116 protein-coding genes, 2 tRNA genes and 1 riboswitch (2 of these 119 running past the window's edge) are annotated in these 112,211 nt (G+C 68.2%); of the genes, 37 read left to right on the top strand and 81 right to left on the bottom strand.

The features are described from left to right. Together C3B61_RS06615 and C3B61_RS06620 are read left to right on the top strand one after the other, a co-directional pair. Positions 1-366 carry the final stretch of an acyl-CoA thioesterase gene (locus C3B61_RS06615; protein ID WP_174776328.1) on the top strand. It extends 510 nt beyond the left edge of the window, so the window shows 366 of its 876 coding nt (coding positions 511-876); the start codon falls outside the window, past its left edge; its stop codon occupies positions 364-366. A 36-nt stretch (positions 367-402) separates the two neighbouring features. Then, the gene (locus C3B61_RS06620; protein ID WP_103459932.1) at positions 403-819 is read left to right on the top strand and encodes a QcrA and Rieske domain-containing protein; all 417 of its coding nucleotides are present in this window, start codon (positions 403-405) and stop codon (positions 817-819) included. Between the two features lie 23 nt (positions 820-842). Here C3B61_RS06620 and C3B61_RS06625 read toward each other — a convergent pair whose 3' ends face one another. From C3B61_RS06625 to C3B61_RS06640, 4 genes are read right to left on the bottom strand one after another with little or no spacing between them, the layout of a single operon-like run. Next, complete coding sequence (locus C3B61_RS06625) at positions 843-1,319, bottom strand: acyl-CoA thioesterase (protein ID WP_103432005.1); 477 nt, start codon at positions 1,317-1,319, stop codon at positions 843-845. A 7-nt stretch (positions 1,320-1,326) separates the two neighbouring features. After that, complete coding sequence (gene ettA / locus C3B61_RS06630; protein ID WP_088456413.1) at positions 1,327-3,009, bottom strand: energy-dependent translational throttle protein EttA; 1,683 nt, start codon at positions 3,007-3,009, stop codon at positions 1,327-1,329. A gap of 5 nt (positions 3,010-3,014) precedes the next feature. Then, positions 3,015-3,521, bottom strand: a complete 507-nt coding sequence (locus C3B61_RS06635; protein ID WP_244285853.1) for a DUF6993 domain-containing protein — start codon at positions 3,519-3,521, stop codon at positions 3,015-3,017. 46 nt (positions 3,522-3,567) lie between these two features. Then, positions 3,568-4,086, bottom strand: coding sequence for a single-stranded DNA-binding protein (locus tag C3B61_RS06640; protein ID WP_103459933.1), 519 nt, complete (start codon positions 4,084-4,086; stop codon positions 3,568-3,570). A gap of 198 nt (positions 4,087-4,284) precedes the next feature. On the opposite strand from C3B61_RS06640, the gene C3B61_RS06645 reads away from it, so the two are divergent. The 4 genes from C3B61_RS06645 to C3B61_RS06660 all read left to right on the top strand — a co-directional run bounded on the left by C3B61_RS06645 (position 4,285) and on the right by C3B61_RS06660 (position 7,438). Next, positions 4,285-5,292, top strand: coding sequence for an aldo/keto reductase (locus C3B61_RS06645; RefSeq protein ID WP_103459934.1), 1,008 nt, complete (start codon positions 4,285-4,287; stop codon positions 5,290-5,292). A 93-nt stretch (positions 5,293-5,385) separates the two neighbouring features. Beyond that, on the top strand, positions 5,386-5,757 hold the full coding sequence (locus C3B61_RS06650; protein ID WP_133160241.1) for a hypothetical protein: 372 nt from the start codon (positions 5,386-5,388) through the stop codon (positions 5,755-5,757). Between the two features lie 32 nt (positions 5,758-5,789). After that, positions 5,790-6,608, top strand: a complete 819-nt coding sequence (locus C3B61_RS06655) for an EI24 domain-containing protein (protein WP_103459936.1) — start codon at positions 5,790-5,792, stop codon at positions 6,606-6,608. Between the two features lie 143 nt (positions 6,609-6,751). Further along, positions 6,752-7,438, top strand: a complete 687-nt coding sequence (locus C3B61_RS06660; protein WP_241990363.1) for a hypothetical protein — start codon at positions 6,752-6,754, stop codon at positions 7,436-7,438. A gap of 100 nt (positions 7,439-7,538) precedes the next feature. On the opposite strand, the gene nadE is transcribed toward C3B61_RS06660, so the two are convergent. Continuing rightward, a complete protein-coding gene (nadE, locus tag C3B61_RS06665) occupies positions 7,539-8,360 on the bottom strand; it encodes an ammonia-dependent NAD(+) synthetase (protein WP_103459937.1) in 822 nt (273 codons plus the stop codon). Between the two features lie 159 nt (positions 8,361-8,519). Between nadE and C3B61_RS06670 the strand changes: the two genes are divergently transcribed. Together C3B61_RS06670 and C3B61_RS06675 are read left to right on the top strand one after the other, a co-directional pair. Continuing rightward, positions 8,520-9,608, top strand: coding sequence for a YeeE/YedE family protein (locus C3B61_RS06670; RefSeq protein ID WP_103459938.1), 1,089 nt, complete (start codon positions 8,520-8,522; stop codon positions 9,606-9,608). 63 nt (positions 9,609-9,671) lie between these two features. Beyond that, on the top strand, positions 9,672-9,899 hold the full coding sequence (locus C3B61_RS06675; RefSeq protein WP_103459939.1) for a sulfurtransferase TusA family protein: 228 nt from the start codon (positions 9,672-9,674) through the stop codon (positions 9,897-9,899). Positions 9,900-9,955: 56 nt separating this feature from the next. On the opposite strand, the gene C3B61_RS06680 is transcribed toward C3B61_RS06675, so the two are convergent. The 3 genes from C3B61_RS06680 to C3B61_RS06690 form a co-directional block, all read right to left on the bottom strand. Continuing rightward, positions 9,956-10,028, bottom strand: a tRNA-Arg gene (locus tag C3B61_RS06680). A gap of 54 nt (positions 10,029-10,082) precedes the next feature. Further along, on the bottom strand, positions 10,083-10,343 hold the full coding sequence (locus C3B61_RS06685) for a thioredoxin domain-containing protein (RefSeq protein WP_103459940.1): 261 nt from the start codon (positions 10,341-10,343) through the stop codon (positions 10,083-10,085). Positions 10,344-10,351: 8 nt separating this feature from the next. After that, a complete protein-coding gene (locus C3B61_RS06690; protein WP_088456423.1) occupies positions 10,352-10,570 on the bottom strand; it encodes an SCO4848 family membrane protein in 219 nt (72 codons plus the stop codon). Between the two features lie 74 nt (positions 10,571-10,644). Between C3B61_RS06690 and orn the strand changes: the two genes are divergently transcribed. The 4 genes from orn (at position 10,645) to C3B61_RS06710 (ending at position 13,162) form a co-directional block, all read left to right on the top strand. After that, a complete protein-coding gene (gene orn, locus C3B61_RS06695; RefSeq protein ID WP_103459941.1) occupies positions 10,645-11,265 on the top strand; it encodes an oligoribonuclease in 621 nt (206 codons plus the stop codon). 46 nt (positions 11,266-11,311) lie between these two features. Continuing rightward, positions 11,312-11,387, top strand: a tRNA-His gene (locus tag C3B61_RS06700). A 67-nt stretch (positions 11,388-11,454) separates the two neighbouring features. Then, positions 11,455-11,805, top strand: a complete 351-nt coding sequence (locus C3B61_RS06705; protein WP_103432014.1) for a metallopeptidase family protein — start codon at positions 11,455-11,457, stop codon at positions 11,803-11,805. Between the two features lie 34 nt (positions 11,806-11,839). Next, positions 11,840-13,162: a D-alanyl-D-alanine carboxypeptidase family protein gene (locus C3B61_RS06710; RefSeq protein WP_103459942.1), complete on the top strand. Its 1,323-nt coding sequence runs from the start codon at positions 11,840-11,842 to the stop codon at positions 13,160-13,162. Positions 13,163-13,198: 36 nt separating this feature from the next. On the opposite strand, the gene C3B61_RS06715 is transcribed toward C3B61_RS06710, so the two are convergent. The 9 genes from C3B61_RS06715 to C3B61_RS06755 all read right to left on the bottom strand — a co-directional run bounded on the left by C3B61_RS06715 (position 13,199) and on the right by C3B61_RS06755 (position 20,723). Further along, the gene (locus C3B61_RS06715; protein WP_088456427.1) at positions 13,199-13,459 is read right to left on the bottom strand and encodes a hypothetical protein; all 261 of its coding nucleotides are present in this window, start codon (positions 13,457-13,459) and stop codon (positions 13,199-13,201) included. A 34-nt stretch (positions 13,460-13,493) separates the two neighbouring features. Continuing rightward, complete coding sequence (locus tag C3B61_RS06720; RefSeq protein ID WP_244285854.1) at positions 13,494-14,060, bottom strand: nucleoside/nucleotide kinase family protein; 567 nt, start codon at positions 14,058-14,060, stop codon at positions 13,494-13,496. Positions 14,061-14,073: 13 nt separating this feature from the next. Next, on the bottom strand, positions 14,074-14,868 hold the full coding sequence (locus C3B61_RS06725) for an energy-coupling factor transporter transmembrane component T family protein (RefSeq protein WP_425266413.1): 795 nt from the start codon (positions 14,866-14,868) through the stop codon (positions 14,074-14,076). 37 nt (positions 14,869-14,905) lie between these two features. Further along, positions 14,906-16,426 (bottom strand): ABC transporter ATP-binding protein, encoded by a 1,521-nt coding sequence (locus tag C3B61_RS06730; RefSeq protein ID WP_103459943.1) that lies wholly within the window; start codon positions 16,424-16,426, stop codon positions 14,906-14,908. Positions 16,427-16,436: 10 nt separating this feature from the next. Beyond that, positions 16,437-17,102 carry an ECF transporter S component gene (locus C3B61_RS06735; protein ID WP_425266414.1) on the bottom strand — a complete coding sequence of 222 codons (666 nt, stop codon included), beginning with the start codon at positions 17,100-17,102 and terminating at the stop codon, positions 16,437-16,439. Positions 17,103-17,146: 44 nt separating this feature from the next. Next, positions 17,147-17,255, bottom strand: a riboswitch (TPP riboswitch). Positions 17,256-17,338: 83 nt separating this feature from the next. Beyond that, the gene (locus C3B61_RS06740; protein WP_088456430.1) at positions 17,339-17,665 is read right to left on the bottom strand and encodes a hypothetical protein; all 327 of its coding nucleotides are present in this window, start codon (positions 17,663-17,665) and stop codon (positions 17,339-17,341) included. A 9-nt stretch (positions 17,666-17,674) separates the two neighbouring features. After that, the gene (gene dinB, locus C3B61_RS06745; RefSeq protein ID WP_088456431.1) at positions 17,675-18,958 is read right to left on the bottom strand and encodes a DNA polymerase IV; all 1,284 of its coding nucleotides are present in this window, start codon (positions 18,956-18,958) and stop codon (positions 17,675-17,677) included. A gap of 84 nt (positions 18,959-19,042) precedes the next feature. After that, positions 19,043-19,660, bottom strand: coding sequence for a hypothetical protein (locus tag C3B61_RS06750; protein ID WP_103459945.1), 618 nt, complete (start codon positions 19,658-19,660; stop codon positions 19,043-19,045). Positions 19,661-19,688: 28 nt separating this feature from the next. Continuing rightward, positions 19,689-20,723, bottom strand: a complete 1,035-nt coding sequence (locus C3B61_RS06755; RefSeq protein ID WP_103459946.1) for an LLM class flavin-dependent oxidoreductase — start codon at positions 20,721-20,723, stop codon at positions 19,689-19,691. 199 nt (positions 20,724-20,922) lie between these two features. Here C3B61_RS06755 and C3B61_RS06760 point away from each other — a divergent pair, with 199 nt between their 5' ends. After that, entirely contained in the window at positions 20,923-21,543 is a 621-nt protein-coding gene (locus C3B61_RS06760; protein WP_244285855.1) for a TIGR03086 family metal-binding protein, read from the top strand. A 114-nt stretch (positions 21,544-21,657) separates the two neighbouring features. Here C3B61_RS06760 and C3B61_RS06765 read toward each other — a convergent pair whose 3' ends face one another. From C3B61_RS06765 to C3B61_RS06815, 11 genes are all read right to left on the bottom strand, one after another. Further along, positions 21,658-22,767 (bottom strand): VIT1/CCC1 transporter family protein, encoded by a 1,110-nt coding sequence (locus C3B61_RS06765; protein ID WP_244285856.1) that lies wholly within the window; start codon positions 22,765-22,767, stop codon positions 21,658-21,660. Next, a complete protein-coding gene (locus tag C3B61_RS06770) occupies positions 22,764-23,075 on the bottom strand; it encodes a hypothetical protein (protein ID WP_088456435.1) in 312 nt (103 codons plus the stop codon). The genes C3B61_RS06765 and C3B61_RS06770 overlap by 4 nt, the downstream gene beginning before the upstream one ends. Next, entirely contained in the window at positions 23,075-24,610 is a 1,536-nt protein-coding gene (gene gatB / locus C3B61_RS06775; RefSeq protein WP_103459948.1) for an Asp-tRNA(Asn)/Glu-tRNA(Gln) amidotransferase subunit GatB, read from the bottom strand. The genes C3B61_RS06770 and gatB overlap by 1 nt, the downstream gene beginning before the upstream one ends. Continuing rightward, positions 24,610-26,157: an Asp-tRNA(Asn)/Glu-tRNA(Gln) amidotransferase subunit GatA gene (gene gatA, locus C3B61_RS06780; RefSeq protein ID WP_088456437.1), complete on the bottom strand. Its 1,548-nt coding sequence runs from the start codon at positions 26,155-26,157 to the stop codon at positions 24,610-24,612. Before gatA ends, gatB begins: the two co-directional genes overlap by 1 nt. Positions 26,158-26,161: 4 nt before the next feature. After that, the gene (gene gatC / locus C3B61_RS06785; RefSeq protein ID WP_088456438.1) at positions 26,162-26,458 is read right to left on the bottom strand and encodes an Asp-tRNA(Asn)/Glu-tRNA(Gln) amidotransferase subunit GatC; all 297 of its coding nucleotides are present in this window, start codon (positions 26,456-26,458) and stop codon (positions 26,162-26,164) included. A gap of 36 nt (positions 26,459-26,494) precedes the next feature. Beyond that, on the bottom strand, positions 26,495-27,943 hold the full coding sequence (locus C3B61_RS06790; RefSeq protein WP_103459949.1) for an alpha/beta hydrolase: 1,449 nt from the start codon (positions 27,941-27,943) through the stop codon (positions 26,495-26,497). 245 nt (positions 27,944-28,188) lie between these two features. Continuing rightward, on the bottom strand, positions 28,189-28,419 hold the full coding sequence (locus tag C3B61_RS19410; RefSeq protein ID WP_133160242.1) for a hypothetical protein: 231 nt from the start codon (positions 28,417-28,419) through the stop codon (positions 28,189-28,191). A 67-nt stretch (positions 28,420-28,486) separates the two neighbouring features. Further along, the gene (locus tag C3B61_RS06800) at positions 28,487-29,491 is read right to left on the bottom strand and encodes an NAD-dependent epimerase/dehydratase family protein (protein ID WP_103459951.1); all 1,005 of its coding nucleotides are present in this window, start codon (positions 29,489-29,491) and stop codon (positions 28,487-28,489) included. Positions 29,492-29,578: 87 nt separating this feature from the next. Next, positions 29,579-31,900: an NAD-dependent DNA ligase LigA gene (ligA, locus tag C3B61_RS06805; RefSeq protein ID WP_103459952.1), complete on the bottom strand. Its 2,322-nt coding sequence runs from the start codon at positions 31,898-31,900 to the stop codon at positions 29,579-29,581. After that, positions 31,893-33,089: a tRNA 2-thiouridine(34) synthase MnmA gene (mnmA, locus tag C3B61_RS06810; RefSeq protein WP_198416822.1), complete on the bottom strand. Its 1,197-nt coding sequence runs from the start codon at positions 33,087-33,089 to the stop codon at positions 31,893-31,895. The genes ligA and mnmA overlap by 8 nt, the downstream gene beginning before the upstream one ends. A gap of 3 nt (positions 33,090-33,092) precedes the next feature. Continuing rightward, a complete protein-coding gene (locus C3B61_RS06815) occupies positions 33,093-34,316 on the bottom strand; it encodes a cysteine desulfurase family protein (protein ID WP_103459954.1) in 1,224 nt (407 codons plus the stop codon). Between the two features lie 89 nt (positions 34,317-34,405). Between C3B61_RS06815 and glgX the strand changes: the two genes are divergently transcribed. Together glgX and ybaK are read left to right on the top strand one after the other, a co-directional pair. Continuing rightward, positions 34,406-36,463 carry a glycogen debranching protein GlgX gene (gene glgX, locus C3B61_RS06820; RefSeq protein ID WP_103459955.1) on the top strand — a complete coding sequence of 686 codons (2,058 nt, stop codon included), beginning with the start codon at positions 34,406-34,408 and terminating at the stop codon, positions 36,461-36,463. Then, positions 36,460-36,951, top strand: coding sequence for a Cys-tRNA(Pro) deacylase (gene ybaK, locus C3B61_RS06825; RefSeq protein WP_103459956.1), 492 nt, complete (start codon positions 36,460-36,462; stop codon positions 36,949-36,951). The genes glgX and ybaK overlap by 4 nt, the downstream gene beginning before the upstream one ends. A gap of 22 nt (positions 36,952-36,973) precedes the next feature. On the opposite strand, the gene glgP is transcribed toward ybaK, so the two are convergent. After that, entirely contained in the window at positions 36,974-39,562 is a 2,589-nt protein-coding gene (glgP, locus tag C3B61_RS06830) for an alpha-glucan family phosphorylase (RefSeq protein WP_103459957.1), read from the bottom strand. A 142-nt stretch (positions 39,563-39,704) separates the two neighbouring features. Here glgP and C3B61_RS06835 point away from each other — a divergent pair, with 142 nt between their 5' ends. Beyond that, positions 39,705-41,735: a maltotransferase domain-containing protein gene (locus tag C3B61_RS06835; RefSeq protein WP_165791133.1), complete on the top strand. Its 2,031-nt coding sequence runs from the start codon at positions 39,705-39,707 to the stop codon at positions 41,733-41,735. Continuing rightward, positions 41,732-43,948, top strand: a complete 2,217-nt coding sequence (glgB, locus tag C3B61_RS06840) for a 1,4-alpha-glucan branching protein GlgB (protein WP_103459958.1) — start codon at positions 41,732-41,734, stop codon at positions 43,946-43,948. The genes C3B61_RS06835 and glgB overlap by 4 nt, the downstream gene beginning before the upstream one ends. Before the next feature lie 83 nt (positions 43,949-44,031). On the opposite strand, the gene C3B61_RS06845 is transcribed toward glgB, so the two are convergent. Beyond that, a complete protein-coding gene (locus C3B61_RS06845) occupies positions 44,032-44,997 on the bottom strand; it encodes a tetratricopeptide repeat protein (RefSeq protein ID WP_103459959.1) in 966 nt (321 codons plus the stop codon). Continuing rightward, positions 44,994-46,802, bottom strand: coding sequence for a DUF8094 domain-containing protein (locus C3B61_RS06850; protein ID WP_103459960.1), 1,809 nt, complete (start codon positions 46,800-46,802; stop codon positions 44,994-44,996). The genes C3B61_RS06845 and C3B61_RS06850 overlap by 4 nt, the downstream gene beginning before the upstream one ends. 269 nt (positions 46,803-47,071) lie before the next feature. On the opposite strand from C3B61_RS06850, the gene C3B61_RS06855 reads away from it, so the two are divergent. Next, positions 47,072-48,685, top strand: coding sequence for a coiled-coil domain-containing protein (locus C3B61_RS06855; RefSeq protein WP_103459961.1), 1,614 nt, complete (start codon positions 47,072-47,074; stop codon positions 48,683-48,685). Between the two features lie 28 nt (positions 48,686-48,713). Then, a complete protein-coding gene (locus C3B61_RS06860) occupies positions 48,714-49,763 on the top strand; it encodes an AI-2E family transporter (RefSeq protein ID WP_088456452.1) in 1,050 nt (349 codons plus the stop codon). An 89-nt stretch (positions 49,764-49,852) separates the two neighbouring features. Here C3B61_RS06860 and C3B61_RS06865 read toward each other — a convergent pair whose 3' ends face one another. The 9 genes from C3B61_RS06865 to rpsB form a co-directional block, all read right to left on the bottom strand. Next, positions 49,853-50,581, bottom strand: a complete 729-nt coding sequence (locus C3B61_RS06865) for an alpha/beta hydrolase (RefSeq protein WP_103459962.1) — start codon at positions 50,579-50,581, stop codon at positions 49,853-49,855. An 82-nt stretch (positions 50,582-50,663) separates the two neighbouring features. Then, positions 50,664-50,963: a hypothetical protein gene (locus tag C3B61_RS06870; RefSeq protein WP_088456454.1), complete on the bottom strand. Its 300-nt coding sequence runs from the start codon at positions 50,961-50,963 to the stop codon at positions 50,664-50,666. Between the two features lie 55 nt (positions 50,964-51,018). Continuing rightward, the gene (locus C3B61_RS06875) at positions 51,019-51,777 is read right to left on the bottom strand and encodes an aggregation-promoting factor C-terminal-like domain-containing protein (RefSeq protein WP_244285857.1); all 759 of its coding nucleotides are present in this window, start codon (positions 51,775-51,777) and stop codon (positions 51,019-51,021) included. A 57-nt stretch (positions 51,778-51,834) separates the two neighbouring features. Continuing rightward, on the bottom strand, positions 51,835-52,383 hold the full coding sequence (locus C3B61_RS06880; RefSeq protein ID WP_174776329.1) for a DivIVA domain-containing protein: 549 nt from the start codon (positions 52,381-52,383) through the stop codon (positions 51,835-51,837). A 46-nt stretch (positions 52,384-52,429) separates the two neighbouring features. Next, entirely contained in the window at positions 52,430-53,410 is a 981-nt protein-coding gene (locus tag C3B61_RS06885) for a phosphatidate cytidylyltransferase (RefSeq protein WP_103459964.1), read from the bottom strand. A gap of 14 nt (positions 53,411-53,424) precedes the next feature. After that, positions 53,425-53,979 carry a ribosome recycling factor gene (gene frr / locus C3B61_RS06890; protein ID WP_088456457.1) on the bottom strand — a complete coding sequence of 185 codons (555 nt, stop codon included), beginning with the start codon at positions 53,977-53,979 and terminating at the stop codon, positions 53,425-53,427. A 31-nt stretch (positions 53,980-54,010) separates the two neighbouring features. Further along, on the bottom strand, positions 54,011-54,727 hold the full coding sequence (gene pyrH / locus C3B61_RS06895; protein ID WP_088456458.1) for a UMP kinase: 717 nt from the start codon (positions 54,725-54,727) through the stop codon (positions 54,011-54,013). 191 nt (positions 54,728-54,918) lie between these two features. Next, positions 54,919-55,746 (bottom strand): translation elongation factor Ts, encoded by an 828-nt coding sequence (gene tsf / locus C3B61_RS06900; RefSeq protein ID WP_103432043.1) that lies wholly within the window; start codon positions 55,744-55,746, stop codon positions 54,919-54,921. An 11-nt stretch (positions 55,747-55,757) separates the two neighbouring features. Further along, a complete protein-coding gene (rpsB, locus tag C3B61_RS06905) occupies positions 55,758-56,684 on the bottom strand; it encodes a 30S ribosomal protein S2 (RefSeq protein ID WP_103459965.1) in 927 nt (308 codons plus the stop codon). Between the two features lie 324 nt (positions 56,685-57,008). Here rpsB and C3B61_RS06910 point away from each other — a divergent pair, with 324 nt between their 5' ends. Beyond that, the gene (locus C3B61_RS06910) at positions 57,009-57,734 is read left to right on the top strand and encodes a M23 family metallopeptidase (RefSeq protein WP_244285858.1); all 726 of its coding nucleotides are present in this window, start codon (positions 57,009-57,011) and stop codon (positions 57,732-57,734) included. A 23-nt stretch (positions 57,735-57,757) separates the two neighbouring features. Here the strand turns inward: C3B61_RS06910 and C3B61_RS06915 are convergent, their stop codons facing one another. After that, positions 57,758-58,729 carry a tyrosine recombinase XerC gene (locus C3B61_RS06915; protein WP_103460045.1) on the bottom strand — a complete coding sequence of 324 codons (972 nt, stop codon included), beginning with the start codon at positions 58,727-58,729 and terminating at the stop codon, positions 57,758-57,760. A 112-nt stretch (positions 58,730-58,841) separates the two neighbouring features. Further along, positions 58,842-59,780, bottom strand: coding sequence for a phosphodiesterase (locus tag C3B61_RS06920; RefSeq protein WP_103459967.1), 939 nt, complete (start codon positions 59,778-59,780; stop codon positions 58,842-58,844). A gap of 278 nt (positions 59,781-60,058) precedes the next feature. Between C3B61_RS06920 and C3B61_RS06925 the strand changes: the two genes are divergently transcribed. Continuing rightward, the gene (locus C3B61_RS06925) at positions 60,059-60,712 is read left to right on the top strand and encodes a hypothetical protein (protein WP_103459968.1); all 654 of its coding nucleotides are present in this window, start codon (positions 60,059-60,061) and stop codon (positions 60,710-60,712) included. 103 nt (positions 60,713-60,815) lie between these two features. Here the strand turns inward: C3B61_RS06925 and dprA are convergent, their stop codons facing one another. Together dprA and C3B61_RS19635 are read right to left on the bottom strand one after the other, a co-directional pair. Beyond that, on the bottom strand, positions 60,816-62,141 hold the full coding sequence (gene dprA, locus C3B61_RS06930) for a DNA-processing protein DprA (RefSeq protein WP_103459969.1): 1,326 nt from the start codon (positions 62,139-62,141) through the stop codon (positions 60,816-60,818). Then, positions 62,138-62,233: a hypothetical protein gene (locus C3B61_RS19635; RefSeq protein WP_244285859.1), complete on the bottom strand. Its 96-nt coding sequence runs from the start codon at positions 62,231-62,233 to the stop codon at positions 62,138-62,140. The genes dprA and C3B61_RS19635 overlap by 4 nt, the downstream gene beginning before the upstream one ends. 29 nt (positions 62,234-62,262) lie before the next feature. Between C3B61_RS19635 and C3B61_RS06935 the strand changes: the two genes are divergently transcribed. Next, complete coding sequence (locus C3B61_RS06935) at positions 62,263-63,642, top strand: recombinase family protein (protein WP_165791126.1); 1,380 nt, start codon at positions 62,263-62,265, stop codon at positions 63,640-63,642. Positions 63,643-63,816: 174 nt separating this feature from the next. Here the strand turns inward: C3B61_RS06935 and C3B61_RS06940 are convergent, their stop codons facing one another. The 13 genes from C3B61_RS06940 to C3B61_RS06995 all read right to left on the bottom strand — a co-directional run bounded on the left by C3B61_RS06940 (position 63,817) and on the right by C3B61_RS06995 (position 73,404). Continuing rightward, entirely contained in the window at positions 63,817-64,422 is a 606-nt protein-coding gene (locus C3B61_RS06940) for a hypothetical protein (protein ID WP_103459971.1), read from the bottom strand. A 30-nt stretch (positions 64,423-64,452) separates the two neighbouring features. Then, positions 64,453-65,547 carry a hypothetical protein gene (locus tag C3B61_RS06945; RefSeq protein WP_133160244.1) on the bottom strand — a complete coding sequence of 365 codons (1,095 nt, stop codon included), beginning with the start codon at positions 65,545-65,547 and terminating at the stop codon, positions 64,453-64,455. Positions 65,548-65,757: 210 nt separating this feature from the next. Further along, positions 65,758-66,225, bottom strand: coding sequence for a phage terminase small subunit (locus C3B61_RS06950; RefSeq protein WP_208858777.1), 468 nt, complete (start codon positions 66,223-66,225; stop codon positions 65,758-65,760). Positions 66,226-66,529: 304 nt separating this feature from the next. Then, complete coding sequence (locus tag C3B61_RS06955; RefSeq protein ID WP_103459974.1) at positions 66,530-67,372, bottom strand: phage major capsid protein; 843 nt, start codon at positions 67,370-67,372, stop codon at positions 66,530-66,532. A 163-nt stretch (positions 67,373-67,535) separates the two neighbouring features. After that, positions 67,536-68,123 carry a hypothetical protein gene (locus C3B61_RS06960; RefSeq protein ID WP_103459975.1) on the bottom strand — a complete coding sequence of 196 codons (588 nt, stop codon included), beginning with the start codon at positions 68,121-68,123 and terminating at the stop codon, positions 67,536-67,538. Then, complete coding sequence (locus C3B61_RS19640; protein ID WP_165791127.1) at positions 68,120-68,278, bottom strand: hypothetical protein; 159 nt, start codon at positions 68,276-68,278, stop codon at positions 68,120-68,122. The genes C3B61_RS06960 and C3B61_RS19640 overlap by 4 nt, the downstream gene beginning before the upstream one ends. 65 nt (positions 68,279-68,343) lie before the next feature. Further along, complete coding sequence (locus C3B61_RS06965) at positions 68,344-69,696, bottom strand: DUF3631 domain-containing protein (protein WP_244285860.1); 1,353 nt, start codon at positions 69,694-69,696, stop codon at positions 68,344-68,346. Further along, entirely contained in the window at positions 69,693-70,115 is a 423-nt protein-coding gene (locus C3B61_RS06970) for a hypothetical protein (RefSeq protein ID WP_103459976.1), read from the bottom strand. Before C3B61_RS06970 ends, C3B61_RS06965 begins: the two co-directional genes overlap by 4 nt. Then, positions 70,115-70,381: a hypothetical protein gene (locus tag C3B61_RS06975; RefSeq protein WP_103459977.1), complete on the bottom strand. Its 267-nt coding sequence runs from the start codon at positions 70,379-70,381 to the stop codon at positions 70,115-70,117. The genes C3B61_RS06970 and C3B61_RS06975 overlap by 1 nt, the downstream gene beginning before the upstream one ends. Continuing rightward, entirely contained in the window at positions 70,381-70,626 is a 246-nt protein-coding gene (locus C3B61_RS06980) for a helix-turn-helix domain-containing protein (protein ID WP_103459978.1), read from the bottom strand. The genes C3B61_RS06975 and C3B61_RS06980 overlap by 1 nt, the downstream gene beginning before the upstream one ends. Positions 70,627-70,922: 296 nt before the next feature. Continuing rightward, the gene (locus tag C3B61_RS06985) at positions 70,923-72,383 is read right to left on the bottom strand and encodes a YifB family Mg chelatase-like AAA ATPase (protein WP_103459979.1); all 1,461 of its coding nucleotides are present in this window, start codon (positions 72,381-72,383) and stop codon (positions 70,923-70,925) included. Beyond that, on the bottom strand, positions 72,383-72,739 hold the full coding sequence (locus C3B61_RS06990) for a YraN family protein (protein ID WP_103460047.1): 357 nt from the start codon (positions 72,737-72,739) through the stop codon (positions 72,383-72,385). The genes C3B61_RS06985 and C3B61_RS06990 overlap by 1 nt, the downstream gene beginning before the upstream one ends. A 140-nt stretch (positions 72,740-72,879) precedes the next feature. Beyond that, positions 72,880-73,404 carry a DUF1269 domain-containing protein gene (locus C3B61_RS06995; RefSeq protein WP_088456467.1) on the bottom strand — a complete coding sequence of 175 codons (525 nt, stop codon included), beginning with the start codon at positions 73,402-73,404 and terminating at the stop codon, positions 72,880-72,882. A 117-nt stretch (positions 73,405-73,521) separates the two neighbouring features. On the opposite strand from C3B61_RS06995, the gene C3B61_RS07000 reads away from it, so the two are divergent. Then, the gene (locus C3B61_RS07000; protein ID WP_103459980.1) at positions 73,522-73,965 is read left to right on the top strand and encodes a nitroreductase/quinone reductase family protein; all 444 of its coding nucleotides are present in this window, start codon (positions 73,522-73,524) and stop codon (positions 73,963-73,965) included. A gap of 20 nt (positions 73,966-73,985) precedes the next feature. Here the strand turns inward: C3B61_RS07000 and C3B61_RS07005 are convergent, their stop codons facing one another. The 11 genes from C3B61_RS07005 to rpsP all read right to left on the bottom strand — a co-directional run bounded on the left by C3B61_RS07005 (position 73,986) and on the right by rpsP (position 81,285). Next, complete coding sequence (locus C3B61_RS07005) at positions 73,986-75,146, bottom strand: dipeptidase (RefSeq protein ID WP_103459981.1); 1,161 nt, start codon at positions 75,144-75,146, stop codon at positions 73,986-73,988. A gap of 37 nt (positions 75,147-75,183) precedes the next feature. After that, a complete protein-coding gene (locus C3B61_RS07010; protein WP_066596196.1) occupies positions 75,184-75,507 on the bottom strand; it encodes a DUF2469 family protein in 324 nt (107 codons plus the stop codon). A gap of 25 nt (positions 75,508-75,532) precedes the next feature. Next, positions 75,533-76,177 (bottom strand): ribonuclease HII, encoded by a 645-nt coding sequence (locus C3B61_RS07015; protein WP_103460048.1) that lies wholly within the window; start codon positions 76,175-76,177, stop codon positions 75,533-75,535. Between the two features lie 34 nt (positions 76,178-76,211). Beyond that, complete coding sequence (lepB, locus tag C3B61_RS07020; protein WP_088456469.1) at positions 76,212-76,958, bottom strand: signal peptidase I; 747 nt, start codon at positions 76,956-76,958, stop codon at positions 76,212-76,214. Between the two features lie 111 nt (positions 76,959-77,069). After that, positions 77,070-77,414 carry a 50S ribosomal protein L19 gene (rplS, locus tag C3B61_RS07025; RefSeq protein ID WP_088456470.1) on the bottom strand — a complete coding sequence of 115 codons (345 nt, stop codon included), beginning with the start codon at positions 77,412-77,414 and terminating at the stop codon, positions 77,070-77,072. A 218-nt stretch (positions 77,415-77,632) separates the two neighbouring features. Beyond that, positions 77,633-78,190, bottom strand: a complete 558-nt coding sequence (locus tag C3B61_RS07030; protein ID WP_103459982.1) for an MFS transporter — start codon at positions 78,188-78,190, stop codon at positions 77,633-77,635. A gap of 10 nt (positions 78,191-78,200) precedes the next feature. Beyond that, positions 78,201-78,983 carry a tRNA (guanosine(37)-N1)-methyltransferase TrmD gene (gene trmD, locus C3B61_RS07035; protein ID WP_103459983.1) on the bottom strand — a complete coding sequence of 261 codons (783 nt, stop codon included), beginning with the start codon at positions 78,981-78,983 and terminating at the stop codon, positions 78,201-78,203. A gap of 10 nt (positions 78,984-78,993) precedes the next feature. Further along, entirely contained in the window at positions 78,994-79,851 is an 858-nt protein-coding gene (locus C3B61_RS07040) for a formate/nitrite transporter family protein (protein WP_103459984.1), read from the bottom strand. Positions 79,852-79,945: 94 nt separating this feature from the next. Next, positions 79,946-80,608 (bottom strand): ribosome maturation factor RimM, encoded by a 663-nt coding sequence (rimM, locus tag C3B61_RS07045; RefSeq protein WP_088456474.1) that lies wholly within the window; start codon positions 80,606-80,608, stop codon positions 79,946-79,948. A 21-nt stretch (positions 80,609-80,629) separates the two neighbouring features. Next, complete coding sequence (locus C3B61_RS07050) at positions 80,630-80,866, bottom strand: RNA-binding protein (protein WP_088456475.1); 237 nt, start codon at positions 80,864-80,866, stop codon at positions 80,630-80,632. A 2-nt stretch (positions 80,867-80,868) separates the two neighbouring features. Further along, on the bottom strand, positions 80,869-81,285 hold the full coding sequence (gene rpsP / locus C3B61_RS07055) for a 30S ribosomal protein S16 (protein ID WP_103432055.1): 417 nt from the start codon (positions 81,283-81,285) through the stop codon (positions 80,869-80,871). Positions 81,286-81,597: 312 nt separating this feature from the next. On the opposite strand from rpsP, the gene C3B61_RS07060 reads away from it, so the two are divergent. Further along, on the top strand, positions 81,598-82,761 hold the full coding sequence (locus C3B61_RS07060; protein WP_103459985.1) for a glutamate--cysteine ligase: 1,164 nt from the start codon (positions 81,598-81,600) through the stop codon (positions 82,759-82,761). A gap of 72 nt (positions 82,762-82,833) precedes the next feature. On the opposite strand, the gene C3B61_RS07065 is transcribed toward C3B61_RS07060, so the two are convergent. The 3 genes from C3B61_RS07065 to C3B61_RS07075 form a co-directional block, all read right to left on the bottom strand. Next, positions 82,834-83,622 (bottom strand): LLM class F420-dependent oxidoreductase, encoded by a 789-nt coding sequence (locus C3B61_RS07065; RefSeq protein WP_103459986.1) that lies wholly within the window; start codon positions 83,620-83,622, stop codon positions 82,834-82,836. Positions 83,623-83,685: 63 nt separating this feature from the next. Next, positions 83,686-85,251: a signal recognition particle protein gene (ffh, locus tag C3B61_RS07070; RefSeq protein ID WP_103459987.1), complete on the bottom strand. Its 1,566-nt coding sequence runs from the start codon at positions 85,249-85,251 to the stop codon at positions 83,686-83,688. A 12-nt stretch (positions 85,252-85,263) separates the two neighbouring features. Beyond that, on the bottom strand, positions 85,264-85,872 hold the full coding sequence (locus C3B61_RS07075) for a TetR family transcriptional regulator (RefSeq protein WP_103459988.1): 609 nt from the start codon (positions 85,870-85,872) through the stop codon (positions 85,264-85,266). 48 nt (positions 85,873-85,920) lie between these two features. Here C3B61_RS07075 and C3B61_RS07080 point away from each other — a divergent pair, with 48 nt between their 5' ends. Further along, positions 85,921-87,432 (top strand): MFS transporter, encoded by a 1,512-nt coding sequence (locus C3B61_RS07080; RefSeq protein ID WP_103459989.1) that lies wholly within the window; start codon positions 85,921-85,923, stop codon positions 87,430-87,432. A gap of 73 nt (positions 87,433-87,505) precedes the next feature. Here C3B61_RS07080 and C3B61_RS07085 read toward each other — a convergent pair whose 3' ends face one another. Together C3B61_RS07085 and ftsY are read right to left on the bottom strand one after the other, a co-directional pair. Then, positions 87,506-88,012, bottom strand: coding sequence for a DUF2004 domain-containing protein (locus C3B61_RS07085; RefSeq protein WP_088456482.1), 507 nt, complete (start codon positions 88,010-88,012; stop codon positions 87,506-87,508). Positions 88,013-88,022: 10 nt separating this feature from the next. Next, positions 88,023-88,898, bottom strand: coding sequence for a signal recognition particle-docking protein FtsY (gene ftsY, locus C3B61_RS07090; protein ID WP_103432061.1), 876 nt, complete (start codon positions 88,896-88,898; stop codon positions 88,023-88,025). A 141-nt stretch (positions 88,899-89,039) separates the two neighbouring features. On the opposite strand from ftsY, the gene C3B61_RS07095 reads away from it, so the two are divergent. From C3B61_RS07095 to C3B61_RS07145, 11 genes are all read left to right on the top strand, one after another. Further along, the gene (locus C3B61_RS07095) at positions 89,040-90,842 is read left to right on the top strand and encodes a nitrite/sulfite reductase (RefSeq protein WP_103459990.1); all 1,803 of its coding nucleotides are present in this window, start codon (positions 89,040-89,042) and stop codon (positions 90,840-90,842) included. Beyond that, positions 90,839-91,564, top strand: coding sequence for a phosphoadenylyl-sulfate reductase (locus tag C3B61_RS07100; protein WP_103459991.1), 726 nt, complete (start codon positions 90,839-90,841; stop codon positions 91,562-91,564). The genes C3B61_RS07095 and C3B61_RS07100 overlap by 4 nt, the downstream gene beginning before the upstream one ends. Further along, a complete protein-coding gene (cysD, locus tag C3B61_RS07105; protein WP_103459992.1) occupies positions 91,546-92,517 on the top strand; it encodes a sulfate adenylyltransferase subunit CysD in 972 nt (323 codons plus the stop codon). The genes C3B61_RS07100 and cysD overlap by 19 nt, the downstream gene beginning before the upstream one ends. Next, complete coding sequence (locus C3B61_RS07110; protein WP_103459993.1) at positions 92,517-93,878, top strand: sulfate adenylyltransferase subunit 1; 1,362 nt, start codon at positions 92,517-92,519, stop codon at positions 93,876-93,878. Before cysD ends, C3B61_RS07110 begins: the two co-directional genes overlap by 1 nt. Then, complete coding sequence (locus C3B61_RS07115; protein WP_103459994.1) at positions 93,875-94,948, top strand: ABC transporter substrate-binding protein; 1,074 nt, start codon at positions 93,875-93,877, stop codon at positions 94,946-94,948. Before C3B61_RS07110 ends, C3B61_RS07115 begins: the two co-directional genes overlap by 4 nt. Before the next feature lie 53 nt (positions 94,949-95,001). After that, complete coding sequence (locus C3B61_RS07120) at positions 95,002-95,742, top strand: ABC transporter ATP-binding protein (protein ID WP_208858778.1); 741 nt, start codon at positions 95,002-95,004, stop codon at positions 95,740-95,742. Then, the gene (locus C3B61_RS07125; RefSeq protein ID WP_103459996.1) at positions 95,732-96,652 is read left to right on the top strand and encodes an ABC transporter permease; all 921 of its coding nucleotides are present in this window, start codon (positions 95,732-95,734) and stop codon (positions 96,650-96,652) included. The genes C3B61_RS07120 and C3B61_RS07125 overlap by 11 nt, the downstream gene beginning before the upstream one ends. Before the next feature lie 71 nt (positions 96,653-96,723). After that, positions 96,724-98,130, top strand: coding sequence for an FAD-dependent oxidoreductase (locus C3B61_RS07130; protein ID WP_103459997.1), 1,407 nt, complete (start codon positions 96,724-96,726; stop codon positions 98,128-98,130). Next, positions 98,127-98,456, top strand: a complete 330-nt coding sequence (gene fdxA / locus C3B61_RS07135) for a ferredoxin (protein ID WP_088456492.1) — start codon at positions 98,127-98,129, stop codon at positions 98,454-98,456. The genes C3B61_RS07130 and fdxA overlap by 4 nt, the downstream gene beginning before the upstream one ends. Continuing rightward, complete coding sequence (locus C3B61_RS07140; protein ID WP_244285861.1) at positions 98,449-99,441, top strand: NAD(P)/FAD-dependent oxidoreductase; 993 nt, start codon at positions 98,449-98,451, stop codon at positions 99,439-99,441. Before fdxA ends, C3B61_RS07140 begins: the two co-directional genes overlap by 8 nt. A gap of 114 nt (positions 99,442-99,555) precedes the next feature. Continuing rightward, positions 99,556-100,968, top strand: a complete 1,413-nt coding sequence (locus C3B61_RS07145) for an FAD-binding oxidoreductase (protein ID WP_103459999.1) — start codon at positions 99,556-99,558, stop codon at positions 100,966-100,968. A gap of 27 nt (positions 100,969-100,995) precedes the next feature. Here the strand turns inward: C3B61_RS07145 and smc are convergent, their stop codons facing one another. Then, positions 100,996-104,535: a chromosome segregation protein SMC gene (gene smc, locus C3B61_RS07150; RefSeq protein WP_103460000.1), complete on the bottom strand. Its 3,540-nt coding sequence runs from the start codon at positions 104,533-104,535 to the stop codon at positions 100,996-100,998. 135 nt (positions 104,536-104,670) lie between these two features. Between smc and C3B61_RS07155 the strand changes: the two genes are divergently transcribed. Further along, entirely contained in the window at positions 104,671-105,792 is a 1,122-nt protein-coding gene (locus C3B61_RS07155; protein WP_103460001.1) for a GNAT family N-acetyltransferase, read from the top strand. Here the strand turns inward: C3B61_RS07155 and mutM are convergent. The 7 genes from mutM to C3B61_RS07190 all read right to left on the bottom strand — a co-directional run. After that, complete coding sequence (mutM, locus tag C3B61_RS07160) at positions 105,743-106,717, bottom strand: bifunctional DNA-formamidopyrimidine glycosylase/DNA-(apurinic or apyrimidinic site) lyase (protein ID WP_103460002.1); 975 nt, start codon at positions 106,715-106,717, stop codon at positions 105,743-105,745. The two genes, C3B61_RS07155 and mutM, sit on opposite strands and share 50 nt — an antisense overlap. A 3-nt stretch (positions 106,718-106,720) precedes the next feature. Then, positions 106,721-107,398, bottom strand: coding sequence for a ribonuclease III (gene rnc / locus C3B61_RS07165; RefSeq protein WP_088456498.1), 678 nt, complete (start codon positions 107,396-107,398; stop codon positions 106,721-106,723). 134 nt (positions 107,399-107,532) lie between these two features. Beyond that, positions 107,533-107,736 (bottom strand): 50S ribosomal protein L32, encoded by a 204-nt coding sequence (gene rpmF / locus C3B61_RS07170; protein WP_066596228.1) that lies wholly within the window; start codon positions 107,734-107,736, stop codon positions 107,533-107,535. A gap of 2 nt (positions 107,737-107,738) precedes the next feature. Continuing rightward, on the bottom strand, positions 107,739-108,311 hold the full coding sequence (locus C3B61_RS07175) for a YceD family protein (protein ID WP_327016791.1): 573 nt from the start codon (positions 108,309-108,311) through the stop codon (positions 107,739-107,741). Positions 108,312-108,322: 11 nt separating this feature from the next. Next, positions 108,323-110,623 (bottom strand): transglutaminase TgpA family protein, encoded by a 2,301-nt coding sequence (locus C3B61_RS07180; protein ID WP_133160245.1) that lies wholly within the window; start codon positions 110,621-110,623, stop codon positions 108,323-108,325. Then, positions 110,620-112,014 (bottom strand): DUF58 domain-containing protein, encoded by a 1,395-nt coding sequence (locus tag C3B61_RS07185; RefSeq protein ID WP_208858779.1) that lies wholly within the window; start codon positions 112,012-112,014, stop codon positions 110,620-110,622. The genes C3B61_RS07180 and C3B61_RS07185 overlap by 4 nt, the downstream gene beginning before the upstream one ends. Before the next feature lie 57 nt (positions 112,015-112,071). Then, positions 112,072-112,211, bottom strand: the final stretch of a protein-coding gene (locus C3B61_RS07190; protein WP_370289984.1) for an AAA family ATPase. Its footprint extends 796 nt past the window's final position; only the last 140 of its 936 coding nucleotides appear in the window; the start codon falls outside the window, past its right edge; the stop codon is at positions 112,072-112,074.

Consider the following 112,211-nt stretch of genomic DNA (forward strand, 5'->3'; position numbering starts at 1 on the left):
ACCGTGGACGGCGAGCACACCAGCAAGCAGATGATCTGGATGAAGACCTTCGAGCCCATCCCCGACGACCCCGACCTGCACCGCGCCGCACTCGCTTACGTCAGCGACTATTCGATCATGGAACCCGTTATGCGCCGGCACGGCCTGCCCTGGGCCACCCCGGGCCTCAAGGTCGCCAGCCTCGACCACGCCATGTGGTGGCACCGCTTCGGCCGGGTCGACGAGTGGATGCTGTACGTGCAGGACTCCCCCTCCGCCCAGGGCGGCCGGGGACTGTCCACCGGCAGCATCTACAGCCGCGAAGGCCTGCTGCTGGCCACGGTGGCCCAGGAGGGCATGGTGCGGGTTCCCAAGCCCCGTGACTAGGCTGCAGCCCAACCTGTCCGAGCCAGTAGGAGCATCATGACCCACGACGCTGACCTCACCCGCCGCACCCTGCTCGTCGCCGGAGGCGCCGGTACCGCCCTGGCCCTGGCGGCCTGCGCACCCGGCGACCCGAACACGGATACCGGCCCCGGCACGGCCTCACCCGCCGAGGTCGCGGTACTCTCCGACATCCCCGTGGGCGGCGCCATCGCTGTCATGTTCGACGGTGCGCAGATCATCGTGTCGCAGCCCACCGCCGGCGAGGTCGTGGCGTTCAGCGCCATCTGCACCCACCAGGGCTGCATCGTGGTTCCGGAGAAGAAGGGCCTGAACTGCCCCTGCCACAAGTCTCTCTTCGACACCGCCACCGGCGCGGTCCTCCAGGGACCAGCCACCGACCCCCTCCCGGCGGTCACGGTCACCCTCGACGGCGACAAGGTCCTCGCCGGCTGACCCGTTCACGCTCGTGAACGGGTCTACTTGCGGGTGAAGGGGACCGCGGGCTCCAGGTACGGGGTCCAGGCGGCTCGTTCGACGTCGTTGATCTTGCGGGGGCGCTCCGTCGCCGCATCCACCAGGACGATCGTTGTGGTCGCGCGGGCGTACAGCGGCGCGGACTCCTGCCCGGCCGGTCCGTATACCTCGTAACACACGTCGAGGCTTGCGCCGCCGAGCTTGCCGATCCACAGCTGCACGTCGATGGGCTCCCGCAGATACGGGATCGGCGCGAGGTACTCGATCTCCATCCGGGCGATCAGGGTCAGCGTCGCCGCCCCCGGCCGCCCGTCCAGCACCGCGGTTCCCCGCGCACCCGATGCACCGGCCGCCTCGTCGTTGACCCAGAACGCCTGGATGCGCGCCTCCTCGAGGAGGCGCAGCATCTCGGCGTTGTTCACGTGAGCGTAGGCGTCGAGGTCCGACCAGCGCAGCCGGATGGGAACGTGCAGCCGCATGGGGTTCCTAGTCGCGCGTCAGTTTGCGGTACGCGGACCGGTGCGGCTTGGCCGCGTCCGGGCCGAGTCGCTCGATCTTGTTCTGCTCGTAGGACTCGAAGTTGCCCTCGAACCAGTACCAGTTCCCCGGCGCCTCAGCGGTGCCCTCATACGAGAGGATGTGCGTGGCGATGCGGTCGAGGAACCACCGGTCGTGAGTGATGACCACGGCGCAGCCGGGGAACTCGAGCAGCGCGTTCTCGAGCGAACCGAGGGTTTCGACGTCGAGGTCGTTAGTCGGTTCGTCGAGCAGCAACAGGTTGCCGCCCTGCTTGAGCGTCAGCGCCAGGTTCAGGCGGTTGCGCTCACCACCGGAGAGCACACCGGCCTTCTTCTGCTGGTCGGGGCCCTTGAAGCCGAACGTGGACACGTAGGCGCGAGACGGCACCTCGGTCTTGCCGACCTGGATGTAGTCCTGGCCGTCGGAGACGACCTCCCACAGCGACTTGTTCGGGTCGATGCCGCCACGGCTCTGGTCGACGTAGGAGATGTCGACGGTCTCGCCGATCTTGAGGTCACCGGCATCCAGCGGCTCGAGGCCCACGATGGTCTTGAACAGGGTCGTCTTACCGACACCGTTCGGGCCGATCACGCCGACGATGCCGTTACGCGGCAGGGTGAAGGAGAGATCTTCGACCAGCACCCGGTCGCCGAAGCCCTTCTTGAGCTTCTTGGCGTCGATGACCTGGGCGCCCAGTCGGGGGCCGACGGGGATCTGGATGTCTTCGAAGTCGAGCTTGCGTCCGCGCTCGGCCTCGTTCACCATCTCCTCGTAGCGGGCCAGGCGGGCCTTCGACTTGGCCTGACGGCCCTTGGCGTTGGAGCGCACCCACTCGAGTTCCTCGGCGAGACGCTTGGAAAGCTTGGCGTCCTTCTTGCCCTGCACCTGCAGGCGCTCCTGCTTCTTCTCCAGGTAGGTGGAGTAGTTGCCCTCGTAGGGGTACAGGTGGCCGCGGTCGATCTCGGCGATCCACTCGGCCACGTGGTCGAGGAAGTACCGGTCGTGGGTGACGGCGAGCACGGCGCCGGGGTACTTGGCGAGGTGCTGCTCGAGCCACAGCACGCTTTCGGCGTCGAGGTGGTTAGTCGGTTCGTCCAGGAGCAGCAGGTCGGGCTTCTGCAGCAGGAGCTTGCAGAGCGCCACGCGGCGCTTCTCACCACCGGAGAGGTCGACGACGGGGTAGTCGCCCGGCGGGGTGCGCAGTGCATCCATGGCCTGCTCGAGCTGGGAATCGAGGTCCCAGGCGTCGGCGGCGTCGATCTCTTCCTGCAGGGTTCCCATTTCGGCGAGCAGGGTGTCGAAGTCGGCGTCGGGTTCGGCCAGCGCGGCGCTGATCTCGTTGAACCTGTCAACCTTGGCCTTGATCGGGCCAACGCCTTCCTGCACGTTCTCCAGCACGGTCTTGGTCTCGTCGAGCTCCGGCTCCTGCATGAGGATGCCGACGGAGTAGCCCGGCGAGAGCCTGGCCTCACCGTTGCTCGGGGTATCGAGCCCGGCCATGATCTTCAGGATCGTGGACTTACCGGCACCGTTGGGGCCCACCACACCGATCTTGGCTCCGGGGAAGAACGACATTGTGACGTCGTCGAGGATGAGCTTGTCGCCGATTGCCTTGCGCGCACGCACCATCGAGTAAATGAATTCAGCCATAGTGTTTACCAGTCTATTTGGCGCGTGGCTCCGACGAGACACGTTCCGGTTGCGAGCAGGGGGGCGACGACGCTGTGGTAGCCGCCGGTGGAGGGACCGTTCTGGCCGATCAGGCACTCTCCGGCGATGTTCACGGAGAACTGGATGGTGTCCGCCGGTTCACCCTTGGTGGTGGTGTCGGCGGTGACCTCCATCGTTGTCTTGTCGAAGCCGGCGGCGACCAGGGCGTCGATGTAGCTGCGGCCGGCGACGTTGGGGTCGGCGGCGAGCGCCGCGGTGATGACCGAGTCGAAGTAGGGCAGGTTCTCGGCGGCGGTGCCCTCCGGCATGAGCGCCGGCGGCGCAACCTCCGTCGGGGTGGGGCTTGCCGTCGCGGTCGCTGTCGCTGTCGGCGTCGGGCGGTCGACGGGGGCGGCGGAGCATCCGGCCAGGCCCAGGCCGAGGACAAGACATGCTGCCCAGGTCGTCGCTCTGCGGCTGTGCCGCACGGGTGCGTCCAAAATCCAGGCCACGCGTAGTCCTCCCCCACCGCCGCACGCTGCGACCGAGAAGTCGAGTCTAAGCGGACCGTGTTTCCGATTCCCCCTGCCCGGTGTCAGGTTCGGCCGGCGCGGCATCCGCTTCGGCCGGCGCGGCCGTGGCCTCGCCCGCGGTGCCGCCCGCTGTGCCGCCCGTTGCGCCGCCCGCCGGGTCGGCATCCCGCTGCTCGGCGGCGGACGGGGCGGTGCTTCGCATCAGCGCCGTCGTTCCCCAGGTCAGGTTGTGGCCTACGGCGTCGGCCTCCACCTCCACCGAGGTGCCCGTCCGGTCCTCGTTCTCCCAGTCCCGGATGCGCAGGCGCCCGGTCACGAGCACCGGCTCGCCCTTGTGCACCGACCGCTCCACGTTGTGGGCGAGCTGCCGGAAGCTGGAGACGGTGTACCAATTGGTGTCGGCGTCCACCCAGGCGTTCTTCACCCTGTCGTAACGGCGTTGCCGGCAGGCCAGCCGGAATGAGGTGATGGCCAGGCCGGAACTGGTGACGAGGTGCCGCGGGGTGGTGGCCACGATTCCGGTCAGGGCTATGGTGTCGGTCACGGGAGTCTCCTGGGCGGCACGAGGCTGATGGAGGTATCGAACGCGACCCGGGAGCAGTCCTCGTGCCGGGTTCGTGTTCCCGGGCCGCGCTGCATTCACCCTCCCCGTTCCGGCACCTCCTCTGGGGCCGGCCGTCCAGGGTGTGCAGAACCCGAGCCGCAGCCGCCTGGGGAGGAAGCGCGGATCTAGAGTGAGACCATGACCTTCGATGCTGCAGAGAACCGTTATTCCGAGATGCCCTACCGCCGAACCGGGCGCAGCGGCCTGAAGCTGCCCGCTCTGTCGCTGGGGTTGTGGCACAACTTCGGCCACGAACGCCCGATCGACACCCAGCGCGGCATCCTGCGCCGGGCATTCGACCTCGGCGTGACGCACTTCGACCTGGCCAACAACTACGGCCCGCCTCCCGGTTCCGCCGAAACCAACTTCGGGCGCATCTTCGCCGAGGACTTCCGTGGGTATCGCGACGAGATGATCATCTCCAGCAAGGCCGGCTACGACATGTGGGCAGGCCCCTACGGCGACTTCGGCTCGCGTAAATACCTGCTGTCGTCGCTGGATGCCAGCCTCGGCCGGCTGGGAATGGACTACGTCGACATCTTCTACTCCCACCGCCCCGATCCCGAGACCCCTATCGAGGAGACCATGGGCGCCCTGGCCACCGCGGTGCAGTCGGGCAAGGCCCTCTACGCGGGCATCTCGAACTACAGCCCGGAGCAGACCGTAGCGGCCTACGCCGCCCTGGCCGAGCACAAGATCCCGCTGCTGATCCACCAGCCGCGCTACTCGATGTTCGACCGGCACATCGAAGAGGGACTCTTCCCGGTGCTCGACGACCTCGGCATGGGCAGCATCGTGTTCTCCCCCCTCGCCCAGGGCCTGCTCACCGACCGCTACCTCGACGGTGCGGTGCCGTCGGACTCCCGGGTGGCCACGAGCCGGTTCCTGAACGAGAGCTCCCTCAGCGCGACCTACCTCGAGCGCGCCCGCGCCCTGAACACCATTGCGGCCGACCGCGGCCAGACCCTGGCCCAGCTCGCGGTCACCTGGATCCTGCGCCAACAGCAGGTCACCAGCGTGCTCGTGGGCGCCAGCAGCATCGGCCAGCTCGAGCAGACCGTGGCGGCGCTCGAGGCGCCGGCGCTGGACGCCGATGAGATCGCCGCCATCGAGCCGCACGCGGTACACGGCACCGGCATGAACTAACCCACGCCGGTCCCAGGCAGGGGCGAGGGGTGGATGTCGGTGGCCGGTTCTACGGTAAGGCCAACGGCATCCGCCCTCGCATTGGAGCACACCATGAGCACTGGGACCATGAGCACTGCCACCATGAGCACTGCCACCATGAGCACTGCCGCCATGAGCACTGCAGCCAGAGCTGTCCAACCCCGGACTTTCCTCCCCGCGACCGCACGACCCACGACCATCGCCCACGCCGCCGGCCCGGCCCGGCCGAGCAACTCCGCCCGGTCGAGCGGTCCCAGCCTGGTCGCAGTGCGCGATGGCCTGTGGCGGGTCGTCGACCGGTCCGGCGCGGTACTGGGGCACATCGAGCGCGAGACGCACGCCGACGGCGAGCGGTACCTCGCCCGGCGCCTGGTGATGCCCACCAGGCGCATCGAGCTCGGTGCCTTCTGGCGCATCGATGACGCGGCTGACTGCTTTCGCTGACTCCGCCGTACCCACCCCGGTACGCTGAAACGATGTTGCCCCAGCCCACTCCCGTCCCCCCAGTTCCGGCCCGGCAGGGGCTGGTTTCCGACCTCCTGGCGGGGGTGGGGTACCTGGGTCGTGGTTTCGGCATGTGGATCACCTCCCCGAAGCTGATGCTGCTCGGCGCGCTGCCGGCGGTGGCGGTCGGTGCCGTGTACCTCGTCGGCATAGTGCTTCTGCTCGTCAACCTCACCTCGATCGTCACGTGGGCGACCCCGTTCGCCGACGGCTGGGCCGAGCCCGTCATCCTCACGACGCGGGTGGCTGCGGCGCTGGTCTTTGTGCTCGTGGCCGCCCTCTTCGTGGTCTACACGTTCACGGCCGTGACCCTGATCGTCGGCGACCCGTTCTACGAACGCATCTGGCGCGCCGTCGAGACCAACCTCGGCAACGCGCCCACCGCACCGGAGCGCGGCTTCTGGGGATCCTTGGGCCGTGCCATCGGCGACGGCCTCCGGCTCCTGATCCCCGCCGTCGGTGTGGGCCTGCTCCTGCTGGCCTGCGGCTTCATTCCGTTGGTGGGGCCGATCATGGTGGCGGTGCTCGGCGCCCTGTTGGGCGGCTGGTTGCTGGCGGTCGAGCTCACCGGATTCGCCTTCGACGCTCGCGGGTTCACTGTGCGCGAACGTCGTCGCGCCCTGCGCACGCGACGCGGCATCGCGCTGGGCTTCGGAGCGGCGTCCTACCTGCTGTTCCTCGTGCCGTTCTTCGCAATCGTGGCCATGCCCTCCGCCGTGGCGGGTGCCGCAATGCTCAGTCGCGACGCCCTCGAGCGGTCGACCAGCGCGTCGGCCGGCCGGACGGCCTGACCGCGCCGGAGTCTCGGTTTGACACCGCGTATCGGCCACGCCGCCACGGTTCCCTTCGATGCGCCGGCCCACGAGGTAGCGTTCCGCACATGCAGTGGTGGAATGATTTCGTAACCTGGCTCACAGCGACCAGGAACCAGCCCATGATTTTCAGCGCAATCGTGCTGATCGTCGCAATTATCGTGGCCAGCCTTCTAGCGGCCTGGATCGCACGCGGGGCCATCAAGCGCCTGCTCGCCCAGCACGATCGCGAGCTGCGGGCCGCGGCCATCGGATCGATCGTGGATGCCGCGACCGAGGCATCCGTGTGGAACTCGCTCACCCCGCAGGAGCAGGTGATGAACGACCGTGCCGTGGGCATGGCCGACATCCAGATCCGGCTGCTGCCGATCAAGGGATCGAGCATCGCGGCGGACTGGGCAGCGCACCAGCTGGCCGAGCTCAAGCGCACCTCGGCCACGTTCGGCTATCAGCTCGAGCCGGCCCTCGTGGAGTTCCGCGACCGCCTCATCGACTGGCAGAACAAGCCGTCCCGGGCCCGCAAGATCTTCCAGGGCGACCTCGAGCGTTGGAAGTCGCAGAACACCTCCACCGAGAAGAGCCTCCTGGCCGAGCAGGATGCCTGGGTGGCCCAGCAGCACCACGACCAGTTCGCGACCCCCGCCGCACCGGCACAGGCTCCGACCGCGCAGCCGCTCGGCTATGTCCCCGCCGCGGCTCCTCCCGGGGCCGTGTCGTCGCCGGCCGCGTCTCCGTCTACGGAGACCCAGCGCCTCCTGGACGACGTTCAGGCCCTCGAAGTGCGTCCAGCGCCGCTGCCGCACCCCTAGCTCCCGCCATCCAGAAAAACGCCGGTCCGCTCACGCGGACCGGCGTTTTTCGCTGCCAGGCTGCGGCTCACAGAGCGGCAGACCGGTGGGCCGGATCGGACTACTTCCACCAGTCGTCGAACAGGGATGCCGGCACCTGGCGCTTGTGCTCGGTGCGCAGGTAGCGCCGCTCAATGGCCTCGGCGACGTGGTCCTCTACCGGCTTGCCCTCGAGGAAGTCGTCGATGTGCTCGTACTGCATTCCCAGGTTCGCCTCGTCGGTCTGTCCGGGGTTGTCGTCGAGCAGGTCAGCGGTCGGGGCCTTCAGGTAGAGCTGCTCCGGGGCGCCGAGCGCCATCAGCAACTGCCGGCCCTGGCGCTTGGTCAGACCGGTCAGCGGCAGCAGATCGGCGCCGCCGTCACCGAACTTGGTGAAGAACCCGGTGACCGCCTCCGCCGCATGGTCGGTGCCGACCACGAGCAGGCCCTGGGCGCCGGCGAGAGCGTACTGCGCGATCATCCGGGCGCGCGCCTTGACGTTGCCCTTGTCGAAGTCCGGCATCGGGGTACCGGTGCTGACGGCGAATTCGGCTTCGAAGCCGTCCACCGCACGCTGGATGTTGAACGTGAGGTTCGAGTCCGGATTAATGAACTCCAGGGCGAGTTGGGCGTCGTCCTCGTCGCGCTGCACCGCGTACGGCAGGCGCACCGGCACGAACCGGAGGGCATGTCCCTCGACGGTGAGTTCTTCGATCGCCAGCTGGCACAGGCGCCCGGCCAGGGACGAGTCCTGTCCCCCGCTGATCCCGAGGATCAGCCCCTTCGCCCCGCTGGCAAGCAGGTAGTCCTTGAGGAAGTCGATGCGCCGCCGAATCTCGGCGGCCGGGTCGATGACCGGGTTCACGTGCAGTTCCTTGATGATTCGCACCTGTTGTTCTCGCATCTGACGAATCTATCAAGTCGCGGCGGGCGGATGTCTGAAGGACGCCTGCACATCCGCCCGGTCACACGGCGACTCATTGGACCGAGCCGCTCGGCCGAACTCGTAGCGTCGTAGGTGCTTCCGACATCGCGTCGGAGGTGAAACGAATGGGGAAGCTGCATGCTGGTCACCGGATTGCTCGTGGGGATAGTCCTCGGATTTGTCATGCAGCGCGGGCGGTTCTGTGTCACGGGGGCGTTCCGGGACCTGTGGGTCACGGGCAACACGAGATGGCTCACCGCGTTCCTCATCGTCATCGCCGTGCAGAGCGTGGGGGTTTTCACCCTCGACGCCCTGGGCGTCATCTCGCTGTCTTCCAGCCCGTTCCCATGGCTCTCCACCATCGGCGGAGCCTTCATCTTCGGGTTTGCCATCGTTATGGCCGGCGGTTGCGCGACGGGAACGTACTACCGCGCCGGTGAGGGCCTGGTGGGCAGCTGGCTGGCACTGATCTTCTACGCTCTGTTCTCCGCCGTGTCCAAGACCGGTGCGCTCGCCCCCGCCGTTACGGCCGCCCGCGGCGTCACCGTCGAGGCGTCCACGGTGCACGGCCTCCTCGGCGTGTCACCATGGCTCCTCGTGGCGGTTCTCGCCGTGGCCGTGGCCGCACTGGCCCGCCACCACCTGCGTCGCCGTCCGGCAGCACCGATGGCCACCCTGCCCGCTCGCAGGACGGGCATCGCCCACCTACTCTTCGAGAAGCAGTGGGGCGCCTTCAGCACCGCCCTGGTCATCGGAGTCCTCGCCATTGTGGCGTGGCCGCTCAGCTGGGCAACCGGCCGCGAGGCGGGCCTGGGCATAACAGGCCCCTCGTCGAACATCGTCAACTACCTCGTCGCCGGCGACGCCGAAGTGATCGACTGGGGCGTCTACCTCGTCATCGGCATCCTGCTGGGCTCCTTCATCGCCGCGAAGGCCAGCGGCGAATTCCGGGTGCGGATTCCCGATGCGCTCACCACTGTGCGCAGCATCGGCGGCGGTGCGCTGATGGGCATCGGCGCCAGCCTGGCCGGCGGCTGCACCATCGGCAACGCGATGGTCAACACCGCCACCTTCCAGCTGCAGGGCTGGGTGGCGTTCGGGTTCATGATCGTGGGAGTGGGCGCTGCGACCCGGCTGTTCATCACGGGACCGTCCAAGGCCCGGCTGGCGGCCGCCGGCCAGGCATCCGCGCCCGCCGCGCCCGCACCTGCATCGGTGCGCTCGTGACGGTCCGGTGATCGCTCCACTTCCTAGCAGCACCCCGTTCCGATCAGCAAGGAGACAACCCTCATGGCTCAGCACGTTCTCGAAACCGACGGCCAGGTCTGCCCGTTCCCCCTCGTGGAGGCCAAGGAAGCCATCGCCCTGCTGGCGATCGGCGACGAGCTGGTGATCAACTTCGACTGCACCCAGGCGACGGATGCACTGCCGCGGTGGGCGGCGGAGGCCGGCTACCCCGTGACGAACTTCGACAGGGTCGGCAGCGCGGCTTGGACAATCACGGTGCAGAAGTCCTGAGTCCCGCCGCCCAGAAAAAAACCAACCCCGCCGGCAGGACCGGCGGGGTTGTGCTGTGCCCCCGGCAGGATTCGAACCTGCGACAAAGAGATTAGAAGGCTCCTGCTCTATCCCCTGAGCTACGGGGGCGCATAGCGCTTCAACGATACCGCAGTCCGGACCGCTGCCCCCGCGGCGGCGCGTTCAGAGTGCCTTGGCCGTTGCGACGAGCACCTGAGCGAGGGTCGGAACGCCCGTGGCGCGGAACACCTCGTCGCCGGCGGCGTTCTGCACGATGATCGTGGGGGTGTTGCGGATTCCGGCGGTTTCGGCCTCGGCATTGTCGTGCGCCACATCGAGCTCGCGCACCGTGGCGGCCGGCACCAGCCGTTCGACCTCGGCCAGAACGGCGCGGGTCTGCAGGCACGGCTCACAGAATGCCGAGGAGAAGAAAATGAGTTCCATGACGGCTCCTAACCGTTGACCAAGGCGAGAACGGCCACAACCGCGGAAACCGCGGCCAGCAGCAGCGACACCCCGACCAGCACCGCGTGCACGATCAGGAACGACGTCGGCTTGCCGGACTCATCCCGCGCCCTGCCGTCCTGACTGACCCTCTTGTAGAAGCGCGGCCAGACCACGACGTTCCAGACGGCGTTGAGCAGAAGCAGGATGGCGAGTGTTGTAAGCATCGTCATCAGTCTACGAGCGCCGGGCCGCGAGCCGATCAGGGAGCCGCGTCGGGGCCCACCGCTAGACTCGCCCCATGACAAACAGCAGTGACCGGTTGGTATGGATCGATTGTGAAATGACCGGGCTCGACATCAACAATGACGAATTGGTGGAGATTGCGGTGGTCGTCACCGACTTCGACCTCAACATTCTCGACCCCGGCCTCGACATCGTGATCAAGCCCGACGCCTCCGCCCTGGCGAACATGGGCGACTTCGTGCGCAACATGCACACCTCTTCCGGCCTGATCGAGGAGATCCCCAACGGCGTGAGTGTGGCCGAGGCCGAGTACCAGGTGCTCGAGTACGTCCTGCGTTTCGTCCCCGAAGACCAGCGCGCGCCCCTGGCCGGAAACTCGATCGGCACCGACCGGGCGTTCCTGGCCCGGTACATGCCGCGCCTGGACAAGCAGCTGCACTACCGCAACGTCGATGTGTCCTCGATCAAGGAACTCGCCCACCGCTGGTTCCCGCGGGCTTACTTCAACGCACCCGCCAAGGACGGCGGCCACCGAGCCCTCGCCGACATCCTCGAGTCCATCCGTGAGCTCGCCTACTACCGCAAGAGCGTGTTCGTGGCCGACCCCGGACCCACGAGTGCGGAAGCAAAATCGCACGCAACGGCCGTTGTGAACATCTTCACCCAAAACGTGTAATAGAATTCTTGAGTTGCCTTCGCTTGAGAAAGTGGAGCGGCACTTGGTGGGTATAGCTCAGCTGGTAGAGCGCCTGGTTGTGGTCCAGGAGGTCGCGGGTTCAAGCCCCGTTACTCACCCCAATGAAACAAGAAGTCCCGGCCCAACAGGCCGGGACTTTTTGCGTGCACCTCATGGCATGCTGAGTGGATGCTCACGCTCAGCCACGACGACTTCGAACGTCTCGTCATCGATCAGCTCGACCTGCTCCCCGACGACATGGTCGACGGCCTCGAGAACGTGATCTTCGTCGTCGAGGACCGTCCAGAGGATGGCACCCTGGACACCCTGGGCCTCTACGACGGCGTCGCCCTCACCGAACGCGGCCAGTACGGTTTCGGTGAGATGCCCGACCGCATCATTCTGTTCCGCGAACCGCTGCTGGCCATCGTCGAGGATCTGGACGAGCTGCGCGACGAGGTTCACGTGACCCTCGTTCACGAGATCGCGCACTTCTACGGCATCGACGACGACAGGCTGCACGAGCTGGGTTGGGCGTGAGCCGCAGCCTGAGCGCGGTCGGCTACCCTGAACCATGAGTAGATTTCGACCTGGCCGTGTCCTCGGTATCTCGGTGGGAACTCTCGTGATCTTGATGATCGGGGTGTATGGGCCGGCCACATTGCTCGGCCCGCTGCCCAGCGCCACGGTCACCGTCACCGCGCCGAACAGTGCCGTGCCGGCGTCCACCCCGGTGCTGCCCGCCGCCGGCTCCAGTGGGCTGCTCGCCGTCACCGCGGTGGACGACACCGCTACGGACGACACCGCAACGAACGACACCGCGACCGGCGGCGACCCCGTCGAGCCCGCACCCGCGACGCTCGGCGTGGACACCATTGCCATCGGCGGCGGCAGCGACCCGGTGCCGATGGCATCCGCCGCCAAGATCATCACGGCCCTCGTCGTGCTGGACGCCAAGCCCCTCGCGGCCGGCGAACCCGGACCGGCCTACTCCTTGGTCACCGCCGACTACCAGGATTACCTCGACTACACGGCCCAGGATGCCCGCACCGTCATCGTGTTTCCCGGCGAGAGCTGGACCGAGCGCGAGATGCTGCAGGCCATGATCCTCGGCTCCAGCAATAACCACGCCGACACCCTGGCCCGCTGGGCGTTCGGCTCCGTCGACGCCTACCTCATCGCCGCCAACGCCTGGCTGGCCGCCAACGGCATGCCGAACACCACGGTGGTCGACGCCAACGGCCTCCTCGACGGCAGCGCCGGGACCGGCACCGACTTGGCGCGCGTCGCGGGCCTGGCCGCGACGAACCCCGTGGTCGCGGACATCATCGCGCAGCCGGCATCCGCTCTGGTCGGCCAGCGCGGCGTCAGGAACACCACGGAGTATCTGCCCGAAGAGGGCATCACCGGTATCTCGCGCAGCTACACCGACTCCGGCGGGGTCTGCTTCCTGTTCACCGGCACCGTCGTCGCCGGTGAGAAGGCCTTCACCTTCGCGGGTGCCTTCCTGGGCGAACCGGACTACGACACCCTCACGGCCGACCTGACGGCCCTGATGGCCTCGGCGCGGGCCGGGGTCACGGAGCTTCCGGTCCTGGCGGAGGGTGACGGATACGCGACCCTCACGACGGCGTGGGGCGATTCGGCCGATGCCGTCGTCGCCACCCCCAAGACCCGCTTCGGCTGGCAGGCCGCCGCCGGCACCGACCCTGTCGTGACGCTCGACGACGTCACGACGGGGCGTGCGGGAGCCAAGATCGGCCGGGTCACGGTGGATGCGTTCGGTGAGAGCGTCTCGTCGACGTTGGAGCTCGACAGCAGTCTGACCGACCCGGGTCCGGGCTGGCGCCTGCTGCACCCGGTCCCCGTGGTCAGCGCCCTCGTCGCCAGCTGGTAGTCAGCGGGTGGGCGTCAGCGGGTGGGCGTAACCGGTTCAGACCGGAGCGTCGTCAGATTCGACGGGATCGCTGTCCGACGAGTCGAAGGCGTAGCGCACGTGCAGCTTGCCCTGCACCTCTCGACTGTCGACCTCGTCGTACCAGAACAGCGATTCCATGCTGTCGACGGCGGCGACCATGCTGATCCGGGCGTCGTGCTTGCCGTGCAGGAGCACGCGGCTGTCGGTCTGGCCCTCGAGGGGACCGTCCACGAATTCCACGGTGTACTCGGTGTTCTCACTCTGCGGGGTAGTCATGACCCCAACTTACTGCTCAGGCCCGGTTTTCGCCTCAGGCGCCGCCGGAGCGCCCAAGCCCAGGCGGGGTGCCCGTGAGACTGACGCCGGCCGATAGTTGGGGCTGCTCCCGGGCTCGGTAGGCCTCCCAGTCGTGCTGCCACTGGTCCCAGTGCGCCTCGAACCCGCCGCCGTCACGGGCCAACGCCCGCCGCTTGCGGATGCCGTCGTCGGCATCCAGCCACACCCTGACGTCGCTCAGGGAGGCATGCGCCCGGGCCAGGGCACCGCAGCCCTCGATCACGAGCGGCCGGTCGGGGTCGACGCTATGCCATTCGGCCGGGACCGCCCCCGCCCAGTCGTACCGCTGCCAGGCGGCTGGCCGGCCGGCCTGCCGGGCGCCGAGCACCAGCCGGCCGACCTGGTCGACGGCGGCGTCCAGGCCGCCCCAGCCCGGGTAGATGTCATCGAGGCGCACCAGTGTCGGCGCCACCGGTCCCGGCCAGGCGGCCAGCACGGCGTCAGCGAGGGTGCTCTTGCCCGCGCCGCTGGGACCGTCGATGAGGAGCACGGCCCGGTCGCCGACCGGATTGCGGTTCAGCGCCCTCACGGCGGCAAGCACCGGTGCGACCAGGTCAGGCGAGCACAAAACGCCACGTCCCCGCCAGAACGGCTGCCGAGATCGCCGCGGCGGCGATGGCAGCCCCGATCAGGACGACCAGTGTGTCACGCACTCCGAAGACCGATTCCCTGGCCCAGGTGCGCGGTTCGTCGCTGCCGAAACCCCGGGCCTCCATGGCCGTGGCGAGTTTGCTGCCCCGTCGCACCGAAAGAACCAGCAGAGCGAAGGCGAGTCCGCCGAACCGGCGGGCGCGGCCGCGCAGGCCGCCGCCGTCGCCCACCCCGCGGGCCCGCCTGGCCAGGGCCAGGGACTGCCAGTCGTCGATGAACATGCCCACCAGGCGCAGCCCGGCCAGGGCGCCGAGCACGAACCGGGCCGGCAGGCGCAGCACCTGCGCGAGGCCGTCACCGAGGTCGGTGGGATCGGTGGTGGCCAACAGCACGATCCCGGGGATGCCGATGGCCAAGATCCGCAACCCGATCGCGAGGGCCAGGGCCACGGACCCCTCGGTCACCGATACGAAGCCGGCGCTGAACAGCACGGCGCCGGAGTCCTGTCCGTAGAGCACCGTGGTGAGCACGGCGAAGGGAACCGCGATCCACACCGGTGCGGTGCGCAGCCAGAACTGTCGGGCGCTCAGCCCGCACCAGGCCAGCAGCACAGCCTCGAGTGCGAGGGCGACCGCGGCCGAGACCCAATCGATGGACAGCATCAGGGCGCAGCTGATCACCAGCGCCACGGCGAGCTTGGCGACCGGGTTCACTCCGGCGATCGCACTGGGCCGGATCTCCGGCGTCATCAGGCTCACGACGCCTCCCTTCCGGCGGGCGCGCGCAGCCCGGCGGTCACGGTGCGCCACTCGCCGGCCCGGTTCCAGGCACCAGGGTGAGGCGCGCATCCGCCAGCGCGGCCACGAACTGCTCATCGTGCGTGACCGTCAGGACGGCGGTGCCGGTGTCCAGCAGTTCGGCGAGGAGGCGCACCAGCTCGGCCCAGGTGCGGGAGTCCTGCCCGAAGGTGGGTTCGTCGAGGACGAGCAGCCGGGGCCGGGTCGCCAGCACCGTCGCCACGGACAGCCGGCGCTTCTCGCCGCCGGACAGGGTGAACGGGTTGGCGTCGGCGAGGTGGTCCAGCCGCAGTCTGTGCAGCAGCGCGTCCACTCGCTCAGTTTGCTCTGCCCCGCCCAGGCCGAGGGCGCGGGGGCCGATGGTGAGCTCGGCACGCACGGTCCCGGCGAGGAACTGGTGCTCGGGGTCCTGGAAGACGGTGCCGATGCGCGCCAGCAGGTCGCGGGAGCGCCATCGGTGCGGGGCCGGCCCGAGTCCCGCGGCGAGGGCATCCGTTGCGGTCAACCGCCCGCCCGCGGGGGCCAGAAGCCCGGCCAGGGTGAGCGCGAGAGTCGACTTGCCGGTGCCGTTGGGGCCGGTGAGAGCGGTGGCCGTGCCGGCGCGCAGGGCGAGGTCGAGGCCGTGTGCGACGACGACGGCCTGTTTGCGGGCGAACGGCACCCGTCCGACGGCGAGGTCATCGGCGCTGAGCAGGACTTCCGCGCTGGGACCGTCGGAGCGGGGGCGCCGGTCGGGCGTCGCGGGTGGGAACCTGGGTATCCACACTCCGGCGGCGGCGAGCCGCTCCGCTTCGGCGCTGAGCACGCTGTCGGTGGGTCCGTCGGCGAGGATGCCGCCGGCCGGGTCGAGCACCACGATGCGGTCCACGACGTGCTGCCAGACCGCGACGCGGTGCTCGATCACGATGAGGGTCGCACCCGACGCCTCCACGGAGCGCAGCGCGGCGTCGCGCACCTCGACGACACCGTCAGGGTCGAGGTTGGCGGTGGGTTCGTCCAGCAGCACCAGGCCCGGGCGCATGGCGAGCACCCCGGCCAGGGCCAGGCGCTGCTTCTGGCCGCCGCTGAGCGCGCTGGTCGGGTGCCGCAGAGGCAGGTCCAGGCCCACGTCCGCGAGGGCCCGACCGACCCGGGGCCAGATTTCGGCGCGCGGAACGGCGCGGTTCTCACAGCCGAAGGCGACGTCGTCGCCCACCCTCGCGAGCACGACCTGCGAGTCCGGGTCCTGCAGCACGAGGCCCACCCGGCCGCGGGACGCGCTGGGGCGGCGGCCGTCGATGAGGAGTTCGCCGGTCTCGTCGCCGTCCTCGTCATCGCCGAGCACACCGGCGAGGGCGTGCATCAGCGTGCTCTTGCCGGCGCCGCTGGGTCCGAGCATGAGCACCCGCTCCCCCGGGCGGATGTCGAGATCGAGCCCGGAGACCGCGGGGCGGGACCGGCCGGCGTGCCGCCAGCCCCAGCCGGAGGCCGTGACCCTGGCGCCGGTCACGGCCGGGCCTCGGCGACGCGGAGCGGGCATCCGGTGCGGGTCACCGGGCGGGCTGGGTGTCGACCCGGTCGGTCGGGCCCGATTCGCGGCCGGCGGCGAACCGGCTCAGCGCGCCGGTGCGGGCGAGTCCGCGCACCGCCAGCCAGGACAGCAGCCCGGCGAGCACGGTACCGGAGACGACGGCGGAAACCAGGTAGACGATCTTGGGGCCGATGTCGAGGGCCGCGTAGCTGGTGAAGGTGGTGTCGAGCAGACCCACGGCGATGCCCGCGCCGGCGCCGGCCAGGAGGGCCACGCCCAGGCGCCAGTTGGCGTACAAGAACAGGGCCAGCACGATCTCCGCGCCCAGCCCCTCGACGACACCCCAGATCAGGGTGGAGAAGCCCCACTGGGTGCCGATGAGCATCGAGACGACGGCGGCGACGACCTCGGTGTAGACGGCCGCACCGGGCTTGCGGATGATGAGTCCGCCGAGCACCCCGGCGAACAGCCAGCCGCCGGCCAGGAGTCCTTCGAGCCCGGGGGTGAAGGCCAGGAGGGCGCTCAGCGGCGACCAGGCCAGGCCCCATGCCCAGAAGATCACGCCGCTGGCGACGCCGATGACGCTGGCCACGACGATGTCGACGACCCGCCATTTCAGCACCCGCGGTTTCCGCGACGTGAAGGGAGTGGTGGCGGACGAAGTCCTGGAAGGCTGGGTGTTGATTGACGCGTGCACTGTACGTGCCCTTTCCGTAGAGGAATACTGGGCACGGGATTGAGAAGCCTCCCTGCGCTGGCATGATCCAGATCAGGTTCGACGGTCGAAGCTGAAGTAGCTTCCTCTCAGCCCGGTTCACCGGACTCCCGTGTTCAGCTTCGAGTATAGAACTCCCCGGGCGCATCTGGGCACTGCAAGGCGTCGCACGACAATTTCTGCGCGCGACGATCTCGCTGCTGGTGTTAGCGCTTGAGCGCGCGGATGATGCGCGCGATGGCCTTGCCGGCGACCCAGACGAAGGGGATGCCGACGGCCAGCAGCGAAATCACATTCGGTTCGAAGCGGGCCGCTCCGCCGGACTTCACGTAAGCGCCGATCGGGATGGCCATGCCACCGCCGCCACCGCCGGCCGCCGCGGACTCGTCACCTTCGCCGCCACCGCCGAAGCCGTACTGCACCAGGGCCACCGGAACGATCGTGACGCCCTCGATCTGCACGGGGTCTCCGTAGGCCGACCTGACGCCGATGGATCGAGCGTTTTCTGCGAGCTTCAAGGCGAGATTAGTCATGGTGAGAGGCTACTCCCCCTCTCCCTGCGGCGTCCCGGCGTTCGGTGTTCCGAACGGATGGACATCACGCTTCGGAGCACTCCCGCCGCCCAGCTGCGAGGCCGGCCGCACGATCCCCCGGCCGAACCGGGCGGTGACGGTGTCCACGGCCAGTTCGGCTTCCCGCCAGTCGTCGTCATCGTCCCACAGGCCCATGCCGGCGCCGTCGCCGGAGCCGAGTTGCTCGGCCCGCACTCCGATCAGGCGCACCCGGATGCCGCGGGCCGCGAGCACGTCGAAGCTCGCGGTGACCTCCTCGTATATCCGCCGGCCCACGTTGGTGGGCTCGGCCAGGGTGCGCGACCGGGTCACCGTGCTGAAGTCGGCGTAGCGGAGCTTGAGCACCACAGTCCGTGCGACGAGGCCGTTGCCGCGCAGCTTGGCGGCCACCGCATCCGCTTGGCGCAGGAGTTCGCTGCGCAACCGGGCGACATCGGTGACGTCATGTTCGAAGGTCACCTCGTGGCCGACGCTTTTCTCCTCGCGTTCGAGGTTGATCGTGCGCGGGTCGATACCCCAGGACAGATCGTGCAGTTTGTGCGCGCTGGCGACGCCGACGGCACGCTGCAGCATCTCGAGGGGGGCGTGCGCGATATCGCTCACGTGCCGCAGCCCGAGCCCGAGCAGCGCCTGTTCGGTGCTGGCGCCCACCCCCCAGAGGGCGCCGACGGGCAGCGGATGCAGGAAAGCGATGGTGTCCTCCGCGGGGATGACCAGCAGCCCGTCGGGCTTGGCCCGTCCGGAGGCCAGCTTGGCCACGAATTTGGTCGACGCGGCGCCGACCGAGCAGGTGAGTCCGGTCTCGGCGAACACGCGGGCGCGGATCTTCCGGCCGATCTCGGCGGGTGAACCGTGCACACGCCGGGCGCCCGCGACATCCAGGAACGCCTCGTCGATGCTGAGCGGCTCGACCATCGGCGTCATGTCGGTGAAAATGCCCATCACCTGGCGGGACACCTCCACGTACCGGCCCATGTGCGGCTCGAGCACGATGGCGGCCGGGCAGCGGCGCAGGGCGATGGCCATCGGCATAGCCGAGTTGACCCCGTACTTGCGGGCGACGTAGTTGGCCGCTGTCACCACGGACCGACCGGAGCGGTGGCCGATGACGACGGGGAGGTGCACGAGTTCGGGGTGGTCGAGCAACTCGACGGACGCGAAGAACGCATCCATGTCGATGTGCAGCATGGTGGCGGTTGTGTCGTCGACATCGGCGCCGGTGGTCTGCCGGTCGCTGCCATCCTGCCTGCTCACGCCGCACCACACCCTTCTGCCGCTCCGGCCGGAACCAACTCGAAGCTACCTTCGAGAGTACAGGCAGGAGGGGTCGGCATCGAGCTAGAAACCGCCGAAATCTCCACCGCCGCCGAAATCGCCGAATCCGCCGGAGTCTCCACCGAAACCGCCGCCGGAGTCACCACCGAAATCGCCGCCGGAATCGCCTGAGTCCGCCGTGGTCTCGGCGCCCGAGTCGGTGCCGGCGTCACCGGCCGCATCCGCCTCACCGCCCATATCGGGCAGGAACGCGCCCACCAGCGCCGAGCCGACGACGTAGCCGGCCACGGTACCGAGCAGGGAAGCGCCGAGCATGCTGCCGAAGCCCGGGCCCTGCCGGCCGCCGGCCTGGTCGCCGCCGAAGACCCGGTCCAGGGTGCCCGGCTGGCGGAGTTCGGCCCGGGTGGCGGACTTGGCCAGGGTGGCCGGTTCGGCGTTCGCCGGGCGCTCACCCTCCATCGCGTTCTCGGTCAGCTGCTGGAAGAGCAGGTCGCGCTGCTCGTCGGTGAGCTTGCTGAACGCTTCGGTGTGCACCTGTTCAATGGTCTCCGGCGGTGCGGTGCGCAAGAGGTACCTGTAGCGTTCCACGGCGATCTCGTCGTCGGTGCGCTGCGGGGCCGGCGCGGTGCGGGGCGGCTCCGGTTGTTCGGGTCGGCCCAGGAGGCGATCGAGGAATCCCATGAGTCTGCTCCTTCGCTTTGGTGTCAGCCTAGGCGGCACCAGCCCGGACCGACAGGACCGTGGCCAGCGACTCCAGCGCTTTCACAGGGTCGGGACCGGCCGGGATGAGGACAACGCTCGTGGCTCCGGCGGTGTGCAGCTCATCGATGCGGCGGCGAGCGGATGCGGCGGTGCCGACCACCGCGAGCTGATCGACCCAGCTCTCGGGCATCGCTGCCGCGAAGTCAGCCCGGCTGGCGCTGGCCGAGCGCAGGGCGGCGAACTCCTCCGCGAAGGGCAGCACCGTGATGTGCGGGGCCCAATCGGGGTCGCCGATCCACTCAAGAGCCGGGCGCACCAGGTTGCGGGCCACGGCGGGGTCCTCGTCGACGGCGGCCGCGTTGTAGGCCACCACGTGACGGGCCGCCGACGGGGGGCGGAGGCCGGGGAACCCGAAGCCCTCCGGCGGAGCGTCGCGGCCGGCATCGAGGGCACCGATCGCGGCAGCGAGGTATTCGGGGGTGACGGGCTCGGCCAGCACCACCCCGTCGGCGCAGGCGCCGGCCAGTTGCAAGGACTTCGGTCCGCGCACGCCCGCCAGGATCGGCGGCACCGTGGACGGCGGACCGGCCAAGGCCACGGCATCCGCCTGAACGTAGCGGCCGGCTGTCGTGATGGAGGCCCCGCGCAGCAGGGCACGCATGAGGTCGATGTTCTCGGCGAGCATGGCCAGGGGGCTGGTCGGCCAGCTGCCGGTCTGCCGCATCCAGACGGGCATGCCATGCCCGATGCCCACCTGCAGTCGACCCGGGAAAAGTTCGGCGAGGGTGGCGATCTCGAGGGTCGCGAAGCCGGGGTTCCGGGCTGCGGCGGGCAGGATCCCGATTCCCACAACTATGGTCGTGGTGGCGGCGAGCACCACGGCGGCCTGGGCGATGCCGCCGCGGAAGAAACAGTCCTCCACCACCCAGATCTCGGTGAAACCCAGTTCCTCGGCGCGGAGCGCGTAAGCCACGAACTGCGCTGCGGGCAGGTCTCGCGGCAGCATGACGGCGATGGAACCCGGGGCACTGGAAGCTGGCATGTGGACCTCGTCGCGGTAGGGCCGAGGACAGAGCCCGGCGGTGTTCTCTGTCGAACCTAGCTTCTACGGCGGAACTTCTCGCACTGACGGGGAGATTTCCGGCGGACCCGGAATGCCCGCGGGCCGAGCGTCGTTGCACCCAGCACGGACTTTCCCCTCTGGGCGGATGCCGCACGACAATCAACGAAGTGAGCCCACTGTGCTTGAAAAGACTCTGTCCGAAAAAACTGTGCTCGACACCACCTCCGCCAGTGCTGCTCCGGCGATCGACTGGTACTCCCTGCAGAAGCAGGCGCACCGTGAATTCGGCCGGCGCATCGCAGCGGTGGACGACTGGAACGCTCCGACGCCCGACAAGGAGTGGACCGTCGGTGATCTGGTGCGCCACGTCGTTCGGGAGCAGCAGTGGATCCCGCCGCTGCTGGCCGGGCTGACCCTGGACCAGGCCCGGCGCCGCGTCGACCCGCTCGGGGACGACCTCGTTGCCGAATGGCACACGCACTCCTCACTGGCCACCGCGGCGTGGCAGGCGGCGTCTGCGGATGCGTCGGTGCAGCTCTCCTACGACACCGTCACGGTGCTGGACTACCTGCGCGAGCAGGTCTCCGACGTGACGATTCACTCCTGGGACCTGGCCAGGGCGACGGCGGCCGAGGAGACCCTGGACCCTGCTCTGATCGAGGCGGTCTGGACGGTGTTCGAGCCGCAGCGGGATGCGCTGGAGGCCAGTGGCCTGTTCGATTCCCCGGTGCCGATGCCCGAGGACGCTCCGCTGCAGTCCCGGCTGCTGGCCCTCACCGGCCGCGACGACCGCCGCTGACCGCCGCCGCCGCGTCCGCCCACGCCGACCAACTGTTGCTCGTTCGGACAAGTGCGCCCGGCACACCGGGACCATTTGTCCGCACCGGCAACAGTTGCGGCGCTGGGCCGGGCGCTAGGCGACGGTGGTGCCGAAGAGCAGGCCGAGCAGGTAGGTGACCCCGGCGGCTCCGAAGCCGATCACAAGCTGACGCAGCGCACGCTTCAGCGGCGGACCGCCGGAGAGCAGTCCGACGACGGCACCGGTGGCCAGCAGCGCGAGGCCCACGAGGACCGCGGCGACGATGATCGCAGCGACGCCCTGCATGCCGAACAGGTACGGCAGCACCGGCAGCAGGGCTCCGGAGGCGAAGAAGCAGAAGCTGGAGATCGCGGCGCCCATGCCGGTGCCGATGGCTTCGTGCTCGTCGACAAGTGCGGCGGTGGAGCCGTCGAGCCGGCTCACGTCGAGCGCACCGGTCGCGACGGCCACGGTGCGCAGCACCTCACGGGCGTGTACCTCGGCGTCTTCGGGCGTCATGCCCTGGGCACGGTACACGAGGGTCAGTTCGTTGGCGGCCTCGTCCAGGTGTGAGAGCACGCTGCGCGTGGCCGGGTTCGGGGTGGATGCCTCGAGAAGCTCGCGTTGGGAACGCACCGACACGTACTCCCCCGCACCCATCGACAGGGCTCCGGCCAGCAGGCCGGCGATGCCGGTGAAGAGGATGGTGGCGGTGGGCACCCCCGTCGCCCCGATGCCCAGCACCAGGGCGAGGTTGCTCACCAGACCGTCGTTGACGCCGAAGACCGCGGCCCGGAAGGTGCCGGACAGCCGCTGGCGGCCGCGGGCGGCCAGGCCACGAACGACTTCCTCGTGGATGCGCTCGTCTGCGGCCATGGCGCTGGTGGCGTCGGCATCCCCGTCGTAGGGCGACCGTGCCTCGGCGCGTTGGGCGAGCGCGAGCACGAAGACGGAACCGAACCGGCGGGCCAGCAGGCCAAGCACCCGGGTGCGCAGCGCACCCTTCCGGGGTGCTCCGACCCGCTCGCCGAGCAGGTCCCGCCAGTGCGCTTCGTGCCGGCCCTCTGCCTCGGCGAGGGCCAGGAGGATGTCGCGTTCCTCGCCGGAACGCCGACCGGCCAGGTCACGGTACACGGCGGCCTCGGCCTGTTCATCGGCCAGATACCGCCGCCACCGACGGATGTCGGCCTCGGCGGGCTGGTTGAGGTCGGCCACGGCGATCACGACTCCGGAGCTGCCTCGAGCGAACCCTGCGACACCCGGGCCGACTCGTGCGGGCCGGTGCCGTCGAGACCGTAGAACGGTTCCTCGAAGTGCACCACCCACACCGCTTCCTTGCCCACGACGGGTGCATAAAGCGCCGAGCCGACGAGCTCGCCTGGCGCGGTGATGACCCCGATCGGGTCCTCCACCATCGAGTCGGGGTAGCGGCTGCGGTCAAGCCGCACCACCACCTGCATGCCGACGCCGAACACCGCGGCCGCCCCGTCGGCTGACGGGGCGTCCGCGGGCCGGCGGCTCCAGAGCGCCATTACTCCACCGACTCCGAAGGTGCAGACTCCACCGGAGCGCTGCCGGCGCGTTCGAGCACCAGTTCGCGCACCCTGGCGGCATCCGCCTGGCCGCGCATGGCCTTCATGACCGCGCCGATGACGGCGCCGGCGGCCTGCACCTTGCCGTCGCGGATCTTCGCGAGCACGTCGGGCTGCCCGGCGAGGGCCTCGTCGATGGCCGCAATCAGCGGCCCGTCGTCGCTGACGACGGCCAGTCCACGGCTGGCGACGACCTCGCTGGGGGTGCCCTCGCCGGCGATGACGCCCTCGAGCACCTGGCGGGCCAGGCGGTCGGTGAGGGTGCCGTCGGTGATCAGTTCGATCAGCGCGGCCACCTGGGCCGGGGTCACGAGGCTCTCGGCAGTCACGCCGGCGGCGTTGGCCAGACGGGCAATCTCGCCGGTCCACCACTTGCGGGCGGACTGAGCGGGCGCGCCGGCGGCGATGGTGGCCTCCAGAACGTCGAGGAGGTCGGAGTTGACCACATCCTGGAACTCGAGGTTCACAAAACCCCAGTCCGCCTGCAGCCGCTTGCGGCGGGCCGCGGGGGGCTCGGGCAGCGTGGCGCGCAACTCTTCGACCCAGGCACGCGACGGGGCGACGGGCACCAGGTCGGGCTCGGGGAAGTACCTGTAGTCGTCCGCGTCGCTCTTGGGCCGGCCGGCGGAGGTCACCCCGGTGTCCTCGTGCCAGTGCCGGGTCTCCTGGGTGATGGTGCCGCCGGCGGTGAGCAGCGCGGCCTGGCGCTGGATCTCATAGCGCACGGCGCGTTCGACGCTGCGCAGTGAGTTGACGTTCTTGGTCTCGGTGCGGGTGCCCAGGATGTTCGAGCCGCGCGGGCGCAGGGACACATTCGCGTCGCAGCGCACGTTACCCTCTTCCATCCGGGCGTTCGAGACGCCGAGCGCCTTGACGATCTCGCGGATGGCGGCGACGTAGGTCTTGCCGATCTCGGGCGAGTCGGCTTCGCCACCCTCGATCATCTGGGTGACGATCTCCACCAGTGGCACGCCGCCGCGGTTGTAGTCGACCAGTGAATAGTCGGCGCCCTGGATGCGTCCTGCCGCGCCACCCATGTGGGTGAGCTTGCCTGCGTCGTCCTCCATGTGCGCGCGCTCGATGTCCACGGTCACCTGGCGGCCGCTCTCCAGCTCGATGGTGAGCTGGCCGTTGAAGGCGATCGGCTCGTCGTACTGGGAGGTCTGGAAGTTCTTGGCGGTGTCGGGGTAGAAGTAGTTCTTGCGGGCGAACCGGCTGGTTTCGGCGATCTCGCAGCCCAGGGCCAGGCCCAGGCGGATGGAGGACTCGATGGCCTGGCGGTTCACCTGCGGCAGCCCGCCGGGCAGGCCCAGGCAGGTGGGGCAGGTGTTGGTGTTGGCACCGGAACCGAATTCGTTGGCGCAGCCGCAGAACATCTTGGTCTTGGTGTTGAGTTCGACGTGCACCTCGAAGCCGAGCACCGGCTCGAACAGCTCGAGGGCCTTGTCGTAGTCCATCAATTCGGCTTTCGCCATCAGACGGCTCCCCCTTCGGTTGCGAACATTTCGATGTTGGCCAGAGCGGGTGCCTGGCTGAGCAGGGTGTGCCCCCAGTGTGCCTCGAGCAGCTGCTCGACGGCGGCGCCGAAGGTGTACAGACGGGCATCCGCGCGGGCGGGCGCCATCACCTGCAGACCCACCGGGAGGCCGTCTTCGGGCGCGAGGCCCATCGGCAGGCTCATGCCGGGGATGCCGGCGAGGTTGGCCGGGATGGTGGTGATGTCGTTGAGGTACATCGCCATCGGGTCTTCGGTCTTCTCGCCGAACTTGAACGCCGTGGTCGGCGCCGTGGGAGAGACGAGCAGGTCGACCTTGTCGAACGCGGCGGCGAAGTCGCGCTGGATCAGCGTGCGCACCTTCTGGGCGCTGCCGTAGTAAGCGTCGTAGTAGCCGGCGCTGAGGGCGTAGGTGCCCAGGATGATGCGGCGTTTGACCTCGTCGCCGAAGCCGGCGTCGCGGGTGGCGGCCATGACGCGCTCGCTGGTGAGCGGGCCGTCCTCCGGGTTGACCCGGATGCCGAAGCGCACCGAGTCGAAGCGGGCCAGGTTGCTGGAGGCTTCGGCGGGCAGGATCAGGTAGTAGGCGGAGACCGCGTACTCGAAGTTCGGGGCGCTCACCTCGCTGACGATGGCGCCGGCCGCGGACAGCAGGGCCAGGGTCTCCTCGAAACGCTGCTTGACACCGGCCTGGAAACCCGCACCGTTGAGTTCCTTGATCACGCCGATCCGCACCCCCTTGAGGGCACCGTCGGCCAGCCCGGCCTGGGCCGCGGCGGCCATCGACGGCCACGCATCCGTCAGCGATGTCGAGTCGAGCGGGTCGTGCCCGCCGATCACATCGTGCAGCAGCGCGGCGTCGAGCACCGTGCGGGTGACCGGGCCGACCTGGTCGAGCGAGGAGGCCAGCGCGATCGCGCCGTAGCGGGACACGCCGCCGTAGGTGGGCTTGACGCCGACGGAACCGGTGACGGCGGCGGGCTGACGGATGGATCCGCCGGTGTCGCTGCCGAGCGCCAATGGTGCCTCGAACGCGGCGACGGCGGCCGCGGAGCCACCGCCGGAGCCGCCGGGGATGCGGTCAAGGTCCCACGGGTTGTGGGTGGGGCCGTAGGCGGAGTGTTCGGTAGAGGAGCCCATCGCGAACTCGTCCATGTTGGTCTTGCCCAGCGGGATGAGGTCGGCGTCGCGGATGCGCCGAACCACGGTGGCGTCATACGGCGGGATCCACCCCTGAAGGATCTTCGACCCAGAGGTGGTGGGCATGTCGTGCGTAGCGAGCACATCCTTGATGGCGATCGGAACGCCGGCCAGCGGGCCGAGCTTCTCGCCGGCGGCGCGACGGGCGTCGACCCTCGCGGCGGTGGCCAGGGCGGCGTCGCGGGCCACGTGCAGGAACGCGTGCACATCGGGTTCGACGGCGTCGATGTGGTCGAGGTGGGCGCGCGTGACGTCGACGGAGCTGACCGAGCCGTCGGCGAGCAGACCGGCCAGGGCGGCGGCGGTCTGGTTGATAAGACTGGTCACGTTGTTACTCCTCGTCCAGGATGGCGGGCACGCGGAATTTGTCGCCGGCACGGTCGGGGGCGCCGGACAGGGCCTGGTCGACGGTGAGCGACGGCACGACGACGTCGTCACGGAACACATTCGTCAGCGGCATCGGGTGGCTGGTCGCCGGGACGTCGGGCGTCGCGACCTCGGCGACCCTGGCGACAGAGTCGACGATCTGGCCGAGTTCGACCGTGAGGCGATCGATTTCTGCCGAGCTGAGGTCGATCCGGGCGAGGTTGGCCAGATGCGCAACCTGCTCGGCCGTGATTTCAGACATGAAACTCCCAAGAAAATCGAAGCGGAAGCTCCAATTCTATTCGTCGTCGTCGGTTGCCAGGTCCGCGTTGTCGGTGCCGATCAGCGCCATGTTGTGCAGGGACTCGCTTCCGGGCCTGAAATAGTCGTTGTGGCCGAGCGATCCGCCGAGCCAGGCGCCGGTGACGGTGTCGGTCGCCCCGTCCACGCCGAGTGCCCTGGCACCGTACGAGGAGGCGCCGGGATCGCTGCCGAAGAACGCCGAGCTGACCGCCGGGTCCCAGTCCGCCTTGCCGACGAAGACGTTCCCGTTGGCGACCTCGAGCTTGTCGGCGGACTGGATTTCGCTACCCGGTGAACCGACCACGACGAGGGCGTCCACCTGCACGGAGCCGTTGGCCAGCGCCATGAGCGAGACGGTCGAACCATAGGAATGCGCGAACACCGAGATGAAGGGCTGGTCCGCTCCCCTGCTGGCGCGCACGCCGGCCCACGAGGTCTCGAGGAAGGCGGCGCCGGCCACCGCACGGTCACGCCAGCCGACGGAGAACACGTCGGGCGCCTCGTAGCCGATCCAGGCGATCGTGGCCACGGTCTTCGCTGTGGTCGCCGCGGCATCCGGGTACCCCGAGACAAGCCGGCTGCCGGTGGCGGATGCCGCGGTGACGGACGCTGTGCCGGGTGCGGTTGTGGTGGCGGCCGGCGCCTTCTTGCGTGCGGCCAGGACCGCACGCTGCTCGCGGTAAACGTCGTCGGCCACGGTGGTCCAGTTGACCATCGCGGGCTCGACCCGGTAGTTCATTCCCGGTACCAGGTAGCCGATGTAGTCGGCAGTGTCCGGGTTGCCCAGGGCGATCGCCGCCCGCCCCGACCCGTTGGGGTCGAGCAGGATCAGGCTGCGTTTGGGCCCGCCGTCGCTGGGTTTCAGGGCCAGTTGGACCTGGCTGAGCACGGCCACCCGGCCGCTGGCCAGGGAGCGTTCGGCATCTGACGAGTGGCCGGCGAGGACCCGCTTGGCCTCGGCGAGGGATTCACTGAGGTATCGCTCGTTCGCGCGACTGCGCTGCGCCAGCGGCACGCCGTCGAGGTTGCCGACCAGCCGCGGGGTCGCCGTGGTGAGGGTGGCCCGCTGGGTGGAGTCGAGCAGCGTCCACCAGGCCGACACCACCGTGGCTTCGGGCGGGGTCGCCAGCACCGAGTCGACGCGGGTGGGATATTCGGCCACGAAGCTCCTCAACTCCGCGACGGCGAGCTGGGACATACCGACGAGCAGATTCGACCCCGTCATGGTGCGGAGGGAGGCCACGTCGATGTCGATGGCAGCGGCCGACTGCACCTCGAGCTCAGCCGAGGCCTGCGAGGCGCCCGCATCGCTCTGACGGTCCGCGACCCGGGCCGAAACGGTCTCGTAGACGCTGACCTGCGAGGATTCGGGCATCAGGACGGGCCCGCCCACCCCGACGAGGGCGAGCGAGGCAGTCAGCAGTGCAGCGGCCTCGAATAGCACGACGCGTCCCGTCCCCTCCCGAACGAATGAGCAGCAAACAGACTCGACGCCCCTGGCAAGTCATGCGCTCTCAGCTTATCGAGCCGCGGGCGCTGCCACTGCCCCTCGTTCAGGGCGATCGGACACTTTTCGGCGCAATTCGGCGACTGCGTTTCGGGCGGGTTTCCGGCGGGGGAACATCCGGTCACGGTGAGGTGAATTTTCGGGGCTCAGAGCGCCTCGGCGGCGCAGCAGACTGGAGGGGCTCAGAGGATGACGCTGCCCACCACCAACGTCCCGATGACCACGATCACACCGATCAGCAGCCCCGTCGCGCGGCCGATCCGTCGGCGGCTGACGGTTCCCTTGCGCCAGGAGGATCGGGACACCCGGTCCAGATTCGGGAACAGCGCTTGGAACGGTGGCTCGCCGGGCTGGAGGAGCTCAGGCACCGTGCGTTCCTCGGTCGGACGGTCATCATCCTTGATAGGGGTCATGGCCGCAGCTTAGTCCCGGCGCCGGCTCCGGCCGCCTGGTGCGGGCGGCCGGGCGGGCGCGGGGGCATCAGCCGGCGGCGCGGGCGGCGAGCAGGGCCACCTCGTCGGCGTCGGACAGTCCCGCCCGGCGCGGGCCCTGCGGCACCCTGAGGCGCTCCCAGCGCAGCGTGTCAGCGAGGGTCTCGGCGAGCGGGCGGGTGACCAGTCCGGCGGCGCGGGCGGCACCGCTGTCTCGGGCATTGAACCCGGCGTAGTCCGGCAGGGGCAACCACAGCGGCAGGGACCGTGGCCCCGACCACGGCCCGACGTCGTGATCCACTAGCCATCGGGCATCCGCGCCCACGACCGGGCCGGTGTGTCCGGCCACGCTCCTCGCCACGGCCAGGTGTTCGGCCAGCGACACGGTCTCCCCCGTCGCGTTGAACACCCCGGCTGCGCGGTCCTCGGCGGCGTCGACGATCCACTCCGCCAGGTCGCGCACGTCGATCACCTGAACCAGCAGCCCCGGAACGTCGGGCACGAGCACACTCCCGTCGGCACCGGCGGGCTCCCTGAACCGCAGTGGCCAGTACCCGCTGCGGTCGGAGACGTCGCCGGGTCCGCCGATCAGACCCGACCGCACGATGAGGGACCTGTCGGCGCCGAACCCCGCAAGGAGCCGGTCCTCGCAGGCGACCTTCGCCTCGCCGTAGGTCTCCATCGACTCCATCACGTCACCGCTCTGCGCACCGACACGCTCAGCGCTCTCGTCCTGGCCCGGCACGGCGGTGTCGGCGTAGACGTTTCCCGACGATACGAAGGTGTACGCGGCGGCCCGGTCGCCCAGCGCCGCCACGGCCGAGGCGACCTGCCCGGGCTGCCGCGACACATCCACGACCACATCCCAGTCTTCGGCCGCCACCTCCGCGTACGCCCCGGCATGGTCGCGGTCGCCCCGCACGAAGCGGATGCCGGCCGGGGCGTTCCCGGATTCGCCCCTGGCCAGGCAGGTGACCTTGTGACCGTGGTGCATCGCGGCCGTCGCGATGGTGCTGCCGAGCCAGGCCGTTCCGCCGAGAATGAGGAATCGCATGCGGCCAGCTAACCCAACCAGCGCTCCCCCCGGCAAGAGAGTTTCGCTCTGGGCACAGCGGAACGACGAGCGACCGCCGGCGGGAGCCTAGTCGGTGTCGCGGCCGGGCTCGGCCGCGGCGACCGACTCCGGTTCGGCACCGCTGTCGGCCGGGGCATCCGCCGGGGCGGCGTCTGGCAGGCCGGCCGGGCCGTGTTCGAGCAGCAGCCGGAACTGGTCGGCGTCGATGATGCGCACGCCCAGGGCTTCGGCCTTGGCCAGTTTGGAGCCGGCGCCGGGGCCGGCGGCCACGTAGTCGGTCTTCTTCGACACGCTGGAGGCGTTCTTGCCGCCGGCGGCGATGATCGCCTCCGACGCACCCTCGCGGGTGAAGCCCTCCAGCGAGCCCGTCGCCACGACGGTCAGCCCGGTGAGCACTCCACCGGCCGCCGCAGCGGCACCGGGGCCCGGGTGCCCCGGCGTGGCGAACTGCACCCCGGCCGCTGCCCATCGCTCCACGATGTCGCGGTGCCAGTCCACCTCGAACCAGTCGATCACGGCGTCGGCGATGATGCCGCCCACTCCGTCGACCTCGGCCAGCTCGTCGCGCGACGCCGAACGGATGGCGTCGAGAGAGCCGAAGTGGTTCGCCAGGGCCCGTGCGGCCACCGGCCCGACGTGACGGATGTTGAGTGAGACCAGGATGCGCCAGAGCGGCTTGGTCTTGGCCAGTTCGATCTCGGCGATGAGCTTCACGGCGTTGGACGACGGTTGCGGGCCGTCCAGACCCGCCTTCTTCTCGGCTGCGGAGGGGTTCCGCCGGAACGGGGTGCGCTGACGCACGGTACCGTCCTCGTCCTCGCGGGGCAGGCCGGTCTCGGGGTCCCGCACGACCACGCTGATCGGCAACAGATCCTCGATGGTGAGATCAAAAAGCCCGGCCTCGGTGTCCAACGGCGGCGTTTCGGGAACCGTGGGCTGGGTCAGCGCCGCCGCGGTCACCTCGCCGAGCACCTCGATGTCGAGGGCACCCCGCGAGCCGATGTGCTCGACCCGGCCGCAGACCTGGGCCGGGCAGCTCCGCGCGTTCGGGCAGCGCAGGTCGATATCGCCGTCCTTGGCGGCCTTCAGCCCAGTGCCGCAGACCGGGCAGTCTGCTGGCATCACGAATTCGCGTTCGGTGCCGTCGCGCAGCTCCACGACCGGCCCGAGGACCTCGGGGATCACGTCGCCGGCCTTCCGCAGCACGACGGTGTCGCCGATCAGCACGCCCTTGGCCCTCACGACATCCTGGTTGTGCAGGGTGGCCTGGCGCACGACGGAACCGGCGACCCTGACGGGTTCCATCACGGCGAACGGGGTGGCCCGGCCGGTGCGGCCCACGCTCACGACGATGTCGAGCAGCTTCGTGTTCACCTGCTCCGGCGGGTACTTGTAGGCGATCGCCCAGCGCGGTGCGCGGTTGGTAGCGCCGAGTTCGTCGTGCAGGGCGAGCTCGTCCACCTTGATGACGATGCCGTCGATCTCGTGTTCCACGCTGCCGCGGTGCTCGCCGAAGTACTCGATGAACGCGGATGCCTCTGCCGGCGTCTCGACGACCCTGAAGTGGGTGCTGGTGGGCAGACCCCAGCCGGCGAGCAGGTCATACACGGCGGACTGCGACTCGGCGCCGGGCTGGGCCCACGCGCCGATGCCGTGCACGAGCATCCGCAGCCGGCCGAGCCTGGCCTTCATCAGGGCGAGCTGGTCGGCGTTCTTGCTCTCGGCCTTCTGCCGGAGCGACCCGCTGGCCGCGTTGCGGGGATTGGCGAACACCCGCTCGCCCGCGGCGCTCTGCGCGGCATTGAGATCCCGGAACGCTTCGACGGGGAAGAAGACCTCTCCGCGTACCTCCATCAGCGGCGGATGCCCGGTGCCGCCGAGGCGGGCGGGAATTCCGGGCACCAAGGCGATATTCTCGGTGACGTCTTCGCCGACCACGCCGTCACCGCGGGTGGCGGCGCTGACGAGCACCCCCCTCTCGTAGCGGAGGTTGATGGCCAGGCCGTCGATCTTGAGTTCGCAGAGGTAGTGCACGGCCCGGTTGGCGCTCACCTGCACCTTCGCCGCCCACGCCTCGAATTCCTCGATGGAGAACACGTTGTCGAGGCTGAGCATCCGCTCGGCGTGCTGCACCGGGTCGAACAGGGTGGTCTCGGCGCGGCCGCCGACGGTCTGGGTGGGGCTGTCCTGGCTGGCGAGTTCGGGGAAGAGCCGTTCGAGTTCTTCGAGGCGATGGATCAGGCCGTCGTAGTCGGCGTCGGAGACGATGACCTGGTTGCGCTCGTAGTAGGCGTCGCGGGCCTCGAGGATGCGCGTGGTCAGGCTGGCGGCCTCCTCGCCGGCGGCGGCCAGCGCGGCCGCCGGTGACGCTCCCGTCACGTCAGGCATTGATCGTCGCGGAGTCGGCAGGAACCGGGCCTGCAACGTTGTCGCTTTTGACCGGAACGGCACTGACCGTGCGGTCGATCGTGCACTGCCCGAGCACCCGGGTACCCACATAGACCACGGCGGTCTGGCCCGGCGCCACGCCGGTCAACGGCTCGGTCGGCAGGATGCGCAGCTCGGTGTGCGCCTCGACCGGCGGCGTCGCGGAGGGGTCGGCGGGCACGCTGATGACCTGGGCCACGGCGGGCTCCGGGTCGGCGTGCGCACGGATCTGCACGTCACAGGCGAATTCGATCTCGGGGTGCTCCGGGGGCAGTCCGGCCCAGGTGTACTTGGTGCCGGCGATCTCCTTGATCGCCAGGGCCTCCTTGGGGCCCACGACCACGGTGTTGGACACCGGGCGTACCTCGAGCACGAAGCGGGGCTTGCCGTCGGCGGCGGGGGTGCCGATCGAGAGGCCCTTACGCTGTCCCACGGTGAACGCCACGGCGCCCTCGTGCTGCCCGAGCTTGTTGCCCTCGCGGTCCAGGATATCGCCGGTTTCCGGGGCGACCCGCTCGCCGAGCCAACCGCGGGTGTCACCGTCGGGGATGAAGCAGATGTCGTAGGAGTCGGGCTTGTTCGCCACCGAGAATCCGCGTTCGGCGGCCTCTGCGCGCACCTCGGCCTTGGACGGCGTGTCGCCCAGAGGGAACATCGAGTGCGCGAGCTGCTCCTTGGTGAGCACGCCCAGCACGTAGGACTGGTCCTTGGCCCAGGCGCTGGCCCGGTGCAGTTCCCGGTTGCCGTCGGCATCCGTCACGATCGAGGCGTAGTGGCCGGTGCAGACGGCGTCGAACCCGAGTGCCAGGGCCTTCTCGAGGAGGGCGGCGAACTTGATCTTCTCGTTGCAGCGCATGCACGGGTTGGGGGTGCGTCCGGCGGCGTACTCGGCGATGAAGTCGTCGACGACGTCGAGCTTGAACCGCTCGGAGAAGTCCCACACGTAATACGGGATGCCGATGATGTTCGCGGCCCGTTGGGCGTCCATCGAGTCCTCGACGGTGCAGCAGCCGCGGCTGCCGGTGCGGAGCGTGCCGGGCATGCGCGACAGGGCCAGGTGCACCCCGACCACCTCGTGCCCTGCCTCGACCGCGCGGGCTGCGGCCACGGCGGAATCCACCCCACCGCTCATTGCTGCCAGAATCTTCACTGGTTAAGTGTACGCACGCGGCGCCGAGTCGGCCATTCCCGCGCCGATCGCCTGCGCCCAGGCCACCGGCAGCGCCGCCAGCAAGGCGTCGACGTCGGCCTGGGTCGAGGTGCGGCCCAGCGTGATCCGCAGGGCGCTGCGGGCCTCGGCCTCGCTACGGCCCATGGCACGCAGCACGTGCGATGGCTCCGGGATGCCGGCCTGGCAGGCGGATCCCGTGGAGACCGACACCCCGGCGACGTCGAGCAGGAACAGGAGCGAGTCGCCTTCGCAGCCGGGGAAGGTGAAGTGGGCGTTGCCGGGCAGACGCCCGGCTGTGCCCGAATCTGCGGAGTCGGGGTCGCCGTTGTAGACGGCGGAGGGCACCGCGGCGCGGACGCCGGCGATCACACTGTCGCGCAGCACTCGCAGGCGCCGGTTCTCGGCGTCGAGGTCGGCGGTCATGGCTGTCGCCGCGACCGCGAACGACACCGCCGCCGCCACGTCCTGGGTGCCGCTGCGTACCTGGCGCTGTTGGCCGCCGCCGTGGATCAGCGGCACCACGGTGATCGTGCGGGACAGCACCAGGGCGCCGATGCCGACGGGGCCGCCGATCTTGTGCGCCGAGACGCTCAGCGCCGACACTCCGGTGGCGTGCAGGGCGGCGAAGTCGATGGGCACGTGACCGTAGGCGGAGATGGCGTCCACGTGCACCGGGATGCCGTGTGCCGCGGCGAGCGCCGCGACGTCTTCGACGGGCTGCAGGGTGCCCACCTCGTTGTTGGCGGCCAGCAGGGTCACCAGGGCCACATCCTCGGGGTCCTCAGCGATGGCCGCGGCGAGGGCGGCGAGGTCGATGCGGCCCAGCGTGTCCAGCGGGATCCACTGGACCGTCGCACCCTCCTGCTGGGCGAGCCATTCCACGGTGTCGACGGTGGCGTGGTGCTCTCCGCCGGGCACGAGGATCCGGGTGCGGGGCGCACGGGCCCAGTACAGGCCCTTGATGGCCAGGTTCACCGATTCGGTGCCGCTGCCGGTGAAGACGATCTCGATGGGGTCGGAGTGCACGCTCGCGGCGACCCGTTCGCGGGCCTCCTCGAGCATCCGTTTGGCGTTCTGGCCCTGGCTGTGGATGGACGCCGGATTGCCGACGACAGCCATCGCCTCCGCGTACGCGGTGATGGCGGCCGGCAGCATCGGTGCCGTCGCGGCGTGGTCGAGATACGCGTGGTCAAAATGCACCGACATGTGCTCGCCTCCTGGCTGGTTCGGGTCCCGTGGATGGGCCGGTGCGGGCTGGTCTTTATACACCGTCCGCACTGATTACTCTAGATCTCATGACTTCAGCTGACACCCTCCGCAATCTGGGCGTCCGCGCTACGAGCAATGGCGGGGAACTCCGCGTCTGGTCCGAACACGCCGAGGCCATCGAACTGTGCATCTTCGACCACACCGACCCCAACTGGATCGTGCGCACCGTACCCATGGTGCGCGACGCCCACAACGTCTGGGTCGGCCGTAGCCGCACCCTCACCGCGGGCCGCCGCTACGGCATCCGGGTCTCCGGTCCGGCCGGTCCCACGCACTCGTTCCACCCCGAGAAGACCCTGATCGACCCGTACGCCCGGGGTCTGGCCCGGGTGGGACCCGACCAATGGCAGTCCACCATGGTCGACGACGCCTTCGACTGGGCCGGAGCCGTCAAGCCCAACACGCCGATGGATCACACCGTGGTCTACGAGGCGCACGTCCGGGGCCTGAGCAAGCTCAGCCCGGCCATGCCCGTTGAACTCCGCGGCACCTACGCCGGACTGGCACACGAGAGCACCATCGCGTACCTCAAGAACCTCGGGGTGACCGCCGTTGAACTGCTGCCGGTGCAGTCGTTCGTCTCCGAACAGCGCCTGATCAAGCAGGGCCTGTCGAACTACTGGGGCTACAACACCCTCAACTTCTTCACCCCGCACGCCGACTACGCCACGCAGGCCTCCCAGTCCGAGGGGCCGGAGGCGGTGCTGCGCGAGTTCAAGGGCATGGTCAAACTGCTGCACGAGGCCGGCCTCGAGGTCATCCTCGACGTCGTGTACAACCACACCGCCGAGGAGGGCCCGGCCGGACCGGTCACGAGCCTGCGGGGCATCGACAACGCCACCTACTACCGGCAGAACGCCAAGGGTCATTACATCGACGTCACCGGCTGCGGCAACACGGTCAACTTCGGCCACGACGTGCCGATGCGACTGGTGCTGGACTCTCTGCGGTACTGGGCCAACGAGGTGCAGATCGACGGGTTCAGGTTCGACCTGGCCGCGACCCTCGGACGCGACGAGAACGTGCACTACACGCCGGACCACCCTCTGCTCACCGCCATCCGCGACGACCCGGACCTGGCCGGGGTGAAGCTCATCGCGGAACCGTGGGACGTGGGCATGGGCGGCTGGCAGACCGGCAACTTCCCGACCGGCTGGTCGGAGTGGAACGACCGGTACCGCGACCGGATGCGGTCCTTCTGGCTCACCGACGTCGCCGCCGTGCGCAACCACTCGACCTCAGACAGCGGCATCGGCCGGTTCGCCTCCCGTCTGGCCGGGTCGGCCAACACCTTCTCGCTGGAGCGCGGCCCGGTCGCCTCGCTGAACTTCATCACCGCCCACGACGGTTTCACCATGGCGGACCTCACCGCGTACAACGTGAAGCACAACGTCGGCAACGGTGAGGCGAACCGGGACGGCACCGACGGGAACAACTCGTTCAACCACGGTGTCGAGGGGCCCACTCGCGATGTCACGGTGTTGCGTACCCGTCGGCGGGCGATGCGCAACCTGCTCGGCACCCTGTTGCTCTCCGCGGGTGTGCCGATGCTCACCGCCGGGGACGAGTTCGGTCGCAGCCAACGCGGAAACAACAACGCCTACTGCCACGACAGCGAGCTCACCTGGCTGGACTGGAACTTCGACGACTGGCAGCAGGACCTGCACCGGATCACCCGGCAGTTGCTTGCCCTGCGCCGGGAGAACCCGGCCCTGCGCCCCGTGAGGTTCGGCCGGCCGGGCCAGACCACCCCCAGCGCCAGCCAGATGGACTGGTACAACGCCGCCGGAGCCTCGATGTCGGAGGCCGATTGGAACTCCCCCCAGGAACGCACCCTGCAGTACCTCGCGGCCAGCACCCCCGAGCACGAGGCGTTCAACCGCATCCTCCTGATCGTTCACGGCCTAGAGTCGCCCACCGAGGTGACCCTGCCCATCCACTCCGGGGTCTCCAGCTACACGGTGCTCTGGGACTCCAGTCACGACGACATCCGCGAGGTGCAGAGTTCGCACATGCCGGGCGCCCGCCTCACCATGGGGGGTACCTCGATGCTGCTGTTGCGGGCCGAGGAAGCCCGGGCATGACCAAGCCGGATGCCGGCGGCACACCCGCCACTGTGGCGCTGCTGCACGCCGGCATCCGGTTCACCGCCCACCACTACCCGCATGATGCGGCGGTGGCCGGCTACGGCCACGAGGCGGCGGACAAGCTCGGGCTGGATCCCGACCAGGTGTTCAAGACCCTCTTGGCGGACGCCGACGGTGCCCTCGTGGTGGCGATCGTGCCCGTCTCCGGTCAGCTGGACCTCAAGGCCCTCGCCGCGGCGGTCGGCGCGAAGAAAGCCGTCATGGCCGACCCCAAGGTGGCCGAGCGCAAAACGGGCTACGTCGTGGGCGGCATCAGCCCGATCGGACAGAAGACCCGGCTGACGACGGTGCTCGACGAGACGGCCGAGCTCTTCGACTCGGTCTTCGTCTCCGGCGGCCGCCGCGGCTTCGACCTCGAGCTCTCCCCCGCCGACCTCGTCTCCGTCACCGCCGCCGTCGTGGCCGCGATCGGCCGGGACCGCTGACGACGCCGGCCCGCGGGCGAGGTCAGCCGGCGACGGCCACCAGCCCCATCTCGGCCGCGCTGATCAGCAGGTCGTTCCGTGGCACGACCCTGACGGTGTAGCCGAAGCCGCCGGACCTGTCGAGTTCGACGGTTCCGGTGAACAGGGTGGGCGCGCCGGGCGTCACGGTTTCGGTGGCATCCTGCCCCAGCACGTCGTTGATCGGCTCGAGGGCCTGGGTGCTGACGTCGGTGAGGTCGTCACCGCCGGTGCTCCTGCCGTAGACGACCTGCACCGTCACGTCCTCGGGTGCGAGGCCGTTCAACTGCACGTGAGCGCGCAGGCGCAGTTCATCGCCCACCTGCGGCACCGGGGCGACGCCGCCGGACTCCACGTGCTCGACGGCCACGCCGGGCCAGGCTCCCCCGATGCGGGCCTTCCATTCCGCGAGTTCGCGGGCCGCCCGGTAGTTGTTGGCCGAGAGCCGCGCCTCGGAGACACCGGCGGGGCGGTAGAGCTTCTCCACGTATTCGCGCACCATCCGGCCGGCGTTCAACTCGGGCGAGAGCCCGGCCAGGGTCTGGCGGATGTTAGCGACCCAGCGTTCGGGCACGTCATCGGCGTTGCGCTCGTAGAACGGCGGCGCCACCTGGTGTTCGATGAGCTCGTAAAGGGCGTCGGCCTCGAGGCGGTCGCGCTCGGCGGAGTTGGTGCTCGCGTCGGCAGAGGGAATGGCCCAGCCGTTCTGGCCGTCGAAGTACTCCGGCCACCAGCCGTCGAGGATGGACAGGTTGAGGGCGCCGTTCAGGGCCGCCTTCATGCCGGAGGTGCCGCAGGCCTCGAGCGGGCGCAGCGGATTGTTCAGCCACACGTCGGTGCCCGGGTACATCAGCTGAGCCATACCGATGTTGTAGTCGGGCAGGAACGCGATGCGGGTGCGCAGCTCAGGATCGGCGGCAAACTGCACGATCCGCTGGATCAGCCGCTTGCCCTCCTCGTCGGCGGGGTGCGATTTGCCGGCGATGACGATCTGCACGGGGTGCTCGGGGTGCAGCAGCAGGGCGCGCAGCCGCTCGGGATCGTGCAGCATCAGGGTGAGCCGCTTGTAGGTGGGCACCCGACGGGCGAAGCCGATGGTGAGCACGTTGGGGTCGAAGACCTGGTTGATCCACGCCGGCACCAGACCGCCGGGGTTCTGCACCAGCCATGCCGCGCCGATACGGCGACGGGCGTCCTCGACGAACTGGCGGCGCATATCGCCGCGCACCTCCCAGAGGTCCTGGTCGCTCACCGCGGGCGATGCCCAGTCGGCGGTGGAGGTGTCGGTGGTGCCGAGCCGGTTCGCGGCGAGGGCTTTCAGCGCCGGGTCCGTCCAAGTGGGGGCGTGCACCCCGTTGGTGATCGAGGTGATCGGCACCTCGCTGGCGTCGAAGCCCGGCCAGAGGCCGCTGAACATGCGCCGGCTCACCTCGCCGTGCAGCTTCGAGACACCGTTGGCGTGCTGTCCCAGCCGCAGGCCCATGATGGCCATGTTGAAGACATCCGGCGACCCGCCCGGGTAGCTCTCGGCGCCCAGACCCAGCAGGTCGTCCACGGCCACACCGGGCAGCAGGTCGGTCTCGAAGTAGCGGCGCACGAGGGAGGTTTCGAACCTGTCGATACCCGCAGCCACCGGAGTGTGCGTGGTGAACACGGTGCCGGCACGGGCTACCTGCAACGCCTCGGCGAAGCTCAGGCCCTCACCGATGAGGCTGGAAATGCGTTCCAGGCCGAGGAATCCGGCGTGTCCCTCGTTGGTGTGGAACACCTCGGGCTCGTCGCGGCCGTTGAGGTGGCTCCACAGGCGCACGGCACGGGCCCCGCCGATGCCGAGCAACAGTTCCTGCAGCAGCCGGTGTTCGCCGCCGCCGCCGTAAAGCCTGTCGGTCACCTGGCGCAGTTCGTCGGTGTTCTCCGGGATGTCGGTGTCCAGCATCAGCAGACGGATGCGGCCGACCCTGGCCTCCCACACGCGGGCGTGCAGGGTACGGTCGTCCGGCAGGGCGAGGGACACCTGCACCGGCGAACCGTCCGCCCGGCGCAGCACCGACAGGGGCAGACCGTCGGGGTCGAGCAGCGGGTAGCTCTCCAGCTGCCAACCATCGGTGGAGATCGCCTGGCTGAAGTAGCCGGCCTTGTAGAACAGGCCCACGCCGACGAGTGGAACACCGAGGTCCGAGGCACTCTTGAGGTGGTCCCCGGCCAGGATGCCCAGGCCGCCGGAGTACTGCGGCAGCGCCGCCGCGATGCCGAACTCGGGCGAGAAGTACGCGATCGACGCCGGCTTCGCCCCCTCGAGGCCCTGATACCAGCGCGGTTCGTTGAGGTAGGCGCGCAGGTCGTCGCGCACCAGGTTGACGCCGGCGACGTAGTCGTGGTCCAGGGCGAGTTCCGCCAGCCGGGCCGGGTCGACGGCGCCGAGCAGGGCGACGGGGTCGGTGCCGATGCTGCGCCACAGCTCCGGGGCGATGTGCTCGAAGAGCTGCCGGGTGGGCTCGTGCCAGGACCAGCGCAAGTTGCCGGCCAGCTCATCGAGCGCGGCAAGCGACTCTGGCAGGACTGCACGGACGGTAAATTTACGGATCGCCTTCACGAACCTTACTTTAGGGGCGCAACGTGCCCACCGGGTAACAGGTGTGCGCGCGTGTGACCACCGATTCGGCCCCCGTTCGCGCTACGGTCGTCTTGTGGCTAAGACACCAAAACGAACCGGTACCGCCCTCTCAACTCCGAGCATCGCGGATGTTCCGACCAAAGTCGGTCGAATCCCCGTCCTCGACCTGTCCCCGCAGCTGAACGACAATCTCTGGCCGGCGAAGGCTTTCGCCGGCGAGGTCGTGCCGTTCGGTGCGACCGCCTTCAGGGAGGGGCACGACGCCATCGGCGTGATGCTGTATCTCACGGCGCCGGACGGCACCCAGACCCAGCATCCGATGCGCCCCGGCGCCCCGGGCACCGACAGGTACGAGACCCAGGTGCGCCTGGACCTGCAGGGCTCGTACACCTACAGGGTGCGTGCCTACGCGGATGACTTCACCACTTGGGTGCACAACGCCGCGATCAAGATCCCCGCCGGCATCGACGTCGAGCTGATGTTCCTGATCGGTTCGACACTGCTGGCCTCCGCCGGCAAGGACCTCAAGCGTCCCACCGTGGAACGCCGGCTGTTCGCGGCCGCCGCCAAGACCCTGGCCAATACCAGACTTCCCCTCGCGGTCCGGCTGGCCGTCGTCACCGATCCGGCCCTGGCCGCGGCTGCAGTCGTGCGCCCCCTCGCCAGTCTCGACTCGTTCTCCGCCGAGCGCACCGTGCGGGTCGAACGCACCCGCGCCGGCGTCGGCTCCTGGTACGAGTTCTTCCCCCGCTCGGAGGGCGCCGTGCGGCGAGAAGACGGCAGCTGGCAGAGCGGAACCTTCCGCACCGCGGCGGCCCGCCTGCCCGGCGTCGCCGCGATGGGCTTCGACGTGTTGTACCTGCCGCCGATCCACCCGATCGGCCGGTCCTTCCGCAAGGGCCCGAACAACACCCTCGACGCCGGCGAGAACGACCCGGGTTCGCCGTGGGCGATCGGCTCAGCGGCCGGCGGCCACGACGCCATCCACCCGGAGCTCGGCACCATCGACGACTTCAGCTTCTTCCTCGACGCCGCCCGCACGGAGGGCATCGAGGTCGCCATCGACCTGGCCCTGCAGGCCTCGCCGGATCACCCCTGGGTCACCGAGCACCCGGAGTGGTTCACCACGCTGCCGGACGGCACCATCGCCTACGCCGAGAACCCGCCGAAGAAGTACCAGGACATCTACCCGATCAACTTCGACAACGATCCCGCCGGCATCCGTGCCGAGGTGCTGCGCTTGGTGCGCTACTGGATCGGCGTGGGCGTGAACATCTTCAGGGTCGACAATCCGCACACCAAGCCGTTGGACTTCTGGGAGTGGCTGATCGGCACCATCAACCGGGAATCGCCCGACGTGGTGTTCCTGGCCGAGGCATTCACCCGTCCTGCGCTGCTGCAGGGCCTGGCCAAGGTCGGCTTCCAGCAGTCGTACACCTACTTCACCTGGCGCAACACCAAGGAAGAGCTCGAGGAATTCTTCGACGGCCTGGCCCACGACACCGCGGACTTCCTGCGCCCGAACCTGTTCGTGAACACTCCCGACATCCTCTCCGAATACCTTCAGTTCGGCGGACCGGCAGCGTTCAAGATCCGTGCGGCCCTGGCCGCAACGGCGGCGCCCACCTGGGGCCTGTACGCGGGATTCGAGCTGTACGAGAGCGTCGCCCGTCCCGGCGCCGAAGAGAACATCGACAACGAGAAGTACGAGCTGCGGCCCCGCGACTTCGCGAAGGCCGAGGCACTCGGCAGGTCACTGGCGCCGTTCCTGGCCCAGCTGGGCCGCATCCGTGCCGCACACCCGGCCCTGCGACAGCTGCGCAACCTTGACATCCACTCCAGCGACGACGACTCGATCCTCGTCTACAGCAAGTACCTGTCCGGTGAATTCACCGACGACGGTCGCACCGACGCGCTCATCATCGTCGCCAACGTCGACCCGCATTCGGTGCGTGAGACCGTGGTGCACCTGGATGTGACCAGGTTCGGTCTCCCCCTCGGCTCCCACTTCGAGGTCGAGGACCTCATTACCGGCGCCGTGTGGACCTGGTCCGCGGACAACTTCGTGCGCCTGGACGCCTTCACCGAACCCGTGCACATCCTGCACGTGCGGATCCCACAGGTACCGAACCAGAACGGACTGGCCGAATGAAACACGCCACCGGCCGACCCGCCGACGAACTGCCCACCTTCTCCGCGCACATCCTTGAGACGGTCTCGGTCGGCTCGTACTACAACCCGCACGAGGTGCTCGGCCAGCACCTGCTGGACCTGCCGAACATCACCGACCCGATCACGGTCATCCGGGTCCTGCGTCCCCTGGCCATCGAGGTCGTCGCGGTGCTGTCCACCGGCGCCCGCGTCGAACTGTCCCATCTGGGCTACGGCATCTGGCAGGGTGTCAGCACCATCGGCCCGCAGGACTACGAGATCGAAGCGCACTACGAGAATGGTCCGGCCTGGATCAGCGACGATCCCTACCGTTACCGGCCCACGCTCGGCGAGCTCGACCTGCACCTGATCGGCGAGGGCCGGCACGAACGTCTCTGGGACGTACTCGGCGCCCACGTGCGCACCTTCACCGGCGTGACCAAGCCCGTCAGCGGCACCTCGTTCTCGGTCTGGGCGCCACACGCCCGCGCCGTGCGCGTGATCGGTGACTTCAACAGCTGGTACGGCGTGCTGCACTCGATGCGCAACATGGGCAGCACCGGCGTCTGGGAACTCTTCGTGCCCGGCCTGGCCGCTGGCTCCAACTACAAATTCGAAATCCTCACCCAGGCCGGCGAGTGGGTGCAGAAGGCCGACCCGATGGCCCGTTACACCGAGGTGCCCCCGCTGACCGCGTCGGTGGTCGGTGAGACCGCCTACACCTGGCAGGATGCCGCCTGGCTGGCCGAACGCAGCGCCACCGACCCGCACAACCGGGCCATGAGCGTGTACGAGATGCACGTGGGCTCCTGGCGGCCCGGGCTGGGCTACCGGGCCCTGGCCGACGAGTTGATCGGCTACCTCGAGGAACTCGCCTATACGCACGTGGAGTTCATGCCGCTGTCCGAGCACCCGTTCGGGGGCTCCTGGGGCTACCAGGTCACCGGCTACTACGCTCCGACGAGCCGGTTCGGCCACCCCGACGACCTGCGCTACCTGATCGACCGGCTGCACCAGGCCGGCATCGGCGTGATCATGGACTGGGTGCCGGGACACTTCCCCAAGGATGAGTTCGCCCTGGCCCGCTTCGACGGGCAGGCCCTGTACGAGCACCCCGACCCGCGCCGCGGTGAGCAGATGGACTGGGGCACCTACGTCTTCGACTTCGGTCAGATGCAGGTGCGCAACTTCCTCGTCGCCAATGCGCTGTACTGGCTCGAGGAGTTCCACATCGACGCCCTCCGGGTGGACGCTGTCGCCTCGATGCTGTACCTGGACTACTCGCGCAAGGACGGCGAGTGGGAACCCAACAAGTTCGGCGGCCGGGAAAACCTCGAGGCGATCAGCCTGCTGCAGGAGATCACCGCGACGGCATACAAGCGCAACCCCGGCACCATCATGATCGCCGAGGAATCCACCAACTGGCCCGGTGTCACCGCGGCCACCTCCGGCGGCGGCCTGGGCTTCGGGCTGAAGTGGAACATGGGCTGGATGCACGACTCGCTCGAGTACATGAGCGAAGACCCGATGCACCGCGCGTACCACCACAACGAGATCACCTTCTCGTTCGTCTATGCGTTCAGCGAGAACTTCCTGCTGCCGATCAGCCACGACGAGGTTGTGCACGGCAAGGGCTCCCTGATCGGCAAGATGCCCGGAGATCCGTGGCAGCAGCTCGCCAACGTGCGGGTCTACCTCGCATTCATGTGGGCGCACCCGGGCAAGCAGCTCCTGTTCATGGGGCAGGAGTTCGGCCAGCGGTCCGAGTGGAGTGAAGAGCGCGGACTGGACTGGTGGATGCTCGACCAGCCCGGTCACCGTGGCCTGTTCAACCTCGTCGGCCAGCTCAACCGGGTGTACCGGGACACGCCCAGCCTCTGGGAGCGTGACAACGAACCCGGCGGGTTCGAGCTGCTCGACGGCGGCGCCGCTGCGGAGAACGTGGTCAGCTTCGTGCGCTGGGACCACGACGGCACGCCGGTGGTCTGCCTGTACAACTTCTCCGGAGCCCCGCACACCGGCTACAGGGTGGGGCTGCCCCTGCCCGGCGCCTGGGAGGAGATCCTCAACACCGATGCCGAGAACTTCGGCGGCTCCGGGGTCGGCAACCTCGGTGAGGTGACAGCGTTCGCCGAGCCGTGGGCCGGCCGGCCGGCATCCGCCACCCTCACCCTGCCGCCGCTTGGCGCCCTCTGGCTGCGCCTGCGCCCTTGACATCGCTCAGGCCACGCGAAAGCGCCCGCATGGTCGCCTCAGTCGCCTGAGGCAGCCACACGGGCGCTTTCGCGTTCCCGCGGTTAGTAGAGCAGCGCGGTGAGGCGTTTGCGGGCCGGCGGCACGCGCGGGTCGTCGGTGCCGACGACCTCGAACAGCTCGAGCATGCGCTGCCGGATGACGTTCTTGCCCGCCGCATCCTGGCCGGGGAACAGGCCCAGCAGCCTGTCGAAGGCGTCCTCGATGTGTCCGCCCGACAGGTCCAGGTCGGCCACGAGGAGTTGAGCGTCCAGGTTCGCCGGGTCGTCAGCGGCAGCCGAACGCACCTCGGCGATGGTCTTGCCCTGCAGCCGGGCGAGCAGGCTGACCTGGGCGAGACCGGCGGCGGCCATGGTGTCGCGGGGGTCGCGGGCCAGGGCGAGCTTGTAGATGTCGATGGCGGCGGCGTAGTCGCCGCGTTCGATGGCCTCGTAGGCCTCACGGTGATGCGGTGGCAGTTCGGGTTCGACGGGCTCGGCCGGCGGGCCGGCGGGCGTCTCGGCGGCCTCGGCCACCCCGGTCACACCGTGCTGAGCGGCCAGCTCCAGCACCCGCTCGAAAACCTCGCGGATCTGCACCACGGGGAGTACCCCGTCGAAAAGCTGCACCGGCTGACCGTTGATCACCGCGGCGAGGGTCGGCACCGACGTGGCCTGGAACGCTTGGGCGAGCTGCGGGTTCGTGTCGATGTCGACGGTGGCCAGCACGAAGCGGCCGTTGTACTCCCTGATCAGGTTCTCGATCACCGGGGTGAGCTGGGTGGCCGGCTCGCTCCAGGTGGCCCACAGGTCCACAATCACCGGCACGATCTTCGACAGTTCCAGCAGCTCCGCGAAGTTGGTGTCGGTACCCTCGAGCACCAGATTCGGTACCGGAACGACACCGGCGACGGCGCCATCCGGCGCGGTCCCGGTGCTCACGCCGGCCGCGGCCGCCGGTGGGCGGTTCACGAGCGAGGACAGGTCGACGGCGCCGCGCAGGTTGGCGCCGGCTGGGGGGACAACGGTCATGGAAGCTCCACGGAATTGATCAGTCCCTGACTAAAGCCAAGGAGAACGATTTTGTCGGTTGAATTGGCGGCAGGCACGTGGAACAGGAGCTGCTCGCTATAGGTGCTCTGGATGCCCTTGGTGGTCTCCTCGATACCGGAGAGCGCCTTGCTCGGGCCTTCTTTCGGGGTGATGGTCGCCTTGCCCGCGACGGGAGTCACCGTGGTGATCTCGTTCACACTCACGGCCACGATACTGCCGGAGTCATTCGTGGCAAGGGCAATGATCTCGCCACTCCCAACGGCATTGGTGAACTCCATCGTGCCGGTGTCCTCAAGCTCCAGCAGCTGCTTCTCCTTGTACTCCAAGCCCAGCTGGGTGCGGGCGGTGTCGCCCTTGGCTTCGAAGAGCGGGAACGACGGGCTCGCCTCGCCTTTCAGCAGGATGTCGGCGTAGGCCGGGCCGACGGCGTTGGGCGCCATCGACATGAACTTGTTGTCGGGGGCGATCAGCGGTGCTCCGATGGTGGCCGGGGCCACACTCGGAACCTTGGCGGATGCCTCGAGCTGGACGGCGTACTCGACCAGGTAGTTCTCCCGCGGAGATTCCTGCTTGAGAATAAGCGCCATGGTGGGCACCGAGGCCTCATCAGCCGACTGCAGCACCGTCATGACCACGCGCGGCCAGGCATCGGTCTGTTGGGGAAGCGTCAGCGTCAGCGGGGAGTCCGGCAGCGCCACGGTCGCCGCGTACGACGCATCGGCGGCGCGGACCTTGTAGTTGGCCAGACGCTGCTCCAGCGCGGGGCCGGTGAACCGGGTGGCCAGGCTGTCGGCATCCAGGTTCGCGTCGGCCTCCGCCGTGAGCGCGACAATGTCGCCAACGATGCGCTCGAGTTGCGGCACCGTCACAGCGGGCTCCGGAGCCTCGTCGGCCACGGGAGCCTCGGTGTCCTCGGCGCTGGGCGAGGGCGTCGCCGTTGCGGTCGCGGCGGCCTCTGGAGCGGCGGTCGGCCAGAACTCCGGCGAACATCCGCTGAGCACCAGGCCGGAGACCAGCACGAGGGGAACGGCGATCATGGACCGGCCGATCGACCGGCGTGGACCGGTGATCTCGCTCGCCTTGATGGTCTTGGGGCGCGGCACCCGGGGCAGCCTGGGCATGCGCGGCCCGCGCGGCACGTTGCGCCGCGGACGGCGGGACCGGCGGAAGTGCAACAGGCCCAGCAGGTAGATCACGAAGCCGAGCAGACCGATGAGAGCTCCCCCGACGATCAGCGGACCGGCCCACGGTGTCGCGTTGTCCGTCGGCCAGGCCACGGTGATATCCGTCGGCGCCGGGGCGGTCCCGTCGGAGGCGACAAGCACCGAGATCCCTTCCGGCGCACTGATCGTGGTGGTCAGCGACCGGTCACCGGTGTACTCCTCCAACCACAGGTCGGAGCCGGCAGGGTCGGTGGCCAGCGGGGCCGCTTCCGTTTCCGCCGCCGGCGTGACGGCGGTTCCCGTCGCCGGGGTGACAGTCAATTTTCCGGTATCGGCATCGAGGCCCACCGCCGCGTACTCGTCAGCGCCGATCCAGGCCTGGATGTCCGCGGTACGCGCGTAGGCGACGAAGACGCTGTCGGAGCCGGAAACCGTGATGGTCTGGCTGCCCGGGAACGCGCCCAGGGCCGCGCCGTCGATCACCGCGTACGGTGCACCGTCGTCGACCGTCGCGCTCAGGCTCGTGGAAGCAGGTTCGAGAAAGACTGTCCGCTGCGCGATGCCGAATGCGATCATCAGCGCGGCGAGGACGAATGCCAAAATGGCAAAGACGAAACGCACGTAAAACCCTCCTGTGTTGCCTGCCGATGGCTGCGAATCACAACGCCTGCCACCGCTTGTCGGGGCCGGGAAGCAACAGACACGGACGTCTTACGATAGTGGACGCTCCTGAGAGGTGCCTAATAGCGGCTTTTCGCGTGATTCCCCTCACTCCACGGCCTCCTTTCCCCCGAAGGCGGGATGGGGAGCAGAGTGTCCGGGCACTAAAATTGCACGGTCTGCTCCGTCCGTATCTGACTCGGGGTCAGGCCCATTTATGAGGAGACAACGTGGCGACCGACGAGGCTGACTTCACCCAGGTATTCCGGGGGTACGACAAGGACGAGGTCGACAAGGCCATCCAGGGACTTCGGCGCGACCTGATCCAGGCCAACGCCCAGAGCACCGAGTCGGCCAAGGAAGTCAAACGGCTGGGGGCCAGAATCGACGACCTCAATGCCGAGATCGAAGAGGTCGGCAGTCCCACCTTCTCCGGGCTGGGCACCAAGCTCGAGAACACCCTGCGCGTCGCCGAGGAGCAGTCAACCCGGGTCATCGCCCAGGCCGATATCGACGCCGAGAAGCTGCGCGCCTCCGCATCCGCCGAGATCGACGCGCTGAAGCGCCAAGCCTCCGAACACGCCGAACGAACGGTGTCCGACGCCACCGTCAAGGCTCACCGACTGCTCACCGATGCCCAGGTCGAGGCAGACGATCTGCTCACCCGCGCTGGGCAGACCCAGGAACAGCTCACCCAGGATGCCCTCCAGGAGGCCGCGGCGATCCGCGGCGCCGTCGCCACCGAAGCGGCGGAGCTCCGGGCCACGGTCAAGCGTGAGGTCGCCGCCATTCGCTCCGAGGCCGAACGGGAGGCCGCTGAGGTGCGGGTCGTCGCTCAGCGCGAGGCCACCGAAGCGAGGGAAATCGCCGCTGGTCTCACTCGGGAAACCGAATTGACGCGCGCGGAAGTGGCCCATGAACTGGACCAGCAGCGTGCCGACCTCGCCCGCGAGACCGAACAAGCCCGCATCGACCTCGCCACCGAGACCGAACAGGACCGCATCGACCTGGCCCGGGAGACCGAACAGGCCCGCATCGATCTGGCCCACGAGACCGAACAAGCCCGCTCAGACCTGTCCGTGGAGATCGAGCAGGGTCGCACCGACCTCGCCCGGGAGATCGAACAGGCTCGCGCGGATCTCACCATCGAGGGTGAGCAGGCGCACACCGACCTCGACCGGGAGCTGGACCGAGATCGGGCGGCAGTGAACCGCGACCTCGACAAGGCGCACGCCGACCTTGCCGCCGAGATCGAGCAGGCCAGGGCCGACCTCGCCCGGGAACTCGAGCAGACCAAGGCGGACTTCGACGCCGACAGCGAGCAGGCCAGAATCGATCTGGACAACCATCTCACCGCCACCCGCAAGCGCGGCGAGCACGAGGCGGCCAAGCTGCGACGCGAAATCGACCAGATCCGAGCCGACCTCGAGGTGGAGCTCAAGGCGCGCAGGGACGAAGCCGAGCAGGACCACCTGGCCCGTCACCAGGCGGCCGTCGCTCAGACGCAGCGTTACCTGGACGACTCCTCGGCTCAGCTCGCCGTCACCAACGCCCGCACCGTGGAACTGCGCACTCTCAACGAACAACTGGATGCCGGTGCCCGCGCCGACGCGAAGACGGCGAAGGCGAAGGCCGACGATGAGGCCGAACGCATCGTGCGGAATGCCGAGGATCGCGCGGCGGCCCTCGTCGCCGATGCGGAGACACGCACGCGTGAACTCGTCAACGACGCTGAAGACCGTCTGGCGCAGATTAGGATTGAGCGCGAGTCGGTCGCCGGCTACTTCGAAAGCCTGCGCAGCGTCCTGACCCAGGCGGAGAAAGTGAACGCTGACCAGGACTAGTCACAACGCCGAGCAAGTGGAGACAACAGTGAAGATCCAAAACGCCTTCCGGCTCGGCCTGGTAGGAACCCTGGGTGTCGGCCTCGGGGTGCTGATCTTGAGCTCGATCGTCTCGCTGTCCACGATCATCACCTACATCGGGGCGGCCCTGTTCCTGGCCCTGGGACTCGACCCGGCGGTCTCGTGGCTCGAGAAGAAGAAGTTCCCGCGGTGGGCCGCCATCCTCACGGTGCTCGTGGCCGTGCTGGGCGCGCTGACCGGGGTGATCTTCGCCATCGTCCCGATCATCGCCGACCAGATCTCCAACCTGTCTGAACGCATTCCGGCCCTGGTTAAGTCGGTGAATTCAGCGACTTTCCTCGTCGACCTGCAGAAGCAGTTCCCGGCCCTTGATGTGCAGGAGATCGTCGAGGCGGTCACGAAATACCTCGGCGGCAACCTCACGGAGATCACGTCCACCATCGTCCAATCCGGTTTCGCCATCGTCAGCGGCTTGTTCGGCGGCCTGATCATCCTGATCCTGACCCTGTACTTCACGGCGTCACTGAACACCATGAAGCGAGCCACCTACCAGCTGGTCCCCGCCTCCAAGCGGGAACGCTTCGCGGACCTGAGCGAGCAGATCACCACGGCCGTCGGCCGGTTCATCGTGGGACAGGGCGCCCTGGCCGCCTGCAACGGTGTTTTCAGCTTCATCTTCCTGTCGATCATCGGCGCCCCCTTCCCCGCCCTGCTGTCGGTGATCGCGTTCCTGTTCTCGCTCATCCCGCTGGTCGGCACCATCACCGGATCCGTCATCATCGTCGCCACCTGCGCGATTCCCGGTATCGGCAGCTCCTGGCTCACCGTGCTCGTCGCGGGCATCTACTACCTGGTCTACATGCAGCTCGAGGCCTACGTTCTCAGCCCGAACATCATGAACCGCGCCGTCGCCGTTCCCGGCGCCGTCGTGGTGGTGGCAGCCCTCGCCGGCGGGTCGCTGCTGGGCATCCTCGGCGCCCTGATCGCGATCCCGGTCGCGGCATCGGTCATCATGATCATCAAGCAGGTCGTGATCCCCCGCCAGAACGAGCTGTAGAGCCTCCGGAGCGCCCTATCAAGCGGCGCGGTGCTCCTGAGCGCCGGACGCCCGCCGGTCGCTTACGCGGCGGCTCAGAGCTCTGCGGCTCAGAGTTCGCCGGCCCAGGTCTCCGGCAGCGGGCCGGCTGCCGGGTTCACCGCGGCGACGATCTCGTTGAGCACCCGGCGGGTCTGGCTCTCACCCACCCAGAGATGCTTCGCGCCGTCCACATTGATCAGTCGGGCGTTCGGAACGCTCGCGAACCGGGTGCGGGCCTCCTCGGGCCGGAGGTAGTCGTCGTGTTCGGGCACCAGCACCACGAGCTCGCGCTCGTCGTCCGCCCAGGCCGCCAGTTCGGCATCCGTTGCCCGATGCAGCGGTGGCGACAGCAGGATCGCGCCGTGGATCGGGTGGTCGAGGCCGTACTTGATCGCCAGTTCCGTGCCGAACGACCAACCGACTAACCAGGGGTCAGGCAGGCCACGCTCCGTGACGAAGGCCATGGCCGCGGCCACATCGGCACGTTCGGCGTCGCCGTGTCCGAAGCTGCCCCCGCTGGTCCCCCGCGGTGAACTGGTGCCGCGGGTGTTGAAGCGCAGCACGGCGAGGTCGGCCAGCGCCGGCAGCCGTCCGGCGGCCTTCCGCAGGATGTGCGAGTCCATGAAGCCGCCGTGCGTGGGCAGCGGATGCAGGGTGACCAGGGTGGCGACGGCGGGCCGGTTCGCCGGCGTGGCCAGCTCGCCCACCAGGGTGAGGCCGTCGTCGGTGTGCAGCTCGATCTGCTCGCGGGTTGCGGGCAGGTCGATGCCGCCGCGGATCTCGACTGGTCCGGCCATGGTGGTGCTCCTCGTCGGGGGGGGGGGGGGGGGGGGGGGANNNGGGGGGGGGGGGGGTGAACGCCTGCGCGAAACGCTCGGGTTACTTGATCTTCCAGCAGTGCAGATGCCAGTGGCGCCGGGCGGCGAGGTCCGCCGCGTCGCCGGTTACACCGTCGCCGCGCCAGGTGACCATGTGGGCCACTCCGGGGTTGATGTCGAGCAGGCAACCGGGGCAGAGGTAGGTCTTCCCCGCCTGGGCGGCGCTGATCGGCTGCACGTGCCACACGCCGTCGCGCTTCACCTCGGTGCGGCGCCAGCCGGCGAGCATGCGCGAGAGATCATCGGTCTCGTCTTCGCCGGTGCCGGCTCTGCGGCCCTTGGGGCGGTTGCTGCGCGGCATGGTGCAAGTCTAACCCTGGCTCGACGGGCCCAGCTGGGCAGGTCGGGTCGGGTGACTAGTACCAGCCGACGTCGACGGAGTGGCCCCAGGCGCCGCAGGGGGTGCCGTAGCGGCCGCTGATGTAGCCCAGGCCCCATTCGATCTGGGTGCCGGCGTTGGTTTCCCAGTCGGAGCCGGCCGAGGCCATCTTCGAACCGGGCAGTGACTGCGGGATCCCATAAGCGCCGCTGCTGGAGTTCATCGCGTTGACGCGCCAGCCGGACTCCTTGTTCCACAGCGACACCAGGCAGCTGTACTGGTCTTCGCCCCAGCCGCGGGACGCGACGGCGCCGTAGGCGTATGCCTGGGCGGAGCCCGGGTCGGGGACGGCAGCCGGTGCGGCGCTGACGGGGCCCGGCGACGTCGCCGACGCGGCGGCCACGGGGGCCGGTGCGGGTTCCGGCTCGGGTTCGTTGATCGTGTAGCTGTCGATGACGACGGCGTTGGCCACGGTGCTGGCCACGAGCAGGGACTGAGCGGCCTCGCCCTTGTACCGGTCGGATGCGGCGCCGGGCACCTGGAAGTACGGTGACGCCGTCGCCCCGGAGTACGGGTCGACGACGGTGACGAGCACGAAGGCGGCAGCAGCGGTGAATGCGAACAGCGACAGCGCTACGTGGCTGCGTGAGCGCGGGCGGTGCATGCTCCGCGGGATCGGCCGGGCGGGCATCTGCACGGCCAGGTTCCCGAAGGGTGCACGAAGCGATTTGGTGCCCGGTGTGCTCACCGGCATCGCGCCCGAAACGGGCGCGGAAATGTTGAGATGTCTACCCACGATGATTCGACCCTAACCCACTTCACGGGTAACGGCCAGGTAACGACACGCAATGTGTCACCGAACGGCGAGCATCACGTCCACGACACTGTCGAGAACCAGGTCGACCTGGGCCTCCCTGTAGCCGGTCCGCTGCGGGCGGAAGACCGCCGTGCGCACATCGTCGACGGTGACCGGGTGGCCGTCCTGGAAGTAGGTGACGAGCTTCGCGGCGAGGCGGTCGACATCGGCTTTGTTGTAGCCGGTGCTGAAGATGCTGGTGCGGGAGAACCGGTGACCCGCCGGTCGGCCGAGGCGGTTGATGATCACCTGCGCGGTCTGACGGGCCTCGTCCAGCCAGGCCTGCGAGCCGGATTCGCCGGTGGCGCGTTCCCGCTCCCGCAGCGCGAAAGCGTCCTCGAGACGCTCCAGGGCCGCGTCGACGTGGCTGGGCGAATAGCCGCCCTTCTGCATGGCAAAGGCCGTGTGACGGATGTCGGCTGCGGTGAGCTGGTCCGTCCCAGCCGCATCGTCGTACGCGTGTCGAGTCGACTCGAGGAACTCCTCGACCTGCTTGAGGTTGTAGCCGAGCATCTTTTTGCTGGTTCGCGGAAACGTAGTGCTCACCGCCTCATTCTGCCCCACCGGACGCCGAGTGTCGAAAGCAGCCGGGTCAGGCGAAGATGAGGTAGAGCGCATAGGCCGCGGCAGCTGACGGCAGGATGGAGTCCAGACGGTCTAGGAAACCGCCGTGGCCCGGTAGCCAGGAGCTCATGTCCTTGATGCCGAGGTCCCGCTTGATCAGCGATTCCGCCAGGTCACCGAAAGTGGCTGTGATCAGGATCACTACGCCGAAGATCGGACCGAACCACCACGGCTCGCCGAGCATGAAGATGGCCAGCAGGATGCCGACGACCACACATACGATGGCCGCTCCGGCGAAGCCCTCCCAGGTCTTCTTGGGACTGATCGACGGCACCATCCGGTGTTTGCCGAAGGAGAGTCCTGCGGCGTACGCGGCGGTGTCAGCTGAGATCACCAGTAGCAGGAACGCGAGCGTCCACCACTGGCCGCCCTCCTGGGTGACCAGAAGCACCGCGAAACTGGCCAGGAATACGACGTAGACCTGGATCAGGAAGCCGCCGCCGATGTCGGCGAGCACCACGCTGCGGGGTGCGCGGTGCCTGGGGAAGGCGAGCATGGCCAGCCGCCACAAGGTGATCAGCAGGATGCCGCCCAGCGTGGCGAGCCACTGGCCGCCGGCACCCCAGTAGAACGCGGCGGGCACGACGGCCACCGCCGACGCCAGCACCGGGATCCGGGGCACCTTCCGGCCGCCCCGTCGCAGAGCCTCGGCCAGTTCGAAGGCCGTGAACCCCACGACCACGAAAGCCACGATCATGAACAGCTCTTTGATGAAGATCAGGCTCACGAGCATCGCGCCGCCCAGGACCAGCCCGATCAGGGTCGCCAGAATCAGGTTGCGCCCTGTGCGGGCCTCGATGCGTTCGTTCGTCGCATCCAGCTGCGCCTTGGTGGCCTGTACCTGGCGTTCGATGTCGGCCTTGGTGGACTGCACCTGTGCCCGAAACTCGGCGCGGCCGGTGCCGCGACCCCGCTGGGGTGGCTGGGCGGGCCCTGGCTGATCCGTCATTCGCTTAGCCTCCGCTAAATAGCGAGGAGTTCGGCTTCCTTGCGCTTGAGGGCGTCGTCGATCGCGTCGATGTGAGTCTTCGTGATCTGCTCGAGCTCCTTCTCTCCACGGGCCACGTCATCGTCACCGACCTCGCTCTTGAGCGCGTCGAGTTCGTCCTTGGCCTTGCGGCGCAGGTTGCGAACGGAGACCTTGGCATCCTCACCCTTGGTCTTGACGATCTTGACGTACTCCTTGCGGCGGTCGTTCGTCAGTTCGGGCAGCGAAGCCCGGATGACGATACCGTCGTTGCCGAGGTTGGCGCCGAGGTTCGGGGTGTCCCGAATGGCGTTTTCGATGTCGCGCAGGGCGCTCTTGTCGTACGGGGTGATCAGGAGCGTGCGAGCTTCCTGGTTCTGCAGCGAGGCAAGCTGCCCCAGGGGCGTCGGGGTGCCGTAGTAGTCGACCAGGATCTTCTGGAACATCTGCGGGTTTGCTCGCCCCGTACGCACGGTGGCGAAGTCTTCCTTCGCGGCCTCGACGGCCTTATCCATGCGCTGGGTGGTGTCGGTCAGGACATCCGTAATCACGGTGACTCCTTCTTCGGTGGCTTCAATAATCCTAGTTGGAGACGAGGGTTCCCAGTTCGGCGCCGAGAATGGCGGCCGTCACGTTGCCGTGCGGAGCCATCCCGAACACCCGCATGGGCATGCTGTTGTCCATGCACAGGCTGAACGCCGTCGAGTCGACGACCTTGAGGCCGCGCTGGAGCGCATCCTGGTAGGTGATGCTGTGGATCTTGTGTGCGTCGGGGTTGGTGCGCGGGTCGTCTGAGTAGACACCGTCGACGCCGTTCTTGGCGACCAGGACGACCTCGGCACCGATTTCAAGGGCGCGCTGCGCGGCCACGGTGTCGGTGGAGAAGTAGGGCAGTCCGGCGCCGGCGCCGAAGATGACGACGCGGCCCTTTTCAAGGTGACGCTCGGCGCGGCGCGGGATGTACGGCTCGGCGACCTGGGTCATGGCGATGGCGGACTGCACACGGGTCTCGGCGCCGGCCTGTTCCAGGAAGTCCTGCAGGGCGAGGGCGTTCATGACGGTGCCCAGCATGCCCATGTAGTCGGCGCGGCCGCGGTCCATGCCGCGCTGGGAGAGTTCGGCGCCGCGGAAGAAGTTGCCGCCGCCGACGACGATCGCGATCTCGACGCTCTTGGCGGCCTCGGCGATTTCCCGGGCCAGGCTGCTGATGACGTCGGGGTTGACGCCGAGGCTTCCGGCCCCGAAAGCTTCGCCCGACAGTTTGAGGAGGACTCTGCGCTTGGTACCTGTATCTGACATGCCCGTGAGCGTCCTTCCGTTGTGGATCGTGATTCTAAAACTACCGGTTGAGCACCGGTGGGCTGTACCCCTGCTGCGGCCCGCCTGGAGCCGGGCAGAGAAGAAGGAGACCGGATTGCCGAGGCGATCCGATCTCCTTCTGTCTCATGCTGCCTTACTGGTTACTGCTGTGCCGGTTGCGGCGGAGCTGGTTACGCGCCGACCTTGAACCGGGCGAAGCCGGTGACGGTCAGACCCGCGTCAGCGAGCACCTTCGCCACGGACAGCTTGTTGTCCTTGGCGTAGTCCTGCTCGAGAAGCGCGACCTGCTTGAAGTACGCGTTGACGCGGCCTTCAACGATCTTGGGCAGCGCGGCGGCCGGCTTGCCCTCGTTCTCGGAGATCTCGGTGACGATGCGACGCTCGGCCTCGACGGCTTCTGCGGGGACGTCTTCGCGAGCCAGGTATTCCGGGTTCGCGAACGAGATGTGCTGGGCAATGCTGCGAGCGGTCGCGGCGTCCTCACCCGTGTAGCCCAGGACAACGCCCACCTGCGGGGGCAGGTCCTTGCTGGTCTTGTGCAGGTAGATCTCGAAGTTGTCACCGGTGACGGCTGCGACGCGGCGAAGTTCGAACTTCTCACCGATGATCGCGGCTTCGCCGTTGATGAGGTCTCCGACGGTCTGGCCATCCGCCGGAGCGGCAAGCGCCTCGGCGACGTTGGTGGCGCCGGCAGCGGAAACCGCGTCCAGAACCTTCTCGGAAAGAGCGCCGAACTTCTCGCCCTTGGCGACGAAGTCGGTCTCGCAGGCGAGCTCGAGCAGGTAAGCGGTGTTTCCGATCACCTTGGCGGCCACGAGGCCCTCAGAGGTAGAACGGTCGGCGCGCTTTGCGTTGCCCTTTGCACCCTTGAGACGCAGGATCTCAACCGCGCGCTCGATGTCGCCATCGGCTTCGACGAGTGCGTTCTTGGTGTCGACCATGCCGGTGCCGAGGCGCTCGCGCAGGATCTTGACGGATTCGAGGTTGAAGTTTGCCATACCTGTTGTCCTTACTTGGTGTCGGCTACGGGAGCGTCGGCTGCAACCTCTTCGGTTGCGGCTTCGGCCGCTGCGGGCTCTGCTACTGCGGGTGCCTCTTCTGCAACCTGCTCGGTGGCGACGGTTTCGTCGGCGACCTTCTCGGTGTCAGCGGAGGACTGCTCGGGCGTGGTCTCGGCCGGAGCTGCGAGCAGCTCGGCTTCCCACGCGGCGAGGGGCTCAACTTCGGCGCCCTCTTCCGGCTTCTGGTGACGCTGGATGAGGCCCTCGGCCGCGGCGTCGGCGATGATGCGGGTGAGCAGGCCAACGGAGCGGATGGCGTCGTCGTTACCCGGGATCGGGTACTGAACGTCGTCGGGGTCGCAGTTGGTGTCGAGGATCGCGATGACGGGGATGCCGAGCTTGCGCGCCTCGTCGATGGCGAGGTGCTCCTTGTTGGTGTCAACAACCCAGAGCGCGGACGGCGTCTTGGTCAGGTTGCGGATTCCGCCGAGGCTCTTGTGCAGCTTGACGAGCTCGCGCTTCTTGATGAGCATTTCCTTCTTCGTGAAGCCGCTCTTGGCGGTGTCCTCGAAGTCGAGCTCTTCGAGCTCTTTCATGCGGGCCAGACGCTTGGAAACGGTCTGGAAGTTGGTGAGAAGGCCACCGAGCCAGCGCTGGTTGACGTAGGGCTGGCCGACTCGCGTCGCCTGCTCCGAAATGGATTCCTGCGCCTGCTTCTTGGTGCCGACGAAGAGGATGGTGCCGCCGTGGGCGACGGTCTCCTTGACGAAGTCATAGGCCTTGTCAACGAACCCGAGCGACTGCTGCAGGTCGATGATGTAGATGCCGGAACGCTCGGTGAAGATGAAGCGCTTCATCTTCGGGTTCCAACGGCGGGTCTGGTGCCCGAAGTGCACGCCGCTGTCGAGCAGCTGGCGAATGGTTACGACGGCCATGAGCCGTACTCCTTATCCGACGTTTCTGCACAGCAGAAAACGCCCATCGGTTTGTGTCGTGATCGGATGATCACTACTCCTGGTGCCCGGCGCACAACCGCCCGACTTCGTGAAAAGTCAGGACCGAGTGGATGTGTTGGCCGAATGGGCACGCGTAGTCAGCGCACAAAGCGCTGCTCAGAGAACTCTAGCACCCGGCCGACCCCGTCCGCGCACCAACGCGCACCCCCACAGCCACTCCTCCACAGCCAGTACTTTCACACGTTTGGCACAGCCGGGCCCGCGGCGCGCCTCCCGCCCTCGACGTCGTCCGATGGTGGAGCCATGACAGCGACAGGACGCCCCGACAAACGCCTCGCCTCCACCCGTTCTCCCCTGCACAGGTTCCGGCCTCGCCGACGCCCGGCGCCGGCTCGGTTCCGTTGCGCGGCGCTGCCGGCCTGTGCCGTCGCGGCCGCAATACTCACCGGCGCACCAATCATGTCCGGCTCGCCGGCACCGGCGCTGGCCTCTGCGCCGGTGTCTGTCGTTGCGGAGCACAGTGCCGCGGCATCAGTTGCGGTTCCCGTGTCGGCGGCGCCCGCTGCTGTCCTACCCGGGCAGGCGGCGCCGGCCGGATGGGCTTGGCCCGTCGGACCACCACGGGAGCTGGCGCGTCCCTTCGAGGCGCCGGCCAGCCGGTATGCGGCCGGGCACCGCGGCATCGACCTCGTGGCCGGTGAAGGCCACCCGGTTCGCTCCCCCGCCGACGGGGTGGTCACCTTCGTGGGCAGGGTCGTGGACCGGCCCGTTCTGTCCATCCAGCACGGTGAGGGCCTGGTGTCCAGCTTCGAGCCGGTCTCGGCCACGGTGAGCGAGGGCGATCGGGTGCTGGCCGGGCAGGTCGTGGGCGTCGTGGCGACGGGTTCGCACTGCACCGCGCGCTGTGTTCACTTCGGGGTGCGCCGGCACGGTCAAGACATTTCACCGATGCTCTTTCTCGGCGGGCTGGCGCGCGCGATACTGCTGCCCCTCCCGCCGACCGGCCCGGTACCGATCCCGGCCCGCTGACGCCCCTCTCTCACGGATTGGCGTCAGGCGCGGGGGTGCGCGAGCCGGTAGCTCTGCTGCAGTCTCTCCGCCGAGACGTGGGTGTAAATCTGGGTCGTGCCGAGGCTGGCATGGCCGAGCATCTCCTGCACCGCGCGCAGGTCGGCTCCACCGTCGAGTAGGTGGGTGGCCGCCGTATGGCGCAGGGCGTGCGGACCGGCCGGACCGGTGCCGGGCATCGACTCAAGCAGGGCCGCGACCAGGCGGTACACGGCGCGCACCCCGAGGCGCTGCCGGTGGCTGCCGAGAAACAGGGCGGCCGGGTCGGCCCCCGTGACCCGCCGAACGGCCATCGTGCCCCCCGTCGCCTCTGACCGCGTCGTCTCGGCCGGAACCGCGGCGGCCAGCACCGGACGTGCCGCCCGCAGGTACCGCACGATGGCGCTCTGCGCCGGCACGCCGAACGGCACAACGCGTTCCTTGTCGCCCTTGCCGGTGACGCGCACCGTCAGGCGGGACAGGTCGACGTCCCCCACATCGAGTCCGACGAGTTCGGAGACCCGCAGGCCGGACGCGTAGAGCAGTTCGATGATGGCCAGGTCACGCACGGCTCCCGGGTCGTCGGCGCCCGCGGCGGCCACGAGGCGGTCGAGCAGTTCCTGCATCTGGCTGCGATTGATCACCCGCGGCAGGGTGCGACCGGGTTTCGGCGAACGCAGCCGCACGGCGGGGTCGCTGGGCAGCACGCCGTCCCGGGTGAGCCAGGCGGTGAACCCGCGCGCTGAGGCGGAGCGCCGGGCGATGGTGGCCCGCGCCAGTCCGGCCTGCGTTCCCGTCCACAGCCAGTCGCGCAGGAGTTCCAGGGTCAGGCCGTCGACGGTGTCCACCGCCCGGTCTTCGGCGAAGGTGGCCAACCCGGCCAGGTCGGCGCAATATGCGCGCACCGTGTTCACGGAGAAACCGCGTTCGGTGGTGAGATAGCGGGCGAAGCCGTCGATCGCCGGGTCGAGATGCATGCCTCCAGCATCTCGCGCACCGGGCGGGATGCCGGCACCGACGCGGGAATCGCCGTCATTCGCCCGCTCTCCCGCGCGGCGCTCGCTCATGGTGATCCTCCCCCGGTCTCGGCTACCCGGCCGGCTGTGCGACGTGCCGGGAGAACGCCGCCAGCCGGTCTGTCGGGCTGAGCGCCTCCATCCGGTCGAGGTAGGCCGGATCGAAACGGGTGACCACGTCGAAGGCGCCCAGGGGAACGTTCGAGTGCACCACCTGGTCGGCATAGACGTGCACAAGATTGATCGACTGGCCGCCGCCGACCCCGGTGAGCTGGCGTGGCGGGGCTGCCGCGTCGATCGTGTAACAGGTGGCCGCGGCGACGGACACCGGGATCCCGGCGAACAGTCCCGTGGTGGCGTAGTGCAGGTGACCGCCGAGGATCGCGCGTACATCGCTGCCCCCGAGCACCTCGGCCAGCGCCGTCTGGTCGCGCAGTTCAAGGATGGTCATCAGCGGCAGGGCCGTGGGTACCGGTGGGTGGTGCAGGGCGAGCAGGGAACCGTGTTCGGCGGGTTCGCTGAGCACGTCGCGCAGCCAGGCGAGTTGGTCGGCGGTGACCTCGCCGTGGTGGTACCCGGGCACGCTGGTGTCCAGGGAGATCACTCTCAGTCCGTTGACGTCGACGACCCTGTCGACGGGCCCGTCGTGGGCCTCGACACGCAGGAGTTCGGTGCGGAACGCCGCCCGTTCATCGTGGTTGCCCATCACCCAGACCAGTGCGGCGCCCATCCGCTCTGCGGACGCCTCGACGATGTCGCGCACCCGGCGGTACGCATCCGCCTCGCCTCGGTCGGCGATGTCTCCGGTGAAGATGAGGGCGTCGATGGCCAGGCCGGAGGCTTCCAGCTGCGCCATCGCGCGATGCACCGTGCTGTCGGTGTCGACGGCGTCGTACAGCAACCGCCCGGATCCGTCCGCGCCCGTGCCGAGGAAGTGAGTGTCGCTGAGGTGCGCGATGAGGTGGGAGGCCGGCCGGTACTGGCCCATCTGTATAGTGTCTGTTCCGGTCATGAGCTACCCCTCGCTGATCCGACGGACTGAATCGACGCCCTCGGTGTGACGCGCCGTCAGGAACACCCTAGGGCGTAGCGCCGACAACGATTCCGAGGAGATCCCGCGTACTGCGACACCGGCTGTCACCTCGGATATCGGCGCGCCGACTCCCGACACCTGCGGGGCCGGCGCAGTACGGCACGGTTAGATGGTGCCATCTGTTCACGCTGTTCTTGGGGGTCCTGTTGGTTTCGAAACGCTATACCTGTGTTCTGGTTGCACTCACACTCTCTCTCGTGACGGGCTGTTCTCAGGCTGACGAAACCCTCGCGGTACCGGACACCAGTGAGGCGCCAGCCGCGGAGGCCGGCCCCGAGGCGGACGATCTCGCGGCCCTCGCCCTCACGGTCGCGGACCTGCCGTCCGGTGGCTGGAGCCTGGAGCCGTCCACCAGCACCGACTCGGAGGATGCGGAAGTCTCCACCGACAAGTCAACAGGGGACCTGTGTGCACTGGACTTCGCGAGTGCCTTGTCCGTTGACGAGGCCGACAACCTCAACGGACACACCTTCACGCGGGAGACACTCGATCAGACCCTGAGTACCGGGGTGTTCATTGTCGAAGACGGTGAACAGGTCATAGCGGACTTGAGCGCAGAGCTAGCCTCCTGCACCGAACCCCTGGCAACGACGGAAAACGGTCGAGACACGCTGATAGAGATCGACGACTTAGTAGGCGGCGAGGCCGCCATCGAGGGTGATTCCCTGGCCTGCCGCCAGATAAAAATGACCTTCGGGTATAACGCGTTCGCCGGCTCGATCTGTTTCGTCGCCGACGGTGACCTGGTCGTGTCGACGATGACCACCGGACCGTCCATGTCCCCCGTTCAGGCCGAAGAGTTCGCCCAGCTCACCAACGCCGCCACCCAGAAGGCCTTTGCAGCCCGGTAGTCCAGGCCCAGACCTGCGCGGAGCACAACTGTTGCCGCTCCGGACAAGTGCGCCCGGTGTGCCGGGAACATGTGTCCGGACGGGGAACAGTCAGGCCGGCGACTCAGGTGACCCTGACCCAGCCGGTCTCTCGTTCCCGCACCGAGCCCTCAAGGTCGAGGGTGCCCAGCGCCCCGAGCACCGCCACAGTCGACAGCCCGGAGCGCCGGGCGATGTCGGCAGCTACGCGAGGCGCCCGCACGCTGAGCGCATCGAACACCCGCACCTGATCGCTCGTGCGTTCCCGCGGCACGGTTCCCTCAGCATCCCGGCCGGCCGCCCCGGGCACGTCCAGCTCCAAATCCACGCCCAGGCCGATGAGCTCGGCCATCTCGGCGGCGCTGGTGACGCAGATGGCGTCGTAGTCCCGCAGTAAGCGGTGACAGCCGGCGGAGGTGGGCGAGGTGACCGGGCCGGGAACGGCACCGAGCGGGCGCCCGAGCGCTGCCGCGTGCCCAGCCGTATTGAGCGATCCGGAGCGCCAGCCCGCTTCGAGCACCACGGTGGCCGCACTCGAAGCGGCAATCAGCCGGTTGCGTTGCAGGAACCGCCATTTGGTGGGCGGCGCCCCACAGGGCAGCTCGGACAGCACCGCGCCGGCCTCGACGATGCGGGTGAGCAGGGCGTCGTGTCCGCTGGGGTAAAAGCGGTCAACTCCCCCGGCCAGAAATGCGACGGTCGTTCCGCTGCTGGCCAGCGCCGACCGATGTGCCATACCGTCGATCCCGTAGGCCGCCCCCGACACAATAGCGAGTCCCCGGTCGACCAATCCCGCCGCCGCCTCCATCGCCACGTGTTCGCCGTACCCTGTCGCAGCGCGAGCGCCGACCAAGGCGATGGAGTGGCGGAGCGCCGCCAGGGCATCCGGCTGACCTCGCCACCACAGGGCGAGCGGGGCGTGCCGGCCCAGGTCGTCGACAGCGCCGGGCCAGAGCGGGTCGCTGGGCAGGAGCAGTGCCGTTCCCGTGCGCCGGGCCTGCTGCAGCGACCGGATCACCTCGGTCGACGATAATCGTGGTCGCCACCGGGCGAGTGCCTGCTCCAGCTCCGGGCGGAGTCCGGCAGGGTCACCCGCCTCGTGCTCGTCAACGGAGTCCGTGAGCGTGCCGGCCAGTCGGTCCGGGGGCCACGCCTCCACCATCGAGCGAAGGGCCGCCGCCGCGCCGAGCAGGCCCACCACGGCGCCGGCGACCCCGTCCCCCGGTTCGGCGATCGTGGTCCAGGCCGCTCGGGCGAATACCTCCCCAGGGTCGGAGGGCCGCGCAGAAGTGAGCTCGGCATCGGCGGGCCGGGCATCCGCCGACTGCTCCTCACCGGGTGCTGCGGCGGCCGGGCGAACGCCGGCGGTGAGCGAGGTCACCACCGCCTCGTCGATTCCGAACAGTGTCATGACGCCATTCCCTTCCGCAGGTATAGGGCCTGCCCCACTTCGTCTGGCCCGGGTCTGGCGACTCCGGTCAAATCCGCGACAGACCACGCCACCCGCAGGACACGTAGATAGCATTAGTTATATGACCCGACGCGCCGCACTGTACTTCAGACAATCTCTCGATGTGCAGGAGGGTATTGACCGCCAGCGCACCCGCTGTAGGGCACTTGTCGCCGCACGCGGCTGGACGGTGGCCGGTGAGTACACCGATAACGACACATCCGCGACGAAGAAGAGAGGCGAGACCACGGCGTGGGCCACCATGTTGACCGATGCCAAAGCGGGAAATTTCGACATCGTCGTTGCAGTGGATCTTGATCGACTCGTGAGGACCGTGCGGGACCTAATTTCACTCACCGAGACCGGGGTGAAGGTTCTCACCGTAGATGGAGAAATCGACCTGACGACCGCCGACGGTGAGTTCCGGGCAACGATGCTTGCAGGGATCGCGAGCTTTGAGACGCGCCGAAAGGGAGAGCGCCAGAAACGTGCCAACGCCGCCCGAGCAAGTCTGGGCCTGCGTTCTGGCGGCCGACGCCCGTTCGGATTTGATCAGGACGGTGTCACTGTGCGCCCCATCGAGGCCGAAGCTATCCGCGACGGCTACAACTCCCTGATCGCCGGTGTGCCGCTCGGGGGTATCGCAAGAGATTGGAACGCGCGCGGCTTGGTATCAGGTCAGGCGCGCTCCAAGGCTGGCCATAAGGGCGAAGCCTCACCGTGGAGCCCCGGTTCGGTTCGGCTCGTCCTCCTCAACCCCCGAAATATGGGCAAGCGGGCGCATCTCGGCGAAATTGTCGCTGACGCCGTGTGGCCCGCGCTGGTAGATGAATCAACGTGGCTCGCGACCAGCGCCGTGTTGCGGGACCCTGCTCGGCGAAGCGGCAAGCCCAATGGACGGTACCTGCTCTCTGGGCTAGCCGTCTGCGGCATCTGCGGTGCCACCGCGCACGCAGGGGCGAACGCGAGGGCCGGGGTGCGCGGTTACCGGTGTTCCGGCTCGACGGGGCACTTCGCGCGCAAAGCCCAACCTGTCGAGGAGTTTGTCGGTGCCGCCATCGTTGCTCGGGCAAGCCTGCCTGAGGCAAACGAAATGCTGTTCGACACGGAACGGCCAGACATTGCCGACCTTAACAGCGAACTCAACATGGCCCGTGAGCGACTAGTTGCCATTGCGGTTGATTACGCCGACGGAGCCTTGACCGCCTCACAGCTGCGAGCAATTACCGCAAGACTGCGCGAACGAATTTCTGGCCTCGAATCCAAGTTGGCTGATGGTGCGCGGGTCGACATCCTCGGGCCGCTCATCTCTGCACCCAACGTTGGTGCAGCGTGGGAAGCCATGCCAGTCGCTCAGCAACGCACGATCATTGCCCTGCTTGCGCGCGTCACCCTGCACCCCCCAGGACGCGGCACCCGCACGTTCAGGCCCGAATCTGTCGGTATCGACTGGCTCCTATAGATTCCGCTACTGTGTCCGCCATGGAACCCGACGACCCGCTCGCGACACCGAACTGCCCGGCATGCCTAGTGCGCATGGCAGCGGTGACCGAGGGTCGCGCCGTAGTCTGGTCGTGCCCTGCGTGCGGGCTAACGCGGCTCTAGCCCGCGTTGGTTTGGAAGCGGTAGCCGACTACTACTGGTGACCTGTGCGCGTGGAAACGCGGCGTGCAGCTTCTTCCATCTCGATCGCGGTGCCGAGTCCCCCGGCCAGCTGCTGCACCTTCCAAAAGGGGGGAAATGTGTCGACGTACAGCACATGCAAGCGGCGAACTGCCAGGAGAAAATACGCAGCCACGAGAGCGCTCAGGCCCACTGTGATTGCAGTCGGCCAGACGCTGACCGGGGTGTCTGGCGCGTTGGCGGCTGACACAACCGTGACCCAAATTGCGTCGGCACCGGCGACAAGACCAGCAGTCAAAAGGGTAAGTGCGCTCTCGTCCATAAGCCGAGATGCTCGTTGCCTCAGGTTGCTTGTGGGCCGCGAAGCCAACGTGAGGCGCAGAGAGAAGACAAGCGCGAACGCCGAGATAAATACGCCAGCCAGGAGGCCTAGGGCAGCTGCCAGTTCGCTAACACTGTTGAGCTGCCACCCTAGCCAAACGGAAATTGCACCAGCAACGGGGCCGACGGCAACAAGGAAAATCCGAACGAAAACCGCCGCTTTTCCAGTTCCGACGTGTCGGAGGAACCGGAACTGGTCGATGATAAGTGCGAACACGTTAAGTCTTGACATGCCCATACCCCAATTCTAGGTTGCTACTGTCTACTGCTAACTGGGAACCCCGTCAAGCCAATCGGACCAGTCTGGCTCCATCTCCATGCCAGTGGAATAGAAGAGCCCCTGGGCGACGGCCGCGACTTCGCGGACAAACTTCTCGTTGTCTAGTTCGACGTCTCCGAGTTCATAGATGAACCCTTCAGTCTTGTCCAGAGGTTGGAGCCGACGGTCACTAATTTCGGACTTGACGTGCACTCTTGCGGTGTCGAAGGCCAACGATTCTGCGTCGTGCCACAAAATTGCTGCAAGGGCCGCGGCTTCTTCGGCCGCGTCTATTGGCTCTGTGACACCCTGTCCCGAGGAATCAGGAAGCCACCCGGTAACGCGGCTAAGAATACGCTTGGCCTCCGACGCTCCGACCGCGATGGGGAACGTTAGCTTGACTCTTCTGGTGGTTGGAGTGCCTGCATCTGACGTGACGATGGTCTTGATTAGTTCGACTTCTTTAACGCGACCTCGCCTCACGAGGTCTCTCACGGCCGCCGCGTCCGCCACGGGTCCTTGCACGCGGAGTTTCAGATTGTGACCGTGCGCGGCATTGTGAAGGCGGCGCGGAAGGTCACCTCCGGCATGCGATCGAGATATCACTTCCACCGCCAGGAAACCGACCGTGCCATCCTCTGGGGTGATAAGTAGCGCGCGATAGGGCCGGGTGGTGGCCAGCCCCGTTAGGTCTGCGTCTGCTCTCATGCCTTGGGGGTCGACGGCGCGGTTATGGTCGCCGACTATCCCATACTGAATTTGCATGAGGAGGCCGGACCGCAGTCTCCATGTTTCGTCCACCCGCACAACTGCGGGGGGCTTAGCAGCAATGTTTGCTGGCAGGGTCGCATCATCGGGACTTTCCACGACGTCATCTGAGGCGATGTATACGGTCTCCCCGGTTTCTTCGTCAACCGCATGAGCGGTGCCGGTGTCGGCTGCCCTGGCCGCTTCGTCTAGGACTCGGTTTCGCTTTTGCTCTGCAATGTCTTCGGCCACCCTGTCCAGGAAGTGAGGCTCCCCGGCCGGACCGAAGTTGACCGCGGTGTGCGTCCCTCCGCTGAAGGCCTGAACGCGCAACAATTTGAATCCATATTTCGCCATGGGTGCTCCCGTCTGCTTGCGAACAGAGGTCGCAGGTCCAACGTCATGGTGGCAGAGATAATGCGAGCCCGGGCGCGAAACGGGTCGGGAGCCACCCGCCTCAACTGTTTTACCCCTTGAACTGGGGTTCCCACACAGAGGATGAGGTCCAAGGCGAGTGCTTCGGGGTGTTCCGCGCGGCACGTTCTGCGTGGTCGGTTTCGAGTGCATTCATGGGGGAACCGGGTCAACGCGCCAGCGCGAGTGTCGATCAGCGTTGCGAGACGAAGTGTTCGCCGTGCCGACCACGGCGATGTCGTTCGAGATGTCAATCTCGAATCGGAGCCGGGACCGATCCTCCGGGGTGGCCCCGAATTTCGCCACGCGGAGGCGAAGCTCCGCGCCGAATTCCCACCGGCCGCGGGTCCAGAACTCGTGGTGCATGCGGGCGGTGTCAAGTAGAAACTGCCAGTCGACGTCGGTGACCATACGGCACCCCTGCGGTGATGCTCGCCACGACTGCCACCACGCGACAGTTTGCGGGTGCCACTGCACCGGCCCACCGACGTCGTTGACGCCGAGGGCACCGTCGGGCAGTGCGAACCCGCCGAGCCTGCCGTCCGAGGCGACAACGGCTCGCACAGCGTTGCGGCTTGCCTTCTGAGCACGACCACTCGGTGCGCGTCCTCGTCCTGCCATGTCGTGTATCCAATCGTTGGAAATGCCGGGGTCCTGGTTACTGTCACCGGGGTGTGGAAAACCCTCAGAATGGGCCGCACAGCGAGGTGCAGAACGCGAAGCGGCCGACTCCCGAGGGTGGGGGGAGGGTGGAGGTACCCCCTGGTGGTGGTGCCGGGGTGCCGGGCCGCCCGGTGGAGGGTAGGAGTCCTCGTCGGGCGGCTCGGCGGTGGAGGTGCTGGCGGGGTTACCGTGGCCCCGGCAAGTGGCGGCGGTAGGCGTCAGCAGCGGGCACACCCTGGCCCGCCCTCCGGTCTGTGTGGACTTATGCGGCGGCCTTGATTTTGATGACGGCCTCGGGCTGTACGAATCCGAATCCAACGCGCATGATGCCTCGGATGGCGGTCTGGTCCTTGGTAAAGAACACTGACTTGTCGATGTCGAGGGACACGTCGTCGCGGAGGACAGCGAACACTCGGTCCGAGGGGATGCCCCATGCGGTGCCCGGTAAGACGTAGGGGCTGACGTGGAGCGGGACACCGAGGACGTTGCGCTCGATGCCGTTGGTGGCACCCACACCGAATAGGGGCAGGTTGGAGCCGGTGCCGGTGGTCAGCTTCGCCAGCGCCCGGGCTGTAGTCGGGTCGGTGACGAACGCGGACAGTGTTACTCCGAGTGCTTCGGCGGCGGCGAGGGCGTCGATGTAGGCGGCGATGCCGGCGGACGGGTCGGCGTCGATGTTTTCCACGGTTGTACCGAGGTATTCGAGGCCGCCGGGCTGAACGTTGGTGTTGGCCGGGGCGGTGCCGAAGAATGCCTGGTCGACGCGACGGGCGATGTCGCGGGCGAGGCCGTCGCCGATGACCCCGGCGGCTTCGGGGCTGGTGTCGTTGGCGAGTTCGTTGCTGATGATGCTGAGACCCGCGACCTTTTTCGGGATCACGGGGACCTCGTCGGCGGTGGCTTCGCTGACAGTGATTTCAGCGTTTTCGGCAATCCACGCGGCGGACGGATCGGTGGTGATGCGAGGGAAACGGAAGGTGCCGCCCCCGGTGTGGACGACGGTGGTGAGGCGAAGGGCGAGGGATTCACGTTCGACGGGCTGAACAATCAGCGGCCCGGCTTCGCTGATGCCCAAGTAGGACTTAAGGGTGGACGAATTGGCCATGGGAAGGCTCCAGAGGGTGGCAGTGGAATGAACACACACACACGCGGCGCTTGCCTTCGCGTTTGCCCTCTGGGCTTCTGCTGGCGGTCTGGTGAGCTACAAGCTCAAACCAGTCCGGGCACTCACTATTGTACCAATGTTTGTAGTGAGTGCCCGGGGGTTGTTATGGATTGGAGTTCAGGGCTCCCTTCCAGGTCGTGCCGGTGTCAGGGGTCCGGTGGTGCCCGAGGGGACTCCACCGCTGCCTTTCAAGGGCTTCCCTGACGGGGTCGGTCGGCGGGACGTCCGGGACGCCGCGCATGCTGGCCCGGGCGAGATAGGCACGCCCGGCGATACCGGCGTCGATGGCGTCGGCCACGGCGTTCCGGTCGAGGGTGCCGTCGCCCGTATACAAGTCGTCAACGTTCACCCCGATCACTTCCCACAGGTCGGCCGGGCGGTGCAGGATCACGCCACCGGCCGCACCGTCACCCCGGAGGTCGGTGTCTGCATGGAGCAGTGCCTCAACGTGCTCCCGGCGGGACGCTGCGAGCTGTGACCTGAGAGTGTCCCGTTCGGTTTCGACCTCGCGGAGCTGGTGTCGTCGATTTGCGGCCTCGGCGGCCGGGTCGCGTCGCCGGTTGCCCTGGTCGGCGTCGGTGTCGCTGGCGGGCACCTCAGGGCCTCCCGGGAGGGGTGCGACGTCAACGCGCGGCGTCGGCTTGGTGAGGGCCAGCTCGGGCTGAATTGGTTCGGGGGCGGTGGTGGTCATGGTGTTGTCTCCTCGTTGGTGTTGTTGTTGGTGTTGGTCTTGGTCGGGTGTGGCATGAGTCCCGCGCTGCTGAGCCGGGCGACCAGATCGTTGTAGCGGGCCTCATGTTGTCGCGCGTGGCGCTTCCAGTACGCGGCGCGCTGTGCGTCGGTCATCCTGGCGAGTGGTGTCCGCAGTGGGTATCCGTATGGCCACGGCGGGCGAGGCTTCGCGGCGTCGGTCACAGGATCGACTGCCCCTGGTTACCGGGGTTACCCGAGTTACCCGTTTTCTGGGTAGTGGGCGGGGACTGACGGTCTGCATCCATGTCGAGAATCACAGGTGCGCTGGCAGGGGTCGCCACGTCTTCGCCCTGCGCTGGCGGGTCCTGGTCAGTGGTCGGAGCAGAACCGGCGAGATCAGGGAGGTAACGATCCCACGCGTCAGCGAAATGACCGCGCGTGTATCCCTTGACCGATAGGCCGTTGATCTTGACCGTCTTGGAAGTAGGAATCTCGTACTTATCCAGGGTGCGGGTTAGGAATCTCGGGTCGATCGGATCACCGTTCACGCTTGCCCACGGAGAGGATTCCAACCCGTGCAGCAAGTGCAGGAGCTCGATACTTCCAATGCGGTCACGGCCGTCCATAACTGCTCGGATGTCCGCTAGAAGCTTGATTCCAAGGGTGGCGGGTTTGCGCTGCGACTCTTCGACCATGAGCACGGCGGCCTGCCTGGCGGTCACGGGCCAGTGACCACCAGCGGCATCCGCCACGGCGAGCATCGGTTCCCAGATGTCCGCGTCGCGGTCCTGAATCCCTTCTGGAAGGTCACGCCACGCATCGGCGATGTCAGGGCGCACCCGGTCAGCAAATTCGGCCAACTGTCCATATAAGGTCAGCGCCTCAGGCTGGTTCACCCTGCGGCGAAATGGGGCAACCCGCTGATCGTTGCGACGGCGCTTCATGTTCACCACGATGGAACGGGTCATCAATGTGTCAGGCAATCGATTCAGCCCGGCAAGGGCAACGGCGCAGAAAGACGGCCATTCCTCGGTCACAATCTCCCGACCCCGAACCGCGGCCCGCCCCGCGGTCGCACCACGCCGGTAACCGGAGTTGAGCAAACCGCGGAGGTCTTCGTTTCCGTCGCTCTTGGCACCGCTGAACACCGCGTCGATCTCATCCATGAGCAAGGTCGGGAGCCCGGCTTCGTCGCTGATCTTGCGGAACACGTATGCAACGGTTGAGTTAACCGAGAGCACGGGGCGCGGCACGAGGGCTTCGGTGAGTTCCATGCACCGGCTCTTCCCGCTGCCGGGCTCAGGCGACAGGAAGGCGAGTCGTGGAGAGTTCTCGAAGACGTCCACAAGGTGGGCGTGCGCGACCCACAGGGTGTGCGCCGTCGAGGCTTGTGGCGACGGGTACGCGATGAATCTGTTCAGGAAGGCCTGCACATCGTCAAGCACGAGGGCAGAGTCCGCGCCCGCCTTGCCCCGAAAGTCGGTAACTTCGGTAACTTCGGTAACCGTGTAGTCCGCCGTCGGCAATCCACGACCAAGCCCAACGAAATTGGGCAACCCCGCGGCGGTCACTTGTCGCCCCTGTAGAACGCGGCGCGGCTCGCCTGACGGTCAGCGTAGGAGGGACCGATCTTGACCGGTGGGTGGGGGTTGAAAGCTGCTCTGTAGTATCGATCCCGGTCCGCCACAATCTGGGCCAACTCGATCTCGCCCGAGGCCACACCGGCGGTGAACCCGGCCTCGTAACCGTCGTCATAACTGAGCGTGCAGAAACCCATGAGGGCGGGCGTGAGGTCCTGCAGGCCAATCTCCCCAAGACGCAAACGCCACAGAGAGGCATTGAGGGCCTTCTCGACCGTCGCCCCGATCTTGGAGACAGGACGACCAGCGGGAATCGGACCTTCTGCGGATACGATGGATTTGTTCAGCTCGCCAGCTTGAACCGCGACCGTCTCGGCATTCACACCGGGGCGGTCTTCTGCTTCTGCCACTACTCCGAGCGCCCATCTTCCGGGCGGACCCGAATCGGGACACGACTGGGCGAACGGTCGCGGAGATACGGTCGGAACAGCGCGGCCAGGAGGCTGCGCTGCTCGCCGCTGAACGGGGGTGCCTCGCGAACCAGCCGCGCGATGTATGCCTCCAGGTCGGCAGCCTGGTCCAGCTGGCGGGAGGTCTTGAGTTCGGCGCGAGCAGACTTGAGTTCCGGGTCGTCGGCGGCCCGGGTGCGGGACAGAAATGCGACTCGAGTTGACATTATTCGTCGCTCCCGTCGTTAGGGCGAACCCGAACGGGGATACGTGCCTTGCTGGTCTTGACTTCCGAGAATGGGCGTCCGGCACCCTCGAGGCTGGCGATGTTTACGCGGATCAAGCGGGGGCCGAAGCGTCGGGCCGAGATGGTGCCGTCGGCGACGCGGCGGCGAATGGTCTTCGTACTGACACCGAGCGAGTCGGCAGCTTCACGTACGGTGCATTCAGAAGGGGGTAACGGTGTTGCCACGGGAAGTTCTCCTAGAACGAAGAAACCGAACTACGACCGACCTATCGGAGGTCAGTTCGCGCTCGGTATCTCTGTCAGTAGCCATACATTCAGGTCCCTGGCGGCCCTGAATAAGGTTTTCCCGTAAATCCGGGAACCCGTGGCGGCTTCTCCGGACTAGCTGTTCAATTTTGGTGTGGTGACAACGTAACCCACGGGTGGACACAATTTCCACCTAATCCACAATGTCATTGCAGGGTTGCAACCTCGGATGCTCGTGTGGTCGGGGCTGCACCCATGGGCTGCTCAAACCTCTGCTAAATAGACGACTTGCGCACCCGGAGTATCCGGTCGTAGCCGCGCATGGTGATCCCACCCCTCTCAAGGGCCCGGTCGAGCATCGCCGTGACCGGGGCGCCCAACCGTCTCTCGGAACTGCGCAGCCAGGGCCCTGACACCTGCGAGTTCACCGTCCAGGGCGTTCCGGCCAGCCGCTCCGCCGCCTTTTCCCGCGCGGCCAGAACGCGGCTGCGGGCCACGGCGCTGGACAACCGGCCGCCGTCGGCCGAGATGCGCAATTGCGCTGCGGTCACCCGGGTCACGGTGAGCTGGATGTCGATGCGGTCCAACAGCGGGCCGGAGATGCGGGCGAGATAACGGCGCCGCGCGTTCGGCGGACAGCTGCACTCCTGATCGCCGGCGCCGTATTGGCCGCACGGGCACGGGTTCGCGGCCAGCACCAGCTGGAATCTGGCGGGAAAATGGGCGATGGCGTTCGCCCGGTGGATGCTGATCCGACCGGATTCCAGGGGCTGTCTGAGGGCGTCGAGCACCGCACCGGAGAACTCAGGTGCCTCATCCAGGAAGAGCACCCCGTGGGACGCCCGCGCCGCCGCACCCGGCCGGATCTGCCCGCTGCCGCCGCCGACCATCGCGGCCGCCGTGATGGTGTGGTGTGGCGACTCCAACGGGGGCCTGGTGATCAACGAACGCCCCACCGGACGGCCGCTCAGCGACCGCAGCGAGCTCACCTCCAGAGACGCGGCCGGGCCCAGGTCGGGCAGCAGCCCCGGCAGACGGGCCGCGAGCATGGTCTTGCCCGCGCCTGGCGGCCCGAGCATGAAGAGATGGTGACCGCCGGCCGCAGCCACCTGCAGGGCCAGGATGGCCTCGTCGTTGCCGACGACGTCGAGCAGGTCGAGGCTCTCGTCGGCCGGGTCGTCCTCAACGGGAGCACGCAGCACCTCCACCTCCTGGGGTTCCAACCTGGCGCCGTGCCAGATCAGCGCGTCACGGAGCGACGACACCCCCACCACCCGGATCCCCGGCACCAGGGCCGCCTCCTCGGCGTTGCCGGCCGGGACCATCACCGTGCGGTGCCCGAGCCGCGCAGCGGCGATCACCGCCGGCAGCATGCCGGGCGTCGGCCGCAAGCGCCCGTCCAGGGCGAGCTCGCCGATGTGCACCACAGCGCCCACCGACGCGGCCGGCACCACCCCGTCCGCAGCCAGACAGGCCACCGCGATGGCGAGGTCGAAGCCGGAGCCGTGCTTGCGCAGGGCGGCGGGCGAGAGGTTCACGGTGAGCCGGTGACCGTTCAGCGCACAGCCGGAGTTCTTGGCCGCGGCACGCACCCGTTCGGCGGCCTCGGCCAGGGCCGCGTCCGGCAGCCCGATCAGCCGCATCCCCGGCAACTGGCTGGAGATGTCGGCCTCGACCTCGACGAGCGACCCGGCGAGGCCGATGAGTGCGACGGAGTTGGTGCGGGCCAGGCCCATCAGGCCACGCCCTCGAGGTGTTCGACACTCGGTGCGTGGCCCGGGCGAGCGATCACCGCGATGGCGTCGATGCGGATGTGTCGCGCCCTCGGCTCGAATTGTGCGCACCAGGCCCCGGCCAGCCGGCGCAGTCTGGCCAGCTTGGCCACCGTGATGGCCTCGAACGGATGCCCGTATCCGGTCCCTGAGCGGGTTTTCACCTCGACGAACACGATGTCGCCGTCCTTGGCGACGATCAGGTCGATCTCTCCCTGCCCGCACCGCCAATTGCGCTCCACCACCGTGTACCCCGCCCGCGCCAGGTACTCCGCGGCGCAGTCTTCGCCGCGCCGGCCCAAATCGTCTTTGCGTGCCACGAGCACCTCCGCGACCAGCATGCGAGGACCGGTCTCGGACGCGACACGGCGGTGTCGAGCCTGTGCACACACAGCGCAGCCCGCCCCCTGTGGAGGAGCGGGCTCTCGGTGTTCGGCTGATCCGGATTGAACCGACCGGACTAAACGGTGTCGGAGCGCCCCTCGGCCTGCATTTCCCTGGAGGCCTGCGCGAGCTCTTTGTCGAGCTCCTTCGCGTCGACCTTCAGCTCCTTCTGGAGGTGCTTCTGCGCCACGAGGCCCGCCTTGCGGAATTCCTCGTCGAGCCGGTCCTTGCCCACGACGATGAGCGCGGCCTCGCCGGAATCGAGCAGCTCGCCGAGTTCCTTGATGTCACCACGGTCCAGGCTCCGCCAGAAGTGCCCGACAACGCTGCCGGCTGCTCCGCCGACGATGGCGCTGCCGATGATCGCCGGAGGGAACAACAGTCCGACAACAGCGCCGGCGGCCACGCCGGTCCAGCCGGCATGTTTGCTGGTCTTGCGGTGAACCTGCACCGAGCCATCGGCCTCCTTGGTGGCGACGGCGGCGTCGTAGGTTCCGATCACCTTGGTGGAGTGCAGTTCACGCACAACCTCAAGGTCGGACTCGGCCGTTGCCGCGTTGGGGTACACACCGAGATAGAGGAAGACGGATTCGTCGGACATGGAAACTCCTTGTTTCACGTGGGATTTCGGAATGGGTCGCTGTCGCAGGGGACGCTACCCAGCCCCCGTCCGGGTGTCAACCGCGCAGGGCAGCCGGCGCGACCGTAGGCTGATGCCATGATCTCCGACCGCCTGACCGACCTGTCGATGCGAGCCATGAACGCCGTACACCGCACGCTGCTGGTGCTCTCCCGAGGCCGGCTGGGCTGGAAAATCGGGCCGATGCCCGTCGTGGAACTGCACACACTCGGACGGAAGACTGGCGAGCGACGCTCCACGATGCTCACCGCCCCGATCCACGAGCGGGACCGGGTGGTGCTGATCGCGTCGAAGGGCGGCGACGACCGCAACCCGTTCTGGTACCTCAACCTGGTCGCCCACCCCGAGGTGGAACTCACCGAGAACGGGGTCACCCGTCCGATGCGGGCCCGCACGGCCACCGCGACGGAGAAGGCGGCGCTGTGGCCGGCGATCGTGCGCGCCTATTCGGGCTACGCCGGTTACCAGCAGAAGACCCGTCGGGACATTCCCGTCGTCATCTGCGAGCCGCGCACCCCCTGAGTCGGGATCCGGGCGCAGGGTCAGCGGGTCAGCCGGGTGAGCTCCACGTCGTGTCCGGCGAAGGCGGCATCCGTCGCCCGCAGAACCCGCAACACGTTGGCGCCGGCCAGGGCGGCCAGCTCGGCAGCGGTCCAGCCTCGCCGGGCGAGCTCGAGCAGCAGCGCCGGGTAACCGTCGACGCCCTCGAGGCCCTCGGGGAACTCGTCGGTGCCGTCGAAGTCCCCGCCTAGCCCGATGTGGCGGATGCCGGCGACGTCGCGCGCGTGCTCGACGTGATCGGCTACCTGCGCCACGGTCACCCGGGGTGCGGGCGTGCTCCGGTCGCCGCCGAACCAGCCGGCATACTCCGCCGAGACGAACTGCGGCACAAAGGTGACCATCAGCACGCCGCCGTTGTCGGCCAGGCGCCCGAGCACATCGTCAGGCACGTTGCGTGGATCGGCCGTGACGGCGGAGCAGGAGCTGTGGCTGAAGATCACCGGGGCGCTCGTGACGTCGAGGGCCGCGTGCGCCGTCGCCGGGGAGACGTGCGAGAGGTCAACGAGCATGCCCAACCGGTTGAGTTCCCGGATGTACTCGACACCGCGCGGGCTCAGGCCGTTGTGCACCGGTTCATCGGTGCCGGAGTCGGCCCAACTCGTGTTGTGCACGTGAGTGAGGGTGAGGTAGCGCACGCCGAGCCTGGCCAGCATCCGCAGCACGGCGGGAGAATCGTTGAGCGAGTGGGCACCCTCGGCGCCCAGCAGCGAGGCGATCCGGCCGCTGGCACGAGCGGCCTCCACATCGGCCGCACTCGTGGCGATCACGAAGGTCTGCGGATACCGGGCGGCGAGTCTGTACACCCAGTCCACCTGCTCCAGGGTGCCCTGCACGGCGTCGGCTCCGTCGAGGGTGTCTTCCACGTACACCGACCAGAATTGACCGCCCACCCGGCCGGCTCGGAGCCGGTCGATATCGGTGTCAGTGGCCAGGGCGCCGTCGAGACCCTCGACGGAGTAATCCCGGTTCTCGCGACACTCCCAAGCCCAGTCGTTGTGCCCGTCGATGAGCGGAGCCAGGTCCAGGGCCGCGCCCACCGTGGTCAGGGCGTCAGCGCGGGACGCGTCAGCACTGGACGGGGCGCTGCTGGACGGGGCGGTGCCAAACGGGACCGCGCTAGACGAGTCGGTGCGAGCTGTCATCCGCACACGCTAGCAGCCGCACGGCGGGCCGGCGCGGCTACTCGTCGAGCGCGAGTTCCTTGGGAAGTTCGAACTCCTTCGACGCCAGTTCCTCCACGTTGACATCCTTGAACGTCAGCACTCGCACCGACTTCACAAAACGGTCGGAGCGGTAGACATCCCAGACCCAGACATCCTTCATCGTCAGTTCGAAGTAGAAGTCGTGTTCGGTGTCGCGGCGCACGAGTTCAACCTCGTTGGCGAGGTAGAAGCGGCGCTCGGTCTCGACGACGTACTGGAACTGCCCCACAACGTCTCGATACTCGCGGTATAGGGCCAACTCGACCTCGCGGTCGTAGTCCTCGAACTCATCTTCTTCCATGGTGAGTCAATCTTACGCGCAGTTCTCAAGCCGGAATCTTGAGCCAGCTGAGCCGGTGCTGTTCGCTGGCCCCCAACGCACCGATGGCGGTCATGTGTTGGGCGCTGCCGTAGCCCTTGTTGCCCGTCCAGCCGTAGCCGGGGGTGGCGAGGTCGGCCGCGATCATCAACCGGTCCCGGTGCACCTTCGCGATCACGGATGCCGCGGACACCGACGCACAGTCCTGGTCGGCCTTGATACGGGTCACGACGGACAGCGGGGTGCTGAGGGCCTTGTTGAGCCAGTCGTCGTTGCCGTCCAGCAGCACGACTCCGCCGACGATGTCCACGCCGTCGGCGTGCAGCTGGGCAAGCGCTCGCTTGCCGGCCAGGCCGAGGGCGGCGACGATGCCGACGCTGTCCACCTCCTGCGGCGACGCCAACCCCACGGCGCTGTGGCGCACCCACGCCGCGGCCAGCGGTGCCAGCCGCTCCCGGCGGGGCTCGCTCAGGAGTTTGGAGTCGCGCAAGCCCACCGGGAAGGCACCGACGTCGGCCGTCACGACCGCGAGGCCCACGGCGACGGGGCCAGCGAGGGCACCGCGGCCGACCTCGTCGCAGCCGATCACACAGCTGGCGCCGGCAGCGAGCATCGCCAGCTCCACGTCGAGGGTCGGCTCGACGACAGCCATCATGACTGGAGGGGCTTCGTGGGCTGGGGAACGGTCACTTGTCGGCCTCCTCGACCCCGCGGAACACCTCGGGGTAATCGTCCAACCAGCTCCACCGTTCGAGCGGCCAGCTGATCACGAGGGCGCGGCCGACAACGTTGTCCATTGGCACGAACCCCTTGCCCGGAGCGTTGGGGTGGTAGCGGGAGTCGAGGGAGTCGTAGCGGTTGTCGCCCATGACCCACAGCGAATTCTCTGGAACGACGACGTCGAACGCGTCCTTGGACACGCTCGTCTCACCCGCCGGCAGCTGCGCGTACGGTTCGCTGAGCGGTATGTCGTTCACACTCATCTGGCCCAGCGTGTTGCAGCAGACAACGTGGTCTCCGGGCAAACCGATGATCCGTTTGATCAGGTGGTCGTTACTGTCCGGTGCGGACAGTCCGACCACCGACATCGTCCAGTCGAGCGCCGCGACGATCGGATTCTGTTCGAGGGGCGGCTGCGCCGGCAACCATCCGCCCGGATCGCGGAAGACGACGACGTCACCGCGGGAGACGGGCACCAGGGCGGGTTCGAGCTGGTTGACGATGATGCGATCGTCGACCAGCAGGGTGCTTTCCATCGACCCCGACGGGATGTAGAACGAGCGCACGAGAAACGTCTTGATCAGGAACGAGATGAGCAGTGCCACCACGAAGATGATGAGAAGGTCGCGAATGAATATCGCAACGCCGCGCCTTTTGCGCGGCGAATCTGGTTCCAGGCGATGCGATCGCGAGGGCAGAGTGTTGTCTGTCATTTAACCGCCTGAGCTCCTCGCCCAGTTTAGCGGGGAGGAGCTCAGGGGGAAATCCAGCGGCTGCGAATACGCTCAGGCTTAGACCTGGCGAATCGCGATAGGCGCTGTTATTTAGTCGCGCTTTTCCTTGATCTTGGCCTTCTTGCCACGGAGACCGCGCAGGTAGTACAGCTTCGCGCGACGCACGTCACCGCGGACGACGACCTCAATGTGGTCGATCACCGGGGAGTGCACCGGGAAGGTACGCTCGACGCCGACCTGGAAGCTGACCTTACGGACGCAGAACGTCTCGCGGACGCCTTCGCCGGAACGGCCGATAACGACGCCCTGGTAGACCTGGACACGCGAGCGCGCGCCTTCAACGATGTTGACGTGTACCTTGACGGTGTCGCCGGCCCGGAACTCCGGGATGTCTGAACGCAGCGATGCTGCGTCCACCTGGTCGAGAATATGCATGTTATTCGCTCTCTGTACCCGCCACAGGTCGAGGACGTTTCAGTGGCGCCCCGCCCCCTCACCGAAGGTGAGTTGGTGGCGACCAATTGAGTGTGTGCGTGCCGATATGAATGCAGCTCCCCTGTGGCAGAGACATGCCGCGGCACAAACGCTAATTCTGCCACTAAACCAGCCGCTCGCCAAACCGTCGGCCGACGGCACCTTTTGCGGGCCGGTCGTTACGGGTCGGTCGGCTTCTCCCGGATGATGATCACCGACGGGTCGGCGGGCGTCCTGGGCGCCGGGTCCTGCCGGACCCTGTCCGCACGAACGCCGGACCGGTCGGTCATCGGCGGGAACTGGTTCGGCCCGGCCGGGACGGTACCGAACCTGGCGGTCTCGTCGATGTAGACCATGGCTTCGCGCACCCGGGTGCGAGCGGCGTCGAAGAGTTCCCAGAGCGCGAACCAGAAGGCGCCGAGACCGACCAGGACCACCAGCACGGACAGCCACGGCGCCGTCACCGAGAACACGCCCATCAGCACGATCAGTACGTGCCAGAGGGCCAGCACCCCGACATCCGCCCAGGACACCGCCTTGGCCGCACGCACCTCCTTGCGGGCCAGGAAGAGCAGGCTCACGACGAGGAGGCCGAAACCGATGGCGATGGCACCGAAGGTGGCGCCGAGAACCTCCCAGGCCGAGGATCCGAAAATTGACGCGGCGACCATCAGCCAGAGCGGAAGCGCGCCGACGGCTACGAACTGCCAGTAGTAGAAGACCCTGCGGAGAATCACAGTCCCCAGATTACCCGCGGGGTGCCCGCCGAGCCTTGGAGTTCGCTGGAGGCTGAAGGGCGGCATCCGCGTCGTCGGCGGGCAGGAGGTCGGGGCGCACCAACCGGGTGCGCTCGATCTGCTGCTGCCGACGCCACGCCGCGATGGCGCCGTGGTTGCCGCTGAGCAGCACCGGCGGCACCTCCAGGCCACGCCAGCTGGCGGGCTTGGTGTAGCTGGGGTACTCCAGCAGGCCGTCCTCGTGCGATTCCTCGACCAGGCTTTCCGGGTTGCCCACCACGCCGGGGATGAGCCGGCCGATGGCCTCGATCATGGCCATCACGGCCACCTCTCCCCCGTTGAGCACGTAGTCGCCCAGGCTCACCAGGCGCACCCGGCCTCGGCCGGCGAAGTGGTCGACCACGCGCTGGTCGATGCCCTCGTAGCGGCCGCAGCCGAAGACCAGGTGCGGCTCGTGGGCGAGTTCGCGGGCCATCGCCTGGGTGAACTGTTCTCCGGCGGGCGAGGGGAAGATCAGCACCGGGCCGGCGCCGCCCTCCGGCGCGCCGGCATCCGCGTCCTCGATCGCCGGCAGGATGCTGTCCAGCGCTTCACCCCAGGGTTCGGGCTTCATCACCATGCCGGCGCCGCCGCCGTAGGGGGTGTCGTCGACGGTGTTGTGCCTGTCGTGGGTGAAATCGCGCAGGTTGTGCACGGCGAGGTCGATCAGGCCGGCCTGGCGGGCGCGGCCGAGAAGGGAGATGTCCAGCACACCGAAGAACTCCGGAAAAATACTGATGATGTCGATGCGCATAGGGGCAAGTCTACGAGTGGGTGACGGTGAGCTCCGGCGCGCTCGCGCCATCGTCGTCGGCCTCGAGGGCCGCCGCGCGGTTGACCTTGGTGCGGTGAGAGAAGTACAGCGGCAGGGCGGTGAAGAGCACGGCGCCCAGGAAGTTGCCGATCAGGACCGGGCCGGTGTTCCAGCCCCACCAGTCGCCGAAGCTGATGTCGGCGCCGAGCAGCATGCCCGCCGGGATGACGAACATGTTCACGACGGCGTGCTCGAGGCCGAGGCCGAAGAAGGTGAGCACAGGCAGCCACATGCCCAGGATCTTGCCGGAGGCCGAGGTGGATGTGTAGAACATGATGGTGCCCAGCGCCACCATCCAGTTGCACAGCATGGCCTTGATGATGGCGACCAGGACGCCGCCGGCACCGATCGTCGCGTACGGCAGCACCTTGTGCTCGGCCATGTTGATGATCGCTTGGATCATCGGGTCGGTGGTGTCCGTCCCGAGGTAGGTGATGACACCCACGTACAGGACGGCGTAGAGACCGGCGCCGAAGATATGCGCCGGGATGACGACGGCGAAGTTCTTCAGGCCCTTGGCGATGGTGGTGCGGCCCTCGAGGATCGCCAGCGGGATGATCGCAAAGCTGCCGGTGACCAGTTCGAGGCCGAGCATCAGGATCACAACGAACCCGACGGGGAACACGAGGGCGCCGACGATCGGCAGCCCGGTCTGGGCCGCCGCGGTCAGTGCCAGGGTCGTGGCCGCGCCGAGGATCGCTCCGGAGAGCGTGCCGCGCACGAACATCTGACGTGCGGTGAGTTTGGTCTTGACAACTCCGGAATGAACGAGCTGATCGATCAGGTGATCCGGTTTAACGTAGGACATGCGACGGTACTCCACTTCAACGGCCGCGATGTCAACGAACGTGAAGGAGGTGTGGCGCGGCGCGCCTCTTCCCGTGAACTGGATCAGGGCGCGTCTATGCGTCCTGACCGTCAGGAGTCGGCGTCGCTGCCGGTTCATCTGAGTCGGGTTCCGCATCCGCTGCCGGCGCCGCGTCTCCGGGCGTCGAGTCGTCGGTGTCGGGTTCCTCAGGCAGCTCTTCGAGCAGTCCGGGGGGCGGAGTGATCGTGATGACGCCGGCCTTGACGTCGACCGAGGGAACGATCGCCTTGACGAACGGGATCATCACCTCGCCGTTGGCGGTCTTCACGATCAGGAGATCTTGGGCCGGCAGGTGCTCGAGGCGCGTCAGCGTGCCGATCTGCACCCCGTCGCGCACGACGGCGAGTCCCACCAGCTGGTGGTCGTACCAGGCGTCTTCTTCGTCGGTCTGCTCGGCCGAGTCCTGGTCGATCCAAAGGATCGCCTTGGCCAGGGCCTCGGCGGCTTCGCGGTCCGGGACCCCCTTGAAGAACCCGACGGGGTGCTGGTTGTACCAGCGCAGCTCGACGAGTTCGATGGTCTTGCCGTGCCAGGGTGAGCTGGTCGGCACCTGGAGCGTGAACACGGCGCCCGGGACGAAACGTCGTCCCGGGTCGTCCGTGAACAGCTCCAGCTTGATGGCGCCCTTGAGGCCATGGGCCTTGGTGAGGCGCCCCACCCGCAGTTGGGTGGCCGGGGTCGTGCTGTCGTCGCTCATGAGGGGCTAGTCACTACCCGCTCAGTTGTCGGTATCGACAACGTCGACCCGCACGCGCTTGCCATCGGCCAGAGCGGCCACGAGAGTGCGCAGCGCCTTGGCGGTGCGACCGGCGCGGCCGATCACCCGGCCGAGGTCCTCGGGGTTCACACGAACCTCGAGCACCTCGCCACGGGGTGAGTTCTGGGCTACAACGTGCACGTCGTCCGGGTGATCAACGATTCCCTTGACGAGGTGCTCAAGCGCGGGAGCGAGCAAAATTACGCCTTGTCCTCTTCGGTTGCCTCGGCGGCAACGTCGTCGGTCGGGGCCTTGGCCGCGGGCTTGTCAGCCTTGGGCTTCAGAACCGGCTTCTTCTTCTCGTCGGCGACGAAGGGAGCCTTCGGCTCCTTCATCTTGACGGTGGAGACGGCGTTCTTGTCGCCCTTGAAGATGCCCCAGTCGCCGGTCAGCTTGAGGAGTGCCGCAACCTGCTCGGTCGGCTGGGCGCCGACGGAGAGCCAGTACTGGGCACGCTCGGACTTGACCTCGATGACCGAAGGCTCCTGCGTGGGGTGGTAGATGCCGATCTCTTCGATGACGCGGCCGTCGCGCTTGGTGCGCGAGTCGGCGACAACGATGCGGTAGTACGGTGCACGGATCTTGCCCATGCGCTTCAGACGGATTTTGACAGCCACAATTCTCCTGTGATTTAGATGTTTGGCGAACTGACAGCCGTGAGCGTGGGGGCACACTCGGCACAAGCTCAATAAGGTTCGTGTTACGCCGGATTAGAGGGTCGGGCATAACGGAACTCGACTAATCATTGTGTCAGACATCGAGCACTTTGTGATAATCGTGCGCCGAGTTACTTCGGGTAATCCGGCCGACACCGTGACCCCGTGTAGCGCGGCGAACCGCGCCGGCACCGTTTAGCTGTCAGGATTGTGCCACATCGCCCCGCATCGGGGCCTCGAAGCACGAAGGGCACCACCGTGGGTATCGAAAGAGTGGGAATCGAATTCGCTCGCTCCGAGCGGTCGACGGTGGGGATCGAGTGGGAACTCGCCCTGGTCGACCGCGCGACCGGAGACCTCGTGTCGATCGCCGACGAGGTACTCGACGCTCTCAGGGGGCCGGACGGCTCCCCACACCCGCACATCACCGGAGAGCTCCTCCTGAACACCGTTGAGCTCGTTTCCGGGGTGCACCACACGGTGGCCGGCGCTGTCGGCGACGTCGCCGGGCAGGTCGCCGAGGTACGTGCCATCACCGACCCTCTGGGCGTCGACCCGATCTGTTCGGGTTCACATCCGTTCGGGCAATGGTTCGACCAGCAGGTCACCGATAAGAAGCGGTACCACAAGCTCATCGACCGCACCCAGTGGTGGGGTCGCAACATGATGATCTGGGGCATCCACGTGCACGTGGGCATCGAGGACCGCGACAAGGTCATCCCGATCCTCAACGGCCTGCTGAGCTTCGTGCCGCACCTGCAGGCGCTGAGCGCGTCCAGCCCGTTTTGGGCCGGGGTCAACACGGGCTACGCCTCCAACCGCGCCCAGATGTTCCAGCAGCTTCCGACGGCCGGCCTGCCTTGGCGCCTCGAGGACTGGCCCGCGTGGGAGGAGTACGTCAACGACCTCACGGTGACCGGAATCATCGAGGACGCCTCCGAAGTGCGCTGGGACATCCGCCCGTCGCCGCGCTGGGGCACCATCGAGGTGCGCGCCTGCGACGGAGTATCGACGGTTGAAGAGCTCGGGGCGATCGCCGCGTTCATTCAGTGTGTGGTCGAGTGGATGTCGACGGAGATCGACGAGGGCCGGCCGGTGCCCACCATGCAGCCCTGGTTCGTGCGTGAGAACAAGTGGCGGGCGGCCCGGTACGGGCTGGCGGCCGAGATCATCGTGAACTCCACCGGCACCGAGCGGATGGTCACCGACGAGGTGCGCCGCCTCGTCGAGGTACTCTCCCCCACCGCCGAGCGCCTCGGCTGCCTGACCGAGTTGCTGCAGTTGAACCTGATCCTCGACCACGGTGCCAGCTATCAGCGTCAGCTGGCCGTGGCGGCCACACACAACGGTGACCTCCCCGCCGTGGTCGCCGCCCTCAGCCGCGAGCTCCGCGAGGGTCTGCTCCCGCCGGCACCACCTTCGCGAACCGTGAGTTGAGCACCTAGACCTCGCGCATAGAAAGTTGTCACTTCTGACCCGACGAGGACAGGCCACCTCACCGGGACTACATCAGGCGTTTTTGCTGTCGCGCCAGGCGAGCCAGTCCTCCACGGGCGCGAGATCGTAGGCGGGACCGGAGATTCCGAGGGTGAACAGGGTGGTGCCGAGTCCATAGAGTTCGTCGGCTTCCTCGGTGGTTTTGCCGCGCAGTTCGGTGGAGATTTCAATCTCACTGATGTCACGCCCGACGGTGTCGCACCAGGTGCCCAGGACGCCGAGTTTGTGGGTGAGGACCTCTGGGGTGGAGAACGAGTGCCAGATGTCGGCGTGCTGCGCCACAATACGCAGCGTCTTCTTCTCACCGGCACCGCCGATGAGTACCGGGATGTCGCGAACCGGCGCCGGGTTGAGCTTGTCCCAGCGCGCCTCGATGCGAGGCAGGTCTGCGGCGAGGGCGTCCAGGCGGGTGCCGACGGTGCCGAAGTCGTAGCCGTACTCGTCATAGTCGCGTTCGAACCAGCCCGAGCCGGTGCCGAAGATGAAGCGGCCGCCGCTGATGTGGTCGATGGTGCGGGCCATGTCCGCCTGCAGGTCGGCGTTGCGGTAGCTGTTGCAGTTGACCAGTGCGCCCATCTCGATGACGCTGGTCTGTTCGGCCCAGGCGGCAAGCAGGGTCCAGGACTCGAAGTGCAGCCCCTCCGGGTCGCCGGAGAGCGGGAAGAAATGATCCCAGTTGAAGGCGACGTCAACGCCGAGGGCTTCGACCGCCGCAACGGTGTTCCGGATCGACGTGTAGTCGGCGTGCTGCGGGGCGATCTGCACGCCGAGGCGCACGGGGCGGGGCTGGGGAGAGGTCATTGCAAAATCCTAATCCCCGGCCACGCCCATTTCGGCGACGCCGGCATTCGACATCCGGGCGCTTTAGCGGCCGAGCATCTTCTGCAGTGCCGCCATCTCCTCGGCCGACGGTCCGCCGGCCTTGGCTCCGCCGCCCAGACCGAAACCTGAGCCGCCGGCGGCGGGAGCGCCGCCGACCTTTTCACCGGAGGCGATGGCCGCATTCTCCGCGGCACGCTTGGCCGGGTTGCCCGACTTCGAGCCCTTCTTTTTCTGCTGCACCTGGGGACGCTTGCCGCCCATACCGCCGGGGATCGGACCCATGCCGGGGATGTTGGGCATGCCGCCCTTGGCCACGGTCTTCATCATCTTGGCGGCCTGTTCGAACCGCTGCACGAGCTGGTTCACCTCGGTGACGGTCGACCCGGAACCGCGCGCGATGCGGAGGCGCCGTGAACCGTTCAGGAGCTTGGGTGTGACCCGCTCGGCCTTGGTCATCGACTGGATGATCGCTTCGGTGCGCACGATCTCGCGCTCGTCGAAGTTGTCCAGCTGCTGCTTCATGGCGCCGGCGCCGGGCAGCATGCCCATCATCTTCTTGATCGAGCCCATGTTGCGCAGCTGCTGCATCTGGCCGAGGAAGTCGTCGAGGGTGAAGGTGTCGGTGGAGAACTTCTCCGCGATCTTGCGCGCTTCGTCCTCGTCGAACGCACCCTGAGCCTGCTCGATCAGTGTGAGGATGTCACCGAGGTCGAGGATCCGGCTGGCCATGCGGTCGGGGTGGAACGGTTCGAAGTCTTCCAGGCCCTCTCCCGTGGATGCGAACATGATCGGTCGGCCGGTGATCGACGCCACCGACAGTGCCGCACCACCGCGGGCGTCGCCGTCGAGCTTGGACAGCACGACACCGGTGAAGTCGACGCCGTCCTGGAATGCACGGGCCGTCGCCACGGCGTCCTGACCGATCATGGCGTCGATGACGAAGAGCACCTCGTCGGGGTCGATGGCCTTGCGGATGTCCGCGGCCTGCTTCATCATCTCGGCGTCGACGCCGAGACGTCCTGCGGTGTCGACGATGACCACGTCGTGCAGCTTCTGCTGAGCGAACTTGACGCCGTCGCGGGCCACCTTGACCGGGTTGCCGACGCCGTTGCCGGGCTCGGGGGCGTACACGGGCACACCCGCCTGCGCGCCGACGACCTCGAGCTGGGTGACGGCGTTGGGGCGCTGCAGGTCGGCGGCGACCAGGATCGGTGTGTGGCCGTCCTTTGCCAGCCACTTGGCGAGCTTGCCGGCCAGGGTGGTCTTACCCGCACCCTGGAGACCGGCGAGCATGATGATGGTCGGCGGCTTCTTCGCGAATTCCAGGCGGCGCTGCTGGCCACCGAGAATCTGGATGAGCTCCTCGTTGACGATCTGCACGACCTGCTGGGCCGGATTCAGCGCCTTGCTGACCTCGTCGCCGAGGGCGCGTTCGCGCACCTTGCCGGTGAAGTCCTTGACCACTTCAAGCGCCACGTCGGCGTCGAGAAGGGCGCGCCGGATCTCGCGGACGGTGCCGTCGACATCCGCGGCGCTGAGCTTGCCCTTGGTGCGGAGATTTTTAAACGTCTCGGCGAGGCGATCTGAGAGGTTTCCAAAAGTAGCCATTGTGGTCTTAGTTTAACCGATCAATCGTTCGACGGCGCGCACCGCACTGGCCCGACGGGCGGCGACGGTGGCGGGGTCCGGCGCCCGGTCGGCGGCCAGGGCGGCGGCAGGCTCGTGGATCCAGCACGAGACGATCCCGAACACGAGGGCGTTGAGGTGGTCGGGGTCCCAGGATGCGTCGACGCTTCCGCTCGCCTGCAGTGCGATGACCGCGCGGACCCGCTCGGCGTGGAAATCCTCGATGAGGGCCAGCGGCGGGTTGATCAGGTCCTGGCCCTCCAGATTGGCCCAGTCGATCATCCGCAGGTATTCCGGATGCGCGACCGAGTGGTCGTAGAGTGCGCCCGCGAACTCGGGCAGGGACTCCCCTGCGCCCTGCTCCACCGCGCTCGCAAACTCGATCAGGTTCAGTTCCAGGACCGCGCTGAAGAGGTCCGCCTTGTGCCGGTAGTAGGCGTAGAGGCGCTCCTTACTGGCCGAGGCGTTGCGGGCGATTCGGTCGATGCGGGCACCGGCGAGCCCGTAGGCGGCGAATTCCACCCTCGCGGCCTCGAGGATGCGCTGACGTGTGGGCGCTGGCTCCTTCGGCGGCAGCCCGGACGGTGAATCGACTCTTTTCATGCCATCAGTGTAACAAAACGAACTAGTTCGTTTGGTATAGTTCTCGGCATGTCACAATCGAGCGCGACCGGCGTTTCCCCGGTTTCCACCCCTCCATCGCCCGACTCCTCTACCGAAGCCCACGCTCACCACCCCCGCCGGTGGTGGCTGCTGGCCATCGTGGCCCTCGCCCAGCTGACCGTCGTGCTCGACGGCACCATCGTCAACATCGCCCTCCCTCACGCCCAGAGCGACCTCGGCATGAGCGACGGCGACCGCACCTGGGTCGTCACCCTCTATGCCCTGGTCTTCGGCGCGCTGCTGCTCCTCGGCGGCCGCATCGCCGACTACTGGGGCCGCAAGCGCTCCTTCATCGTGGGCATGGCCGGCTTCGCGGTCGCCTCCACGCTCGGCGGCATGGCGCAGAGCACCTGGGAACTCCTGGCAGCCCGCGGCCTGCAGGGCCTGTTCGCCGCGCTACTGGCCCCGGCCTCGCTGGCCCTGCTCACGGTCAATTTCCCCGGTGGCAAGGACCGCATCAAGGCCTTCTCGGTCTACGGTGCGATCGCCGGCGGTGGCGCCGCGGTGGGCCTGGTGCTCGGCGGGGTGCTCACCGAGTACGCCAGCTGGCGCTGGTGCCTGCTTGTGAACGTGCCGATCGCGATCATCGCCATCGCCGCGGCCATCCCGATCATCCGGGAGAGCAAGGCCCACGGCAACACCCGATACGACGTGCCCGGCGCGATTCTGGTTGCTCTCGGACTCGGTTCGCTGGTCTTCGGATTCGCCCAGGCCGAGAACGGCTGGTCGGCCTGGCAGGTCCTCGTCTTCATCCCGCTGGGCGTCGTGCTCCTGGGCCTCTTCGTGCTCGTCGAGAGCCGGTCCAACCACCCGCTGCTGCCGCTGCGGATCCTGGCCGACAAGGTGCGCGGAGGCGCGTTCATCACCGGCACGCTCACCGGCGCCGCGCTGCTGGGCGGCCTGCTCTTCCTCACCTTCCACCTGCAGATCGTGCTGGGCTTCTCGCCGCTGGAATCCGGACTGGCCTCCCTGCCGATGACCGCGACGATCATGGTCGGCGCCACTGTGCTGTCCAAGTTCCTGCCCCGCATCGGCGTTCGCGTGCCGATGACCGTGGGACCTGTCATCGTGGCCGCCGGGCTGTTCTATCTCTCCCGCATCACCGTCGACGGCAGCTATCTCGTTGAGGTGCTGCCCGGCCTCATTCTGATGGGTGCGGGCCTGGCGATGATCTTTGTGCCACTGCAAAACGTGGCACTGGCCGGCATCGACGCCCACGACGCCGGCGCCGCCAGCGCCGCGGTCACCGCCGTGCAGCAGATCGGCGGATCGATCGGCTCCGCGGTCTTCACAGTGCTCTACACGTCGGCCATTGCGGCCTCGCTGGCCGGCGGCGACGGCACCCCCGTCGCCCAGCTGGAGGCCTTCGTCGACGGCTATCAGGCCGCCTTCTTCTGGGCCGCCGTGGGCGTGTTGGTGGCCGCCCCCGTCGCGTTCTTCATGGTGCGCCCGAAGCCGGAGGACCTGCTCGGCACCGAGTCGGCCATGCACCTGGGCTGAATCGCCACGCTCCGCACACATCAAAGGCCCCCGGATCGCTCCGGGGGCCTTTGGTATGTGACGAGGCCGAATATCAGCTGTCGGCGGCGATCACGATGGTGTCGCCGTGTACGTCCAGGGTCACAACGAGCAGGGCATCGGTCTCGTGCGGGCTGATCGAGTAGTCGAGCACCGCGAAATGCTGGTCGTTGCCGACGTGATGCGGGTGGAACCCGATGCGCTGCAACTGGAGAGAGCGCAGGTAATCGATCTGCTTGTCCCCGGAGTCCCAGATCAGGGCGTCCTCGAGCACCTCGGCGTCGAGCTCCTCGAACTGCGCGACGATGAACTGGCTGGTGACCGAGACCTCGGCGCTCAGGTCGGCGACGAGTGATTCGCGAGCCTGCGAATCGAGGTCTTCCAAGGCGTTGATCATGGCCGCGACGATATCGAGGGCCTCAACCGACACCGAGTCTTCGTCGGGTGAGCTCACGTCGATTTCGACGTTCTGGTCACCCAGCTCAGCGGTATCGGACCAGTACACCTCGCCGCTGTCGTCGTCGCTGCCGAGGATTCCGAAAAAGTCATGTTCGATGGTCATGAGGGGCGTCCTATCCGACGAGTTTTTGTGCGAAAACGTGCGGGGTGAAACCGGTGAGGTCGTTGATTCCCTCACCCTGCCCGACGAGTTTGATGGGGATTCCTGTTTTTTCCTGAACGGCCAGGACAAAACCGCCCTTGGCCGACCCGTCGAGCTTGGTCAGCACGAGGCCGGTCACCCCGGCGTGCTCGATGAATGCCTCCGCCTGCGCGAGACCGTTCTGGCCGGTCGTGGCATCCAGCACCAGGAGCACCTCGGAGATCGGGGTCTGCTTCTCGATGACCCGACGGATCTTGGTGAGCTCATCCATCAGCCCGCCCTTGGTCTGCAACCGGCCGGCGGTGTCGATGATCACGATCTCGGTACCCGTGCTGACGGCACGTTCGACGGTCTGAAAGGCAACGGATGCCGGGTCCTGGCCCTGGGCCTGCGGTTTCACGATGTCCGCGCCGGCCCGTTCCGCCCAGGTGGCGAGCTGCTCCACCGCGGCGGCACGGAAAGTGTCGGCGGCCCCGATCAGGACGCTGCGGTCGTGGACGCGCAGGAACTTGGCGAATTTTCCGATAGTGGTGGTCTTCCCCACCCCGTTGACACCGACCACGAGCACCACGGCAGGCCGGGCGCTGAGGTTCAGCGTGGGATCGAGCTTCGCCAGGCGCTCCTCGATGCCCTCGCGGAGCATCCGGTGCAGGTCCTTGGGGTCCGTGGTGTTGTACCGCGACACCTTGGCGCGCAGCTCTGCCACGATCGCATCGGTGATGTCGGGGCCGAAATCGGCCTGGATCAACGAGTCCTCGAGGTCATCCCAGGTATCGGCGTCGATGGTTTTCTTCGCGAACACTCCGCGCAATGCGCCGGAGAGGGACCACGGGGTGCGTTCTGCCATGCCCCTAGCCTATGGCTCGGCTGCCGACCCCGCCGTCGACGCCGGGCACCAGTGCCCACCGCGACACCATATTCACTCGGGGCGTCGGCCGCGTCTTCGTGACGCCCCGCTACGGAGCGTGACCGGCTGTGACGCCTCGCCATGACGTTGCGGCGCAGGCTCGGTAGATTTCCCAGCACGCCGCGCAGCCTGGCGGAGCAGCGCCCGCGTTCAACGAGGAGGACCTCAGTGCCACAGAGCCAGACCACCCAGCCGCAGACCGAGGCCGGCCATCGTCCGCGACCCGCCTCCCGGCCGAACGGCCAGTGGAAAGTCGACGGCACCGAGCCGCTCAACGGCAACGAGGCCTGGAAGCAAGTAGACAACGGGCTGAACGTGCGCGAGCGGATCGAGAAGATCTATTCCCGAGACGGGTTCGACTCCATCGAAAGCACGGACCTGCACGGCCGGTTCCGTTGGTGGGGCCTCTACACTCAGCGCAAGCCGGGTATCGACGGCGGAAAGACCGCGACCCTCGAACCCCACGAACTCGAAGACGCCTATTTCATGCTTCGGGTGCGCATCGACGGCGGCCAGCTCAGCACCGGCCAGCTGCGGGTCATCGGTCAGATCTCCGAGGAATTCGCCCGGGACACCGCCGATCTCACCGACCGGCAGAACATCCAGCTGCACTGGATCCGGGTCGAGGACGTTCCCGAAATCTGGCGCCGCCTCGAGGCCGTCGGCCTGCAGACCACCGAAGCCTGCGGCGATGTGCCGCGCGTGGTGCTCGGCTCCCCCGTCGCCGGCATCGCCGTCGACGAACTCCTCGACCCGACCGACACGATCGCCGACATCACGGCGCGGTACATCGGGGTCCCCGAACTCGCGAACCTCCCCCGCAAGTTCAAGACCGCTCTGACCGGGCACCCGAGCCAGGATGTTGTGCACGAGATCAACGACGTCGGCTTCGTCGCCCTGCGGCATCCGGAGCTCGGCCTCGGTTACGACCTCTGGGTGGGTGGCGGCCTCTCGGCCAACCCCCGGCTCGGCGAGCGCCTGGGTGCCTTCGTCTCACCCGAGAAGGTCGCCGACGTGTGGCTCGGCGTTGCCTCCATCTTCCGCGACTACGGATACCGGCGCCTGCGCAACAAGGCCAGGTTGAAGTTCCTGCTGGCGGACTGGGGGCCGGAGAAATTCCGTCAGGTCCTTGAAGACGAGTATCTGTTCGAGGCACTGCCCGACGGCCCGCCCGCCCCGACGCCGACCCAGCACGGTGACCACATCGGCGTGCACAAGCAGGTCGACGGCCGGTTCTACATCGGTGTCACCCCGTTTGTCGGCCGGGTCTCCGGCACCATGCTCACACGACTCGCCGACCTCCTCGAGCAGCACGGCTCCGGGCGGCTGCGCACCACGCCGCACCAGAAACTCGTACTTCTGGACATCCGAGAAGAAGACGTCGAACCGCTCATCACCGCCCTCGACACGCTCGGCCTCGCCGCCCGCCCCAGCCTGTTCCGCCGTACGACCATCGCCTGCACCGGCATCGAGTTCTGCAAGCTCGCCATCGTCGAGACCAAGCAGACCGCGACCGACGCCGTTCTCGAACTCGAGAAACGCTTGGCCGGCATCGACGTGCCGCAACCGATCAGCCTGCACGTGAACGGCTGCCCCAACTCCTGCGCCCGCATCCAGACCGCCGACATCGGCCTCAAAGGCCAGCTCCTCGCCGACGGGAACGGCGGCCAGGTCCCCGGTTTCCAGGTGCACCTCGGCGGGGGCCTGGCCTCCGTCGGCCGCGATGAGGCCGGCCTCGGCCGCACCGTGCGTGGTCTCAAGGTCACCGCAGACGACCTCGCGGACTATGTGGAGCGCATCGTCCTCCGTTTCCTGGCCGACAGGGGTGACACCGAGACCTTCGCGGTCTGGGCGCACCGCGCAAACGAGGAGGCTCTGTTATGAGCAGCACCGGCACTCCCACGAGCACCCGCCGCTCCCCCGACGAGCTGCGCGCCCTGGCCGCGGCCGGCGCTGCCGAGCTGGACGAGGCATCCGCCGACGAGGTCATCGCCTGGGTGGCCCGCAACTTCGGCGCGGAGGCCGCCGCGGTCGCCTGCTCGATGGCCGACGCCGTGCTCCCCCACACCGTGTCCCGGCGACTGCCCGGCGTTGACGTGCTTTTCCTCGACACCGGCTACCACTTCGCCCAGACCCACGACACCCGGGGCGACGTAGCCAGGCTGCTGCCCGTACGCATCGTCGACGTGCTGCCCGAGCGCACGGTGACCGAGCAGGACGCCGAGCACGGTTCCGAGCTGTTCGCCAGGGACCCGAACCTGTGCTGCGCGCTGCGCAAGGTCGATCCCCTGCACCGGGTGCTCGGTGGCTACGAGGTCTGGTTCACCGGCGTACGCCGCGACGAGGCCCCCACCCGGGCGAACACGCCGCTGATCGCCTGGGACGAACGCAACGGCCTCGTCAAGGTCAATCCGCTCGCCGCCTGGAGCTTCGAGGACATCCTGGACTACGCCGGCACGCACAACGTGCCGGTCAATCCGCTGATGGCCCAGGGCTACCCCTCCATCGGCTGCGCGCCGTGCACCAAACCCGTCGCCGAAGGCGACGATCCCCGATCCGGACGCTGGGCCAGCCTGGCGAAGACAGAATGCGGACTCCACCTGTGAACGCTCTCCCCGCCCCCACCATCGACCGCGCCATCGACCGCGCCGCTTCCACCGACAGCACCGGGTTGAGCCAGCTCGACGTGCTCGAGAGCGAGGCGATCCACATCATCCGTGAGGTGGTCGCCGAGTTCGAACGCCCCGTGCTGCTGTTCTCCGGCGGCAAGGACTCGGTGGTCGTGCTGCACCTGGCCGCGAAGGCGTTCTGGCCGGGGAAGGTGCCGTTCCCGCTCCTGCACGTGGACACCGGGCACAACTTTCCCGAGGTCCTCGAGTTCCGTGACGAGACCGTGGCCCGTCTGGGTCTCCGCCTCGAGGTGGCCAGGGTGCAGGACTATATCGACGACGGCCGCCTGACGGAACGCGCCGACGGCACCCGCAACCCCCTGCAGACGTTGCCGCTGCTCGACGCGATCGCCGCCGGCCGCCACGACGCCGTCTTCGGCGGTGCCCGCCGCGACGAGGACAAGGCCCGTGCGAAGGAGCGCATCCTCTCGCTCCGCGACGAGTTCGGCCAGTGGGACCCGCGCAACCAGCGCCCCGAACTCTGGAACCTCTACAACGGCCGCCACACTGTCGGCCAGCACGTACGGGCGTTCCCGATCAGCAACTGGACCGAGCTCAACGTCTGGCGTTACATCGAGCGGGAGGGCATCAGGCTGCCCGCGCTGTACTACGCGCACGAGCGCGAGGTCTACCGTCGCGACGGCATGTGGCGCGCCGTCGGCCCGGTCAGCGCCCCGCTGGCCAATGAGACCGTCGTCTCGCGCACGGTCAGGTACCGCACCGTGGGCGACATGAGCTGCACCGGCGCCGTCGACTCCGACGCCGCATCCGTGCAGGACGTCGTACGCGAAATCGCCGTGAGCACCATCACCGAACGCGGCGCGACCCGCGCCGATGACCGGATCTCAGAAGCCGCCATGGAAGATCGCAAGAAGGACGGGTATTTCTAATGACTCAGGTACAGCTCGAACGTTCAGAGGGGACCCTCTTCAGATTCGCGACCGCCGGTTCCGTCGACGACGGCAAGTCCACCCTGGTCGGCCGGCTGCTGCACGATTCGAAGGCGATCCTCGCCGACCAGCTCGACACCGTCACCCGTACCTCCACCGAGCGCGGCTTCGGCGGCGCGGCCGGCGGCATCGATTTTGCGCTGCTCACCGACGGGCTCCGGGCCGAGCGCGAGCAGGGCATCACCATCGACGTCGCCTACCGGTACTTCGCCACCGATCAGCGCTCGTTCATCCTGGCCGATTGCCCCGGCCACGTTCAGTACACCCGCAACATGGTCACCGGTGCCACCACGGCGGATGCCGTCATCATGCTCATCGATGCGCGCAAGGGCGTGCTCGAACAGACTCGCAGGCACCTGTCCGTCGTGAAACTGCTGCGGGTGCCCCACATCGTCATCGCGGTGAACAAGATCGATCTGCAGGATTACGACGAGGCCGCGTTCGGCGCTGTCGCCGCGGCCGTGCGCCGGGTCACCGACGAGCTGGGGTTGGGCGCTGTGCACGTCATCCCGGTTTCGGCCCTCGTGGGCGACAACGTCGTCGAGAGGTCGCCGAACACGCCCTGGTACGACGGCCCGAGCCTGCTCGAGCTGCTGGAGACCCTGCCCGCCGCTGACGACGTCGCCACGAACGTGGAGTCGTTCAGGCTGCCGGTGCAGCTCGTGCTGCGCCCCCAGGGCGCCGTCGCCGTTGCGCCGGAAGATGCCGCGGACTACCGCGACTACCGGGCGTACGCCGGCCAGGTGGCGTCAGGGACCGTGCGGGTGGGCGACACCGTCACGGTGACCCCCGGCGGCGCCAGCACCGTCGTGACCGGCATCGACTTCGCCGGAATCGCACTCGACGAGGCCGTGGCACCGCAGTCGGTCGCCCTGCGGCTGCGCGACGACCTCGACATCGCCCGCGGCGCCGTCATCGGCACGGCCGGCACCATGCCCGAACCCGTGAAGGAGCTGGCCGCCGACCTGTTCTGGCTCGACCTCCGGGCCCTGCAGCCCGGCGCCCGGGTGCTGGTCAAGTTCGGCACGCACACCGTGCAGGCCATCGTCGGAACCATCACCGGCCGGCTCAACCTGGACACCCTGGACCTCGAAGTCGCTCCAGCGCTCGAGATCAACGACATCGGACAGGTCACCGTGCGGCTGTCCGCCGCCCTCCCGGTGGAAACCTACGCGGCGAACCGAAGAGCCGGCGCGTTCCTGGTGATCCAGCCGCAGGATGGCGCGACACTGGCCGCCGGAATCGTGACGGCTGCCAGGACGGTTGCCGGGACTGCTGCCGGAACCGGAGGGCAGGCATGAGCGCCCGCACCGCCCGTCCGGCCGGCCGCCTCCTGTTGGCCGCCGCCCTGATTCCAGTGCTGCTGGGCGGATGCTCCGTCTCCCGCAGTGCCGCGGAACCGGCCGGGCCGGCCGCCGAGCTCCGATTGGGCTACTTCGACAACGTCACCCACGCCCCGGCACTGGTCGGGCTGGATCAGGGGCTGCTGGCGGATGCGCTCGGCGACACCACGCTGACCACCCAGGTCTTCAGCGCCGGCCCCGCCGCCATCGAAGCCCTCAGCGCTGGGGCCATCGACGCGGCCTACCTGGGCCCCAACCCCGCGGTGAACAGTTTTGTGCAGAGCGCCGGCCAGTCGGTTCGGATCGTGGCCGGGGCCACCAGCGGCGGGGCCGCGCTGGTCGTGCGACCCGGAATCACCGACGCGAGCGACCTGGCTGGAACCACGATCGCCAGCCCGCAGCTGGGCAACACGCAGGATGTCGCGCTGCGCTCCTGGCTCGGCGAGCAGGGCTACTCGACAAGCACCACCGGCGGCGACGGCGACGTGGATATCGCCCCGACCGACAACGCCCAGGCCCTCACCCTCTTCCAGAGCGGCAAGATCGACGGCGCGTGGCTCCCCGAACCCTGGGTGTCCAGGTTCATCCTCGAGGCCGGTGCCACCGTCCTCGTCGATGAGGCCTCGCTCTGGCCGGACGGCGCGTTCCCGACCACGGTGCTGGTGGTGGGGGCCGATTTCCTGGCCGCGCACCCGGAAACCGTGCAGGCTCTCGTCGCCGGCCACACGGCATCCGTCGACTGGCTCACCGCCAACCCCGACCAGGCCGCCGCCGCGATCAACCGCACCCTCGTTGCGGACACCGGCACGCCGCTGCCCGACGCAGTTCTCGCCCGCGCCCTCACCGGCGTGACGTTCACGACCGACCCGCTCGCGGCGGCCTTCCCTCTGCTGCTGCAAGCCGGAGTCGACGTCGGCACCGCCAAAACCGGGAGCCTGGACGGGCTCTTCGACCTGGCACCGCTGAACAGGGTCCTCACGGCGGCCGGCGGGCAACCGGTCGCCGCTGCCGGGCTCGGAACCGAGTAATCGTGCAGACCTTCACCGACACGCCCCAGGCACCGACCACGCAGCCTCTCGGTGTGACTCCAGCGATCCGCATCGACTCACTCGGCAAACGGTTCGGACCGACCGGCCCTGTCGTTCTGGACAACATCACCCTCACCGTGGCACCCGGCGAGTTCCTCTGCCTGCTCGGCGCCTCCGGCTGCGGCAAATCCACCCTGCTCACCATCATCGCCGGTCTCGAACACCCGACCGAGGGCACAGTCACCGTGACCAGCGGCAGCGCGGCGGTGATGTTCCAGGAGTCGGCGCTCTTCCCGTGGCTGACCGCCGGACGCAACGTCGAACTCGCTCTCAAGCTCCGGGGGGTGCCCAGGTCCCAGCGCCGCGCCCAGGCCCTGGAGCTGCTCGACCTCGTCAACCTCGCCGATGCCGCCCAGAAACGCCCGCACGAGCTCTCCGGCGGCATGCGCCAGCGAGTGGCCCTGGCCAGGGCCCTCGCCCAGGACCGCAAGGTCCTACTGATGGACGAACCCTTCGCGGCCCTCGACGCCATCACCCGGGACCTGCTGCACGAGGAACTGGAGCGGGTCTGGCGGGAGACCGGCCGGACCATCATCTTCGTCACCCACAACGTGCGCGAGGCAGCCCGGCTCGGCCAGCGGGTGGTGCTCATGTCCTCTCGCCCGGGCCGCATCGCCAACGAATGGCGCATCGACGACACCGGGACCCGGCGGATCGAGTCCCCCGAGGTGTCCCGCCTGGCCATCGAGATCACCGACCAGCTACGAGAGGAGATCCGCCGCAATGCTGCCTGACACCAAGCTGCACAGTTCTTCCGCCGCGCCCCGCAGCGTCGGTGATCACGACGAGCTCCGACGCCTCGAATCGGGTTTGGACGCCCTCCAGACCGTGCCCTTGACCGAGAAGGGCCGCTGGCGCCGGTTTCTCGGCGGGGTGCTGCCACCGGTCCTGCTGGTGGTGGCGCTGATCGTGGCCTGGCAGTTCTACACCGTGATCGCCCAGCCCCGACCCGACCTGGCACCGGGCCCGGTGAACGTGGCCGGGTCGCTTGTCGAGCAGTGGAACGACGGCCGACTGCAGCAGGCGGTTCTCACCAGCCTGTCCCGCGGCGGAGCCGGCTTCCTCATCGCCGTCGCGATCGGTACCCCGCTCGGGCTGCTGCTGGCCGAGTGGCGGCTGCTCCGGCGTGCCCTCGGGCCGCTCCTGTCCGGTCTGCAGGTGCTGCCGTCCGTGGCCTGGGTGCCCGCCGCGATCATCTGGTTCGGCCTGACCGACGCCACCGTCTACTTCGTGGTGCTGATGGGCGCCGTCCCGTCGATCGCGAACGGGCTGGTCTCCGGCATCGACCAGGTTCCCCCGCAGCTGCGCAAGGTCGGCACCGTGCTGGGCGCCTCCCGCATCGAACTCGCCACCCTGGTCGTGCTCCCGGCCGCCCTGCCCGGGTACTTCTCCGGGCTCAAACAGGGGTGGGCCTTCGCCTGGCGGTCTCTGATGGCTGCGGAGATCATCGTGGTAGGCGGCTCGATCGGATTCGGGCTCGGCACCATGCTGCAGCAGAGCCGGGAACTCGCCGACCTTTCCGCGGTGCTCGCGACCATCCTGGTCATCCTAGCCGTGGGCATTCTGGTGGAACTGACCGCCTTCGCCCCGCTCGAGCGCCGGCTCCTGCGCCGCCGTGGCCTCGCCCCCGGCGCGCGCCGGTAGGCGAACCAGGACCCACCGATTCACCCCACCCCGTCACGCACGTCCGACCCCGCTCTTTCGAAAGGCCACTCATGACCCGGACGCCCTCCGCGCCCCAGCCACTGCGCGTCGCCATCATCGGCGCCGGCCCCGCCGGCATCTACGCCGGCAACATCCTCGGCACGGCCGTGCGGGCGACCGGCGGTGAGGTCGGCATCGACCTGTTCGACACCCTGCCCGCCCCCTACGGCCTGATCCGCTACGGCGTGGCTCCCGACCATCCCCGCATCAAGGGCATCGTCACCTCCCTGCACGAGATGCTCGATGCCGGCACCATCAGGTTCCTCGGCAACGTGGGCTACGGCACCGACCTGAGCCTGGCCGACCTGCGCCGGCACTACCACGCCGTCATCTTCGCCACCGGGGCGATCCGCGACACCGACCTGCCGATCCCCGGCATCACCCTGCCCGGATCCTACGGAGCGGCCGACTTCGTCTCGTGGTTCGACGGGCATCCGGATGTGCCGCGGGACTGGCCGCTGGACGCCACCGACATCGCGGTGATCGGCAACGGCAACGTGGCCCTCGACGTGGCGCGGATGCTGGCCAAGCACCCCGCCGACCTGCTCAGCACCGACATCCCCGCCAACGTGCACGCCGGCCTGGCGGGCTCGCCGGTCACCGACGTGCACGTCTTCGGCCGGCGCGGTCCCGGCCAGGTGAAGTTCACCCCGATAGAACTGCGCGAACTCGGCGATATCCCCGACGTCGACGTGATCGTCTACGAGGAGGACTTCCCCAGGGACGCCGACTCCGAGGCCCGCCTGGCCGCTTCCAGCAACCAGGTCAAGGTGATGAGCCGCACCCTGAACGGCTGGCTCACCCGGGAGCCCACCGGAGCGTCCCGGCGGTTGCACCTGCACTTCCTGCACAGCCCGGTAGAGGTTTACGGCACCGACAGAGTCGAGGGGATGCGCTTCGAACGCACCACGCCGACCGGCGACGGGGGCGTGCGCGGCACCGGGCAGATCCTCGATTACCCGCTGCAGGCCGTCTACCGCGCGGTCGGCTACCGCGGCAGCGCGCTGCCCGATGTGCCCTTCGACGACGCCCGCGGCGTCATCACCAGCGACGAAGGCCGCGTCATCGACGAGCACGGCACGCCCCTGCCCGGGCTCTACACCACGGGCTGGATCAAGCGTGGCCCGGTCGGGCTGATCGGCCACACCAAGGGCGACGCACTGGAGACGATCACCCACCTGGTCGAGGACCTGGCACTGCTGCCTGAACCGGCCGACCCCGCCCAGGACGCCGTCCTGCGACTGCTCGGCGAGCGCGGCATCCGCTACACCACCTGGCCCGGCTGGCTGGCCCTGGACGCCCACGAACGGGCCCTCGGCGATGCCGACCTCTCGGAGCTGACCCGGGAACGGGTGAAGGTCGTGCCCCGCGACGAGCAGGTGCTGATCGCCGCCGAAGTCTCGCTGGTGTCCTCGTGACCTATGTCATCGCGCTGCCTTGCGTGGACGTGAAGGATCGCGCCTGCGTCGACGAGTGCCCGGTCGACTGCATCTACGAGGGCGAACGGTCCCTGTACATCCACCCCGACGAGTGTGTCGACTGCGGCGCCTGCGAACCGGTCTGCCCGGTGGAGGCCATCTACTACGAGGACGACCTGCCCGAAGCCTGGTCCGACTACTACCGGGCCAATGTGGACTTCTTCGTCGAGCTCGGCTCCCCCGGCGGCGCCGCGAAAACCGGTGTGCTCGGCTATGACCACCCGGTCATCGCCGAGCTGCCTCGCCAGGGCGCACTCGGTGGCTGAGGCCCTGGACCACGACGACCAGGACCGCTATGACTGCGTCGTGATCGGCGCCGGTCCTGCCGGCCTCTCGGCGGCGCTGAACCTGAGCAGGGCCCGCCTCACCGTGCTCGTCATCGACAGCGACCGGCCCCGGAACGCGGCGACCATGATCTCGCACGGCTTCCTCACCAGGGACGGGGTCCCTCCGCACGAGCTGCGCCGGCTGGCCAGGGCAGAGGTCGAGGGCTATCCAGGCGCCCAGATCTTGCGGCGTACCTCGGTGCGCGCGGTCCGGCGAACCCGCGAGCTGTCCGAGGAGGACGACTCGCACCCGTTCGCCGTGACGCTCGGAAGCCCGTCAAGTGCCGGTCGAACCGTGGCCAGCCGCGCGGTGCTCGTGGCCACCGGGCTGCGCGAGACGCTTCCGGATGTTCCCAACATCCGCGGGTTCTATGGCATGAGCCTGTTCAGCTGCGCCGCCTGCGACGGCTACGAGCTGGGTGATCAACCGCTGGCGCTGATCGGCGAGACCGAGGACCTGTTCGCCCGGGCGCTCCTGGTCTCCCAGTGGACCCGCACGCTGACGGTGTTCACCAACGGCTCACTCTTCAGCGACGAGACCGGCGCCGTCTCCGCCGGCCAGGAACGGGTGCTGCGCGGGCGCGGCATCAGCGTCGAACGACGCCGCATCACCGACCTCGAAGGCGACCGGGGGCGGCTCGCCGCGGTGCGGGTGTCTGGCGGTGACCGGATCCCGGTCACCGGCGGGTTCGTGCGGCCGCTCTGGCATCCCGCCGTGGAGTTCCTGACCGGGCTGAACGTCGCCGGGGACGAGCACGCCCAGTTGCTCACCGACCGCAACGGGCGCACCAGCGTGCTGGGGCTCTACGCCGCCGGGGACGTCGCGGCGCCCGGACCCCAGCAGCTGATCGTGGCGGCCGGCGCCGGTGCCCGCACGGCCGCGATCATCAGCCAGGACCTGCTGGGGGTAAGCACCGCACACTGACAGGTGCACCGGCGCCCGGGGTGGCGGGCCGCCGCGGTGCTGGGTATCGTCACGGTAGTCGCCGCGCGGGTCGGCCTTGCGTCGGTGAAAGCATCGCCCGTCGAAAGGACGCCCATGAGCACCACACCACAGCCCATGCAATCGCCGGCGTCCGGCGCGCATCCTGCCCTCATCGGCCTCAGCGGGATTCTCGAAGGCGCTCTGGTGCTGCCCGGCGAAGCAGGCTGGGACGACGCCCGCGCCCCGTGGAACCTCGCCGTCGACCAGCAGCCGAGCGCCGTCGTGCGGCCGCGCTCTGTGCGCGACCTCAGGCAGGTCATCGTCGCGGCCAGGGAGGCCGGCCTGGGGGTGACCGTGCAGCCGCGGGGGCATGGCGCCGCCGCCGACCTCGCCGGCCAGATCCTCGTGCGCACCAGTGCCTTCGACGAGGTCACCGTGAATGTCGTCGCCCGGTTCGCACGCGTCGGCGCCGGCGTGCCCTGGGGAACCCTACTCAACCGTCTCGACGGCACCGGCCTGATCGCTCTGGCCGGCACCAACCCCGACGTCAGCGTCACGGGGTACCTGCTCTCCGGCGGGCACTCCTGGTTCAGCCGGTGGCAGGGGCTGGCCGCGCACTCGATTCGAGCCGTCGAGCTGATCGACGCCACCGGGGTGCTGCGCCGCGTCACCAAAGACAGCGACCCGGATCTGCTCTGGGGCCTGCGAGGCGCCGGCGGGCTTTTCGGCGTGGTGACCGCCCTGGAGATCGAGCTGTACCCGGCGGCCGACCTCTTCGGCGGCAAGATCCTGTTTCCCGCCGAATCGGCCGAGGTGGTCTTCGGAGCCGCGGCCGACATCCTGCTGGATGCGCCGCCGGAACTGAGCCTGTTCCTGGGCCTGATCAACCTGCCCGACGTCGAGCAGGTGCCCGAGCTTCTGCGCGGGCGGAGCTTCACCCAGGTTGATGCGGTTTTTGTGGGGTCGGAAGCGGCGGGGAGCGCCCTGCTCGCTCCGCTCGTGTCGATCGCCCCGGTCATCGCCAACCTGTGCCGGCCGTTCTCGATCGGCCAGCTGGGCGAGGTATCCGGAGAACCGCAGGAACCCTCGGCGACGCTGGACTGGTCCAGGACCGTCAGCGATCTCGACACCGCCACCATCGCGAGCCTCGTCGAGGCCTTCCACACCGCGAGCTACGCCGGACTGTCCCTGCTGCAGCTGCGGCCGCTAGGCGGGTTGATCGGCGACCCGACGGTCGGCGCCGACGGAGTCGTCGGCCACCTCGACGCCGGGTTCATGCTCTTCGCGGCGGCGATCCTGCCGCCGGGCGCGCCGGTTCCGGCCGCCTCCGACCGCCATCTGGTGTTCCAACCGCTGGAGGATACCGTGCATGCCGTGGGTGTGCCCCGCATCGTGCCGACGATGCTCGCGGCCGGCCAGGATCTGGGTGTGGCGTTCACGCCGGAGGAACTGCAACGCCTGGCCGGGATCAAGGCGAGGGTCGACCCGGAGAACCTGTTCCGCAGCAACCGGCCGCTGCCGACCTAGCCGAGACGTAGCGACACGAGACGTGGCTCAGGACGCCTGTTCCGTCTCGCGCACGATGCGCTGGCCGACCACAGCGGACACTCCGTCCTGCCGCATCGAGACGCCGTACAGCGCATCCGCGATTTCCATGGTGCGCTTCTGGTGGGTGATGACGATGAGCTGGCTGGTGGCCCGCAGATCCTCGAAGATGGTCAGCAGCCGGCCCAGGTTCGCGTCGTCCAGCGCGGCCTCGACCTCGTCCATGATGTAGAACGGGCTCGGCCTGGCCTTGAAGATCGCGATGAGCAGGGCCACAGCGGCCAGCGACCGTTCGCCGCCGGAGAGCAGCGACAGTCGCTCGATCTTCTTGCCCGCCGGCTTCACCGACACCTCGATCCCGGTGGTGAGCATGTTCGCGGGGTCGGTGAGCTGGATGCTGCCGCTGCCACCGGGGAACAGCACCGGGAACACCTCGGCGAAGGCCGCCTGGGTGTCTTCGAAAGCGCTGGCGAAAATGGTCCCCATCTTCACATCGATGTCCTCGATGATGGTCATCAGATCGGCCCTGGTGGTGGTGAGGTCGGTGAGCTGCTCGGTGAGGAATAGGTGGCGTTGTTCCAGCGCCGCGAATTCCTCGAGCGCGAGCGGGTTGATCCGCCCCAGACGGGCATACTTGCGTTCGGCGGCCGCCAGGCGCGCCCGCTGCTCCTCCCGGTCGTACGGCGTGGCCGATGAGGCCTCGCCGTCGGCGGGCACGAGCTGGTCCGGGCCGTATTCGCCGACGAGGACGTCCTCCACCAGGCCCAGTTCGCTGGCCGCGCGCTCGAGAAGCGCCGACAACTGCAGTTTTTTCTCGTAGATCGCCAGTTCGAGGCCGTGTACGTTTTCCGTGATGGCCTGCAACCGGCTGCGCAGTTCGCTCTCGGCCCGACGGAGGGTGCTCAGCTCGTCGTTCTGGCTGGTCCGTTCGGCCTCGGCGACGGCCAGCCGCTGCCGCGCCTGGGCCACGGCGCCGTCGACCGACGCGAGCACCGGCGGCAGCGCGTCGGCAACGGCGGATGCTGCATCCACCTGCCGGCGGCGGAGAACGGCCCGGCGGGCGGCGGCGTCCGCCTCGGCCCGGTCGGATTCGAGTTGCCGGGTCAGGGAGAGAACGCGGGCCTGGCCGCCACGCAGGCGCTCTTTGGCGGTATCCACCTGCAGACGCGACTCGATCTCGGTCTCCCTGGCCCGCTCGAGTTCTGCGTACAGGGCGTCGCGGGCGGTGACGTCCAGGATGGGCCGCGGCGTGGAGCGTCTGATGTCCAGAGCGGCGGCTGCTTTCCTGGCGGCCCTCTCGGCCTCGGCGACACCTGAGGAGGCGAGCTCGGCCGCGGCCGACAGCCTGTCAAAATCCGCGGCCGCGGCGTCGACCTGCACGGTCAGTCGGTTGCGCCGGTCCGCGCGGGCGGCCGCCAGGGTGTTGTGCTCGCGGAGCCGGGCCTGGGCCGACCTGGACCGGTCCCGAGCGCCGGCCAGGAGGGTGCGCTGTTCGCCGAGATCGCCGGAGACGATGCCGAGCAGGCTCGTCACCTCGGCCAGTCGGTGCGCGGCCTCGTCACGTTCGGTGACGAGTTCCAGTTTGCTGGGGGCGGCACCGGAGCCGCCGCGCAGCGCGTGGGCGGTGAGCACATCCCCCGCGCGGGTGATGATGGTGGCTGTCGATCCCTGCCCGGACGCGGCCAGGGCATCGGATGCCGCGACGGCGGCGGTCAGATCGTCGACGATGAGGGTGCCCTCGAGCAGCCCGAGCACGCCGGGCGGTGCGTCGACGACGGTGTGCGCGGCCACGACTCCCGGCAGGCCGGAGAGGTCAGGCTGAGCAGCAGACCCGGCGGACCCGGCGTCGGCGGCCCCGGCGAGCACCAGTTCCACCCGGCCGAGGTGCAGCGCGTCTGCGTGTCCGACCGCGGCGACCGCGGCATCCCGGTCATCGGCGGCCACGGCATCGGCGAGGGAGCCGAGCGCCGCCGCGACGGCGCGCTCGAAACCGGGGCGCACGCTCATGACCTCGGCGACCAGACCGCGGATGCCGGCCAGATCGGCTTCGAGGAGGGCCGAGGAACCGTCTTTTTGGCCGAGTGCCAGGGTGAGGGCGCTCGTGCGGGCCGCCAGCGCATCCCGTTCCCGCTCCTGGCCGTGCAGGAGCTCGCGGAGCCGCTCGATCTCGGCCTCGGCCTGCGACACCTCGGCCTGGGCTAGGTCCACGACCTCGTCGAGGTCGACATCGTTCGCCGCGTCGTCGGCGTCCTCGTCGAGGTCGGCCAGCTGCTGGCGGGATGCGGCGAGTCGATCGCGGGCGGAGTCGAGGGCATCCTGCTGGCGCAGCACCTCCCCGCGCACAGCGGCCAATCGGGACGCTGCGGTGTCGGACTCGCCGGCGAGCTGGGACACCTCGAGGTCATGACGGGAGACGAGGGCGGACTGTGCCGCGATCTCGTCGTCGACGGCGTCCAAGTCGCGGCGCACCGAGGCCGTCGTGGTGCGTGCCCTGGCCCAGGCGTCCTCGGCCGTCGCGATGCCCGCCCGCAGGCGGTCCACTTCCGCCGCGGCATCCTCGACCCGCTGCGGGGTGACGCTCGCGGCCCGTTCGACAGGTTCAGCCTGGGTGCCCAGCAGGGCGAGCCGCTGGTTGGCGAGGGTGTACAGCCCGCGCAGCCGTTCCTGGGCGGATTCAAGGGCGAACGCCGTGCGCCGGGCGATGTCCACAGCATCGCCTACCTGCGCGTCCTCCAGCCGGCGCACCCGCACCTGGTTGTGGTCGAGCTGTTCCTGGACCACCAGGCGTTCGGAGTGCCGTTCGCTTTCGGTGCGGCCGTGGGCGTCAAGGGCCCTGCGCAGCACGATCACATCATCGGCGAGCAGCCGCGCCCGCGCGTCCCGCACGGTGGCGGCGATCTGCTGGGCCTGCCTGGCCACCTGAGCCTGTTGGCCGAGCGGCTTGAGCTGCCGGCGGATCTCCCCGGCGAGGTCGCTGAGCCTGGTGAGGTTGGTCTGCATGGCCTCGAGCTTGCGCACGGTCTTTTCCTTGCGGCGACGGTGCTTGAGGATTCCGGCGGCTTCCTCGATGAAACCGCGGCGTTCCTCCGGGCTGGCGCGCAGCACGGCATCCAACTGGCCCTGGCCGACGATGACGTGCATCTCCCGGCCGAGACCGGAGTCGCTGAGCAGCTCCTGCACGTCGAGCAGCCGGCAGGTGCGGCCGTTGATGGCGTACTCGCTGCCGCCGTTGCGAAACAGGGTGCGCGAGATGGTCACCTCGGCGTACTCGATGGGCAACGCCCCGTCGCTGTTGTCGATCGACAAGATCACCTCGGCGCGGCCAAGCGGTCCCCTGGTGGAGGTGCCGGCGAAGATGACGTCCTCCATCTTGCCGCCACGGAGCGTCTTCACCCCCTGCTCGCCCATCACCCAGGCCAGGGCGTCAACGACGTTGGACTTGCCGGAGCCGTTGGGACCCACGACGCAGGTGACGCCGGGTTCGAACGCGAAGGTCGTCGACTGCGCGAAGGACTTGAAACCTTTGAGGGTGAGGCTCTTCAGGTACAACCCGCTCGTCCTTCCCGCTAAAGTGTCTGACTCAGTCCACGGTACCGGACCGCCGCTCGTTTACTGGGATCTGACCGCCTCGAGATCCCCCGGGAGTGTGTCAGTTCCGCGACACCGGGTCTAGGCTCTGCGGACATGGAGAGTCATTCGTTGGGCATCGATGAATTGAGCGTTCCGGCGGCGCCCGGCGCGACGGGTTGGCCGGAGTTCGTCGCGGCCGTCGACGTGCGCAACCGGGTGGAGGCCCACGCGTACGGCACCGGTGAGCTGGCCCAGTCGGCGGAGGAACTGCTGCCGGGCTACCTCACCCCCGAGCACTCTCCTCGTCGGATGTTCGTGGCCCGCGTCGCGGGGGCGATCGTGGGCCGGGCCGCCTACGAGACGCAGGCGGACCCGTCGTCGGAGTTCGCCTGGTTCACCGTCGAGGTCCTGCCCGAATGGCGGGGCCGGGGCATCGGCAGCGCACTGTTGGACGTCCTGGAGACCCTGGCCGCCGCCGAGCACCGCAGCAGCAGGGTGATCTACGCGGTTTCCCCGCCCGGCCCCGGCGAACGCCTCGTCCCGCCCACGGGTTTCGGATCGGTGCCGCTGGCCAACCCCGAGGTGCGTTTTCTGCTGCACAGGGGGTACCGGCTCGAGCAGGTGGAACGCGGCAGCCGGCTGCAACTGCCGGTGGACCCCGCCGTCCTCGCCCGGCAGCTCAGGGAGGCGGCGGCCCGCGCCGGCGAGGACTATTCGGTGCTGTCCTGGACCGGGCGCACCCCGGAGCGCTGGCTCGAGGACATGGCCCTGCTGTACACCCGCATGTCGACAGATGCCCCGACGGCGGGTCTGGAAGAGCCTGAAGACGTGTGGAGCGTGGAACGGCTACGCAGCGAACAGGACGCGTACGCGGCAGGCCCCGGCCGGACGCTGGTGACCGCTGTCCTGCACCGGCCCAGCGGTCGCCTGGCCGGTTTCACCGAGCTGTCGGTGCCCGGCGACACCAGCCGGGCCGTGACCCAGGAGGACACACTGGTGCTTCGGGAGCACCGCGGACACCGGCTCGGCATGCTCATGAAGCTGGCCAATCTGCAGAGCCTGGCCCGTGAGCATCCCCGGCATCCGGCAGTGACCACGTTCAACGCCGAAGAGAACCGCTACATGCTCGACGTCAACGAGGCGCTCGGTTTCGTTCCGATGGGCTACGAGGGTGCCTGGCGGAAGGTCAGCGCAGCCGCTGACAGCGCGGGCAGTAGTGCGACGAGCGGTTCATGAATTTGACCCGCACGAGGTCGGTGCCGCAGCGGGGGCAGGGCTTACCGTGTTGCCCGTAGGCGTTGAGGCTGTGCGCGAAGTAGCCGGACTGGCCGTTGACGTTCACGTACTGGGCGTCGAAGCTGGTGCCGCCCTCGGCCAACGCCCGCAGCAGAATCGCGCGGACGGCGGTGAGTAGGCGGCGGGCGCTCGCCGCGGACAGCGTCGCGGCCGGCTGGTCGAAGTGCACCCGGGCGTCGAAGAGTGCCTCGTCCGCATAGATGTTGCCGATCCCGCTGACGACCTGCTGGTCGAGCAACACCCGTTTGATGCCTGACCTGGTGCGGGCCAGCGCTCGGTAGAAGGCCGGGGCGGAGAACGCCGGGTCGAGCGGGTCCCGGCCGATGTGCGCCACCTGGCTGGGGATGAGGCCGGACCAGGCCGGGAGCGCATCCGCGGTACCGGTGGTTGGCCGGCCTGGGGCCATGCCGGGCCCTGCGTAACCGGCCGACCGGCCGTCGTCGGTGGCCTGCATCGTGTCGACGGCCATGCTGCCGAAGATGCGCTGGTCCACGAAGTGCAGGGCCAGTTCACCGTGTTCGGGGTTCTGCAGGGTCAGGCGGATGCGCAGCAGCTTTTCCGGGGTCTCACCCGGGGTACGCAACAGCACCTGTCCGCTCATCCCGAGGTGGGCCACGATGGCCCGGCGCGCGCCCGACCCCGGCGCCTCCCCCGGTGCGACGGCCAGCGGGAACCAGAGGAACTTGCCCCGGCGCACGGCGGCCTCGATCCGGGCGCCGGTCACGAGCGCTTCGAAATCGCCGAGCGAGCGGTCGTGGCGACGAAGGGACCTCTCGTCGAAGATTTCGACACCCGTGATCGCGGCGCCGGACACGGCGGTTTCCAGGCCGGTCCGCACGACCTCGACTTCGGGAAGTTCAGGCACGTGTCAGCGGCGCACGGCACGCAGGCGGGTCCACGCCTCAAGCGCCGCGGCCATCTCGGCATGCTTCTTGCTGGTGCCCTCGCCGGTGGCCGTCACGGCGGTGCCGACACTCACGGTGGCCACGAAGACTTTGGAGTGGTCCGGTCCGCTTTCGGCGACGGTGTACACCGGAACTCCGGCTCCCAACCGCGCGGCGGCTTCCTGCAGGCTGGTCTTGGGGTCCATCGAGATCCCGAAGTGGCCGGGGTCCGCCAGCATGGGCTGCAACAGCCGCATGACAAAACGCGTCGCGGAGTCCACGCCGGTGTCGAGGTAGACCGCGCCGATGAGCGCCTCGACGGTGTCGGCCAGGATCGACGACTTGTCGCGGCCACCGGTGAGGGTTTCCCCGCGTCCGAGGCGCACAAAACGACCCAAGCCGATACCGCGGGCGATTTCGGACAGGGCGGCCGTGGACACCAGGCTGGCCCGGCGCTTGGCAAGGTCGCCCTCCGGCAGCTGCGGGTAATCGCGGTACAGCATCACGGTCACCGCCTGGCCCAGAATCGAGTCGCCCAGAAATTCCAGGCGTTCGTTCGTGGGCAGGCCACCGTTCTCGTACGCGTATGAGCGGTGTGTCAACGCGAGTTCGAGAAGACCGGCGTCGACCTGCACGCCAAGAATCTCCTGCAGGGCCGCCATCGGATTCTCCGGCGCCCCTGTCTGTCCCCGGGCAGCAGAAACTCCTGCAGCAGAGACCGCTGCAGGAGCATCTGTTCCGGGATTTGCGTCAGAACCTGACACGGTTGCGCACCACCCCTTGGTTGAAGCTCTGACTAAACGTCAGCGACCTTACGGCCCTTGTACTCCATGAAGAGTGCGGTGCCGGCGGCGTCCGTGACGACCTTCGCGCGGTGCGGGAGGCTGTAGACAACCTTGCCGTTTTCCATGGTCTTCACCAGGGTGGGGGCTTCGGCCTTCCAGCAGGAACGGCGTGAGCGGGTGTTGGAGCGTGATTGCTTGCGCTTCGGGACTGCCATGACTACTTCTCTTCTCTATCCGGTACAGCATGGATGTGCTCATCCGTGCTGATGCTTTCGGAAGCTTGGAATTCCAATAGTGCGGACCATCTCGGATCCTGCACTTCACTCGGTTCGAGTTCAGGGGAAGTGGCACGCCGTTCCCCGGTCTCTGGGTCGAGACCTGGGCAATCCCGCCGGCAAACCGGCTGGAACGGCAGTGACAACACCACTGCATCCCTGATGAGAGGTTCAAGATCCACGTGGTCATCTTGAACCGCACACTCATAAGCTTCATCAAGAGCGTACGCGAAAAGTTCAACAAAATGAACTCGGACAGGCAATTCGATGTCAATCAGGCATCTTCCGCACTCTCCGGCGGCTTTTCCGGTGACATCGGCGGTCACCAGGATGCCCTCGTGGATGCATTCCAGACGCAGATCGGCCTCGAGGGTGGAGCCGGCTTTCACGGCAACGAGCGCTTCACCGAGGTCGTTGGGAACGACGATGTCGATGTTGCGCTCGTACATCGTTCCCGGGCGGTTGATGACGTCGCGAACGTCAACCTTGTACGGGGTCTTCTTGAACTTGATCACAAGGGAAAATTCTACGCGCCCCCGGGCGTGCCGGTGGCCAGGCCCATCCGGCGCAGTGCCGACGAGGTCAGCGACGTCGGGAACACCAGGGCCCTGGCCCGCTGGATGGCCCGGGAACCGTGCCGCACGGCGTGAACGACGACATCAAGATCGGCCAGCAGCCCGGCACCCGGGTTCGTTGGCGACCCGTCCCGGCGGGCGTAGTGCGCCTGTTCGGTGGCCACCAGCATCCGCTCGAGCGCCTCGCGGGCCCGGGGACTGTCGCCCACACCGGGCCTGTCCCGGATACTGTCGGCCAGCTCCCGTGCGGTGAGGGTGTCGTAGACCTCCAACCCGTGATCCACCGCGGTATCGGACAGCTCACGCCAGGCCAGCACCGCGCCGGCCCGATCCGCTGCCAGAAGGCGCCGCCGCCGCCGCCGCCGGGCCAGGCGGAACACGCCGGGGGCGAGCAGGAGAAGCAGGACACCCGTCGCCACGAGCCCGATCCGGGCGAGAATGTTGGGCAACTCATCCTCCTCGGCCGCCAGAGTGTCCACGGGGCCGCCCTCGAATCCGGGGTTGTCGTTGGCCCGCGGCACGACCGACGGCGCCTCACCCGCGGACGGCGCACCGGACGCCGTCGAGCTCTCCGGCGCGGCGTAGTCCGGAACCGTGCCCCGCCCAGGGGTCGGTTCGAAAGGCACCCAGCCGACCCCGACGAAGTAGAGCTCCGGCCAGGAGTGCAGGTCGTGCGAGTCGACGTTGTACCGGTTGATGCCGTCGACGGCCGTGGCCGTCCGGGTGCCGGGGAGGTACCCCAGCACGATCCGGGCCGGGATGCCCAGGCTGCGCGACATCAGGGCCATCGCCGAGGCGAAGTGCACACAGTAGCCGCGTTTCACGTCGAGGAACGTGGCGATGACATCGGCCCCGCCGCCGTCGTACCCCTCATCGACCGGAGCCTCGGTGTCGTAGTTGAATTCACTTCCGCGCAGGTAATCCTGGATGGCCACCGCGGCGTCGTAGTTCGACTCCGTACCCGTACTGACGATGCGGGCGGTGTCACCGATGATCCCGGGTGTTCCCATCGGCAGGAACAGACTCGGCTCGATGTCGACGGGGTACCGGGTGCCGGACTCACGAAGTTGTTCCCTGGTGGGCTGCAGTTCGAGGGACGTCACCGCGTAGCGCTGGCCTATGGTCGTGCTGTCGGTGCTCGAAATGGCTCGGGTGTCGTTGTTCCAGAACCAGTCCCCGGTGAGCCCATCGACGCTCGTTGCGGGCACGGGGACCGGCAGCATGTCGGTGCGGACCCCGTCGATGTCGATGATGGTGTTGGCCTCGGTCCTGGCCACCCGTTGGGAGAGCCCCGGCGGATTCGCTATGGAGTCGACGGTCAGGTCCTCATCGACCTCGACGGCCCTCGGCAGCCACGTGGTGCCCTTGATGTCATCGAGGGTGAGCAGTGCGAGGTACGGCTGCTCGACGGCCGTTGTGCGGTAGTGCAGCGCGGGACCGGCCTTGGGCCTGCGCAGGTCCTGGCCGAGTTCGATCATCTGGCTGACTCCGGCACCGAAGAGCGCGCTGTCGGACCGCGAGCCGAAGGCTCCGCCGGAGATCACGGGCGCCGACAGGCTGAAGATCAGGGAGCCGACGATGCCGATGGCAGCGATGGCGATGGCTCCGCGTACGGCCCCGGTCGCACCCGTGATCCCTGTTCCGCGCCCGCCGGCCTGCCGGTTGACCCGCATCCCACGCAGATGCACGTCGATGCGCAGGAGGAGCAGATACGCGGCGGCAGTCGCAACGAGGGCGACCCAGTCCGCACCGGTGGACACCACAAAACCGGGTACCGCAACGGGGACCAGGGCCGGGATCCCGGCCAACGCGGGCCGGCCCAGACCGATCGCGAGGATGTCCATCAGGATCGCCAACAGGCCCACTCCCACGGCCAGGAGGAACAGGATGCCGTCCAGCACCTGGGCCGGAGTGCCCTGCGTCTGAATGGAGCGCACCCCGTCAGTGGCCAGTTCGGTGAAGCGGGCGACGGTATCGCCGGTGGGAACCAGCCAGAGCAGCCCGGTCCCGCCACCGAAGAACAGTGTGAGTAGCACGATGAGCCCACCCGTCGCCAGCAGCGGCACGACCACACTGTGCACCCCCGCCCGACGCAGCCCTGCCGAACCGACGAGCACGACGCTCGCCACGATCAACAGCACCAACCACCACGACGATCCGGCCAGGACGGCGCCCAGGGCGGTGCATCCGGTCATCAGCAGCACCAGCAGCGCCAGGGTGAGCGGCCAGCGCACGATTTCAGTTCTGGTCATCGCGTCGCCGCCGTGTCCTGCCCGGCCTGCGCCCACGCAGCCGCGACCGGTGCCGACGTATCCACCGGCGCGCACTGCCAGCCGGCCTCGCTCAGGCGTTCGATGGAGTCGGCGCTCATGGTGTCGAACACGAACGCGACGGCGGGCTGGCAGAGGCCGCGCAGGGCGACCAGGTCACGCGTGTCGGCGGGGCCGATATCGACGAGAACCGCGAAGGACGGAACCTGACGGCCCAGAGTCGCTGCCGGCCGGTGGCCGAGGCCGTCATCGATCGCGGCGTGGGCCACGCGGTCACGTCGGACCACGATCGCCAGGGCATCGACAAGCGCGGGCACGCCTTCCGGACCGGTGAACGAAGCCGGGTCGTCGCCGCGCAGGCCCCCTCGCCGGCCGTTGTCCGGATCGTGAGGAACCCTGGAGTCCCCCGCCACTGGCCGCACGGGGAGGAGCTGGCAGGGGCCGAGCTCCACCACATCGAGTCTGAACCCGCCCTCGAGCAGATGAACGGCGACGGAAGCGGCCAACTCGATGGCCAGCTCGAATTCGGCGTCGTGCCCGCGGTCGGCGCCCCGCCCTCCGCGGGTGGTGTCGAGGATGACGCGCGCTTCGGGATGGCTGCGTTGTTCCTCCTGCCGGACCATGATCTCGCCATGCCGGGCGGTCGCCGGCCAGTTGACCCTGCGCATCGGGTCCCCCGGCCGGTACTCCCTGGCGATCAATTCATCCGAGTCATTGTTGAGATGCCGGACACGCTCATGGCGGGAGCCCTCGCCCCGTGTGATCGACACACCGTTGCCCGGCAGCGAGGTGACCCTGGGCGTCACGGTCAAATCATGCGGTGCGCCGATCGGCCACTCGCTGTAGGCGAGTCCGAAGGGGTCCGACCGGCCGAGCATCAGCGGTCCGATCGGATACACCCCCCGCCGGGATGGATGCAGCTGATAGCTCACCACCGCGGTGTCTGCGGCGCTCGAGCGCCCGGCTCGCGCCGGTGCGAGGGACCGCAGCGGCTGGCTCGGCGGCACGGTGACGCCCCTGACCGCCGTGTCGCGCCAGCGCAGGCCGAGCAGGGGCGTTGGGGCAAGATTGCGGATCTGGATCGTCACGGTGGCGCTGGACCCCGCTGTCACGGTGCCGGGCCTGAACGTGCGGGTGACGGACACGCGCACCGGATGGACGAGGACGAAGCCGAGGGCCACTGTCGGGACCAGAAGCAGCACCCCGGCCACGAACAGGAGGTCGCGTTCGTCGTAGGCCCAGGCGACCGCGAACAGCACCGCCCCGACGCCCAGGAAAACGGCCCCGCGCACTGTGGGGCGAACCAGTCGGCGGGCCCGGCCGCGTCGCCCGGTCAGGTCCGTCCGGGTCAAGCCTCTCTGCGTCTTGCTCATCTGCGTCACGTCCACCTGCATCTATGGCCCATGATGACTCCGATAGTGTGCCGCCCGCTACAGGCGGCCCTGCGACCCCGTCGGCACGGGCGTGGCCGCGAGGATGCGCCTGATCGTCTCCTCGATGAGCAGGGCGCTGTCCTGCGATCGATGGCCCAGTGCCCGGGTGGTGGGCACCAAACGGTGCCCGAGCACGG

This window comes from Cryobacterium zongtaii (assembly GCF_002909375.1).
Classification (GTDB): Bacteria; Actinomycetota; Actinomycetes; order Actinomycetales; family Microbacteriaceae; genus Cryobacterium; species Cryobacterium zongtaii.

What these genes read in the sequence shown, in the direction of transcription:
- C3B61_RS06620 (WP_103459932.1), top strand. Translation starts at nt 403, where the DNA reads ATGACCCACGACGCTGACCTCACCCGCCGCACCCTGCTCGTCGCCGGA.
- C3B61_RS06625 (WP_103432005.1), bottom strand. Translation starts at nt 1,319, where the DNA reads ATGCGGCTGCACGTTCCCATCCGGCTGCGCTGGTCGGACCTCGACGCC.
- ettA (WP_088456413.1), bottom strand. Translation starts at nt 3,009, where the DNA reads ATGGCTGAATTCATTTACTCGATGGTGCGTGCGCGCAAGGCAATCGGC.
- C3B61_RS06645 (WP_103459934.1), top strand. Translation starts at nt 4,285, where the DNA reads ATGACCTTCGATGCTGCAGAGAACCGTTATTCCGAGATGCCCTACCGC.
- C3B61_RS06650 (WP_133160241.1), top strand. Translation starts at nt 5,386, where the DNA reads ATGAGCACTGGGACCATGAGCACTGCCACCATGAGCACTGCCACCATG.
- C3B61_RS06655 (WP_103459936.1), top strand. Translation starts at nt 5,790, where the DNA reads ATGTTGCCCCAGCCCACTCCCGTCCCCCCAGTTCCGGCCCGGCAGGGG.
- C3B61_RS06660 (WP_241990363.1), top strand. Translation starts at nt 6,752, where the DNA reads ATGATTTTCAGCGCAATCGTGCTGATCGTCGCAATTATCGTGGCCAGC.
- nadE (WP_103459937.1), bottom strand. Translation starts at nt 8,360, where the DNA reads ATGCGAGAACAACAGGTGCGAATCATCAAGGAACTGCACGTGAACCCG.
- C3B61_RS06670 (WP_103459938.1), top strand. Translation starts at nt 8,520, where the DNA reads ATGCTGGTCACCGGATTGCTCGTGGGGATAGTCCTCGGATTTGTCATG.
- C3B61_RS06675 (WP_103459939.1), top strand. Translation starts at nt 9,672, where the DNA reads ATGGCTCAGCACGTTCTCGAAACCGACGGCCAGGTCTGCCCGTTCCCC.
- C3B61_RS06685 (WP_103459940.1), bottom strand. Translation starts at nt 10,343, where the DNA reads ATGGAACTCATTTTCTTCTCCTCGGCATTCTGTGAGCCGTGCCTGCAG.
- C3B61_RS06690 (WP_088456423.1), bottom strand. Translation starts at nt 10,570, where the DNA reads ATGCTTACAACACTCGCCATCCTGCTTCTGCTCAACGCCGTCTGGAAC.
- orn (WP_103459941.1), top strand. Translation starts at nt 10,645, where the DNA reads ATGACAAACAGCAGTGACCGGTTGGTATGGATCGATTGTGAAATGACC.
- C3B61_RS06705 (WP_103432014.1), top strand. Translation starts at nt 11,455, where the DNA reads ATGCTCACGCTCAGCCACGACGACTTCGAACGTCTCGTCATCGATCAG.
- C3B61_RS06710 (WP_103459942.1), top strand. Translation starts at nt 11,840, where the DNA reads ATGAGTAGATTTCGACCTGGCCGTGTCCTCGGTATCTCGGTGGGAACT.
- C3B61_RS06715 (WP_088456427.1), bottom strand. Translation starts at nt 13,459, where the DNA reads ATGACTACCCCGCAGAGTGAGAACACCGAGTACACCGTGGAATTCGTG.
- C3B61_RS06730 (WP_103459943.1), bottom strand. Translation starts at nt 16,426, where the DNA reads ATGCCCGCTCCGCGTCGCCGAGGCCCGGCCGTGACCGGCGCCAGGGTC.
- C3B61_RS06740 (WP_088456430.1), bottom strand. Translation starts at nt 17,665, where the DNA reads ATGACTAATCTCGCCTTGAAGCTCGCAGAAAACGCTCGATCCATCGGC.
- C3B61_RS06750 (WP_103459945.1), bottom strand. Translation starts at nt 19,660, where the DNA reads ATGGGATTCCTCGATCGCCTCCTGGGCCGACCCGAACAACCGGAGCCG.
- C3B61_RS06755 (WP_103459946.1), bottom strand. Translation starts at nt 20,723, where the DNA reads ATGCCAGCTTCCAGTGCCCCGGGTTCCATCGCCGTCATGCTGCCGCGA.
- C3B61_RS06770 (WP_088456435.1), bottom strand. Translation starts at nt 23,075, where the DNA reads ATGGCGCTCTGGAGCCGCCGGCCCGCGGACGCCCCGTCAGCCGACGGG.
- gatB (WP_103459948.1), bottom strand. Translation starts at nt 24,610, where the DNA reads ATGGCGAAAGCCGAATTGATGGACTACGACAAGGCCCTCGAGCTGTTC.
- gatC (WP_088456438.1), bottom strand. Translation starts at nt 26,458, where the DNA reads ATGTCTGAAATCACGGCCGAGCAGGTTGCGCATCTGGCCAACCTCGCC.
- C3B61_RS19410 (WP_133160242.1), bottom strand. Translation starts at nt 28,419, where the DNA reads ATGACCCCTATCAAGGATGATGACCGTCCGACCGAGGAACGCACGGTG.
- C3B61_RS06800 (WP_103459951.1), bottom strand. Translation starts at nt 29,491, where the DNA reads ATGCGATTCCTCATTCTCGGCGGAACGGCCTGGCTCGGCAGCACCATC.
- ligA (WP_103459952.1), bottom strand. Translation starts at nt 31,900, where the DNA reads ATGCCTGACGTGACGGGAGCGTCACCGGCGGCCGCGCTGGCCGCCGCC.
- C3B61_RS06815 (WP_103459954.1), bottom strand. Translation starts at nt 34,316, where the DNA reads ATGTCGGTGCATTTTGACCACGCGTATCTCGACCACGCCGCGACGGCA.
- glgX (WP_103459955.1), top strand. Translation starts at nt 34,406, where the DNA reads ATGACTTCAGCTGACACCCTCCGCAATCTGGGCGTCCGCGCTACGAGC.
- ybaK (WP_103459956.1), top strand. Translation starts at nt 36,460, where the DNA reads ATGACCAAGCCGGATGCCGGCGGCACACCCGCCACTGTGGCGCTGCTG.
- glgB (WP_103459958.1), top strand. Translation starts at nt 41,732, where the DNA reads ATGAAACACGCCACCGGCCGACCCGCCGACGAACTGCCCACCTTCTCC.
- C3B61_RS06845 (WP_103459959.1), bottom strand. Translation starts at nt 44,997, where the DNA reads ATGACCGTTGTCCCCCCAGCCGGCGCCAACCTGCGCGGCGCCGTCGAC.
- C3B61_RS06865 (WP_103459962.1), bottom strand. Translation starts at nt 50,581, where the DNA reads ATGGCCGGACCAGTCGAGATCCGCGGCGGCATCGACCTGCCCGCAACC.
- C3B61_RS06870 (WP_088456454.1), bottom strand. Translation starts at nt 50,963, where the DNA reads ATGCCGCGCAGCAACCGCCCCAAGGGCCGCAGAGCCGGCACCGGCGAA.
- C3B61_RS06885 (WP_103459964.1), bottom strand. Translation starts at nt 53,410, where the DNA reads ATGACGGATCAGCCAGGGCCCGCCCAGCCACCCCAGCGGGGTCGCGGC.
- pyrH (WP_088456458.1), bottom strand. Translation starts at nt 54,727, where the DNA reads ATGTCAGATACAGGTACCAAGCGCAGAGTCCTCCTCAAACTGTCGGGC.
- tsf (WP_103432043.1), bottom strand. Translation starts at nt 55,746, where the DNA reads ATGGCAAACTTCAACCTCGAATCCGTCAAGATCCTGCGCGAGCGCCTC.
- rpsB (WP_103459965.1), bottom strand. Translation starts at nt 56,684, where the DNA reads ATGGCCGTCGTAACCATTCGCCAGCTGCTCGACAGCGGCGTGCACTTC.
- C3B61_RS06910 (WP_244285858.1), top strand. Translation starts at nt 57,009, where the DNA reads ATGACAGCGACAGGACGCCCCGACAAACGCCTCGCCTCCACCCGTTCT.
- C3B61_RS06915 (WP_103460045.1), bottom strand. Translation starts at nt 58,729, where the DNA reads ATGCATCTCGACCCGGCGATCGACGGCTTCGCCCGCTATCTCACCACC.
- C3B61_RS06920 (WP_103459967.1), bottom strand. Translation starts at nt 59,780, where the DNA reads ATGACCGGAACAGACACTATACAGATGGGCCAGTACCGGCCGGCCTCC.
- dprA (WP_103459969.1), bottom strand. Translation starts at nt 62,141, where the DNA reads ATGACACTGTTCGGAATCGACGAGGCGGTGGTGACCTCGCTCACCGCC.
- C3B61_RS06935 (WP_165791126.1), top strand. Translation starts at nt 62,263, where the DNA reads ATGACCCGACGCGCCGCACTGTACTTCAGACAATCTCTCGATGTGCAG.
- C3B61_RS06940 (WP_103459971.1), bottom strand. Translation starts at nt 64,422, where the DNA reads ATGGGCATGTCAAGACTTAACGTGTTCGCACTTATCATCGACCAGTTC.
- C3B61_RS06945 (WP_133160244.1), bottom strand. Translation starts at nt 65,547, where the DNA reads ATGGCGAAATATGGATTCAAATTGTTGCGCGTTCAGGCCTTCAGCGGA.
- C3B61_RS06950 (WP_208858777.1), bottom strand. Translation starts at nt 66,225, where the DNA reads ATGGCAGGACGAGGACGCGCACCGAGTGGTCGTGCTCAGAAGGCAAGC.
- C3B61_RS06955 (WP_103459974.1), bottom strand. Translation starts at nt 67,372, where the DNA reads ATGGCCAATTCGTCCACCCTTAAGTCCTACTTGGGCATCAGCGAAGCC.
- C3B61_RS06960 (WP_103459975.1), bottom strand. Translation starts at nt 68,123, where the DNA reads ATGACCACCACCGCCCCCGAACCAATTCAGCCCGAGCTGGCCCTCACC.
- C3B61_RS19640 (WP_165791127.1), bottom strand. Translation starts at nt 68,278, where the DNA reads ATGACCGACGCACAGCGCGCCGCGTACTGGAAGCGCCACGCGCGACAA.
- C3B61_RS06975 (WP_103459977.1), bottom strand. Translation starts at nt 70,381, where the DNA reads ATGTCAACTCGAGTCGCATTTCTGTCCCGCACCCGGGCCGCCGACGAC.
- C3B61_RS06985 (WP_103459979.1), bottom strand. Translation starts at nt 72,383, where the DNA reads ATGGGCCTGGCCCGCACCAACTCCGTCGCACTCATCGGCCTCGCCGGG.
- C3B61_RS06995 (WP_088456467.1), bottom strand. Translation starts at nt 73,404, where the DNA reads ATGTCCGACGAATCCGTCTTCCTCTATCTCGGTGTGTACCCCAACGCG.
- C3B61_RS07000 (WP_103459980.1), top strand. Translation starts at nt 73,522, where the DNA reads ATGATCTCCGACCGCCTGACCGACCTGTCGATGCGAGCCATGAACGCC.
- C3B61_RS07005 (WP_103459981.1), bottom strand. Translation starts at nt 75,146, where the DNA reads ATGACAGCTCGCACCGACTCGTCTAGCGCGGTCCCGTTTGGCACCGCC.
- C3B61_RS07010 (WP_066596196.1), bottom strand. Translation starts at nt 75,507, where the DNA reads ATGGAAGAAGATGAGTTCGAGGACTACGACCGCGAGGTCGAGTTGGCC.
- C3B61_RS07015 (WP_103460048.1), bottom strand. Translation starts at nt 76,177, where the DNA reads ATGGCTGTCGTCGAGCCGACCCTCGACGTGGAGCTGGCGATGCTCGCT.
- lepB (WP_088456469.1), bottom strand. Translation starts at nt 76,958, where the DNA reads ATGACAGACAACACTCTGCCCTCGCGATCGCATCGCCTGGAACCAGAT.
- rplS (WP_088456470.1), bottom strand. Translation starts at nt 77,414, where the DNA reads ATGCATATTCTCGACCAGGTGGACGCAGCATCGCTGCGTTCAGACATC.
- trmD (WP_103459983.1), bottom strand. Translation starts at nt 78,983, where the DNA reads ATGCGCATCGACATCATCAGTATTTTTCCGGAGTTCTTCGGTGTGCTG.
- C3B61_RS07040 (WP_103459984.1), bottom strand. Translation starts at nt 79,851, where the DNA reads ATGTCCTACGTTAAACCGGATCACCTGATCGATCAGCTCGTTCATTCC.
- rimM (WP_088456474.1), bottom strand. Translation starts at nt 80,608, where the DNA reads ATGAGCGACGACAGCACGACCCCGGCCACCCAACTGCGGGTGGGGCGC.
- C3B61_RS07065 (WP_103459986.1), bottom strand. Translation starts at nt 83,622, where the DNA reads ATGACCTCTCCCCAGCCCCGCCCCGTGCGCCTCGGCGTGCAGATCGCC.
- ffh (WP_103459987.1), bottom strand. Translation starts at nt 85,251, where the DNA reads ATGGCTACTTTTGGAAACCTCTCAGATCGCCTCGCCGAGACGTTTAAA.
- C3B61_RS07075 (WP_103459988.1), bottom strand. Translation starts at nt 85,872, where the DNA reads ATGAAAAGAGTCGATTCACCGTCCGGGCTGCCGCCGAAGGAGCCAGCG.
- C3B61_RS07080 (WP_103459989.1), top strand. Translation starts at nt 85,921, where the DNA reads ATGTCACAATCGAGCGCGACCGGCGTTTCCCCGGTTTCCACCCCTCCA.
- C3B61_RS07085 (WP_088456482.1), bottom strand. Translation starts at nt 88,012, where the DNA reads ATGACCATCGAACATGACTTTTTCGGAATCCTCGGCAGCGACGACGAC.
- ftsY (WP_103432061.1), bottom strand. Translation starts at nt 88,898, where the DNA reads ATGGCAGAACGCACCCCGTGGTCCCTCTCCGGCGCATTGCGCGGAGTG.
- C3B61_RS07095 (WP_103459990.1), top strand. Translation starts at nt 89,040, where the DNA reads ATGACGTTGCGGCGCAGGCTCGGTAGATTTCCCAGCACGCCGCGCAGC.
- C3B61_RS07100 (WP_103459991.1), top strand. Translation starts at nt 90,839, where the DNA reads ATGAGCAGCACCGGCACTCCCACGAGCACCCGCCGCTCCCCCGACGAG.
- cysD (WP_103459992.1), top strand. Translation starts at nt 91,546, where the DNA reads ATGCGGACTCCACCTGTGAACGCTCTCCCCGCCCCCACCATCGACCGC.
- C3B61_RS07110 (WP_103459993.1), top strand. Translation starts at nt 92,517, where the DNA reads ATGACTCAGGTACAGCTCGAACGTTCAGAGGGGACCCTCTTCAGATTC.
- C3B61_RS07115 (WP_103459994.1), top strand. Translation starts at nt 93,875, where the DNA reads ATGAGCGCCCGCACCGCCCGTCCGGCCGGCCGCCTCCTGTTGGCCGCC.
- C3B61_RS07125 (WP_103459996.1), top strand. Translation starts at nt 95,732, where the DNA reads ATGCTGCCTGACACCAAGCTGCACAGTTCTTCCGCCGCGCCCCGCAGC.
- C3B61_RS07130 (WP_103459997.1), top strand. Translation starts at nt 96,724, where the DNA reads ATGACCCGGACGCCCTCCGCGCCCCAGCCACTGCGCGTCGCCATCATC.
- C3B61_RS07145 (WP_103459999.1), top strand. Translation starts at nt 99,556, where the DNA reads ATGAGCACCACACCACAGCCCATGCAATCGCCGGCGTCCGGCGCGCAT.
- C3B61_RS07155 (WP_103460001.1), top strand. Translation starts at nt 104,671, where the DNA reads ATGGAGAGTCATTCGTTGGGCATCGATGAATTGAGCGTTCCGGCGGCG.
- rnc (WP_088456498.1), bottom strand. Translation starts at nt 107,398, where the DNA reads ATGGCGGCCCTGCAGGAGATTCTTGGCGTGCAGGTCGACGCCGGTCTT.
- rpmF (WP_066596228.1), bottom strand. Translation starts at nt 107,736, where the DNA reads ATGGCAGTCCCGAAGCGCAAGCAATCACGCTCCAACACCCGCTCACGC.
- C3B61_RS07180 (WP_133160245.1), bottom strand. Translation starts at nt 110,623, where the DNA reads ATGACCAGAACTGAAATCGTGCGCTGGCCGCTCACCCTGGCGCTGCTG.
- C3B61_RS07185 (WP_208858779.1), bottom strand. Translation starts at nt 112,014, where the DNA reads ATGAGCAAGACGCAGAGAGGCTTGACCCGGACGGACCTGACCGGGCGA.